General features: G+C 57.7%; 76 protein-coding genes, 2 tRNA genes and 1 pseudogene (2 of these 79 only partly in view). 44 read left to right on the forward strand and 35 right to left on the reverse strand.

Annotation, left to right across the window (positions count from 1 at the left end; all coding sequences use genetic code 11):
* Nucleotides 1-500, forward strand: partial view of a polysaccharide biosynthesis/export family protein gene (locus SH410x_RS18920; RefSeq protein ID WP_473669872.1) — the 3' portion only. 634 nt of this gene lie to the left of the window's left edge; the window shows 500 of its 1134 coding nt (coding positions 635-1134); its start codon lies beyond the left edge, outside the window; the stop codon is at nucleotides 498-500.
* 21 nt (nucleotides 501-521) lie between these two features.
* On the opposite strand, the gene SH410x_RS18925 is transcribed toward SH410x_RS18920, so the two are convergent.
* The 3 genes from SH410x_RS18925 to SH410x_RS18935 form a co-directional block, all read right to left on the reverse strand.
* Nucleotides 522-2111 (reverse strand): methyltransferase regulatory domain-containing protein, encoded by a 1590-nt coding sequence (locus tag SH410x_RS18925; RefSeq protein WP_473669874.1) that lies wholly within the window; start codon nucleotides 2109-2111, stop codon nucleotides 522-524.
* Between the two features lie 174 nt (nucleotides 2112-2285).
* Entirely contained in the window at nucleotides 2286-4877 is a 2592-nt protein-coding gene (locus SH410x_RS18930; RefSeq protein ID WP_473669876.1) for an ATP-dependent Clp protease ATP-binding subunit, read from the reverse strand.
* A gap of 188 nt (nucleotides 4878-5065) precedes the next feature.
* Complete coding sequence (locus SH410x_RS18935; RefSeq protein ID WP_473669878.1) at nucleotides 5066-6316, reverse strand: hypothetical protein; 1251 nt, start codon at nucleotides 6314-6316, stop codon at nucleotides 5066-5068.
* 453 nt (nucleotides 6317-6769) lie between these two features.
* On the opposite strand from SH410x_RS18935, the gene SH410x_RS18940 reads away from it, so the two are divergent.
* From SH410x_RS18940 to SH410x_RS18990, 11 genes are all read left to right on the forward strand, one after another.
* Complete coding sequence (locus SH410x_RS18940; protein WP_473669880.1) at nucleotides 6770-7567, forward strand: methylamine utilization protein; 798 nt, start codon at nucleotides 6770-6772, stop codon at nucleotides 7565-7567.
* A 208-nt stretch (nucleotides 7568-7775) separates the two neighbouring features.
* A complete protein-coding gene (locus SH410x_RS18945) occupies nucleotides 7776-10412 on the forward strand; it encodes a DUF1592 domain-containing protein (protein WP_473669882.1) in 2637 nt (878 codons plus the stop codon).
* 14 nt (nucleotides 10413-10426) lie between these two features.
* Nucleotides 10427-11863 (forward strand): DUF1552 domain-containing protein, encoded by a 1437-nt coding sequence (locus SH410x_RS18950; RefSeq protein ID WP_473677345.1) that lies wholly within the window; start codon nucleotides 10427-10429, stop codon nucleotides 11861-11863.
* A 189-nt stretch (nucleotides 11864-12052) separates the two neighbouring features.
* Complete coding sequence (gene zwf / locus SH410x_RS18955) at nucleotides 12053-13507, forward strand: glucose-6-phosphate dehydrogenase (RefSeq protein ID WP_473669884.1); 1455 nt, start codon at nucleotides 12053-12055, stop codon at nucleotides 13505-13507.
* A 9-nt stretch (nucleotides 13508-13516) separates the two neighbouring features.
* Nucleotides 13517-14509, forward strand: coding sequence for a putative 2-dehydropantoate 2-reductase (locus tag SH410x_RS18960; RefSeq protein WP_473669886.1), 993 nt, complete (start codon nucleotides 13517-13519; stop codon nucleotides 14507-14509).
* Between the two features lie 62 nt (nucleotides 14510-14571).
* A complete protein-coding gene (locus SH410x_RS18965) occupies nucleotides 14572-16623 on the forward strand; it encodes a glucuronate isomerase (RefSeq protein WP_473669888.1) in 2052 nt (683 codons plus the stop codon).
* Nucleotides 16624-16856: 233 nt separating this feature from the next.
* Nucleotides 16857-18254 (forward strand): DUF1552 domain-containing protein, encoded by a 1398-nt coding sequence (locus tag SH410x_RS18970; protein ID WP_473669890.1) that lies wholly within the window; start codon nucleotides 16857-16859, stop codon nucleotides 18252-18254.
* Complete coding sequence (locus SH410x_RS18975) at nucleotides 18251-20176, forward strand: DUF1592 domain-containing protein (protein ID WP_473669892.1); 1926 nt, start codon at nucleotides 18251-18253, stop codon at nucleotides 20174-20176. Before SH410x_RS18970 ends, SH410x_RS18975 begins: the two co-directional genes overlap by 4 nt.
* Before the next feature lie 14 nt (nucleotides 20177-20190).
* Nucleotides 20191-21036, forward strand: coding sequence for a hypothetical protein (locus SH410x_RS18980; RefSeq protein ID WP_473669894.1), 846 nt, complete (start codon nucleotides 20191-20193; stop codon nucleotides 21034-21036).
* Nucleotides 21037-21327: 291 nt separating this feature from the next.
* Nucleotides 21328-21951 (forward strand): DUF2238 domain-containing protein, encoded by a 624-nt coding sequence (locus SH410x_RS18985; protein ID WP_473669896.1) that lies wholly within the window; start codon nucleotides 21328-21330, stop codon nucleotides 21949-21951.
* Between the two features lie 180 nt (nucleotides 21952-22131).
* Nucleotides 22132-23100, forward strand: a complete 969-nt coding sequence (locus tag SH410x_RS18990; protein WP_473669898.1) for a UDP-glucuronic acid decarboxylase family protein — start codon at nucleotides 22132-22134, stop codon at nucleotides 23098-23100.
* Nucleotides 23101-23156: 56 nt separating this feature from the next.
* Here the strand turns inward: SH410x_RS18990 and SH410x_RS18995 are convergent, their stop codons facing one another.
* Nucleotides 23157-26822: a DUF7133 domain-containing protein gene (locus SH410x_RS18995; RefSeq protein WP_473669900.1), complete on the reverse strand. Its 3666-nt coding sequence runs from the start codon at nucleotides 26820-26822 to the stop codon at nucleotides 23157-23159.
* Nucleotides 26823-27828: 1006 nt separating this feature from the next.
* Here SH410x_RS18995 and SH410x_RS19000 point away from each other — a divergent pair.
* On the forward strand, nucleotides 27829-30996 hold the full coding sequence (locus SH410x_RS19000; protein WP_473669902.1) for a vitamin B12-dependent ribonucleotide reductase: 3168 nt from the start codon (nucleotides 27829-27831) through the stop codon (nucleotides 30994-30996).
* Nucleotides 30997-31013: 17 nt separating this feature from the next.
* Nucleotides 31014-32495: a DUF389 domain-containing protein gene (locus SH410x_RS19005; RefSeq protein WP_473669904.1), complete on the forward strand. Its 1482-nt coding sequence runs from the start codon at nucleotides 31014-31016 to the stop codon at nucleotides 32493-32495.
* A gap of 208 nt (nucleotides 32496-32703) precedes the next feature.
* On the opposite strand, the gene SH410x_RS19010 is transcribed toward SH410x_RS19005, so the two are convergent.
* From SH410x_RS19010 to SH410x_RS19030, 5 genes are all read right to left on the reverse strand, one after another.
* On the reverse strand, nucleotides 32704-33018 hold the full coding sequence (locus SH410x_RS19010; protein ID WP_473669906.1) for a hypothetical protein: 315 nt from the start codon (nucleotides 33016-33018) through the stop codon (nucleotides 32704-32706).
* Nucleotides 33015-33959 (reverse strand): 4Fe-4S dicluster domain-containing protein, encoded by a 945-nt coding sequence (locus SH410x_RS19015; RefSeq protein WP_473669908.1) that lies wholly within the window; start codon nucleotides 33957-33959, stop codon nucleotides 33015-33017. Before SH410x_RS19015 ends, SH410x_RS19010 begins: the two co-directional genes overlap by 4 nt.
* Nucleotides 33956-34855: a diheme cytochrome c precursor gene (locus SH410x_RS19020; RefSeq protein ID WP_473669910.1), complete on the reverse strand. Its 900-nt coding sequence runs from the start codon at nucleotides 34853-34855 to the stop codon at nucleotides 33956-33958. Before SH410x_RS19020 ends, SH410x_RS19015 begins: the two co-directional genes overlap by 4 nt.
* Nucleotides 34852-37278 (reverse strand): molybdopterin-dependent oxidoreductase, encoded by a 2427-nt coding sequence (locus SH410x_RS19025; RefSeq protein WP_473669912.1) that lies wholly within the window; start codon nucleotides 37276-37278, stop codon nucleotides 34852-34854. The genes SH410x_RS19020 and SH410x_RS19025 overlap by 4 nt, the downstream gene beginning before the upstream one ends.
* A 99-nt stretch (nucleotides 37279-37377) precedes the next feature.
* Nucleotides 37378-37551, reverse strand: a complete 174-nt coding sequence (locus tag SH410x_RS19030) for a hypothetical protein (protein ID WP_473669914.1) — start codon at nucleotides 37549-37551, stop codon at nucleotides 37378-37380.
* Nucleotides 37552-37732: 181 nt separating this feature from the next.
* Here SH410x_RS19030 and SH410x_RS19035 point away from each other — a divergent pair, with 181 nt between their 5' ends.
* Genes SH410x_RS19035 through dsrP form a run of 3 tightly spaced genes read left to right on the forward strand, consistent with a single transcriptional unit; the run spans nucleotide 37733 to nucleotide 40596 of the window.
* Complete coding sequence (locus tag SH410x_RS19035) at nucleotides 37733-38410, forward strand: cytochrome c3 family protein (protein ID WP_473669916.1); 678 nt, start codon at nucleotides 37733-37735, stop codon at nucleotides 38408-38410.
* Nucleotides 38397-39338, forward strand: coding sequence for a 4Fe-4S dicluster domain-containing protein (locus SH410x_RS19040; protein ID WP_473669918.1), 942 nt, complete (start codon nucleotides 38397-38399; stop codon nucleotides 39336-39338). Before SH410x_RS19035 ends, SH410x_RS19040 begins: the two co-directional genes overlap by 14 nt.
* Nucleotides 39339-39351: 13 nt before the next feature.
* Nucleotides 39352-40596 carry a sulfate reduction electron transfer complex DsrMKJOP subunit DsrP gene (gene dsrP, locus SH410x_RS19045; protein WP_473669920.1) on the forward strand — a complete coding sequence of 415 codons (1245 nt, stop codon included), beginning with the start codon at nucleotides 39352-39354 and terminating at the stop codon, nucleotides 40594-40596.
* Nucleotides 40597-40644: 48 nt separating this feature from the next.
* Here dsrP and SH410x_RS19050 read toward each other — a convergent pair whose 3' ends face one another.
* The 8 genes from SH410x_RS19050 to SH410x_RS19085 form a co-directional block, all read right to left on the reverse strand.
* Nucleotides 40645-40884, reverse strand: a complete 240-nt coding sequence (locus tag SH410x_RS19050; RefSeq protein ID WP_473669922.1) for a hypothetical protein — start codon at nucleotides 40882-40884, stop codon at nucleotides 40645-40647.
* Nucleotides 40881-43574, reverse strand: a complete 2694-nt coding sequence (locus tag SH410x_RS19055) for a prenyltransferase/squalene oxidase repeat-containing protein (RefSeq protein WP_473677346.1) — start codon at nucleotides 43572-43574, stop codon at nucleotides 40881-40883. The genes SH410x_RS19050 and SH410x_RS19055 overlap by 4 nt, the downstream gene beginning before the upstream one ends.
* Before the next feature lie 227 nt (nucleotides 43575-43801).
* Nucleotides 43802-44224, reverse strand: coding sequence for an ExbD/TolR family protein (locus SH410x_RS19060; RefSeq protein WP_473669924.1), 423 nt, complete (start codon nucleotides 44222-44224; stop codon nucleotides 43802-43804).
* 11 nt (nucleotides 44225-44235) lie between these two features.
* On the reverse strand, nucleotides 44236-45261 hold the full coding sequence (locus SH410x_RS19065) for a MotA/TolQ/ExbB proton channel family protein (protein ID WP_473669926.1): 1026 nt from the start codon (nucleotides 45259-45261) through the stop codon (nucleotides 44236-44238).
* 155 nt (nucleotides 45262-45416) lie between these two features.
* Nucleotides 45417-48758 (reverse strand): tetratricopeptide repeat protein, encoded by a 3342-nt coding sequence (locus tag SH410x_RS19070; protein ID WP_473669928.1) that lies wholly within the window; start codon nucleotides 48756-48758, stop codon nucleotides 45417-45419.
* Nucleotides 48759-48889: 131 nt separating this feature from the next.
* Complete coding sequence (locus SH410x_RS19075; RefSeq protein WP_473669930.1) at nucleotides 48890-49393, reverse strand: DUF1844 domain-containing protein; 504 nt, start codon at nucleotides 49391-49393, stop codon at nucleotides 48890-48892.
* Nucleotide 49394: 1 nt separating this feature from the next.
* Complete coding sequence (gene pyrG, locus SH410x_RS19080) at nucleotides 49395-51044, reverse strand: CTP synthase (RefSeq protein ID WP_473669932.1); 1650 nt, start codon at nucleotides 51042-51044, stop codon at nucleotides 49395-49397.
* Between the two features lie 39 nt (nucleotides 51045-51083).
* Complete coding sequence (locus SH410x_RS19085; protein WP_473669934.1) at nucleotides 51084-52109, reverse strand: aldo/keto reductase; 1026 nt, start codon at nucleotides 52107-52109, stop codon at nucleotides 51084-51086.
* Nucleotides 52110-52615: 506 nt separating this feature from the next.
* On the opposite strand from SH410x_RS19085, the gene SH410x_RS19090 reads away from it, so the two are divergent.
* The 3 genes from SH410x_RS19090 to SH410x_RS19100 are packed head-to-tail and all read left to right on the forward strand — an operon-like array spanning nucleotide 52616 to nucleotide 55143.
* Nucleotides 52616-53635 carry a ketoacyl-ACP synthase III gene (locus SH410x_RS19090; protein WP_473669936.1) on the forward strand — a complete coding sequence of 340 codons (1020 nt, stop codon included), beginning with the start codon at nucleotides 52616-52618 and terminating at the stop codon, nucleotides 53633-53635.
* 29 nt (nucleotides 53636-53664) lie between these two features.
* Entirely contained in the window at nucleotides 53665-54426 is a 762-nt protein-coding gene (locus SH410x_RS19095; RefSeq protein ID WP_473677347.1) for a YqgE/AlgH family protein, read from the forward strand.
* Between the two features lie 9 nt (nucleotides 54427-54435).
* Nucleotides 54436-55143, forward strand: coding sequence for a metallophosphoesterase family protein (locus SH410x_RS19100; protein ID WP_473669938.1), 708 nt, complete (start codon nucleotides 54436-54438; stop codon nucleotides 55141-55143).
* 217 nt (nucleotides 55144-55360) lie between these two features.
* Here SH410x_RS19100 and hisS read toward each other — a convergent pair whose 3' ends face one another.
* The 3 genes from hisS to SH410x_RS19115 form a co-directional block, all read right to left on the reverse strand.
* A complete protein-coding gene (hisS, locus tag SH410x_RS19105) occupies nucleotides 55361-56689 on the reverse strand; it encodes a histidine--tRNA ligase (protein ID WP_473669940.1) in 1329 nt (442 codons plus the stop codon).
* 89 nt (nucleotides 56690-56778) lie between these two features.
* Nucleotides 56779-57975: a hypothetical protein gene (locus tag SH410x_RS19110; RefSeq protein WP_473669942.1), complete on the reverse strand. Its 1197-nt coding sequence runs from the start codon at nucleotides 57973-57975 to the stop codon at nucleotides 56779-56781.
* A gap of 41 nt (nucleotides 57976-58016) precedes the next feature.
* The gene (locus SH410x_RS19115) at nucleotides 58017-58676 is read right to left on the reverse strand and encodes a hypothetical protein (protein WP_473669944.1); all 660 of its coding nucleotides are present in this window, start codon (nucleotides 58674-58676) and stop codon (nucleotides 58017-58019) included.
* A gap of 205 nt (nucleotides 58677-58881) precedes the next feature.
* Between SH410x_RS19115 and SH410x_RS19120 the strand changes: the two genes are divergently transcribed.
* The 3 genes from SH410x_RS19120 to arsD all read left to right on the forward strand — a co-directional run bounded on the left by SH410x_RS19120 (nucleotide 58882) and on the right by arsD (nucleotide 62307).
* Complete coding sequence (locus SH410x_RS19120) at nucleotides 58882-59895, forward strand: phosphatidate cytidylyltransferase (protein ID WP_473669946.1); 1014 nt, start codon at nucleotides 58882-58884, stop codon at nucleotides 59893-59895.
* The gene (locus tag SH410x_RS19125; RefSeq protein ID WP_473669948.1) at nucleotides 59888-60655 is read left to right on the forward strand and encodes a lysophospholipid acyltransferase family protein; all 768 of its coding nucleotides are present in this window, start codon (nucleotides 59888-59890) and stop codon (nucleotides 60653-60655) included. Before SH410x_RS19120 ends, SH410x_RS19125 begins: the two co-directional genes overlap by 8 nt.
* 383 nt (nucleotides 60656-61038) lie before the next feature.
* A complete protein-coding gene (arsD, locus tag SH410x_RS19130) occupies nucleotides 61039-62307 on the forward strand; it encodes an arsenite efflux transporter metallochaperone ArsD (RefSeq protein WP_473669950.1) in 1269 nt (422 codons plus the stop codon).
* Nucleotides 62308-62527: 220 nt separating this feature from the next.
* Here the strand turns inward: arsD and nth are convergent, their stop codons facing one another.
* From nth to SH410x_RS19145, 3 genes are all read right to left on the reverse strand, one after another.
* Nucleotides 62528-63181 carry an endonuclease III gene (gene nth, locus SH410x_RS19135; RefSeq protein ID WP_473669952.1) on the reverse strand — a complete coding sequence of 218 codons (654 nt, stop codon included), beginning with the start codon at nucleotides 63179-63181 and terminating at the stop codon, nucleotides 62528-62530.
* Between the two features lie 9 nt (nucleotides 63182-63190).
* A complete protein-coding gene (locus tag SH410x_RS19140; RefSeq protein ID WP_473669954.1) occupies nucleotides 63191-64165 on the reverse strand; it encodes a serine O-acetyltransferase in 975 nt (324 codons plus the stop codon).
* A 293-nt stretch (nucleotides 64166-64458) separates the two neighbouring features.
* The gene (locus tag SH410x_RS19145) at nucleotides 64459-64992 is read right to left on the reverse strand and encodes a hypothetical protein (RefSeq protein ID WP_473669956.1); all 534 of its coding nucleotides are present in this window, start codon (nucleotides 64990-64992) and stop codon (nucleotides 64459-64461) included.
* 426 nt (nucleotides 64993-65418) lie between these two features.
* Here SH410x_RS19145 and SH410x_RS19150 point away from each other — a divergent pair, with 426 nt between their 5' ends.
* The 4 genes from SH410x_RS19150 to SH410x_RS19165 all read left to right on the forward strand — a co-directional run bounded on the left by SH410x_RS19150 (nucleotide 65419) and on the right by SH410x_RS19165 (nucleotide 73144).
* Nucleotides 65419-65907: a hypothetical protein gene (locus tag SH410x_RS19150; RefSeq protein WP_473669958.1), complete on the forward strand. Its 489-nt coding sequence runs from the start codon at nucleotides 65419-65421 to the stop codon at nucleotides 65905-65907.
* A gap of 55 nt (nucleotides 65908-65962) precedes the next feature.
* Nucleotides 65963-67936 (forward strand): DUF4129 domain-containing protein, encoded by a 1974-nt coding sequence (locus SH410x_RS19155; protein ID WP_473669960.1) that lies wholly within the window; start codon nucleotides 65963-65965, stop codon nucleotides 67934-67936.
* 123 nt (nucleotides 67937-68059) lie between these two features.
* The gene (locus tag SH410x_RS19160) at nucleotides 68060-69832 is read left to right on the forward strand and encodes a serine/threonine-protein kinase (protein ID WP_473669962.1); all 1773 of its coding nucleotides are present in this window, start codon (nucleotides 68060-68062) and stop codon (nucleotides 69830-69832) included.
* A gap of 1191 nt (nucleotides 69833-71023) precedes the next feature.
* Nucleotides 71024-73144 carry a YyaL domain-containing protein gene (locus SH410x_RS19165; protein ID WP_473669964.1) on the forward strand — a complete coding sequence of 707 codons (2121 nt, stop codon included), beginning with the start codon at nucleotides 71024-71026 and terminating at the stop codon, nucleotides 73142-73144.
* Nucleotides 73145-74349: 1205 nt separating this feature from the next.
* Here the strand turns inward: SH410x_RS19165 and SH410x_RS19170 are convergent.
* Together SH410x_RS19170 and SH410x_RS19175 are read right to left on the reverse strand one after the other, a co-directional pair.
* Nucleotides 74350-76644, reverse strand: a complete 2295-nt coding sequence (locus SH410x_RS19170; RefSeq protein WP_473669966.1) for a mechanosensitive ion channel family protein — start codon at nucleotides 76642-76644, stop codon at nucleotides 74350-74352.
* 491 nt (nucleotides 76645-77135) lie between these two features.
* Entirely contained in the window at nucleotides 77136-77363 is a 228-nt protein-coding gene (locus SH410x_RS19175) for a hypothetical protein (protein ID WP_473669968.1), read from the reverse strand.
* A gap of 1157 nt (nucleotides 77364-78520) precedes the next feature.
* On the opposite strand from SH410x_RS19175, the gene SH410x_RS19180 reads away from it, so the two are divergent.
* The 6 genes from SH410x_RS19180 to SH410x_RS19205 all read left to right on the forward strand — a co-directional run bounded on the left by SH410x_RS19180 (nucleotide 78521) and on the right by SH410x_RS19205 (nucleotide 87131).
* Nucleotides 78521-79621 (forward strand): CBASS cGAMP-activated phospholipase, encoded by a 1101-nt coding sequence (locus tag SH410x_RS19180; protein WP_473669970.1) that lies wholly within the window; start codon nucleotides 78521-78523, stop codon nucleotides 79619-79621.
* On the forward strand, nucleotides 79618-80736 hold the full coding sequence (locus SH410x_RS19185; RefSeq protein ID WP_473669972.1) for a cyclic GMP-AMP synthase DncV-like nucleotidyltransferase: 1119 nt from the start codon (nucleotides 79618-79620) through the stop codon (nucleotides 80734-80736). Before SH410x_RS19180 ends, SH410x_RS19185 begins: the two co-directional genes overlap by 4 nt.
* On the forward strand, nucleotides 80675-82507 hold the full coding sequence (locus tag SH410x_RS19190) for a ThiF family adenylyltransferase (RefSeq protein ID WP_473669974.1): 1833 nt from the start codon (nucleotides 80675-80677) through the stop codon (nucleotides 82505-82507). Before SH410x_RS19185 ends, SH410x_RS19190 begins: the two co-directional genes overlap by 62 nt.
* Nucleotides 82498-82983, forward strand: coding sequence for a Mov34/MPN/PAD-1 family protein (locus tag SH410x_RS19195; protein ID WP_473669976.1), 486 nt, complete (start codon nucleotides 82498-82500; stop codon nucleotides 82981-82983). Before SH410x_RS19190 ends, SH410x_RS19195 begins: the two co-directional genes overlap by 10 nt.
* 1327 nt (nucleotides 82984-84310) lie before the next feature.
* A complete protein-coding gene (locus tag SH410x_RS19200; protein ID WP_473669978.1) occupies nucleotides 84311-85474 on the forward strand; it encodes an FG-GAP repeat domain-containing protein in 1164 nt (387 codons plus the stop codon).
* 1583 nt (nucleotides 85475-87057) lie between these two features.
* Nucleotides 87058-87131 (forward strand) — tRNA-Arg (locus SH410x_RS19205).
* Between the two features lie 525 nt (nucleotides 87132-87656).
* On the opposite strand, the gene SH410x_RS19210 is transcribed toward SH410x_RS19205, so the two are convergent.
* Nucleotides 87657-91574 carry a serine/threonine-protein kinase gene (locus tag SH410x_RS19210; protein WP_473669980.1) on the reverse strand — a complete coding sequence of 1306 codons (3918 nt, stop codon included), beginning with the start codon at nucleotides 91572-91574 and terminating at the stop codon, nucleotides 87657-87659.
* A gap of 217 nt (nucleotides 91575-91791) precedes the next feature.
* On the opposite strand from SH410x_RS19210, the gene SH410x_RS19215 reads away from it, so the two are divergent.
* The 4 genes from SH410x_RS19215 to SH410x_RS19230 all read left to right on the forward strand — a co-directional run bounded on the left by SH410x_RS19215 (nucleotide 91792) and on the right by SH410x_RS19230 (nucleotide 94698).
* Nucleotides 91792-91865: transfer RNA gene (locus SH410x_RS19215), tRNA-His, on the forward strand.
* A gap of 54 nt (nucleotides 91866-91919) precedes the next feature.
* Nucleotides 91920-93122, forward strand: coding sequence for an ABC transporter substrate-binding protein (locus SH410x_RS19220; RefSeq protein ID WP_473677348.1), 1203 nt, complete (start codon nucleotides 91920-91922; stop codon nucleotides 93120-93122).
* Complete coding sequence (locus SH410x_RS19225; RefSeq protein ID WP_473677349.1) at nucleotides 93122-93895, forward strand: ABC transporter permease; 774 nt, start codon at nucleotides 93122-93124, stop codon at nucleotides 93893-93895. The genes SH410x_RS19220 and SH410x_RS19225 overlap by 1 nt, the downstream gene beginning before the upstream one ends.
* Nucleotides 93892-94698, forward strand: coding sequence for an ABC transporter ATP-binding protein (locus tag SH410x_RS19230; protein ID WP_473669982.1), 807 nt, complete (start codon nucleotides 93892-93894; stop codon nucleotides 94696-94698). The genes SH410x_RS19225 and SH410x_RS19230 overlap by 4 nt, the downstream gene beginning before the upstream one ends.
* Before the next feature lie 48 nt (nucleotides 94699-94746).
* Here SH410x_RS19230 and SH410x_RS19235 read toward each other — a convergent pair whose 3' ends face one another.
* The 4 genes from SH410x_RS19235 to SH410x_RS19250 form a co-directional block, all read right to left on the reverse strand.
* Nucleotides 94747-95319 (reverse strand): hypothetical protein, encoded by a 573-nt coding sequence (locus tag SH410x_RS19235; RefSeq protein ID WP_473669984.1) that lies wholly within the window; start codon nucleotides 95317-95319, stop codon nucleotides 94747-94749.
* A 29-nt stretch (nucleotides 95320-95348) separates the two neighbouring features.
* On the reverse strand, nucleotides 95349-95531 hold the full coding sequence (locus SH410x_RS19240) for a hypothetical protein (RefSeq protein WP_473669986.1): 183 nt from the start codon (nucleotides 95529-95531) through the stop codon (nucleotides 95349-95351).
* A gap of 256 nt (nucleotides 95532-95787) precedes the next feature.
* Nucleotides 95788-97002: a Gfo/Idh/MocA family protein gene (locus SH410x_RS19245; protein WP_473669988.1), complete on the reverse strand. Its 1215-nt coding sequence runs from the start codon at nucleotides 97000-97002 to the stop codon at nucleotides 95788-95790.
* Nucleotides 97003-97096: 94 nt separating this feature from the next.
* Nucleotides 97097-98032, reverse strand: coding sequence for an NAD-dependent epimerase/dehydratase family protein (locus tag SH410x_RS19250; RefSeq protein ID WP_473669990.1), 936 nt, complete (start codon nucleotides 98030-98032; stop codon nucleotides 97097-97099).
* Nucleotides 98033-98510: 478 nt separating this feature from the next.
* On the opposite strand from SH410x_RS19250, the gene SH410x_RS19255 reads away from it, so the two are divergent.
* Both SH410x_RS19255 and SH410x_RS19260 read left to right on the forward strand, forming a co-directional pair.
* Nucleotides 98511-99452 (forward strand): hypothetical protein, encoded by a 942-nt coding sequence (locus tag SH410x_RS19255; protein WP_473669992.1) that lies wholly within the window; start codon nucleotides 98511-98513, stop codon nucleotides 99450-99452.
* Nucleotides 99449-100486 carry an HTTM domain-containing protein gene (locus tag SH410x_RS19260; RefSeq protein WP_473669994.1) on the forward strand — a complete coding sequence of 346 codons (1038 nt, stop codon included), beginning with the start codon at nucleotides 99449-99451 and terminating at the stop codon, nucleotides 100484-100486. The genes SH410x_RS19255 and SH410x_RS19260 overlap by 4 nt, the downstream gene beginning before the upstream one ends.
* 437 nt (nucleotides 100487-100923) lie before the next feature.
* Here the strand turns inward: SH410x_RS19260 and SH410x_RS19265 are convergent, their stop codons facing one another.
* Nucleotides 100924-102393, reverse strand: a complete 1470-nt coding sequence (locus tag SH410x_RS19265) for a hypothetical protein (protein ID WP_473669996.1) — start codon at nucleotides 102391-102393, stop codon at nucleotides 100924-100926.
* Between the two features lie 413 nt (nucleotides 102394-102806).
* Between SH410x_RS19265 and SH410x_RS19270 the strand changes: the two genes are divergently transcribed.
* Nucleotides 102807-105566 carry a TolC family protein gene (locus SH410x_RS19270; RefSeq protein WP_473677350.1) on the forward strand — a complete coding sequence of 920 codons (2760 nt, stop codon included), beginning with the start codon at nucleotides 102807-102809 and terminating at the stop codon, nucleotides 105564-105566.
* A 144-nt stretch (nucleotides 105567-105710) separates the two neighbouring features.
* On the opposite strand, the gene SH410x_RS19275 is transcribed toward SH410x_RS19270, so the two are convergent.
* Nucleotides 105711-106886 carry a DUF4261 domain-containing protein gene (locus SH410x_RS19275; protein ID WP_473669998.1) on the reverse strand — a complete coding sequence of 392 codons (1176 nt, stop codon included), beginning with the start codon at nucleotides 106884-106886 and terminating at the stop codon, nucleotides 105711-105713.
* A gap of 582 nt (nucleotides 106887-107468) precedes the next feature.
* Here SH410x_RS19275 and SH410x_RS19280 point away from each other — a divergent pair.
* The 3 genes and pseudogenes from SH410x_RS19280 to SH410x_RS19290 form a co-directional block, all read left to right on the forward strand.
* The gene (locus SH410x_RS19280; protein ID WP_473670000.1) at nucleotides 107469-108101 is read left to right on the forward strand and encodes a response regulator; all 633 of its coding nucleotides are present in this window, start codon (nucleotides 107469-107471) and stop codon (nucleotides 108099-108101) included.
* Nucleotides 108102-108104: 3 nt separating this feature from the next.
* Nucleotides 108105-109487, forward strand: a complete 1383-nt coding sequence (locus SH410x_RS19285; protein ID WP_473670002.1) for an enolase C-terminal domain-like protein — start codon at nucleotides 108105-108107, stop codon at nucleotides 109485-109487.
* Nucleotides 109488-109806: 319 nt separating this feature from the next.
* A pseudogene (locus SH410x_RS19290) lies at nucleotides 109807-110235 on the forward strand (DUF1559 family PulG-like putative transporter); the annotation flags it as partial.
* Nucleotides 110236-110262: 27 nt separating this feature from the next.
* Here the strand turns inward: SH410x_RS19290 and SH410x_RS19295 are convergent.
* Nucleotides 110263-111354, reverse strand: a complete 1092-nt coding sequence (locus SH410x_RS19295; RefSeq protein WP_473668492.1) for an IS630 family transposase — start codon at nucleotides 111352-111354, stop codon at nucleotides 110263-110265.
* A gap of 106 nt (nucleotides 111355-111460) precedes the next feature.
* Between SH410x_RS19295 and SH410x_RS19300 the strand changes: the two genes are divergently transcribed.
* Nucleotides 111461-112261 carry a DUF1559 family PulG-like putative transporter gene (locus SH410x_RS19300; RefSeq protein ID WP_473670004.1) on the forward strand — a complete coding sequence of 267 codons (801 nt, stop codon included), beginning with the start codon at nucleotides 111461-111463 and terminating at the stop codon, nucleotides 112259-112261.
* A 557-nt stretch (nucleotides 112262-112818) separates the two neighbouring features.
* On the opposite strand, the gene SH410x_RS19305 is transcribed toward SH410x_RS19300, so the two are convergent.
* Together SH410x_RS19305 and SH410x_RS19310 are read right to left on the reverse strand one after the other, a co-directional pair.
* A complete protein-coding gene (locus SH410x_RS19305) occupies nucleotides 112819-113127 on the reverse strand; it encodes a hypothetical protein (protein ID WP_473670006.1) in 309 nt (102 codons plus the stop codon).
* Nucleotides 113128-113158: 31 nt separating this feature from the next.
* On the reverse strand, nucleotides 113159-115343 hold the 3' portion of the coding sequence (locus SH410x_RS19310; protein WP_473670008.1) for a PVC-type heme-binding CxxCH protein. 905 nt of this gene lie beyond the right edge of the window; 2185 of the gene's 3090 nt are visible here — the last part of the coding sequence; the start codon falls outside the window, past its right edge; the stop codon is at nucleotides 113159-113161.

Genomic DNA, 115343 nt, shown 5'->3' on the forward strand with positions numbered 1-115343 from the left:
GCAAGATCCTGCTGTCCCGGCCATCGGAGCCCTGTGAATGCCGCGTGACGCTGCCGGTTTGCTACCGCGAGATCGTACAACTCGGAAACACGGCATCGAACTACCAACTGCGACCGGGTGACCGCATCTTCGTCGCGTCGCGGTCCTGTGTCGACGAAATGATGTTCTGGCGCGCACGGGAGGGCTGCCCGCGATGCCAAGCATGCAATCAGGCATGCCCACATCCCGAATTCTCGCCATCGATTAGCATGTCGCCGGTAGCCGACACCATGATTTCCCCAGGCAGCACGGGATGGCTGAAACTATCCAACGCAGCCGCAAGTCCTGATGCGATGCTCGAACCAACATCGAATTCCGATTCGCCGACTCCTCAAACGCAGGGGCAGGCTACGTTGGGAGATTACCTCAGCCCCACGGAAGATACCCCAACTCGCCGAGCCGATAGCGATGTCGATGGTGAGCTGGACTTTGAGCCTTTGCAGGCACTTGAACAGCGGTGAATGGCGTTCCACGCCCACTGCTCATGCCTGCAGGAATCCCATTTCCGCCAGGTTCTTTAAGTTGGGCGGCACCTTTTCGGCCACGAGCTTTCGCAGCAATTCTGGATCAGTGACCGCCGCACCGTCGTGCTGCAGCGAGACGCCATCGCGAGAGACAAATTGAAGCATGCCGTCAACAATGGCATCGTGATCGTTGGCGCCGTCGCAGAGACGGATCATCTCTCGAGTGGCGTCGTCCAGACGGATTGCTTGGTGAAGCTGCGACGTGACCACATCGCCTCGCGCGACCTGCCACCGCGCCAGTGGGCTGGTTTTCGGCGTGGCGGACAGGCAGTGGGTCAGCGGTAGCGGTCCGGTCGAGAAACGCACCATGCTAACCTGGGCGAGCTGCAGCAATTCCTCCCGGAGCATGGTGCGCGTGGCATGGGAGTCTTCGCAGTTCGGTACCGTTGCGAGCACATGCTGCCAAACCTGCGCGAAGGACTCGGCAGCCGGTCGGATCTGAGATAATCGCAACATCGCCGCCATGGTCGCGACGCCGCGAAGGGTCGCGGTTGCTCCGTCGGGATTCGCAATGCGCATCTCACCCTCAGGCAGCGTGTCGGTGAGCGGGTGATCATCGACGTCGAAACAACTCACTTCGGTGGACAAAAACAGATCGCCAATCGCATCCGAGTCCGGGACTTCACCAATCGTCGCACCGGAGTCATTGCGACAGATGAGCGATTGTCGAAACGTTCGATTGCACAAAAAGTCGACTGTTTGTTCACGTTCGAGCATCGGCATCGTCGCGAGCCGGTGCTGCATGCCCGCACTCTGCGAGGGGACGAACGCGAAACTTGATTCGCAAATGAACTGTAGACTCGCCGGTTCGATCTCGTTGACGAACTCTTTGAAGTACCGCGGTTCGTTGATGGCTTCGAACTGTTCATGAAACAGGTAGGACTCATCGGATTGGCAGAGACCATGAAACTGCTCTCGCAACAGCTTTCCATAGCCCGAGGACTCTGGCACCGATTCGGTGAGGTCGGCAATAAAACGCTTGGCATCCCGAATCATCTGCAGCGGCTCATCGGGATGGGCCGCTGCATGACACTGCATGATCTCCCGAACCATGGCTTTGGCGTGCCAGCCCGGCAGGGTGTTGTAGCTGATGAAAGCCACACCGTGCGGCGACAGTTGGTCGTGACAAATGCGAAGCACATGGTGCCGCACATCTTCGGACACCCAGGAATACACACCGTGAACGAGGATGTAGTCAAAGGCGGCATTGCCGTGAGCAGTGTCCGAGTCCGCCGGGAACTCACTGACGTCGCCCTGCCTCAGCTCAATATTGCTGAGCCCAAGTTGGTCGATGGATGCCTGCCCCGCTGCGATATGGTTGGGGCTGAGGTCAATGCCGAGGAACTGCGAATCCGGATACAGCGACGCCAGTGAAATCAGGTTGCCGCCCTGGCCACAGCCCAACTCCAGTACACGGCACGACTGATCCAGCGGGCTCGGCGGCGCCGCACCGAACAGCCGCGTCATTGCCGCGATGGTATCGGGGTTAGTGCGTGGGTGGACGAAGTCGGGATAGGGCACGGATTCGTAAGATTCGTTCGTGGTCATCGGCGCGGCGTGATGAGGTGGAGATTGAAAAAGTAAAAATGGTAATTGAAAAGGTTCCAAAGAACTCGTCCGGTGACCACTTCTTAAAAAACGCATTGGCGGTCACGTCCCAACGAAAAAAGCGTCTGATTGCTCAGACGCTTTTCGTATATTAAATCCGGATCCGGCCGCTACCTAGGACTGCTCATCGGTGGCGGGGTCGGCTTCCTTCTCGCTCGTTCCAGCAGCGGCACCGACGGTTTCTTCCGCATCGTCGGCCGGCGGCAGACCGCGGCTTTCACCGTCGAAGTTCAGTCGGGTGACCTTACCCGAATCGTCGCGATGAACCGTGATCACGATCGTGTCCTTACCTTCAAAGGTTCCCCGCAGCAATTCTTCGCCCAAGGGATCTTCGATCCGTTGTTCGAGTGCACGACGCAGTGGCCGGGCACCGTAATCCAGGTTACTGCCTTTCTTGATCAAGAACTCTTTGGCATCGTCGGTCAGTTCGAGCGCTAAGCCGCGATCGAGCAGACGCTCGCGAACTTTCTGCAATTCGAAGTCGATGATGCCCTTCAGGTCGGTCGTGGTCAAGTGACGGAAAATGATGGTGTCATCGAGACGATTGAGGAATTCAGGTCGGAACACTCGCTCGATCGAATCCATCACCCGTGCCTTCATCGACTCGTAACTCGCATCGCCGTCCGGTTTCGCAAAACCAAATGCTGCTTCGTTCTTGATCGCTTCGGCACCCGCATTGGTGGTCATGATCAAGATCGTATTGCGGAAATCGACGTTGCGACCGAACGAATCGGTCAACCGGCCTTCTTCCATCACTTGCAAGAGCATGTTGAACACGTCGGGGTGTGCTTTTTCAATTTCATCGAAGAGCACGACGGCGTACGGACGACGTCGAATCTTCTCGGTGAGCTGGCCACCCTCTTCGTAGCCGACGAATCCGGGAGGTGCCCCGATCAAGCGGCTGACGTTGTGTTTTTCCATGTACTCGGACATGTCGATATGCACCAGCGCGTCCGGATCACCGAACATGTATTCGGCGAGCGCCTTGGCGAGCAACGTCTTCCCGACCCCGGTGGGGCCGGCAAAGATGAATGAACCGGTGGGCCGCTTAGGATCCTTCAGACCGCTACGGCTACGTCGAACCGCTTTCGCGATCGCTGTGACGGCTTGCTCTTGGCTGACGACCCGCTCGTGGAGTTCATCCTCCATTTTGAGCAATCGCATCGAGTCCTCAGTCGACAGACGCGTCAGTGGAATGCCCGTCATCTTGCTGACCACTTCGGCAATCACTTCTTCGTCGACAACGCCATCGGTTTGCTGGCTCTTCTCACGCCATTCCTGAGTGATCTTGTCCTTCTTCTTACGAAGTTTTTCGGCTTGATCACGCAGGTTCGCGGCTTTTTCGAAGTCCTGATTGGCGACAGCGTCCTCTTTGTCCTTGTTGAGCGCCTCGACTTGCTCGTCGATTTCCTTCAAATCTGGTGGACGGGTCATCGACCGCAATCGGACCCGCGCGCCTGATTCGTCGATCACGTCGATCGCTTTGTCCGGTAAGCAGCGGGCGGTGATGTAGCGTTCGCTCATCTCGACGGCAGCGACGATCGCGTCGTCAGTGAACTGAACACGGTGATGCTCTTCGTAACGCTCACGCAGTCCCTTCAGGATCTCGATCGTCTCGGCTTTGCCGGTCGGTTCGACCATGATCTCTTGAAAACGACGCGCCAGCGCATTGTCTTTTTCGATGTACTTGCGGTACTCGTCGAGCGTGGTCGCACCAATGCACTGGATCTCACCGCGAGCGAGTGCGGGCTTGAGCACATTGGCAGCATCGATGGCGCCCTCGGCACCACCGGCACCGACAAGGGTGTGCAGTTCGTCGATGAAGAGAATGGTGTTCTTAACGCGGCGAACTTCCGTCATCACGGCTTTGATGCGTTCCTCGAACTGACCGCGGTACTTGGTACCGGCGACCATCATTGCCAAGTCGAGCACGACGATGCGTTTCTCGCTGAGGATTTCGGGAACCTCACCATTGATGACGCGTTGTGCGAAGCCTTCGATGATGGCGGTTTTGCCGACCCCTGCTTCGCCGAGCAGGACAGGGTTGTTTTTGGTACGTCGGCAGAGGATCTGGATCGCTCGTTCGATTTCTCGTTCCCGACCGATGACGGGATCGAGTTCGCCTTTGCGTGCCAATTCCGTCAGGTCGCGACCGAAACTATCCAAGGCCGGCGTTTTGCTTTTGCCGCTCTTGCCACTGTTGCTCGAACCACTGTCGTTCCCTTCGCCAGTGCGTCCGCCCCGTTCGCCGACTTCGGCGCCTTCGAGGCCGTGGCCGAGCAGATTCAGGACTTCCTCGCGGACATCTTCGAGCTTCAAGCCCAAATTCATCAGCACCTGGGCGGCAACGCCTTCCTGCTCCCGCAGCAATCCGAGCAAAATATGCTCGGTGCCGACGTAGCTATGATTCAGATTCCGCGCCTCTTCCATCGAGTATTCGATGACCTTTTTGGCACGTGGAGTTTGCGGCAATTTGCCGACGGTCACCATTTCGGGACCGCTTTGCACAAGCTTTTCGACTTCGAGACGAATTTTTCTCAGATCGACGTCGAGGTTCTTCAGCACGTTGGCGGCAACGCCACTGCCTTCTTTCACCAACCCCAGCAAAATATGCTCGGTGCCGATATATTCGTGATTGAATCGCTGAGCCTCTTGGTTAGCCAACTGCATGACTTTCCGGGCTCGGTCTGTAAACCGTTCGTACATGTTTTTCGTCCTTAAATCAAAAACTTCAAATCTGGTTCCGAACCCCTCACGGCAGCAGGAAAATTCCCCGCTTCGGTAAATACCGTTGACTGTCAAATTGGCGAATCGTTCGCAGTACGCTCAGCAATAACGCAAACCGTACGCCACAACGCACACTCTAGCGTCGAATCCACGTCCATCCTACCGCTTTACGCAACATTCGGGGATGGGAGTTCAGATACGGCGGCAACGCCCAGCAAATCGCCCTGATTGAAGCAGAATTTCTCTAATTCTCCTGCAATCTCCGCGTCGCCGCCCGCGATCGCTCGTTCGGCCATGCCGATCATCTCCGGCAGAACGCGGCCGACCGGGACGTCCTCAGGAAATAATTTCATTGCCGCCCGCAGCCCCTCGCCAGGCCGACCGATCCGGTCGAGCAGGTCGATGTAGGTCTCGATTGCACCGCTGCCATGCACGCCAGGCTCGACGGTGCGCGCTTTTTGCTCGAAAAGTCGCAGTGCCGCATCGACGTTTTTCCCGAGCAGTGCCGAGAAGAATGCCGTGTGGGCGGGATAGAAATCGACAAAGGGTTCTGTCCCCGGGTACTGAAAATCAGCTGGCAGACGTCGGCCATATTGGCATAACTCCAGGGCTTTTTCGATCAGCTCGGGATCGTCCAAAATAATCGCGAACCGCACCACGGACGACAAATGGGTGGTGTCGAGGTGGTAGCCGCCGGCCCCTTGGATCCACTTGTATTTCGTGGTGAGCTCACCGAGTGACAGATTCTCACGATCCGCCTCGATTTTTTCCGCGGGCACCCCATTTTCGCTGGCACGTTGCTGAAAATCTTCCCGCACGCGGCTGTCGAGTTCCCCGTACAGGTGCCGGAGCAAGCACTCGGCAGCGATTTTCCGATCCTGGCGTGATCGGTCGGCGATCACGCTGTCGTAGAGTGTGATCGAGTTGCAGGTTCCTTGACGGGCGATCGCCGCCTCGTAGCCACGCTGCAGATCCACGCCTTCGTGAAGCAGGACGTGTAACATTTCGTCGTAATTATCGTCGGTAATCTCGACTTTCGAGAGCAAGCGGCGCACCAAGGCGAGGTCGCCGATCGGCCGCAGGTACATCCAGCCCTCGCCGACCTTGCCACTCTCGATGAGCATCGCACCGGCCTGGCGGCAGGCGTCGAGCAAGCCCGCTTCGAGCCCCCGTTGGATTTCGATGTCGCGATCGCTTGACATCGAAATCGACTCGTCCGGAGGGGCGACCATGGGCAGCCCAAATTTCAGTCGGCTCTTCATCTTGAGCGCCTCAAAGAGCTCTACTGGCCGGCGAGCACGACGGTAGTAGGCGATCACCTCGTCAATCCGGGCGGCGGGATCCCGGGCCAATCGCGTGAGCATTTGGGGATCGAGATCCGACGGTTGCGACGAGGCGGCGGGCGACGCTGCGGTCATAATAGGCAGGCTTTTGGGGAGGACGGGTGTTTCCGGGAGCATCACATGCTACACGAATTTCGATTTTCACCGAAGCATGATCCCACCAAACAATGGGAAAACGCATTGGACATTTCCGTCGCGAAGGTATACAATTAAGGTTCACGTTGGCCCACAGCGGTCATCCATCCCGCCTTCCTGATCAGGTTTTACTGTTGATTTTCACACCGCTGGCGGGTGAATGAGGCAGATTACCTGCCCCGCCACTGGAAATCCGCCCACGGATGTGGGTAGATACTTGAATCGGTTGTTGCGATTTCGCTCGCCGGTTCTGCTTTGTTCGCGTTTCAAGTTTTGGAATCATGCGATTCGTCGCGTGCTCAGGCCGCTTTCTCGGTGATGCCACGGCTCGCTGGGCCTCAAAGTTTCCACGTCCTCCCCATTCATTAGTAGCAACTGGAGAATCCCCTCGAGATGAAAATTCAATCCCCTATCCGGCGTGCTGCCATGCTCGCCCTGACCAGCACCTTCGCCGCCGTCGGCCTGGTCAGCACCGCAACCGCCCAAGACGCGACGCTGAAAATGCGGTTTGTCTACGACGGAACCCCGCCGCCGGTCAGCAATATCACGCCAACGAAGGACCAGAACTACTGCGGTACGCACGACATCCCGAACGAAAAATTGATCGTCAACGCGAAGGATCGAGGGATCCGGAACGTGATTGTGCACGTATACAGCCGATCCAGCGGCAAAGATTTGCCAAAGACCACTCACACCCCGACGACGCACGTGCTCGCCAATGACGAGTGCCGTTTTCAGCCACACGTCGTGTTGGCGCACACCGGCGACACGCTCCAAATCACCAACCCCGATCCCATCGGGCACAACGCCAACTTGAACTTCATTCGCAACACAGCCCAAAACCTGATGATCCCATCGGGCCAACAAAAGGACATCGTGCTCAAGGACGAAGAGCCCGCGCCGATTCCAGTTGACTGCAACATTCACCCGTGGATGCGAGCCTACGTCGTTGTTTTGGATAACCCGTTCGCGGACGTCAGCAACGAGAGCGGCGAGATTGAAATCACAGGACTGCCCGCAGGCAAAGAGATTGAGTTCGCCGTTCGTTTCGAAGGCGGCAAACTCGACGAAGTCACTGTTGGCGGCAAGAAAACCGATTGGAAGCGTCAGCGTTTTGAAGTCGACTTGAAGGCTGGCGTGAATGACTTGGGCGAGATCCTCGTGCCCGCAGACGCCGTCTCGGCAGACTGATTCGGTGTCGCCGGATCGCTTCGCCGATCCATCCATTTCAAGAAACCGCTCGCATTCGACGGAACGCCCCCTCGTTGCGAGTGTTTAATATGATGGGCGTTGTTTAACATAACGGGCGCCCGGTGCACTGGACGAGTCGCCTGACCTCGACCGACACGACCTGCATCGGTCGCCCCCCTCCCCCCGCCTCCCTCCCTCCCCCACCTATATGATCGTTTTCGAGCCCTCACTTGGTGGCGCTCATCGCTTCGTCCTACCTGCATGGTTAGTGCGTTGTGGTTCGATGCTCGTCATCGCAATTTCGATACTCAGCATCGAATTGATGGCCCTGCCGCAGTCGGTCGCCCGGGCGGCTGACCCTGCCCCGGGGATTGACACCAGTGCCGTCGACAACCCAACGCCGACCGAGATTGCCGCCGATGAGTGGGCGAAAACAGGGTGGCCGCTGATGCAGATGTACTGTGTCGATTGCCACAACGAAGACAATCCCGAAGCGGAAGTCGACCTGACGCTTTTGGAAACGCTCGCAGGTGTCCAGGCCAATAGCGAACTGGCGACTCACGCGGTCAGCATGATTGAGTTTGCGGCGATGCCGCCCGACGACGCCGATTTACCCGACAGGGATGAGCGGCGCAAGCTTGGCGATCAGCTCGATTCGCTGGTGTTTCATGCCGCCTGTGACCTGCGGCCCCGCCCGGGACGCACGACAGCTCGGCGGCTCAATCGGGCCGAATACAACAACGCAATCCGCGACCTGTTTCAGATCGATTTCCAACCTGCCGATTCGTTTCCGTCCGATGAAGTCGGCGGTGGATTCGATAACAATGCCGACGTACTGTCGCTCTCAACCATGTTGATGGACAAGTATCTAACGGCCGCCGAAGACGTGACCCAACGGATCATCATCGATCCCGAATCGCTGCCACAGGTCAACGAAACTTTTGCCGGGGACACGCTCTATATAATTGGCGAAACCAAAACAGGCTCATTTGGACAACGATCCATCACCGCCGATGGGATGGCATGGTTCGATGTCGAGATCCCCGTTCGCGGCGAGTATACGATTGATGTGGTTGCCTCTTCGCAGCGAAAATCACTGAGCCGAGTCATCTCGACGATGCACTCTGCCGACGGCACCTTGCGAGCAATTTTCGAGCATGACCTTCGCGACAGCGGCGGCGATGACGATCGCGAGTCGATTAAGATGACACTCGACGCCGGCACACATCGATTTTTCTTTCGGACGCCGCTGCTGCCTGCCAGTGAACGTGAAAAGCTCAAGGACGATCCTGATTGGCAAGTCGATCAGTCGGTTTTTGAGCCGATCGCAAATATCGACAATGCGGAGCTCGAAAAAACACGGCTCGCTAAGGGCACAGCACTGCGGCACGATGGCAAAATCGACACCGAGAAATTCCCGATGCGATACAACCGCTTCCAGGTCAAAGGCCCCAGTTCGTCAACGCGAGAGGACCTGCCACCCGGTCAGCGAAGTTTGCTGAGTAAAATTCCCGAGCGCCGTGGTGAGCAATATCGCAATGTCAAACCGGCGGCGAAGGAAAGCCTGCGGCCACTGCTCCGCCACGCATTCCGGTGCGAAATCAGCGATGAGGATCTCACGCCTTACGTCGACTTGGTCGAGCGGATGTGTGAGCGTGGCGACTCGTACTACGACGCGATGCAGGTAGCCATTTCCGCTGTCCTGGTGTCGCCGCGATTCCTGTTTCGAATCGAAGTTCCCGAAGACGAAAAAGCACGTGAGATCGCCAAGGCGGGCAATCCCGTTCCACTGTCATCGACTCAACTCGCATCGCGACTATCGTTCTTTCTATGGAGCAGTCTGCCGGACGAAGCATTGCTGGAAGCGGCGAAACGCAACGAACTCGTCAATCCGGACAAACGAGCCGAGCAGGTGCGGCGGATGTTGGCGGACCCGAAGTCCGATTCGCTCGGTGCTCAGTTCGCACGCCAGTGGTTTGCTCTGGGCAATCTCGACTCTCGTGATCTAAGTGAATTTGCGGCCAACAGCACCGGCAAGGCGGCCGCTGCGGACACGCTCACGCCAGAAATGCTGTCGGCAGAAACAGAACAACTCTTTTTGCATTTACTGCGAGAAAATCGGCCCATCGGGGAATTACTGACCTCCGAAACGACCTATGTCGGTCCGGAACTGGCGAATTGGTACGGGGTTGAGTTTCCCGCCGACAAAGCCACCAACGGGTATGCGGCGGTCGACATGGGCGGCAGCGGCCGCAAAGGGATCTTGGGGCATGCCGGGGTACTGTTGATTACGAGTTACCCCACGCGGAACTCACCGGTATTGCGGGGCAAATGGATCCTAGAAAATATTCTCGGCACGCCGCCACCGGACCCACCACCAGGGGTCCCGACGCTCGAAGAAACCGAAACGGCCTCGGCGAACGCTTCCCTGCGAGAGCAACTCGAACTCCATCGGGCCGATCCGGGGTGTGCGTCTTGCCACCGTGTCATGGACCAACTCGGCTTCGGCCTGGAGGACTTTGATCACTTCGGTCAGATGCGGGCAGCGGACGATCCGGCACGTCTCGACGCCACTGGCGAATTGCCAGGGGGCCGTTCCTTCGCGGGTGCCGCCGAACTGACGACGTTGCTCGCCGAGACCGAGCAACAGCGTCTAGCTGAAACTGCGGTGCGCCGCATGTTATCATTTGCGATCGGTCGTGAGTTGCGACCGAGCGATCGATGTTTTGTTGAAGCGATCTTGGCAGAGACTCAAGATCAAGATTTCCGGGTGCGTGACCTGCTGGAGCAAGTCATTCTCAGCCCACCGTTCCTAAACCATCAAGCGGAGTTACCCTCGCCATGACGACGAACAATACGATGATGTCATCCAACAGCATCCCGGCTTGTCCGCAAGGTGGCCAACGTCTGCCGCGGCGGACACTTCTGCGGGCCGCAGGCATGTCGCTTGGCCTGCCGCTACTCGAGTCGATGACTCCAGCGGCTCGCAGCGCCTTTGCATCCGCCGATCGTGACGCTGGCTCGGCTCCCGTGCGAATGGCGTGCATTTTTGTGCCCAACGGTGTGATCCAGCCCAAGTGGCGGCCAGAGGTGAAGGGCTACACCCGGGGCGGAGACGGGCAACTCGAAGCCGAGGGCCACTCAGGCAACGTTGTCTCACGCGACTGGGAGCTCAGTGAGACCCTGCAGCCTCTCTCGGCCGTGAAGTCCAAGATCAACTTGATCGAAAATTTGGTGCTCGACAACGGTCGGGCTGGGAAGGACGGTGCGGGCGATCACGCACGGGGCGGATCGACATTCTTGACAGCTGCCCGTCCGGTAAAGACCAGCAGTGCGATTCGCTTGGGGATTTCGGTCGACCAGGTCGCCGCCACGGCGCTGGCGGGCAAGACAACCTTGCCCTCCCTCGAACTCGGGCTCCAAGGCAGTCGTAACGCGGGCAGCTGCGATTCCGGTTACAGCTGTGCCTACTCGTCGAACATTTCATGGAAAAATGAAACCCAGCCGATGCCCAAGGAGATGATCCCGCGGCTGGCGTTTGAGCGTATGTTCGGCAGCGGCGATGCCGCCGCGCAGCGAGAACGACGCGAGGTACGTCGCAGCATTCTCGATATCGTGCGTGCCGACACGGACAAACTGATGCGGCAGGTCGGTGAAACGGATAAACGGAAACTCGACGAGTATTTCACGAGCATTCGCGAAATTGAACTTCGAATCGAACGCACCGAAGAGGAAGACCTCGCTTCGCTGCCCGATCTGCAGGTCCCCTATGGTCGCATTTCCGCGTTCCGCGAACACGCTCGCTTGATGTTCGACTTGATGGTCGTTGGCTTTCAAACCGACACCACCCGGGTCGCCACCTTGATGCTTGATACGGCAGGTGGAAGCCGGTCGTACAGCGAGATTGGCGTTAATGATGCACACCATGGGCTGAGCCATCACCGCAACAAAGAAGATATCGTCGCGAAAATCGAGAAGATCGACCATTATCTCGTTGAGCAGTTCGCGTACTTCGTCGAGAAGCTCAATGCGACCAATGATGCGAATGGCTCGCTGCTGGATCAATCGCTCGTGCTCTACGGTAGTGGATTGGGCGATGGAAATCGTCACACCCACCACGACCTGCCATTGATTCTCGCAGGGGGAGCAGGAGGTCAGATTCAGACCGGACGCGTCATGCGATATGAGCATGAACAACCGATGGCGAACCTGTTCCTGTCGATGCTCGATTGCATGGGCACGCCCGCCGAGTCGGTCGGCGACAGCACCGGTTTGCTCGATGGACTCGTAGGCTAGGAATCCGATGCAGCGAGACGGCTTCGTCCGTCTGAGCTGATACGGCCCCGTTCCTCGCGACGGGGCGGAGCCGCCGGTCGGCAATGGCCGCCGACACGGGGGTCTCGCAACGGATGCCAATGATTCGTAGAGTATCGAGTGGTTCACGCCCGCGTCCACTCGTTTCCCTACTTTGGCTACACGGTTTCCATGTCCAACACGATTGTTATCTTTGGAGCTAGCGGCGATTTGACCAGCCGCAAGTTGATCCCTGCACTCTATCAGCTTCACGCCAAGGGCCGGTTACCTGAGCAGACCCGGATCGTGGGGGTCTCTCGCAGCGAGTTTGAGCACGACGCATGGCGTGAGAGCCTCCGCGAGACGACGGCTAAGTATGCAGGCAAAGTATTCGATAGCCAAAAGTGGGATACCTTCGCACCGAACCTCTTCTACCAAGCCGGAGATATTAAGGACGCCGCCTCGTTCGAGTCGCTGGCGTCGTTTCTCAGTGAAATCGAAGAGAGCCAACCGACCGGGCGAGTGTACTACCTGTCGACGATGCCACAGTTGTACAAAACGGCGATCGAACAACTCGGCGCTGCAGGATTGGCTTGCGAAGACAACGGCACCCGCCGAGTCATCATTGAAAAGCCGTTCGGTACGGACCTCAAGACCGCCAAAGTACTTAATCAATCGATCCACAACGTCTTTGACGAAGAGCAGATCTACCGCATCGACCATTATCTGGGCAAGGAAACCGTCCAGAATATTTTTGCGTTGCGATTTGCCAACAGTATTTTTGAACCGCTGTGGAATCGCAATTATGTCGATCACATTCAGATCACCGTGGCGGAGGAAGTCGTCGTCGGCAGGCGTGCGGGGTACTACGACACCAGCGGTATTCTGCGAGACATGTTTCAGAACCATCTCTTGCAACTGATGATGATCACCGCGATGGAACCGCCCGTTCGGTTTGATGCGACCATGGTCCGCGGCGAGAAAGTAAAAGTGCTGCACGCGGTTCGCAATATGTCTGGGGGCGATTTCGCCGCCCACACGTTGCGTGGACAATACGCGGGCTACCTCAAGGAAGAGGGCGTGCCGCCAGATAGCCAAACGGCTACCTTCGCCGCCTTGAAACTGTACTGTGACAATTGGCGGTGGCAGGGTGTGCCATTCTATCTGCGTTCGGGAAAAGGCATGTCCTGTCGCACCACGCAGATTGTGATCCAGTTCAAAGATGTGCCGCACATGCTCTTTGGTGACAAGCATCGCGCCGCGCTCGGCAATCGCTTGGTGATCCAAGTGCAACCGGCCGAGGGGATTCAACTGCACTTTGAAACCAAGGTTCCCGACGCGGGGATGAAAACTCGCACGAGTCACCTGGACTTCAATTTCCAGGACTCGATCGGCGGCAGTGCGATGCCGGATGCCTACCAGCGTCTGTTGCTCGATGCGGTCCAGGGGGATGCGAGTTTGTTTTCGCGTGGTGACGAAGTCGAACTGGCGTGGGGAATTATCGATCCGATTCTCGAAGCCTGGAAGAGCCCCGCGGCGCCACCGCTGCTGGTTTATGAAACCGGCTTATGGGGCCCCCCCGAAGCGAACCAATGGATGCTCGACCAGAAGCGAGAATGGTTCGACGTGTGCCCCGTGCTGAAGTAGGTTTCTGTGATGCGATATGCGATTTTGGGTAGTGGAGCGGTGGGCGGTTTGTATGGTGGCATGCTCGCCCACGCCGGACATGACGTGCATTTCCTCTTGCACTCCGACTACGATCACGTTGCCAAGCATGGCTTGCGGATCGATTCGGTGCGTGGCGATTTTGTCGTGACGGATCCGAATATCTATCGCGATGCCGCGGACATGCCGCCCTGCGACGTCGTGATCGTGGCGTTGAAGTCGACGAACAATCATCTGCTTGCGAGCATGTTGCCGCATCTCGTCGCCGAGCACGGTGTGGTCCTGTCTTTACAAAATGGGCTCGACGTCGAGTCCGCGGCGGCCGCTGCCGTTGCCGCGCATGGCATTCTTGGGGGCTGCTGTTTTCTATGCAGCAACAAGGTCGGTCCCGGTCACATTCGGCACCTGGACTACGGCCGAATCGTCTTCGGCGTCTACAAGCAAGCAGCCAACGAGTCGGCAGAGCCCGATTCGACGCACCAGCGGGGACAACAGATCCTCAGCGACATGATCGGTGCAGGGATCGACGCGCAGTGGACGAACGATCTCGCCGCGGCGCGATGGCGGAAGCTGATGTGGAACATTCCCTTTAATGGATTGTCGGTGGTCCTTGATGCGGCGACGGACGAGATCATGAATTGCCCAGCGGCGCGGGATCTTGCCGATGTAATCATCCGCGAGGTTTATCAGGGCGCGGCGTTTTGCGGCGTTTCCATCGACGAGTCAGCGGTCGAGAAAACGATGCAGCACACCGAGACGATGGTGCCTTACGACAGCAGCATGCGGCTGGATTTCCTCCATGGGCGAGCGATGGAGGTCGATTTCATCTTCGGCAGCCCCCTGCGAGCGGTCGCCCAAGAGCAGGTGCGAAGGAGAGAAACGGGTGAAAATTCGTCGCATCCGATGCCTTCGGTCGCGATGTTGCACCAACAGTTGCAATTTTTAGACTCCCGACCGCGCCAACCATCGAATCGGCCGGCCTGAGTAGTTATCTTAAGAGGGGTCGTTCCATTTGAAAAAACACCCCCGCGTGATTGAAACCTGACATGTCTGACGCCTTCAGCCAACCCGGATCTGCTCGAACGGATATCTATAGCGAGCTGGCGTCGCTGCGACTGACCGACCCCCACACGCACATCAACCCCCACTCCCCCGCGTCGAGGACGCTGGCCGATGTGCTCGGTTACCACTATTACACGGAACTGGCGCACTCCGCCGGCATGCCCAAGTCGCAGATTGAAGGGGGTTCGATTGGGCCCAAGGAGCTCGTCGAGCGGCTCGTCGGCCGGCTGGCGCCGTTGGAGAACACGGTTCAGTACAGCTGGTTGATCGAAATCTGCAAGATGTTCTTCGGCTTTGACGAGGATCGATTGCATGCCAACAACTGGGAATCGCTCTACGATCGCAGTGAATCGATCATGTCGTCGGCGCAGTGGCCCGACATGGTGCTCGATCAATCGAATATCGAAGCCGTCTTCTTAACCAACGACTTTGACGACGATCTGGCGGGTTTTGATTCCGATCGCTACATCCCCTGCCTGCGCACCGACGATCTTGTGTTCCACCTCGCCGACCGGAACGTTCGCGAGCGTTTAGCCGCCTGCACGGGCGTTGAACTCGACGGAACCCTGGAGAGCTTGCGAGCGAGTCTGCGAGCTTTGTTCGTGCATTTTGTCGGACGCGGAGCACGCGCATGTGCCATTTCACTGCCGCCCTCGTTCACGCCAACCTCCGTCCCCGACGGTCGCGCCAAGACGGCACTCGACGCCGTACTGCGTCGTGGAGCGAGTGCTGACGCGAGCCATCACGACGCACTGTCACGCCGCATATTCTGGACGCTCGCTGAGTTGTGCGACGAGTTTCAGCTGCCCTTCGATTTGATGATCGGCGTCAATCGCAAGGTCTACACCGACGGTGTGTTTCAAGGCCAAGATCTATTTGATTCACGCGTATCGCTGATCCAATACCGCGAGCTGTTCAATACCTTTGCCGACGTTAAGTTTCCCGTGTCCGTGCTCGCGAGCGTGACCAACCAAGAACTCGTCAGCTACGCATGGATCTTTCCCAATGTGATTCCCAACGGGCATTGGTGGTACAGCAACACGCCCTCGACGATCACCCATGACCTCGCCGCCCGTCTCGAAGCAGTCCCGCAGAATAAATTGATCGGGTATTACAGCGACGCTTACAAGCTCGAGTTTGTGTGGCCGAAATTCAATATGTACCGCAAAGTCCTGGCCGGCGTATTGGCGGACCAATTTGTCCGTGACCGTGGCTGGAGTATCGAGCGTGCCGTCGAACTCGGTCGCACCGTGCTCAAGGGCAATACGGAAGAGATTTTCCCAAAACGCGTTCATGAGCAATCCGAGTCGGACGATTCCGAATCCCTCGCCGCCGAGACGATGCCCTTGGCGCCAGCCATTTTAACGGCAATCGAGACCCAGCGTGAGGCGGAGGCCGATCAGGGTGAACTCTCGATGGAGGAACGCAGCTGGGATGTGATCGATGATGTCGAAGAAGCCGCCGCCACGGTCGTCGAGGAGACTGTTGTCGCTGGGGCGGATGACGATTTCTCCGCATCCGATGAACGGCTTGCCGATGCGACCGAGAGCGACGAGATAACCGACCTGGAAGACGATTCGCGGGGGCTCTCTGGTGTCGATGTACTCGAGGCACACCTCGACCCGCTGCCGGCAGACGATGAGATTGACGAACTCGATCTCGACGACGTCGAACTCGTCGATCCGTCTGCGGAGACCATTCATGATGCGGCCTCGATCGCATCGTCTCTCGACGACGTCGCACTTGATGTGGGCGATTTGATGTCCGAAGACGATCGTGCTCATGACGACACCGACACTCAGCAAACGCCCCACATCAAACAACTGCGCGGCGAGACTTCATTCTCGCCCGATGACGAATCTCTGCAGCTCAAACCCGATCCCCTGACGGGCGAATACCGGTTCAATTCCGGGCCGGCAGCTGACGAGGAGGGTGACGACAGGGCGCCGGATGCAGCGGTTGAGACCACATCGGACGACTTCGAAGCGGATGATTTCCAACTCGATTGGCTGGATGAAGAAGACAAGGACAAGTAGGAACGGTTCGTGGAGATCGGCCTATCGCAGGGTCCCCTGAGCCAACTCGCGCGCCCTCCCTTTTGGGCTGGGTGAATCCAGTGGGGGGATTTCGATAGCGAACGCCGCCGATCTGCCATATAATGAGGCGTCATCAGCAAATGCGGTCTTGAGTAGCCGTATCTCGGAGAGGTTCGGCTACTCATCGCAACCAATCTGCCGCTCCCCCACCCGCCAATCCCACTGGCCCTGCGATGTCTCGACTCCAACTTTCTCGGCGAACGATGCTGCGCGGTCTTGGCACCGCGATCGCATTACCTTCACTCGACGCCATGGCGGGCCCCTCGGCGAGTGCCGTCGCGGCCGGCCAACCGCCGACGCGGATCGCATTCTTTTACGTTCCCAACGGAGTGCGGATGGACGACTGGCGGCCGGCAGGCTCGGGGCGGCTGTCGACGCTACCCAAGATCCTGAAACCGCTTGAAACAGTCAAGGATCACGTTACCGTGATCAGCAATCTGGCGGCGGAGCACTGCAACGGCAAAGGTGCCGCTCACGAACCAGCCGGCGGCGGATTTTTAGTTGGCAAGAAATGCAAGCACTCCGAAGAACCTGAAGTGGGAGGCATCTCGGTCGACCAATTGGTTGCCCGCGAGGTCGGTGTTCGCACCCGTGTCGATTCCTTGGCGCTCGGGATCGATCCGTCGCACCGGGGTGACCATGGCTACAGCGGCACGTATCTGTCGCATATGTCATGGCGCAGCCAAACGACGCCGGCGCCGCTCGAGGTCAATCCCCGCCTAGTATTCGCTCGATTGTTCGGCGGCGCATCGCCGCAGCGAAGACAATTGAGTGACCCATCATGGTCGGCCCGGTTACCGGCGGACAGTTTGCAGCGCAGCGTGCTCGATCTCGTCCGAGAGGACACACGCGACCTGCAGCGTCAACTCGGCTTCGATGATCGACGCAAACTCGAACAGTATCTCGAAGGGCTTCGCGCCGTCGAACGACGCATCGCCACCGCAAACGACTCGAATCGGACGCACCACGCGGAAGCCTTCGGCGACGAGATTGACGATCATTGCCCCGATGGTTTCAGCAAACTGATCCGTGTGTCGATCCCCGATGGACGCGGCATCCCCGAGAGCTATCCGGAACATGTCGAACTGCTCACCGATTTGATGGTGCTGGCGTTCCAAACCGACGCGACCCGCGTGGCTTCGTTCATGTTTTCGCAAGAGAAATCGGGTCGGCAGTATCGCGAGATCGGGATCAAAGGGGCGCACCACTCTTTGTCGCACCATGAGAGTCGCGAAGAGAAACTCAATCAATTGACTGAAATCAACACCCACCACATCGGACTGTTCGCCCGCATGCTCGAAAAGATGCATGCGGTGCGTGAGGGTGAGCGATCTCTGCTCGAGAACACCATGATCCTGTACGGTAGTGGCATCAGCGACGGGAATCGACACAACCATGATGACCTGCCGGTTTTAGTCGCTGGTGGAGCGAGCGGACAGTTGCGTGGCAATCGGCATATCGCTCTCAAAGAGAAAACGCCGATCTGCAACCTCTACGTCGACATGCTGCAGCGTGCGGGCGTCAACCGAGCCACCTTCGGCGACAGCACCGGCAGGCTGGACCTGTCGTGAATGCATCCTTTCGATTGATCATCGCATGTGTGCTGTTCACCCTACTCGGCATGTCAACGGCGGCGTCGCGTGCCCATGCCCAACCGGAACTCGATAAGACGAAACAGTCTTTCGACCAGAGCATTCTCGGGCTATTCAACCGCTACTGTTTTCGTTGCCACGGCCGGGTTGACCCATCGTCGGAGATCGATTTGCAATCCGACGAGAACCCGCGCATGATCGCTGACAATGCTCAGCTTTGGGACCGTGTGCGAGAGCAGATCGAAACCGGAGCGATGCCCCCTGAAGATAAGCGGCAACCCAACGCAGAAGACCGCGAACTGTTGCTCGAATTCCTCAATCGGACTTTGGATCAAGATCGCTGCGGAGGCGAACTCGATCCGGGCGTGCCGAGCGTGCGGCGGCTCAACCATTTTGAATACAACCGGTGCCTTTCGGAATTGCTGAGCCTGCCGATCGACATCGCGGACGATTTCCCTCCGGATCCGAATAGTTTCGGGTTTCTCAATAATGCCGCTGCACTGGAGATGGATCCGGTCTTGGTGACCCAGTACTACGGTGCCGCCGAACAAGCGATCGATCGCTTGATCGCCTCAGCAGGCAGCGGCAACGCTACCGACAGCAACCTCTTCGGCGCGGATTCGGATGATCCGAATCCGGACCTTGCGTCCACCCGTGAGCGACTGATTGAATTTGGCTCGCGTGCGTTCCGCCGTCCCCTCGCTGCCGATGATCCGACCATCGATCGCTCGATGAGAATCTACGAGGCGGCAATCGCACAGGGTCGGTCACATGTCGAAGCGATGAAGTATCCACTGATCGCCGTTTTGATTTCACCACGGTTTCTGGTGCGTGCCGAAGCCGATCGGCCCGATCAAACCGGCGTCTATCGCGTCGACGATTATGATCTAGCGAGTCGACTGAGTTTCTTTCTGTGGTCGCAGGGACCTGACGATGAACTTTTGCAGCTCGCCGGTAGCGGCAAATTGTCCAGCGACGATCGGTTGCGTGATCAAACTCGGCGAATGCTCCGAGACGCGAAGCACGATGGATTGCTGACGGGTTTCTTTGAGCAATGGTTGTCGATCTCGGAGCTGGAATCACACCCCGTCGACGCCGCAACCTTCCCGAAATTTAGCGTCGAGCTGAAGGATTCGATGAGGGGTGAAGTTCGGCGCGCGATCGGTGAGATCGTCAGTGAGAACCGATCGATTCTCGAACTGATTGATGCTGACTATCTCCATATCGATCACCGGCTCGCTGAACTCTATGGTTTGCCACTGCCTGCGGGTGACGGGTTCGCGAGAGTGGAGCTGGCGTCGCAAAATCGCGGGATTCGTGGTGGGGTATTAACGTCCGCAGCGATGTTGACTTTGTTATCTGACCCGGCGCGAACGAACGTGCCCAAACGCGGCAAGTTCATTGCCTCGGTGCTGCTGGGCACGCCCCCACCGCCACCACCACCGAACGTGCCTCCGCTCGAAGCGGCGGGGCCGTCCGATCAACCACTGACCACACGCGCGCGATTGGAGCGTCATCGCAGCGACCCGCAGTGCGCGGCCTGCCACGCTAAAATGGACCCACTCGGTTTTGCCTTGGAAAACTATGACGCCATCGGACGCTGGCGGGACCGCGAAAATGGGATCGCCATCGATGCATCAGGAACGCTGGTCAGCGGTGAACCATTTGCAGGCGTCGTGGAACTGAAAGAAGTGCTGAAGCAACACGACCGCGAATTCGCTCAATCCCTCACCGAGTCGCTGATGATCTACGCCCTCGGTCGCGGCTTAACTCGCGATGACCAATGCGCGATCGACAAAATCCTGTTGGCGACGAAGACCGATGGATATCGTTTCGGCGATATTGTCGCTGGCGTCGTCACGAGTCTGCCATTCACCCATCGCCGGAACCCCGATTTTTAACGAAAGAACACATCATGAATGAAGTCTCTCGTTTGCTCTCTGTGATTGGAATTTTTGCCACGACGATACTGATCTTGGCGTTTTTTCAATCCGTCGCTGTGGCGCAGGAGATTGAGACGCCCGTCGAGCCGTCCGGCGAACCGGATATTTCATCCATGCGAGATCGCTTTCAACAATCCGCTGGCAATTTTCAGTTTACGATTGCCCGTTCAGGCGACAAGCTCGAATTGCTCGATCGCCCGGTCTCCAATTGGAGCAATCCGGAACGCAAGACGACCGCCGGAGCTTTGTTCGTGTGGACGTTCCACGGCCGTCCTGAGCTGGTGATGTGTACCTACGCGACGGACTCGGTTGGCAATTTCGAGCATGAATTTCAGTCGCTGTCTGTCGACGAGCTGGCTGGGAGGCGGGATGGTCGCCTCATCTGGGAACCGCAAAATGATGCAATCCAATGGCAGCAGGTACCTGCAAACATTCCGGTTGGAAAAACACCGTCCATGCGATTGGTGCAGATGCGACGCGTCGCGGGACTCTATCACGCGTCGCTCAAATTCTCCGACAAACCCAACAAATTGCTGCGTCTTCAGACGACTCCGCTGTATCGATTTGATTTTCAAGAGCTCCCCGAAGGGATTGTCGATGGAGCGATGTTCGCATTCGTTCAAGGCACCGACCCCGAAGTGATCATGCTGGTGGAGGCGAGGAAGAACGCGGCAGGAGAGGAATCGTGGTATGTATGCTTCGCCCGCATGACGGTCGTCAATGCACTGGTGGAGTATCAATCGAACGTCGTCTGGGAGGTTCGGTGGGGGCAGAAAGGATTCAACTCCCACTACAATGTACTTAAGCCAGCAAACTGATCGGACCACACCAGATTTTGCTCTTCAGCAGGAGTTTTTGCTGATGCCCCAATGAGAGCACGTAGGGCGGGTTCTACCGGCCGGCCGCTACGGGGGACATCCCGCGAATAACGACCGCGCACCTCGGCGTCATCGCCCACCCAACGAGCCGAAAAACCTACGCATGTGGCCGGTGGAACCGGCCCTACACGCTTAAAATGCGTCGCGGGACAGGTTTTAGGCTATCTTAGGTAGGCACCAGGATGATCCCTTCCCAAGCCCGCTTCTCTGGTTGCGGAAGAGTTCAATTTTATGATCCAACGAATTGTATTGATCGGTTTGACGGCACTTGCGGTGCCGATTTCGTTCATTTCCGCACCGTATCCACGTGAACTGGTTCTGCAGCACATCCCGACCCTGATCGGTATTGCGATGCTGGTCGTTGCTGTCGTGAAGTATCGCCCTTCGTCGGCGTCGTTTTGCTGTAGTCTCGCATTTCTGTGGCTGCACATCATTGGAGCGAGATGGATTTACTCGTACGTGCCGTATGACGAACTGGCCCGGACGATCACCGGACACACGCTTTCGGACACCTTTGACTGGCAGCGAAATCACTACGACCGACTCGTCCACTTCGCATCGGGCGCGCTGGGGCTACCAATCCTATCTGATTTCCTGCAATCATTTTGCCGTCTCCGTCCGCTCCCGGCGGCCTTGATCGCCATGTCTGGCGTCCTGGCGATCGGTGCCATCTATGAAATCCTGGAATGGCAAATATCCATGTTGTTTTCGCCGGCGATGGCGGAGTCCTATAACGGACAACAGGGCGATCTATGGGATGCTCAGAAGGACCTGGCTCTGGCGTGGTTGGGAGCGATCGTATGCGTGCCCCTTATCGCTCGCTGGGCACCCGTGTCCGGTGCAGACGAGTCGTGATCGCTCCCTTAAAAGCCACGAGCTTTGCCGGGGCGTCCGCCGCTTGCGTCCTGGCGGTTGGTGAAATATCCAGGCCCAAACGAGTGATCGCCAGCGGGCTTGCTTGTCGTTGCTGACCGGTAGACAGAAGCGTTTTGGTTCGCGACGATATTTGTCTTCCTCGATTCTCGAAAGCGATTCATGATTGACCGAATTCTTGTCACCGGCGGCGCTGGTTTTCTCGGCTCGCACCTCTGTGAGCGGCTCGTCGACGACGGCCACGACGTGATTTGCCTGGACAATTTCTTTACCAGTCAAAAGAGTAATGTGGCCCATCTACTCAATCGCCCCAACTTCGAGCTGCTCCGCCACGACATCACGCTGCCGATCCACCTTGAGGTCGACAAAATTTATAACCTGGCCTGTCCCGCCGCGCCGGGGCACTACCAATACAACCCGATCAAGACGATCAAAACCAGCGTGCTCGGCTCGATTCACATGCTCGGCGTCGCGAAACGCTGCGGCGCCCGGATCTTGCAAGCCAGTACCAGCGAAGTCTACGGGGATCCCGAGGAGCATCCGCAGACCGAATCGTACCGCGGCAATGTGAATCCGATCGGCATCCGCGCCTGTTACGACGAAGGCAAACGCGTGGCCGAAACGCTATTCATGGACTATCACCGCAGCAACAATGTCGACACTCGGATCGTACGGATTTTCAACACCTACGGCCCACGGATGCACCCCTATGATGGCCGCGTCGTGTCGAATTTCATTCGCCAAGCGATCGCTGGCAAAGATATCACACTGTTCGGCGACGGATCACAAACACGTTCGTTCTGCTACCGCGACGATCTCGTCGAAGCCATCATCCGAATGATGAATCAAGATGACTTCATCGGCCCAGTCAATATCGGGAATCCCGACGAGTTCACGATTCGGGAATTGGCCGAGAAAGTGATCGCGTTATTGGGATCGCCGAGCAAGTTGATCTTGGCCCCTCTGCCCGAAGACGATCCGACCCGCCGCCGCCCCGACATTTCCCTGGCGAAGGAACACCTGGGCTGGGAACCCACCGTCAAACTCGACGATGGTCTGAAACAAACGATCAAGTGGTTTCAATCGATCAACCTCGGCGACTATCGACCGCCGACGCCCAACTATTCCTAGGGCGACCTGATATCCGTCTACCGACGGATCATGACCGCCGCCATTCCCACGACGCGTTATTGGGACTCCTTCGAGAGTGACTCGAGGTAATCCAGCAATGACGCGAACTCATAGACGGTGAAGTCGTTGAGTACACCGGTGGGCATCACGGAGACTTCGGACGTTTTGCGGAAATCGATGTCCGCTTTGGCGATCGTCGTTTCTTTCCCGTTTTGATCGCGGAGGGTGACTTGCTCACTGCGTTCGTTGGTAACGAAACCGGTCAGCAGTTCGCCGTCGAGGGTCAGAATCGTATTCGTCACGAATCCTTGCGCGATCGTCTTGCTGGGCTGTAAAACGGCAACGGCGAGATCGGGGCGTTTGTAGGTCTTTGCGATGCTGCCGAGGTAAGGGCCTTTTTGCTCCTCGGCCTCCGAGACCGTGTGACAGGCGACACAGTTTGCCTTGGTAAACATCAATCGCCCCATCTCCACGTTGCCCTGCATGCTGACCGCTTGGCGGGCGGCATCGTCGAGCGTCATCGTGCTGATTTTGGCGGCGTCGGCCGGAATCAATTCCTGGAGTAACGCGACCTCTTCGGGTGACCAAGTTGGCGCGACCGGCTTGGCGCTGGCGGGCTCAGTATCCCCCGGATCGAAAACGTTCTTGCCCAAGTAGTAGTGCCGGCGGACCAAATCGGCGGCAACGCTGCGGTCGAGCTCCGGCAGCACGCGATGCAGTACAGCAGCAATTTTTTCCGATTCGCTCCAGGTAACCGGCTCGTAGTATGGGCCACGCGTGTCGGGGCGGGTTCCCCAGGAATCACCCTTCCAGACCGCTTCCTGGCTGTGCAATCGGCATAGAGCTGCAACGATGCTGGATGTCTGATCGGCATCGGCACCAGGCAATCTGGCGATCAACCCATCGACCACTTCGGGCGTGTGCATCATCGCAAGTGCTCGCAGCAATCCCTGGGTCGCAGTCGCGTCGCCCATGGAGTCCAAAGCTGCCAAACAAAGCGGTGCGGCACCACGAGCGGCGAGGCACCGGATCGCGGTGTGGACCACGACGGGATCCGCATGCGTCAGCGCCGCAACGCATTCTTGATCGGTGGCATCGGTTTGCAGGTGCAACAGCAAATTGCGTTCTGGACTGCGTTTCGCAATGGCGCCGGTGAGCAGTTTCTCGGCCGCTGGATTTCCGCGGCGCATCAATTCTCGCTGCGCCGCGATGCGGCGACGGTAGCTCGGCGAATCCATCACCTCGATGAGTTCGTCGTCGCTGGCCGACGTGAATGCAGGCATCGGGGGCGGCGTGAAGTCGTCGGGACGGACGCAAACGATGTATCCGACATCGGGTCCAGCCCAGTTAAACGTCGCACCTTTCCAGCTCGCACAATACACACGGCTATTGCCATCGACATCCGCATCCGTCGGACGCGTCATCTTGATAAACGACTCGGGAGCGGCGGACTCTTGATAGGTCGACCCGCTGGGGGTGACCGTGTGGCGATAAAGTGAGCCGGTGCCCCAATCGGCTGTGAACGGAGCGTGGTTCCATTTTCCGAAACCAGGCTCGTCAATGTAGACGGCGCCGCAGCCCGAACCGCCGCCGTAATCGGCCAGTGGCTGGACGCACTCGTCATTGAAATTCTTATAGAGCCGAGGGTAGCCGTGATTCTCCATCCCCGTGAAGTGATGCAGTCGCACGTCCCAGCCACCACCATCATTGGTGTTGTCGCGCGCGAACATTTCCATCTCCGGACTGATCGCGACTTCGAGAATATTCCGGGTACCATCCGAATAAATTTGCAAGTCCGATCCATCGGGCCGGACGCGGATCACGCCGCCCCCGCGATGGACGAGCTTCTTTCCGTCACTGCCCTCGGCTTCGAGGAATCCAAAATCACCGCCGGCAATGTACAGCCAACCATCGGCCCCCAGGCTCAGCCCGTTGGTCGTGTGATCGGCAGGCCGATCGGCGTAGTCGAATGCGAGTCCCTTCACCAATGTTTTCTGCTCGTCAGCGACACCGTCACCATCGCGATCGAAAAACACGCTAAGGTTCGGCGGGTGCATCAAGTACAACCGGTCCTGATCCCACACCAGACCGCGGGGGGCGTCGACTTCGCAGAAAACTTTCGTCTCATCGGCACGCCCATCCCCGTCGAGATCTCGCAGGCGGATCACACGTCCCCGTTCCGGATTGCGACCGAGCGAGCCGTTGCCGTCGGAACTGACGTACAGGGTTCCATCGACGTCCGCGGCAACGAATACGGGATAGTTGACCGCCGGCGGTGACGCGAACACGGTCGCGGTGAAACCGTCCGGGACACGGACATCGCGGAGAATGTCCGCTTCAGCCTCGGGCGTCAGTTTCTCAATCCGCGGCGGGCTGTTGCCTTGGTTTTGGTAACGGTCAGCGGCGAGCGGCACGAACTTGTCGGACTCCGCGTTGACGTCGGCAGGCCACAGCGTGCCCACGCCGTCACCGATCAGCTGGACATCCCACATGCTAAACCATTTGCCACCGGAACTACCGATTCCATCGACTCGCAAGAATTTGACTGCCGGAGTGTCCTGCATTTTGAGGGTCGATGGGCCGCGGCTTTCGTTTTCGGACTGGTCCAGTAACGTCGTCCACGTTTTCCCATCGACCGAACCGTCGACGCGGTACTGGTAGGCGGTCTCACGATCCTCCCACACGATCTTGATCTCATCGAACGAATGCGGTTGCTCAAACTCGAACTGCAACCACTGCGGAAAGCCGCCGTTGCTGGCACAGAACCGGGTCGCTGGTTTGCCGTCGATCGCGTGATATACCGGATGGCCCGGTTGCGTACTCGAGGCCGTCATCTTCACCAAGGTCGCGTCTGCGGGGATGTTGCCGAGGTCCGTCGCTTCTGGGATTTGGTACTTCTCTTTATCGATGAACGTCGTTTCATTCTCGCCTTGATAGGGAGTGAGGTAGTCATCGTTCAATTTGCCGCACGACCACAGCAGCCCACGGGTGACGAGTTCGAGATAACGTGGATCTTCGACCGTCTCGGTATTGTGCCCAATCGTGGTGCTGAAACTACGGGCACCTTGCGTCTGGTTCGTCCAGGCCACGATCGCCTGTTCGGTGCGTGGATTGGTTCCGCCAATCTTTTGGGTGCCGATCGCCAACGGGTGAGCACCGAGGACTTTGACGTTGTTATAAAGTTCTTCCCCGATCGTGGTCCAATCGTGGCTGGTTTTAGTGATCGGATGATCAGGGTCGACGAAGTCGATGGCGATGGGCTCCTGTGGCCCGTGACTGCTCGACTGAATCCCCAAGTGGGCAAACCAGGCATCCGTGCCCGTGCGAAAGCTGTGCATGGCACAGTGCAAGTGCACGGCGGGGATTTTTTGGTGAATGGCCACGATCCGGTTCACCAACGCTTCGTCTTTGATGTCCGCAGCACATTCGTCGTGGATGATCACGTCGTAGTCCTCGGCCCAGTTCAGTTTGCGATAGAGCGGCAGGACGGGAGTCGTCGTCGAGTTGTCGGTCCAGTAAACGTCAACGCGTACGTTCGCCCGGGCCTGAATGCCCTCAGCGATCACGGACTGCTGAGAGCCGTAGTCATGGCAACAGCCGCCTGCGATCAGGAGCGCACGGATCGGGCGGGAGTCTTTCTCGGCAGCGAACACGCGGTCCTGTGGCGAGAGCGTGGTCAACGAAACAATGGCGAGCAACGCCGTCGAGAGATATCTCGTCATGTTGGCAGCTGGGAGTCGGCGGAGGGTGGGATTTCAAAGACACGTCCAACCGAAGAGACGCGATATTGAGGAGGAGCGAGAGTTCACTCAACTGTAATCAATCGGTCGACATTGTGTATGGGACGTTTTGACACGTCCCAAACAGGACACACCGGGCTCCCCCCGTACACGCAGGGACGTACACGCAGGGACACAGCACTTTTACAGATAGGCGGTCTGACCTCGCCTACGAACCATGGGACGTACACGCAGGGACAGTACACGCAGGGACAGTACACGCAGGGACACAGCACTTTTGCAGACAGGCGGTCTGACCTCGCCTACGAACTGAGACGGGCGGGTTTTGGCATGGGTGCCAATTTCCCGGAAGCCGCGGTGGGTGAGCCTGGGGTGGCGGGCGAATCGGGCGGAGAGCAGCGGGTAGCGTTACCCGCGGCAAGAGGGGTGGTCTGCGCACCCATATCACAACTCCACCGAACCGATCTGCCCGACCAATTGTCCTGTTTAGGCGTTGTTTGGCGAAAGAAAGCGAAAAAAACGATTCCCGACAAGTTTACCACCGGTACGTTGCCACATCGCCATGAATCCCCTAAGTACATTCCGACAAACACTTTACGCTGACTCACGAGACACTCAACACAACCGAGCGATGGCGGGGAGCGAAGCGCAAGTTCCATGTCGTGCGTGAGTTAAGTCACTTCAAAAATTTTGATTGACATCGCTTCAGAAAAGCATAACATTCTCCTCGTCGTCCACATGTAGTGCCTCGAGGGCATGGAAGCCACTACCGGTAGTGCTAGCAAATGCGATTGCATCGATTTTGCCTGTTCTGCTTAGCCACCGGTACCAATGGCCTGCCCCCCCATGCCGGGGAAATAAGAAGCTGTTTCGTGTGCGTCGGCTGAAACGTTTTTTCTCCGTCCGCTGCAACATTCGATTCTGCTGAAAGAAATCGCAAGGATGTTTGCCGCAAGGATGCCTTCTTTCCGGAGCCTGTGACCCAACCATGTCCACTGTTTTGCCGACCCAAACTGACGCAGCCACCCGTACCCGCAAAACCGCCGAGGCGAAAAAGCAAACACAGGATGTGACGAACACGGCCCACAATGACCCCGCCCTCGAGAAAGTCGATTCGCAGCATGGTGTGGAATATGCCCGCACGAAGTTCAATGCTGCGCCACGAGGAGATCGCGCAGGGCTGAAGTTCGAATCTGAGTTCTGCCCCGACGACGGTCGGACTCCCTTCGCGACAACCCAGTGGGACCTGCGCAGCGCGACGATCAAAGATGAGTCGGGCAAGGCGTTGTTTGAACAGAACGATTGCGAAGTCCCCTCGGACTGGAGTCAGTTGGCGACCAACGTCGTCGTCTCGAAGTACTTCTACGGCGATCCGAATACTCAGGGCGAGCGTGAGCGCAGCGTTCGTCAATTGGTTCACCGCGTCACCCGCACCATTTCGGACTGGGGATTGGCCGACGGATACTTCGACACCCCCGAAGACGGCGAACGTTTCTATCGCGACCTCACCTGGTTGTGCTTGCACCAGCACGGTGCGTTCAACAGCCCGGTGTGGTTCAACGTTGGCCTGCACCCTCAGTACGGCGTGACGGGAGCGAAATGCAATTGGCACTGGGACGCCACACGGCAAACGACCGACCAACCGGAAAACCCGTATGAGTATCCGCAAGGCTCGGCATGTTTCATCCAAAGTGTCGATGACAACATGGAAGACATCATGCGATTGGCGTGCAGCGAAGCGATGCTGTTCAAGTTCGGTAGCGGCACGGGGACGGATCTCTCGACGATCCGCAGCCAACGCGAGAAACTCTCCGGTGGCGGCACGCCATCGGGCCCATTGTCGTTCATGCGGGTGTATGACTCGATCGCCGGTGTGGTGAAATCGGGCGGCAAGACCCGACGGGCTGCCAAGATGCAATCGCTCAAAGTCTGGCATCCAGACATTCTCGAGTTCATCGAGTGCAAATGGGCCGAGGAGAAGAAAGCTCACGCGTTGATCCGGGAAGGCTACGAATCGAACTTCAACGGCGAAGCGTACAGCAGCGTGTGTTTCCAGAACGCGAACCTCTCGGTGCGGTTGACGGACGAATTCATGGAGACGGTCCGCAAGGGTGAACAGTGGCAGACCCGCTGGATCACGGACAAACCGACTCAAGCGGCACCTCAATATGATGCCAAGGAACTGCTCAACAAAATGGCCGAGTGCGCCTGGCACTGCGGTGACCCGGGTGTGCAATACGACACCACCATCAATAAATGGCACACCTGCCCCAACAGCGGTGCGATCAACGCATCGAATCCATGTAGTGAATACATGTTCCTCGATGACACGGCCTGCAACCTGTCGAGCATCAACCTGATGAAATTCGTCGGGCAGGACGGCCATTTCAATGTCGAGAGATTCCGTGCTGCAGCACGCACGTTCTTCATCGCCCAAGAGATCCTCGTCGACCACGCCAGCTATCCGACCGAGCCGATCGCGCGGAACAGCCACATGTATCGCCCACTCGGCCTCGGTTACTCGAACCTGGGCAGCGTGGTCATGACATCAGGCCTGGCCTATGACAGCGATGCCGCCCGCGGCCTGTGCGGTTCATTGACCGCTCTGCTGCACGGCGAAGCCAATCGCACCAGCGCCGAGATGGCGGCCGTCGTGGGACCCTTCGATGGCTATGCCGGTAACGAAGAGCCCATGAACCGCGTCATGCGAATGCACCGCGATGCCTGCAACGAAATCAACGACGATGGACCACCGGAGCTGAAGGTTGCTGCCGCGGAACTATGGGATGAGGTTACCGAGATCGGCAAGAAGTACGGTTTCCGCAACGCACAAGCCACCGTGCTGGCACCGACGGGCACGATCAGTTTCATGATGGACTGCGACACGACCGGTATCGAACCGGATATCGCACTGGTGAAATACAAACAACTCGCCGGTGGCGGGATGCTCAAGATCGTTAACCAGACGGTCAAGCTAGGACTGAAGACGCTCGGATACAATCAAATCGAGATCGATGCCATCCTCAAATTCGTCGATGAGAATGACACGATCGAAGGCGCACCGGGTCTGAAGGACGAGCACCTCAGCGTATTCGACTGTGCGTTCAAACCAGCCGGAGGCGTCCGCAGTATTAACTGGCGGGCGCACATCACGATGATGGCGGCGGCACAACCGTTCCTGTCCGGTGCGATATCCAAAACCGTCAACATGCCAAGCGATGTGACGCCGCAAGACATCGCTGATGCCTATTTCTGGGGCTGGGAACTGGGGCTGAAGGCGATCGCGATTTATCGCGACGGCAGCAAACAGTCGCAACCGCTCAACACCAAACAGAATGATTCGAAAACCGGCGGTGAGGTGCGAGTCGAGACCAAAATCGTCGAAAAAATCGTTTACAAGCCAAGCCGCGAACGACTGCCCGACACCCGTCAAAGCCTGACTCACAAGTTTTCCATTGCAGGCCACGAGGGCTATCTGTGCGTGGGCTTGTATCCCGACGGTCGCCCCGGCGAGATCTTCATCACGATGGCGAAAGAAGGCTCGACGATCGGCGGAATCATGGACAGCTTCGGTACCGCACTGTCGATTGCGTTGCAGTACGGCGTGCCGCTTGACGTGATCGTCAACAAGTTCAGTCACACCCGCTTTGAACCGATGGGGCACACGACCAACAAAGACATCCGGATTGCCAAGAGCGTGGTCGATTATATCGCCCGTTGGCTCGGCATCACCTTCATGTCTGGATATGACCATGTCGCCACCGCCTCACCCGGTAACGGTCCCGAAGTGGCAACCGGCAGCGAGCTGTTAAGCGGTGCCAAGGTAGACAATGGCGTCGTCGCCCCAGTCGTCGCGAAATCCGGTGCCATGCAAGAAACCAATTCGGTGATGCGTGATCTCAAGAACGACGCCAGTGCCGCGGTGGCGATCGCTGAGCGAGCGATTTTGATGGCCACGACAGGTGGCAGCAATGGATCGCATATCAGCGTGGCTCCTACCAACGGATCGGTAGAAATCAACTTGGGCGGTCAAGCGGATCAGTTTTCGCGATTCCAAACCGATGCACCAAGCTGCGATAACTGCGGCAGCATCACGGTCCGCAACGGCAACTGCTACCTGTGCCACAATTGTGGCAATTCGATGGGCTGCAGCTAGGCCAGGAACTCGCTGAAATGAACGTCACTCTACTCGTCGGCTCGCAAAGGCAGCTGGCCGACGGGTTGCCCTGGCTGTATCGATTTGCCCATGTTCTGGACTGCACTGCCAATGCGTTGGTGTTGGGAGTGGACCATCGTGCATTGGCACGGCAAGTCGAGTCCGCCATGCAGCAGCAGGGGAGTGACGCGGTCACGGTGGAAACGATCGCCGCTGATGTTGATACCGTGGTGGCGAGATTGGACACAGCGAGGTGCCGATTATTGATCATGGTTGACGATGTCGACGATGATCGTCTGCAAGCAGCGGTCTTCGAGCGGTGCGGCGTGGAAACGGTTTGGCTGAGCGTGAAGGCGCCGCCGCCGGATCGTGAGAACCATCTCTTCTCGCTCGACGATGCACTGCACCCCATCACCAGCACTATTTCTCGTCGGCTATTGGGCATCGCACCAAGCTTGCAGCTCGAGCATGTCTGGTTGCCCGACGTCACCGGTGCACCGGACGCTGGAGTCGAGCATGCTCTGCGTAGAGAGCAACAGCGATGTGACGAGGGCGATCTCATCTGGATTCCATTTGAGAAATCACCCTCGCATGAACCCTATTACAAACTCGCTCTGGCACTGCTCGGTCAATCGTCGAAAGCATCCGTTGCGTTGGTCAGTGCGAAGCAGGGTTGGGATCGCTCGCTGTTGACGCGGGTGCGTTATTGGGCCAGCCACGTGGCCGAGCCGATGGATCGCGACGCCCGCTTGGAGCTGGCGAAATCGCTCTCCGAAGGCTCCCAACCCAACTGGGAATTCTTGGGTTTGATATCAGCTGCTGCCATGTTGGCGGCCTTTGGGTTGTTGCAAAACTCGGCGGCGGTGATCATTGGCGCGATGTTGATTGCACCTCTGATGACACCCATCATGGGCGCCGGCCTATCGTTGGCCCAGGGCAACCGACCGCTATTCCAAACCTCGTGTCTGACCATCGGGATCGGTTTTGCAGGTGGTTTCGTTTCGAGTTTCCTGTTTGGGTTGCTCGTCCGCATGCTACAAGCACCCGTGGTGACCGAGGAAATGTGGAGTCGCTGCAATCCCTCGCCTTTAGATTTTTGTGTGGGGTTAGTCGGCGGCATGGCCGCATCGTACGCGCGAACTCGCAGCCATTTGTCATCCGCATTGGCCGGGGCGGCCATCGCCGCTGCGCTCGTGCCACCGATCGCGACTGCGGGCTTGCAAGCCGCCTTCGGCGTCTGGCATGTGACGGATCAAGGTTGGCCCGTGTTCGGACCGCTGCTCCTGGTCAGTGTGAACGTACTCACGATCATGATCGGCACCTCGTTCGTCCTGTATGCGAGAGGACTACGCGTCGTCTCCTCCGCACCCGGTCGTACCGAAGGTGGAGTGGCTAAAAACAAGGGCAACAAGTGGGCCACCCGGATGACCGTGGTATTGTTGACGATCATACTTTTGGTGCTGGTGTGGATGCTCCACCTGGAGCGTCTGTTTCTTTAGGCTCCTCGGCAACATCGATAAGACGAGGCATCGCGTGAAGAAAACGGACGTAGCTACGCTCGCCAGAGCGTGGGGGCAAACCGTCTGCCGACGGTGGCTACGGGAGAATTCGTCGGATGATCCACTTGCTGTTCACGCGATGCTAACATGGCTTCCATGAAGCCCACGACCATATCATGGCCACACATGGACGCCTCTCAATCGCGGCTCACGATTGCGGTAGTGTCGGCACACGGTTGCGGATGATCTTTGTTGTGGGATCGCCCGGCATGATCGTGTCGCACCACATCTCGCTTTCGAACAGGTAGCGAACCTGGATCGCAAGAGCCTGATTGTCGGCAAATGCCGTTTCCGCGGTCGTCAACGATACCGTCCCGTTGAATTGCGATGTCTTCAGTTGGACGTGTTGGACATCCGCACCCGCGGCGAGATCGGCAAACAGTTGCAGCACTTGATCCTTGGCCCATTCGGCTTGCAGGATCTCGGCGACGGGGGTTTCAGCATTGAAATCTTCGGGCGTCATGATGCGGGCAATCTCGGTCGAGCAAAGGCGGGCATCAATAGGATAGCGTTTTCGGGGGCCGGACAGACGTAGCGGCAGACGCCACATCCCGTGCAGATGCCTTCGTTAATAACCGGCTTACCATCCTGGACAAAGATCGCGTCCTCGACGGGACACCGCTCGCTGCAGACGGTACAGGTCGTGTGATGATAGGTCAAACAAAGCTGCGGGGTGACGCGTGCGGTACCCATCACGGGCGCGATCGATCGGGTCAGCACGCCGGGCTTGCACGACGTGATGCATGGAAAATCCTCGCACATCAAACACGCTTGCACGTCGGGCTCGATGATCGGCGTGCCCGAGACTTGGCCCAACCGATCGTTTGCTTTTCGAATCGCGTGGTAGGGACAGGCGGCGATACAGTCACCGCACTGGGTACATCCGGCGAGGAACTGCAGCTCATCAACGGCACCGGGTGGACGGAACACTGGGATGGTGCGTGGGACAGACGTGATCCCCAGATCCGTTGGCGGGACCGGATCAATGTTGATACCGCCGATGCTTCGCGGCTTGGGGACGGGCGGAAAATGACTTGCTGGATTGCTCGTCGAACGCTCCCCGGTCGAACGCTCCCCGGTCGACCGTCCCGCCGCCGGTGCGTTCGGCCACTGCTTTCCAACGCGTTGCTCACCCGTAAGAGCCGCTTGCTCGCCGGGTTGCGGTTCTTTCGGCGGGGGCAAGCGCGTGACCAAGGGCGCGAATTGCGAGGGTGGCAACAACTTCCACAGCCGACCTTGCAAGAAATCGCGTCGACTCGGAGATTTCCTACCGGCACCGAAAAGATACCCCATCGCTCGAGTGGGAATGCGAAGGACAGCCAGCATCCGCCGCAGCCATGGACGACGCGCGCCTGCGGTCTGGGGAGCCTTAGGCGGCAGCTCGCGATTCCCCTTCGATTTCATTCGGAAGCCGTATCTGACTCGGAAGCAGGTCCTGACTCGGAGGCGGGTTCTGATTCGGAAGTGGTATCGGACGGGGAAGCCGTGTCGGACGGGGAAGCCGTAGCCGATTCTGGGGTCGTCACCAGCGGCGGCAGCATGGGGATCGTTTCGACGCTCACCGCTTGATCGAGAGCAGCTGACGGAGCATGACACTGGGTACAATTCGTGCGCCATGGATGGGTTGTTTCCATGCCTGCCCAAGCATTCGAGCCCCCGTGACACGCATGGCAGTTTTCGCGCATCCAGCGGGAATGCGGGATCGTGGGTGGGGCGCCCGGAAAGGCACGCTTGCCTTGTTTCGGAGTGGGCAAACCAACAAAGCTTGTTTCCACACTCGCATCGAGATCGCGGAATGGGGCCGGTGCCATCGATGCATGGCACTGGATGCAGTTCCCTAGAAACTCGTGCGACATCACACTCGCTCGCAGTCCCGCCATTTTGACGCCACTTCCATGGCAGGCGTAGCAAGCCGCGTCGGTCGTGTTCTCGACGGGGTGCGGGATAATGGGCGGGGCGCCATTGAAAGCGCGACGCGATGCACGCAGTTCCAGTGACGCTGCTTTCTCCGCCGCAGTGGGCTCGACCTTGCTGTAGAGATCAAACTCTGAGGCTGGCAGAGCCTGCGGCGTCGCTTTCCACGCTGCGGTAGGCCCCATCGCCGTCGCTGCGATTTCCGCATAACTGAGTGCGGGAATCAGTTTATGGTTGCTGCTCGCCTGGTGCTCCAAAGCATGGTCGGTGAGCGATGACTCGTGCAACCCATCGGGCTGCGGTACTCCGGCACCGATTCCCACAAAGAAACCGATCACCGCGACCGCGATCACGACAGCAAATACGATCGGGGTCAATCGGCTCATGACGTCGCCTCAGCCGCTTTCTTCTTCACCACTCGCACCGCGCACTTCTTGTAGTCGGGCTGTTTCGAAAACGGATCGTATGCTTCGAGAGTGCAGTTATTAATCAGTTTCGTTTCATCGAAAAACGGGACAAAGATGGTGCCACGTGGTGGTCGTCCGCGCCCGTCGATCCAAACCGGCAAATCGCACACGCCGCGTCGCGACTGGATCGTGACGGTCTCTCCCTGGCGAATGTTGGCATCCTTCGCGTCGTCGGGATGCATCTCCACGTAGGCGGTCGGCATCGCGCGATTGAGCGGCGCCAGTCTGCGTGTCATCGTGCCGGTATGCCAGTGTTCCAGCACGCGTCCGGTACACAACCAGAACGGATATTCTTCATCGGGAACCTCCGGAGGTGGCTGGTACTCATGGAACCAAATCTGAGCTCGGCCGTCATGTGAGGAGGAATGGTAGAAGTCAAAATCCTGCCCCTTGGCAACGAAGGGATCATCGAATCCTGAAAACCGAAACTTCGTCTCCCGCCACGACCCGTCGGGCTGTTCCACGACCGGCCAACGCAGTCCACGAGCTTTGACGTACTCATCATAGGGCGCCAGGTTCTTATGTTTCATCGTCGTGAATTGGCGATACTCTTCGAAAAGATGCTTGTCGACGTTGGTATCGTAGTAGTGCTCGAACTCCCAAATGGGAATGTCCTTGCCGTCATCATCTTTGACCGCAAAGATAAATTCACCGTCCTTGTCCTGCATGCCCTCATGGCCCATCTCAAACAATTTGTGAGCGATGGCGATCGTCATCCAACAATCGTCACGTGCCTCACCAGGCGGCTCAACCATCTTGAACCACTGCTGTGTGCGTCGTTCACTGTTGCCAAAGAGCCCGTTCTTCTCCACCCACAGGGCGGCCGGCAGAATCAAATCCGCCAACTCCGTCGTGGCCGTCGGATACACTTCGCTGACAATTAAGAATTTGTCTTCGAGTCCCTGTTTACTGTTGAACAACGCGTTCAAATTTGGCAATGTTTGGCCCGGGTTGGTGACTTGCACCAAGATCGTTGAAATATCGCCGCCCTCGGATGTCGGCGTCGTAAAGCGTTTGAACATCTCCACGGTGTGGTAGCCCGGCGTCTCGCTGATACTGCCTTCGCGAACGTTCCAAAATTGTTCGGATTGGGCGCGATGTTCGGGATTGGCCACGACCCTGCCGCCGGGCAATGCGTGAGACAGGGTGCCAACCTCACGGACCGTTCCACACGCCGAAGGCTGGCCCGTCAAACTCGTGGGTGCGTCGCCGGGCCGACCGAAGTGCCCCGAGAGCAAGTGCACGCCGTGGACGAGCGAATTGATCGCGGTGCCCATGGTGTGTTGGTTCATGCCCATGCACCACAAGCTTGTGATGCGAATCTCATGATTGCCAAATAGTTCGGCCAGCATCCGAAGCTGCTCAACCGGGATGCCCGAAAGCTCTTCGACATACTCAGGCGTGTACTTGGCGATCTGCTGCCGAAACTCTGCTTCGCTGATCTGCTCGCCTTGAAGGGTCGGCGTGGTTTCTTCCGCACCACGGAAATTGCAATGCTTTTCCACAAAGGACTTGTCGTAGGTATCGTTCTCGATCAACAAGTGCATGATGCCCAAGGCGATCGCAACGTCACCGTGCGGTTTCATCTCAAGATAGTCATTCGCGGCATCGGTGGTCCGCGTACGGCGTGTGCCAATGTCAATGATCCGGACCGTCTCGCCACGTGAGCGGCGGTCGGTCACACGTGAAAACAAGACCGGATGCATCTCCGCTGGATTATTGCCCCACGTGATCAGTACGTCGCATTCATCGAGATCCTGGTAACAGCCCGCCGGTTCGTCGACGCCATAGGTTGCCAGAAACCCCGTCACCGCGGACGCCATGCACAACCGCGCGTTGGGGTCAATGTGATTATTACTCAGGCCGCCCTTCATAAACTTCTGTGCGGCAAATCCTTCAGGGATCGTCCACTGACCGCTGCCGTAGAACGCAAACGTTTCGGGCGAGTCGAAGATACGTTGAGCGACGATCTCGATCGCCTCGTCCCAACTGATTTCGGTCAACTCGCCGTCTTTGCGGAGCAGCGGTTTGGTCAGCCGATCTTTGCCATACAGAATCCCACCGACGTGGTACCCCTTCACGCAGAGCAAGCCCTTGTTGACGTCCGCGGCTTTATCGCCAGCGATCGCGATCACGCGACCGTCTTCCACACCAACCTGGACGTGGCATCCCGTCCCACAGAACCGGCAGGGTGCTTTGTGCCAATTCAGGCCATCGCCATCAGGTAGGTCGGCGACCGCGGGGTCGGCACCCACGACGGGCAGAGATGCGTTCCCACTGACCATCGCCCCGGCCGCAGCCATCGCGGTCGTTTTCAGAAAGGATCTACGCTGAGTATCCATCAATTTTCGAGTCCTGAAAAATGTTATTGAGTAGCAGTGGTCGATTGACACGCTCGGTGGTCGAGTGATCGTCAACGATCCTCCCGTCAGTCATCCCCGTCAGTCATCCCCGTCCAATACAATCATGGCAACGGCCACGCCAACGACGCCGGGCAACCGCTCGATCGTGTTCCAAATTTCTTGATCACGAGACTTCGTTGCTGAATCAACGACAATCGCGACACGACTGCCGCCGGATTCGCCCACCTCAATCTCGGGAAGGGCACGAAGCATACCAATCGTTTCGCAATGGTCGTTAACCGATGAGGCAAAGGTGACGACAAGTCCGCTCACGGGCACGGTGATGGCTTTCAAAAAAAAGACTTTGCGATCAACAAATCTGTGGTATCGCTATCATGCACTTCAGTGTATACATTAGCGAGCAACAAAGTAACCTCTCTTTGGACAAAATTTCATGTCGCGAGTTGCCAGCCTGTTATTCGCCGGCGTCGTCTTCGTTATCGCGTCGATGGTGCTGCTTGCTGCACGACAGACGCGGCCAGAAGCCGCCCAGGAGACGGGCCAATTGAGTCACTTTGAGGCTAGCGAGGAGCCTGCCGGACCGGCCCAGGCGAAGACGTTTCCTGTGATCATTCACAAGCCTGCGGGACCGCCGCGAATTGAGTTGGCGGGTGTCGATCCGCAGGGTCGGACCGGTAGCGTCGCATGTTCGACATGCCATAGCGTCCGGACTCCTAATCCGCAGAACGTATCGGCGGCGACGCTCGATGAGTTTCACCAGGGCATGACGTTCCACCACGGCAACATCACTTGCTATGCATGCCACAATCCAGAGGACGCTGACACGCTGCGATTAGCGGACGGGACTTCGGTTCAATACCAAGACGTGATGACGCTATGCTCGCAGTGCCACGGCCCCCAAGCAACGGCATACGCACACGGTGCCCACGGCGGCATGAACGGCAGCTGGGACCTGAGCCGCGGTCCGCAAATGAAGAACAATTGTGTCGATTGCCACGACCCCCATGCTCCGAATTTCCCCAAGATGATCGTCCAGTTCAAGCCGAAAGATCGCTTCAACGCCCCGATCGCTACCACGCACGAGGGAGACGTTTCTCATGCCAACGACTGAACCCAACAGCAAGCCATCCTTGCCCATTGTTGAGAATTTTTCGCGTCGAGCCGCAGTGAAGGGCGGGTTTGCGACTTTGGGAGCTGCCGCATTTGTCGCGGCCGTTTCGCCACTGCGACAAGCAGCCAAGAATTTGTCAGCGGGCGAATTCATGCAACAGCACTACACGGAACTGTCACCCGATCAAAAATCCGATGTGATCGCTCGCTTGGAAGCCGAGACGAAGGAAAAGTACGGCGCCGAGGTCACGATCGCCGATGACCGCCCGATTCCAGGCACCAAGTTCGTGTATGCGATCAACTTGAGTGTTTGCAACGGCAATGGTAAATGCGTCGAAGCGTGTCACAAAGAAAATAATCACGACCGCGCCACCAACCAGTCCTACATCCGTGTCCTCGAGATGCCCAAAGGCACCATGGACATGAGCCAGGCCTCGACAACCTACACGGGTTTAGTTCCCAAAGACGATAAGTTCTACCTACCGGTACAGTGCCAACAGTGTGACGAGCCACCTTGCGTCGATGTATGCCCCGTCAAGGCGACCTGGAAAGAAGAAGACGGCATCGTCGTGGTCGACTACAACTGGTGCATCGGTTGCCGATACTGCGAAGCCGCCTGCCCCTATCACGCTCGGCGATTCAATTGGAAGGAACCCGAAATTCCTGCTGATGAAATCAATCCCGACCAGAGTTACCTCAGTAACCGCGTACGTCCGGTCGGCGTCGTCGAAAAGTGCACATACTGCCTACACCGCACCCGTCGTGGGAAGCTGCCGGCATGTCTCGAGGCGTGCCCGACGGGCGCCCGTGTGTTCGGCAACATTCTCGATCCCGATTCCAACATCCGTTGGATTCTCGAAAACAAACGCGTCTACATCCTCAAAGAGGAAGTTGGCACCAAGCCGGCATTTTTCTACTACTTCGATTAAGAATTAGGCACAGATGAGTAGTATCCCCGCCAAAGAGTCTCATATCTCGAGCTACCCCAAGTTTCTGGGGCGCTCGCTGTGGCTGGCCACAGAGGGCTCGTTCGGTTTTTACGCCTGGATGACGATGCTAACCGCATTGTTCTTGGTCGGTGCGAATGCATGGGCCAATCAAGTCTCCGGCGGCATGATCGGAACCAACATGACCGACCAAGTCAGCTGGGGATTGTATATCGCCAACTTCACATTCATGGTGGGACTGGCCGCAGGGGGCGTGATGATGGTGATCCCAGCGTACCTGTATCATGACCGGAAGATGCACGATGTCGTCATCATTGGCGAACTACTCGCAATCGCAGCCATCGCGATGTGCTTGATGTTCGTCGTGGCCGACCTGGGGCGACCCGATCGTTTCTGGCACCTGATCCCGGGGATTGGCAAGTTCAACTTCCCAATCTCCATGCTGACGTGGGACGTGATCGTGCTCAATGGCTACCTGCTACTGAATCTGCACATCTGCGGCTACCTGCTGTACATGCGATTCCTGGGACGCACACCCAACCCGATTTGGTACATTCCCTTTGTGATGGTTTCCATCGTGTGGGCGATCTCCATCCACACGGTGACCGCATTTCTGTACTGCGGTCTGGGCGGCCGTCCATTCTGGAATACCGCCCTGCTAACACCGCGGTTTCTGGCCTCTGCATTCGTTTCGGGGCCCGTGTTCATCATCGTCGCGATGGTCATCATCAAGCGTTGGGCTGGGATCACGGGACTCGACCAACCGATCGCGACCTTGACCAAAATCGTCCGCGTCACGATCCTGATCAACATGCTGATGGTGATCTCGGAATTGTTTACCGAGTTCTACACCGGCAGTGCACATGTCGGGGCCGCGAAATACGCGTACTTTGGCCTGCATGGTAAAACGGGGCTCGTGCCTTGGACGTGGACCGCGATCGCCCTGAACCTAGTCGCCGCAGTCCTGTTTCTCTGGCCGGGATTGCTGGCTCTCCATCGCCGACCGCTGCTCGTCGCAGCGTGCCTGATGGCGTTCGTGGGTGCTTGGATTGAAAAGGGCATGGGCCTAATCATTCCTGGGTTCATCCCCAGCACACTTCACGAGATCGTCGAGTACGCACCCAGCCAACTCGAATGGAAAGTCACCGTTGGCATCTGGGCGTTTGGCCTGATGGTTTTCACGATCGCGATCAAGGCTGCACTGCCCACACTCAGGCAGCCCATGGCGGATCATTCGTGACCGAGTCGATCTGACGACAGTGGAAATGATCTGTCGTTGACTCGGGTATCACCTCTGTGTTTCTGCGGTTCTCGGTGGTTTCAATAACCGCTCGGGCGCGTCGGCGAAGAGATGGGGCGGCAACTCGGTGTAGTACATCGCCGCCGGGTCGATGCCCTGAGCGTCGAGTCTCTCAAGGTAGCGGCGGGTGTGCGGAAGGTCGGCTAGCCACGGCAACACGATGAGCCAGATGCCGGCGATCACGACCGTGACCACGACCAATTTTCGATACGCGCGTGGAAGGATCATTCGTCGCCCGCCGTCTTTTCATAGATGGGCAGGTGCCGATAGTAGACTTCGAGATTGAGCAGATTCATGGCGGAAACGTAAAGCCGGCCACCGTGGGGTGACCAGCGATCGGGAACCGGAAATTCGGGGTCCCAACTGCCCGCTTGCGGCCCACGCTTGATCTGGCTGTCGATCAAAACGGGGGTTAAATATCCGCTCCACTTTTCCCAATAGTCGCCGCCCATGTGAAACATGACCTGGGTGGCGTAGTACCAATAATACGTGTCTCGGAGCGGTTCTCGGCGAGTACCAATCCGCGGCGGGTATTCCAAAATGTAGTCCGCCGCTGACTGCATGTCAGGATTCTCGCGGCTCCATCCCGAATACATCCGCATCAAAATACCGACCGACGTCATCGTAGGCGTGGGCAGACGTCCATGGGCTTGCTGTGGAGTGTTGGGCGCGAAGGGGTTGTAGACGTAGCGATCGAGATGTGTGGCACTGAGCTTGGCGAGACTCAGCCAACGATCGATCCCCTCGTAGACTTCAGGAGGAACATCCAAACCGGACAGTTCACCGCTCTTGACGGCCATCATCATCCATCCGGTCACGGACGTATCGCTGCTGACCTGGGGCGTGTACCGCCAGCCACCGCGGCGTCGGTGCTGAGTTCCCGCGATGTAGTTGATGCACCGCTGTGCCGGCTCTTTCAATTCGCGATCCTGAGTCATCCCATAGGCTTCGCATAGTGCCAACGACGCGATGCCGTGAGAATAGAAAGCGACGTTTTGGTTGCTGATGGGGTCTTCAAGGCGATACAAATCACCATTGGACTTTTGGTGCTTGAGCAGGAACTTCAGTCCCTTGGCAACGACAGCAGCGTATTGATGTTGTCGATGGGTGTATCCGGCCCCCTGAAAGGCGAGCAAGCACATCCCCGTGGCCGCCGTATCGCTGCGCAAGACCACCTCTTCGCCGTGCCCCTGCAGCGACCAACTGCCATCCTCCCTTTGCGTGGAGGCGAGGTATGCCAGGCCTAGTTCGATCGCTTCTTCCGTCTCGGGACCGACCATGCCCGCCGGGGCGGGCGCCGCGCCCCCATTGGTGCGTTGAACACGGCGATTGAACTCCTCGACCGCGGCAATCGAAGTGCCAGCCGGCGTGATGGGACCACCCACGTCGCGGCGTTCACGCCGCTCTCGGGTCAGATCCATCGAGGTCATATCGCTCGGTTCGTCCGACGGTAACATGCCTGCTTTCTCAGCGAGGTGCCGGGAGAGCCCCACGTTGCCGTCAGGCGCCATGAGATCGAAAACCGGTTGGGAGGTAGCGGACAAATCCGGCATGCCGTCGGCTTCGCCGCGCGCCGAGCGTTGCAATTGCGTGTTGCTGACGGCGCGATCGGCGACATCATCGGACTGCCGTCCCGCGTCACCGGACGAATCTTCCGCCTCGGCGAGCAGCTGAGCGATCGCACCGACGTTGGGGGCGTCGCCCGCGGCTTGACCTTGGCCTGAGCGGCCGCGACGACGCGTCGAGCGGGGCCGGCTGAACTCCTGCATCTCCACCGCTGGCCCGGGCAATCCCGCCATCGACGCCATTTCGCTGCGTTGCGGCAGGTTGCCAGCAGTGTCCTCTCGCCGCGCCATCACCGCCGGTACCGACGAGTCAGACGAGGCGGCCGACAACTGGGCACCGACGGCGTCGGTGCGACGCCGAATGGGCGTATCCATTGGAGCAACCAGGCGTTCAGCCCCGACGTCGAGCCTAGCGATCGAGACGGTCGGAGGGGCGGGAGCCGATCCCGCGGGAGGAGCCTGTTTGGGTTGACGCCGTTGGCTACGTTCACGCGCAAATCCCGACGTACCGACCTGCGGCATCGCCTCGGCGAGCTTGCGGATTGCGGGGGCGGGCGAGGGTATCGTATCCATCTGCGGCAGGTCCGGTGCGGCCGCCGCCATCGCAACGGCAGGGCTGGGTCGCTCCTGCGCCGATCGACTCGCGGTGGTGGACTTCTCCGCTTTGGCAATATTGTCGTGAGGCACTGACGTGATCTCCACGGTCGGCGCCTGCGGTGACGCTTCGGTGGGCCTGGTGGGTGCCTCTCGCTCGACACGTTGGCGGGCAAGCTTCGAGGGCGCCTCGGAAGGCCTGGGTTTCGACGCTGCGGGTTCAGGCCGCTCCATCAAAAATTCCTGCGGAGCCGGTTTCGGCTGCTCGCTCGGACGCGGCATTTCAAGTTGCGGTGCCGAACGAGCCAACGGCGGCAACTGACGTTCCTCACGCGGCACGACGGGCGACGTGGTTTCGGCGTCAACAGGCTGGGACCAATCCGGCGTGACCGCTTCGGTCTCCTCGGGCGTCTTAAAAAGATACTCGGGAACCGTTTTGCGAATCGGTGAACGCTCGGGCTTCACGCCCGCGAACGCCTCGGGGAAGTAATGCGGGAAGATCACTAATTGCACCGCCAAGATCAGCAACAAAAGATGCACGATCGTGCTAAAGAGGAACCCGACCTGGATCGACTTCTTGACGAACTGCGACGCGATAAAATGCAACCCGATCGACAAGACAATCGTGATCAGCGGGACAGCGATGAGATACGTCCAGCGATTGTGGAGAACACGCGGATCCTCGAACGACAGATATCTCCACACCATATACAGCACCAGACCGGCCAGTGCGGCCATACCAACATCCAACGGCCACATCGGCTCGCTGACTTCGTCCTCGTCCTCGTCAATAAGGAAGCCAGGACTATGCGGCGACGATGAGTCGGGATAGTGCGGTACGGGATCGTTGGGGAGCACGGCGTTTCTAATACGTATTCGAGAAGAGGTCTGACCCTCTCGAGTAATCGGTGAGAAAATGTCAGTTCATCGTGGCAACAAAAGGGCGTGTGGCTACAAACGGGGCAACCCCCGATGCCAATACGCTCTTAGCCGCGGGGCAGATCCTTCGTCGTGACGGAATAATCACTCACACCCGTCCGATTACAGATATCCATGACGTTGACCACAGGCTGGAAACTCGTCGCTTGATCGGCGCGGATCACAACGGTTTGGTTCGTTGGATTACTCGCCACCGCCTTTTTCAGCAATGCTTCAAAATCATCCAAGGAAGTCGCTTCGCCGCGTAAATACACTTTTCCAGCCCTGTCGAGATCCACCACAATTTCGCGGGGCTTGCTCGTCATCGGAACGGCGCTGGTCGCCGACGGCAAGACAATATCCAGCCGTCGTTCTTCGTCTTCAAATTCACTCGTGACGAGAAAGAAGATTAACAACAGGAACACAACGTCGATCAGCGGCGTCAAGCTGAGCGTCCCGGCAATGTTCGATTTTTTCAGTTCGATGGCCATCGACGGCTACCTTAAGATGGTGAGGCGACCGGTGGCGGCGTGGGCTTACTGCCCTTGGCACGCGATTTCGGTTGCGGTGGGGGGCTCGCACTCAGCGGCGGCGGCGTGCCTTCGATGGGCCGCAGGTGCCCGTTGTAATCCATTCGCGATCGGCCCACGAATCGCGTGAGTCCCGGTGCCACACCGAACGCCAGCTCCTCGATGCGATGGAACAATTTCGCAATCCGATTTTCCAGATACTGTGCAAAGATGGCGGCTGGTATCGCGACAATCAATCCTGCCAGCGTGGTCACCAGGGCCGTATAAATCCCCTCGGACAACTGCTCGCTACGACTGCGATCGGCCGTCAACGTACTCGACTCGTGGAACGCAACAATCATGCCCCATACGGTACCGAGCAGGCCCATCAAAGGGGTCGCGGCCGCAGCGAGCGTGAGCCAGCGTACGGGCGCGGCACAACGATCGGCCTCACGCTGAATCGTCTCACTCGCTGTGCGTTCAATTTCGCCGAGGGGTTGCCCCGTCCGCATCAACATCGCGGTGATCACACGGCCTGCCGGAGAACGGTACTGATGACAGATCTCCCAAGCCTGCGAGGGCGAAAAGTGATCCGATGTCGCTGATAACTCGGCGAGCTGCCGCGTCAATCTTTTGGGAACGATCTTGCTCGTTCGCAACGACAGGGTTCGCTCCACAGTGAGCGTGACGACGAGCATGCTCATCAAACCAATCGGCGCCATGAACCAACCGCCCCGTGTGATCAGCGAGTAGAGGTCAATCCCCGACGGGCCCTCGCTGCTGTCACTCGCAACCACCTGGGGTGCGTCGCTCATCACCGACTCGATGTCGGCGGCGTCCACGATGCCAACGTCCTGATCGGCATCGGTCGCTTGCGCAGCCACCGACGAAGACACGAGCATCGGAAACGATGCTGCACCGATGAACCATCCAATCATCGCCAGGGTGAGCACGTGCCCCCAGCGTCGGGCCACGCGAAATCGCTGTGCAGAATTTTGATCGAGCGAAAACAAACGCATACCTGAACTTTCAGTTTCGACGCGGGTTCATAGGAAGACTCAATCTTAGCAACCGACCTACCGAATTGTCGAACGGGTTAACCAACTCCCGTCGCTCCAAAACCTGCAAATGTCGATGTAGCGAAGATAGCGAAAACAGGGGGTCACCTGAGGAGCTATTTCTTGAGCGTCTGCAATCGCTCTTGTGACTTGGCTGCTAATTCATGCTCGCCGTGCCGATCGACGACGTATTGGTAAAACCGCACCGCAAAACCACGAGCTTTCGCACGGGCAGCGTCCGTCTTGGCAACATCGACCAAGGACTCGGCGCATCGACCGGCCTCAAAACCACTCTTCGCCTGCCAGTTCTTGATGCCCTCGGACGCCTGCTCCGCTCCGAATCCATACATCACTCGCTGGAACTCCGGAATCGCTTTGGCGTACTGCTTTTGAGCGAAATAAATCTCACCCATCATGAATCGAGCACGGGCCGCCAGCTCGTTGCGATACCGGTCGGCCACTTCGCCATACAACCGCAACGCTTGCTCCTCGTTTCCGGCTTGCTGATAGGCAAACCCGGACTCATAGAAAACCTGGGGAAGATAGGTCGTAGCGGGAAATCGCTGACGCAGTTCATCGTACCAGTCGATCGCAGTCGTCCACTGCTTGAGTTGCGCTGCACTTTGCCCTCCGTGCAGCAGCGTCAACTCACGGACTTGCCGTTCGGCTTCATCGCGTACCGTTTTCGCAGAGTCGTTGTCAGCGATAATTTTTTCGCGTGCCTTCTCGTATGCTTTCAGCGCCGACTCGAACTGGCTTTGTTTGAACCGTGATTCGCCGATCATCATCATGGCATCGAGGCTCAGTGGGCCGCTCGGTACATCGTGAGACTGTCGCACAAACGCAGCCTCGGCACCCGGATAGTCGGCCTCCTTGAACAGCGACCAGCCTAGCCGATAGAGAGATTTCTCCAGGAGGTCGTCGTCCGCTTGGCCCTCTTGCGAGCCTGACGCGGCGGCGGTCTGAAACGATTTCGCAGCATCGGACCATTGCTCATTCTTGTACTGGTTTTGGCCGACGAAGTACGCTGCTTCGCGGACCATGTCGTTGTCTGGGTACTCTGCCATTAAGGTTTGGAACCGCTTGATCGCCTCATCCGTCTGACCGGATTCCTTGAGTGACCAACCGAGTTCATAGAGCACCTTGTCCATGTCAGCATATTCGGGGACTTGATTGACCAGTTCACTCAATCTTTCCGCAGCCTGCGCGGGCTGGTTTTGCTTTTGTCGCACCAGCGCCAGTTCATACAACGCGTGGCCGAGCCGGGTGCCTGTGGGATCGGTGCCGAGAAAACGCACCAGATCGCTGGCCGCCGGATCGTATTGATTTAAATTGCGCAAACTGATGGCGCGTGCCAACAGTGCATCGTCGAGAATCGGGTGCGCTGGGTATTCCTGGATCACCTTGCTGAGAGTCTCAGCCGCCTTCGCGTAATCCTGCAGCGACATCTGCGCCCAACCTTTGCCATAGAGAGCAAAAGGATGCAGGGCGGGATCGCGTCCGGACTCAATCACGGGATCAAATTGCTCGATCGCGGCGGCGTAGTCACCATCGTCGCTGGCGAGTTGTCCGAGTTTGTACCGTGCTTGGTCAGCCGCTCTCGACTGCGGCGACGTGCTGATCAATTCACGCCAGCTCGCCGCGGCAGCGTCCCGGTCACCGGTTTCCAACTTTGCTTGCCCCGCCAACAGCAGAGCTTCGTCACCGCCTGCATGGTCGGGGTCGGCGGCGCGGCTGGCCTGAAATGATTTTGCGGCCGCTGCCGCATCACCGGTCTGCAACTGCGATTGCCCGACCAACAAGAACGCCTGCGCCCGCTCGCTCGGTTTTTGAATCGAGTCCAGCTCCGCCTCGATCAGCTTCACAACCGCCGCGGGTTGGTCAGCGGCTTGCAGCGCAGTCGCGGCCCGAACAATCCACTGGGTCCTTTGACGGTTTTCACGGTAGGCCGCATTCTCTAGGAGATGTTGATATTCCTGCGCCGCCTCAGCAGCGTTACCGGCAAGCAGCTTCGCTTCGGCACCGACGAATGCAGCGTCGGGTGCGAGCGGATTGCCGGCGTGCCGTTTCGCGAAGTCACCGGCGAGCTGCTCGGCCCGCTCGTGACGTCCGAGTTGCAGGGCGGTGTAGGCGGCCAAGTAGATCGCACGGGGAGCCAGCGGCGAGTCGGGATGTTCGATGGCAACTTTCTCAAAGGCTGCAATCGCATCGCCCAGTCGATCTTGTTGGAACGAGAGTGCTTCGGCGGCATCGAGCTGCAATGCGACCGCATACTCACCCTGCGCACCCTGCTCCAATTGCTGCGCTGCCACCCGATACGCCGACTCGGCGGCGGCTTTCATCTCCGGCGAATCCGCTGGTGAACTCGCGGCCTGAGCAATGTCAATCCGAGCGAGCCAATGGGCCGCCTCGGTCGCGGCAACCGGACTCTCGGCCGCGAGAACCATCCGAAACGAATCGGCTGACTTCGACATCTCGCCGACTTGATAGAGCGACTGGGCGAAGGCTAAGCGCGACGCCGCTGCAAAACGCGAATCGGGGTATTTCTCAAGCAGCTGTTGGTACTGCTTCGCCGCCTCGACCGGCTTGTTTCGCTTCGCCTGGCAGAACGCTTGGCGGAAGATCGCGAGTGCTCGATCGTCGTCCGTGGCCAGCCCCGTGGATTCATCGACCACTTTTTGTAACAGTGAGATCGCGTCGCTGTAACGTTCGTCGAGGATCTGCAAATCAGCGAGCCGCAACTGCACATCAACAACGAGGTCGGACTCAACGCAAGCCTGAAGAAGCTGTTCATAGGACTTCGCCGCCGCTTCGTTCTCGTTGGCTTCTTCCTGTGCAATCCCACAGGCGTACAAGGCGTCACAGCGCAGCGGCGATTTGGCAGCGTTCTCCAGCTGCAACAGCTTGCTGTAAAATTCGATCGCCGGTTTCAACTCGCCAAGTGCGTAGGCCGACTCACCACTATAAAAGTAAGCGTTCTCGCGATACTTCGAGTCTGGATTCTCCTTCAGCAACTGCTCGTAGACCTTCAACGACTCCTGCAGCAATGCCGTGTCCGGTTCACCGCCCTTCATCGCGGCGGCGTATAAGCACCAAGCTCGATTGGACAAGCTCTCTTCACGGAGTTCGTAGTCCTGCGTCTTGAGCGCGATCCCGAACGCCGCTGCCGCTTTGGTAAAATTCGGCGGATCGGCGCTCATGTAGCAGACACCGAGGTAATGAGCCGCTTTGGGAGCGAGTTTGTCCTGCGGAAACTTTTTGAGGAACTCGATCCAACTCTCAATCGCCAGGTCGATCGCGCCGTTGGTCTGAAAGTTAGCCGCGTCGGCGTAGATCGCTAGCGCGGCCGCATCGGATTGAGCCCCCGCGCCACCCTTGTCTTGAGCAACCACAGGGGACGGAGCCAACAACAGGGCGACCGTCAGAATGATGAACGATAGCGGTCGATTGAGCGTCATGCGTCGATAGCTCATACAAAGTGAGGATCGCCCGTGTGGGGCCTAGATACTTATCTTGTGTTCCCACCCCAGGGTGATGCCCTGGGCTGTCATCGGATGGTTCGGTGGCGCCGAACACCGCCTACCATCCGCTATCCTCGGACGCCTACGTAAGCCATCCGCAGCGCATGCAGGGCTTCGCGTAGCATCTTTGACTCATCATCGCTCAGGTTACCTTTGGTCTTCACTTCGAGCATTTCGATCATGTCGATGCTGTGTTTGGCCATCTGCTTGTCCACGCTGGTTTGCCCGTCAACCGGATTCGGCATCTGGCCCAACGCACTAATCGCTTGGGTAAACAACATCGAGACCAAAATCTCAAAACTAGGTGCCGGCAGCATTCGCGGCCCAGGAGCGCCACTGTCGGCAGGATCGCCAACTGCTGAGGTCTCTGGCTCTAGCCCCAGATCGCTCGCCCCTGAACCCTCCACTTCTGAACCCTCCACTTCTGAGTTTTGGGCTTCCTCCTCTAGACTCTTCACCACGGCAGCGGCCTTTTCTTTTTCGACCTGCTCCTTCCAATCGGAATCGACAATGATCTTGGGAGCGGCGTCGGTGTCCGTCTCTTTTTCGTTCTGGTTGGGTGCGTCTGACATTTTAGCTTGATACCTCTGCAGCGTGAACTTCGACTTCGTCAGCTACTCGCTTTTGACGCCGGTGAATCGCAGCGGCGATAAAGTCTGCGAACAGCGGATGAGCAGCTAACGGTTTACTCTTGAATTCAGGGTGGAACTGGGCCGCGACGAACCAGGGATGCGACGGGAGCTCAACAATTTCGATCAACCCACCATCGGGGCTCTTGCCGGAAAACTGCATGCCTGCAGCTTCGAAAGACTCGCGGTATTTATTATTGAATTCGTATCGGTGGCGGTGTCGTTCGGCAATCGCCTCGACGCCATACGCCGCATAAGCATGGGAACCTGGAGTGAGTCTCGCGGGTTGGCTGCCCAGCCGCATCGTGCCGCCGAGTTGGGTCACGTTTTGCTGTTCATCGAGCAGACAGATCACGGGAGAATCAGAGTCTTTATCAAACTCCGACGAGTGCGCCCCGGTAAGCCCCATCATGTGGCGTGCATATTCGATCACGGCGAGTTGCATGCCGAGACAGATACCGAAGAACGGGATACCGCGTTCGCGTGCGAACTGAATCGCCTGAATCTTGCCTTCCACACCCCGTTCGCCAAACCCGCCGGGTACCAAGATGCCGTGGTAACCGGACAACAATCGCTCGGCGCCTTCACGCTCAATTTCGCTGCTCTGGATTCGTCCGATCCGAATTTGAGCGTCGTGCTGCATCCCAGCGTGATCGATCGATTCATAGATCGACTTGTACGCGTCCTTGTGTTCGGCGTACTTGCCCACGACCGCAATTGCGAGCTCGTGCTTCGGGTTACGCAGTCGGTGCAGCAGATCGGTCCACGGGGTGATGTCGAGATTCCCGGCCGTCAAGCCGAGCTTTTGAACGACCAGTTCGTCCATTTTGTTCTCGACCAACGAAATCGGGACTTCATAGATCGAGAAGTCCTTGTCCTTTTCCTCGATCACGGCCTCGGTTTTCACATTGCAAAACAATGCGATTTTTTCGCGATCGTCGCGGCTCATACTGCGTTCGCAGCGGCATACTAAAATGTCTGGCTGGATACCGATCTCGCGGAGCTGGCCGACCGAGTGCTGGGTAGGCTTCGTCTTCACCTCATCGGCGGCTTTCAAGTACGGCACGAGCGTCAGGTGCATGTACAAGCAGTTTTCTCGGCCCACGTCGAGCGAGAATTGCCGGATTGCTTCGAGGAACGGCAGGCTCTCGATGTCACCGACGGTACCGCCAATCTCAGTGATCACGACGTCGACATCGTCGCCGCCCATGCGTTTGATAACGCGTTTGATCTCATTGGTGATGTGCGGGATGACCTGGACGGTCTTACCGAGAAATTGGCCTTTGCGTTCTTTCTCGATCACCGACAGATAAATCTGCCCGGTGGTGTAGTTGCAATCGCGATCGAGTTTCCCCGATGTGAATCGCTCGTAGTGGCCGAGATCGAGGTCGGTTTCCGAACCGTCGTCGAGCACGTACACCTCGCCGTGCTGGTACGGGCTCATCGTGCCGGGGTCGACATTGATGTACGGATCGAGCTTTTGCATGCGGACGCGGAGGCCCCGGCTTTCGAGCAACATGCCGATTGAGGCGCTGGTGAGCCCCTTGCCGAGAGAACTAACGACGCCGCCGGTAACGAAGATGTGTTTGGTCATGGGAGCTGATGATACCGGACAACTGGAAACGCGAAAGTCTCATTGTCCTCCATACCACACACCTCGCAACCACTGGTGCCGTCGCAATCGTTGCAAAGCCTGCGGTGTGAAATCGGGCAACCCTGCCGACGCCACATTGGCGGCAACTTGCTGCGGGTCACGCATCCCCACAATCACAGTGCTGACGGCTTCATGGGAGCCCGAAAACTTGATCGCCGCGGCCGGCAAGGAATAATCCTCGGCAAGTTCGAGTTCCTCGAGATCTGCGGCAATTTCTTGAACTCGGGCCGCGGTCCGCTGCATCCGATCGCCGCCGAAGTAGGTGCTGCGGAAGTCATCCGCAGGAAACTGGTGATCGGCAGCGTATTTCCCGGTCAACCCGCCCTCGTCGAGCGACACACGCACGATCACCCCCGTGCCAGTTTCCGCTGCGACGGGCAGTATCTGTGCGGCGGGCTCCTGCTCAAATAAATTAAAAATCACCTGCACGACATCCACCAGCCCGTCCCGCATCAGCTGGACGACGCAGTTCTGGTCCTGTTCGGGGGTACAGATCCCGATTTTGCGAATTTTGCCTTCTTCCCGTAATTTCTGCAGCACGAGTAGCGGCTGCGGGTCATCGTTCCACGCCCGTGTCCACGTGTGCAACTGCAGCAGGTCGAGACAATCCGTCCGGAGATTCCGCAGTCGTTCTTCGACGTTGGCGCGGATATAGGCCGCCGAAAAACGATCTTGCCAACGGCAGTAGGGACTCGGCGGCCACGGCCCCGCACTGGGAGGGGTTTTCGTCGCCACATGAATCGTCTCGCGCACCATCGGCGGTAAATTCGCCAACATCGTCGCGATCACGTTCTCGCTGCGTCCGTCGCCGTACCCAGGGGCCGTATCAATAAAATTCACCCCCGACTCGATCGCTTTTTCCAAAGCCGCGACGGACTGCGAATCATCTTGCACGCCCCACTGGCCACCGAGCGCCCAGCCACCGAAGCCGACTACTGAAACCGGAAATCCATCGCGGCCAAGCTTGTTTTGAGGGAGCGAATTCTTCAGTGGAGCGGCTGTCATGGCAGTTGAGCAGGTGAATTTGGACGAGTGGATACCGAAAACAATAAGCTAACGATTGCCGACCCGCAGGCACAGTCCTCTGTGCCTGAACAGGAAATACGGTGCCCTGCGCAGCGAGATCGTCGACGCGGCCGGTCTGAAATGGTGTCGAGCTGTCGATATTTTGGAATCGAGATGGTTTCATTCTCGCCACCCTGGTAGATACTCGAATGATCCGAAGGGCCCGCCAAGCCTATTGGGGCGATTCAGTTGCCTACCGAGGACCTCACCCGAGCACGGGCTTGCACAGCACATCAAAACACCACGGATCATCCTTTTTCGGTTTTCTAGATTGCCCTGGCAGTCCTGCCCCTGCGTCATATTGGCGATCTGAGTCGCAAGAGAACCGAAAAACCTTGCTTCCACCCTGGCGGGCGGACTGCTACGCTTGGGGGCCGACTGCCTGAGTGCGTTGACTGGCTTTGCATGCCCCACCAATTCCAACTCCCCGTCCGCTGAAGACTCACGTGCCATACGCTCAAATCGGTCCCATCGCTGTACATTTGCCGCCCCGGGTAGAAGACAACGAAAGTCTGAAGAAGCAGTTCCCTAGCTGGGATCTGGATCTGATTGCGGAAAAGACAGGGATCCAACAAAGACATATTGCCGATCCGGGCGTCACCGCGGCAGACCTGGCCGTGACGGCCGCCACGGAATTGTTCGAACGCGAGTCGATCGATCCGGCGAGCATCGACTTTGTCCTGCTCTGCACACAGACACCGGATTACCCACTGCCCACGACCGCGTGCCTGTTGCAGGATCGCCTGGGGTTGTCCACCCGCTGCGGGGCCGTCGATTTCAACCTGGGCTGCAGCGGATTTGTCTACGGACTGGGAATCGCTGATGGTCTGATGCAGAGTGGATTGGCCAAGCGGGTGCTGCTATTGACCGCTGAAACCTATAGTAAATACATCGATCCAGACGACCGCAGCCTCCGCACCATCTTCGGAGACGCCGCCGCAGCGACGTTATTGACAGCGGCCGACACCCCAAGTTTGTGGGGGTTCCAATTTGGTAGTGATGGCAGCGGTGCGGACATGTTGATCGTTGGCGATGGCGGGGCGAGGCCGCCTGAAGACGCTATCCCACCCCGGCATCGAAAACGCTGGAAAAGCCGCTTGTACATGGATGGGCCGAGCCTCATCGGGTTCACCGTCGAAGCCATTCCACGACTGGTCGACGAAATCCTGGAAGCCAACTCCCTCTGTGACGCCGACGTGCATCGCTATCTGATGCATCAAGCGACCTGGAAAATGCTCGAACAGCTCCGCCTGCGGATGAATGTTTCCGAGGAAAGGCTGCCAATCGACTTGGCGGATATTGGCAACACGGTATCGTGTACCTTGCCAATCCTGATCGATCGGCTGCGCCGCCGTGGTGAGCTGAGCGGAATCGATACGAACATGCTCGTCGGGTTCGGCGTTGGACTGTCGTGGGCAGGCTGTTTGTGGCGTGATGATTGGATTGGCGACCACCCAATCGCTTAACTCAGTAGCGGGGACACACATCGATGACAATCAAAACGCAAAACTGCACCGGCAGTTTCCTCGTCGCGTCGCCCTACCTCACCGACGGGCATTTTTTTCGCTCGGTTGTGTTCATCATTCGTCATACCAATGAGGGTGCCTTTGGGGTCGTGATCAACCGCAGCACATCGAAACGCTTCAGCGAAGTGGTGGAAATGTCCAGCCCATCGTGGCAATCCAAGCCGGTGAAGCAGCCCGGCAGTGAAACCGCCGACGCTGCCGAAACGCTGCCCCCGGGCGACCTACCGGCCCCGCCGCGAGACCAAATTTTCCTGGGTGGTCCCGTCGAAGGTCCACTCCTGGCGCTCCACGAGGTCGCCGGCATCGGTGAACCCTGTGGCGATTTGAGCGTCGGCGATATCAATAAGCTGGCCGCCGAAGATCCCGCCGGCACCCAAACGACCGTGCATGACCATCCGGCCGAAGCATGGGGCTCGATGTCGATTCAGTGGAGCGATGTTCCCGCCTGGATGACAGCGGATGAGGATCACCTGCGAATCCTGGCTCGCCGTGACGATACCCGCCTGAAATTCATCGTCGGTTACTCCGGCTGGGGCGCCGGCCAACTCGAGCTTGAACTCGACGCGGGAGGCTGGTTGGTCACGGCCGCTGACTCCGATTCGATCTTCGATCGCTCCGATGAAGTCTGGGAAAAACTCGTTCATCGCTGTGGCCATGCCATTCTCAAGGACTTGCGTCCTGATCTCTCAATGCCAGACGAGGACGTCGGATTTGATCCCGGCGTGAATTAGCAATCGCCCATGGCACGTTATGTGATCGGCGATGTTCATGGGTGCGCCAAAGCACTGCGCTCGTTATCCACCGCGTTAAAGCTCGGATCGAATGACGAAGTTGTTTTCATGGGCGATTACGTGGATCGAGGACCAAACTCGCGGAATGTTGTTGAGCAGTTGATCGAACTCAGCCAACAGTGCCATGTGATCGCCCTGCGGGGCAACCACGAGGTCATGCTACAGTCCGTTGTGACGCACGGACGCGATGATGAAATCTGGATGCGCAGCGGTGGCAAGGCAACGGTGGTGAGTTACGGTGGCTCAATCACGAAAATCCCATCGTCGCATCTCGACTTCCTTCACGATTTACTGCGTTGTCATGAAACCGAGCAAGAAATTTTTGTTCACGCCATGTACGATCCGCAGCAGAGTATCGCCGCACAGAATGACGAACTGACGTACTGGACCCACCTACCCGACCCGCTGCCAGAGCCGCACGCCAGCGGGAAACGCATTTATGTTGGTCACACCCCGCAACCCCGAGGGGACATACTGTGGCGAACCCATCTGGTCGGCGTTGACACCTACTGTTTCGGTGGTGGTTATTTGAGTGCCGTGGATCTTGAAACGGGAGCCGTCACCCAGGCTGACCGACACGGCCACATTCGCCGTGTTCCCATCGAACGGGCATTGCATGCGTTGGCACGCTGGGGATGCTGGCTACGCGGCCGATGAAGATTACCCGCCGACGGATGCTCCCGTCGTGGTACAAACGAAGCGACCGCGAATGAATCACCCGAGTCGCGACGTTCGCCCAACGTGGATCCTCCCGTCTGGCGGCACGGGCGGCATTCGACTCGAAGCGTTTGACTGCATCGCTGTCGCTGAGCCGCGTCCCTCGCCAGCCGATGGGTGGAGCGGGCAAAACGCCGCTCGCTGTCGCAGGGGGTCGCTATTGAGCCTTCAATCGGGCAATCAGTTTCTCCGGTGCATCGTGCGAATACTCGATATCTTCGGATAATTTCTCAGCTAGCGTTTTGACCTGAACCTTCCCACTCGCCCATTCGTCGCCACCGGCAATGAGGGCATAGGCAAAGCCGTGAGAGTCAGCATACTTGAGCTGCGCCTTCAACTTCCGAGGCTCAGGGTAGACCTCCGTGCCGATCCCACCGCGGCGCAGGTTGGTAGCCAGTCGCAGATAATCGTCGCGGCGATCTTTATCGAAATAGGGAATGAAGACCGGACAGGGTTTGCTCGTCGATGACAGTCGCTGCAGCGTTTCGAGCGCCGCGAGCAAACGGTCGAGTCCTAGCGACGCGCCAATCCCCGGTAAATGCTCTTTCGTGTACAGGCCGGCGAGGTTGTCGTATCGACCACCACTGCAAACACTGCCGATCGAGGGCAGTTCATCGAGTGTCGTTTCAAAAATCACGCCGGTGTAGTAGTCCAGTCCACGGGCGATCGAAACATCGATTTTCATGCGGTCGGGAGAGACGCCTGACGCGAGGGCCCCCTCATAGATGTCACGTAACCGCGCCGCGCCCGCGTTAGCGGTCGGGTTGTCACCGATGATTTCGGGCAATTTGGCAAACACTTCGTCCGCGGCACCATCGCACTCAGCAAGTCGCAGCACCTGATCGGCTTGCAGGGCCGTGATGCCGGCAGCATCGACCATTTGAGTGGCCGTCGCTTCACGGCCGATCTTCCCGAGTTTGTCGAGGCTGCGAAGAATCGGCGTCGTTTTATCGGCGAGGCCGAGCGATTCGAGCAAACCACTCAGAATGGCCCGGTTGTTGATGCTGATGGTGAACGCTTCGATCCCGATCGCCCGCAGGAGCGAATCAATGACCGTAACCGCTTCGATGTCCGCGAGCACGGACTCCGTTCCGATGGTATCGAAGTCACACTGATAAAACTCTCGATATCGTCCCGCCTGAGGATTTTCGCCACGCCACACCGGGGCGATTTGGTAGCGTTTGAATGGCGTCCCGAGTTGTCCGATGTGCTGGGCGGCGAATCTCGCCAACGGCACGGTGAGGTCGAACCGCATCCCCACGGGGCGTTTGCCTGCGTCGATAAACTGATAGAGCTGGCGATCGGTCTCCTCACTGCCTTTGCCCGTCAAGATTTCCAAGTGTTCCAGGGTCGGCGTATCAATGGGGGCGAACCCGAAACTACGAAACGTCTGTCGCGCCGTTTCCATGATTCGCTCGCGGGGGATCATTGCGGCGGGCAAGTAATCGCGGAACCCTTTGAGCGTCCGAGGTTGAATGAGAGCCATGAGATAGGGAGGGGTGAAGACAGGGAGAGTGGGAGCCAGGGAGAGGGAGCAGCCTATGTCACTTGAGCAAATTCCGGTAGGGAAGGTTCTCAGAGTTCTTCGTCGACGAAGATAATATGCCGGAAATAATGCTGGGATTCAAAACTCGCACCGAGGGCTCCAATCATCAACCCCAGGGACGCGGCGAACACAGCCATTTGCGGGCGATGCGACCAACTCAAATCGCTGGGGTCCAAGATCGACGATGCTGCCCAGTCCGCGATCAAGGCACTCGGAAACAAAAAGAACGAGAGCACGATACCGACCGAAAACAGTGCCGCCCAAGTCGTTGTCATCCCCACAAAAACAATGCCCATCGCCGACGCCGATGTCACAATCGCTTGCTCGGATCGCCGCGTACCGCGTCGCACCAGAAGTTGTTGCCGCAGTACGACATAGAAGGTCGTCGCCAGCAGTGACAAGAGCAGCAGTGCAGGCAGGCGAACATTGCCCTGAGCCAGCGCCAGGTCCCACGCCTCCGCCGTCATGAACAAAATGGCCAGCGTCGAGAACGAGGCGATCGTCAACCGACTGAGGCGTTTGGGGAACTCCCACGGCCGGGCCGCCCAAATCGCTTGATAGATCTCTTTGCGATTAATCCACGCAGCACGCAGCGCGAAGGCGGGTCGGGTGAGCCCCCGGCCGGCTCCCTCCTCGAGTCGCTGGTCGGCAATTTCTGCCAATGCGCCGCGCTGCCGCTCCACGCTCTCGGCGTCCATCCCCGCCATCAGATCGAGGGCCCCAGCGTGGGGCGGGTGATACATTAAATCGTTGGGGTGGCTGCTTTTTGGGAGGCCGCTCAGGTGACCGATGCTGTGCAGAATCAATCGGCTCAGCCGACGGGCGATGCGCTCAACCCGCTCGTCGCGATTGGCCTCGACACCGAGCGCCATCGGGTCGATGAGCGACATCGACAATACGGCCGCGTCGAGTGGACGGCTGAGGGCCGCGAAACAGAATGACGAATAGTTGCCAACGAGCTCGGAGGCTGTCAGCATGATCGCGAAATCCCAATGGCGGGAATCACGCTCTTCGACCGCCTGCTGCAACAGCACGCTCGGTTCGACACGCCCGTTGCCCGCGATGCTGCCACCGGTCATCTCTGGGCGTCGGATTTCAAAAAAATCAAAGTGAAATTCTTCGAACAGCTCGGACAGTCGTTTGTCGGCCTGCTCGACCGCCATCCGCGCCGCCCGCGCATCCACGAAATCCAACGGGCCGGCGACCATCACGCCAACCTCGATCATGGACTTCTGTATCTCGGGAGCGACCGTGCCTGGTTGTGAAATCAGTAGTCAATCCGCTCGTCTTCGTTGTTAAAACGGGCATCGAAATCAATCTGCTCAAGATACTGCTTCAGAGCCACCACCTCGCGGGGGTCCAGTTTGTCCTTGATCGAGTCGACCGCTTCGGAGATCAACGTGAGCATCTTCGACACTTGCAAATAGTCAAAGCGATCATAGGTTTCGCCAGGACTTTCGCGTTTGGCAAGCGTTTGCTCAATCGGTTTGCGGTAGGGGGCGAGTTCCTTGGCATCGAGCGGGCGAGGCCAATAGAGTTCACCGGTTGTCGGATTGATCTGCGACTTCGACAGGCGTTTGTGTGTCGAACGCTCGATAGTGGCTTTGTAATTGGCAACACCCTCGGCCGTCTTCTTCTTCAATTCGGCTTCTCGATACGCCTTGTTGTTGTAATAGCCTTCGAGACTCTCTTGGCGATATTTGAGTCGTTCCTGCAGAGCTTTTTGCAACTGGACCGCCGACATCGATCGCAGCAGTGAGCCCTGCCCCAGCCCGACTGCTAGCCTGCCAGCACCTCGCATTTCGTCACCAGCGGCGGTGGATCCGCCCCGGTTACCATAAAATCCACCCTGGGCAGACACCTCCTCCGGTATCAGAAAAGCGGGAATTGCCAGGAGTAACGCGATGGCGAGATGGTTTCGGTTCATTTTTCTTGACCTGGGTTGAGATTCTATCGGCGTCACAGTTGACCCCACTTCATCGCTGGAAGTTGGGCGGGATGCCAAAGAAACGAATCGATTTTAGCAAAGTTTGCATTTCAGTCGATATAATACACCGCGCAGGGGCACTTTGCACGTCGTGTCCGCCAATCAACGGACTTTTCGCCCGTCAATCAGAACCGCTGAGCTCGCGATGACGCCTACTGCCATGATCGCAGTCGACCCCGACGGATGGTTTGCCCATCTGACGATGGAAGTACGCATCGTGATCCTAGCCGTGTTCGTGTTGCTCACCCTTTCCAGCATAGTCTCGATGGGCTTGGTGCGGATGCGGCCGGGCCGGGTCTACCGCTCGCTGCGGTGGCGGGTGCGGACCTGGTGGGTGATCGCGGGCCTGATCGGGGGCTCATTGCTGCTCTCACCCATGGCGGCAATTTGGTTTTTTGCGTTCGTGAGTTTCCTGGCCCTCAAAGAGTACCTCTCGCTGATCCCCAGCCGCCGGGCGGACCGTAGGGTGCTGTTTTGGGCCTACGCCGCGATCCCCTTACAATATGCATGGATCACGGGCCAGTGGTACGGAATGTTCATTGTCTTCATTCCAATCTACTTGTTCATGTGGCTGCCGACGCGGATGGTCATGATCGGGGAGATGCCCGGTTTCCTGCGTGCCATCGGTACGCTGCAGTGGGGGGTGATGGGGACGGTGTTCTTCCTCTCGCACGCCGCGTTTCTACTGGTGATGCCCGTCGGTGAGCACCCGCGAGTCACACCGGTTTGGCCGAGCACGCATACAGGAATTTCGGCCGGACCAGGGCTGTTTTTGCTGCTTCTGTTGCTGACCCAATGCAATGAAGCGGGGCAGTTTCTTGCGGGAAAATCGTTTGGTCGTCGTAAAATCGCCCCCGCCGTCAATCCGACGATGACCTGGGCCGGGTTCTTCGGCGGACTGCTCGTGACGGTCGGAATCGCAGCGACCCTGGGCCCCTGGATGACCATGCTCGATCTGCCGCGATCCCTGCTCGCCGGCCTCGTCGTCGCCGTTGCAGGGTTGTGTGGCAATTTGAATGTCGCGGCCCTGGAACGCGATCTCGGTGTCAAAGAGGCCGGGTCGATGCTGCCCGGACATGGCGGTGTGCTCGACCGGATCGACAGCCTGATCTTCACCGCCCCCGTGTTTTTCCATTTTGTGTGGTACTGCTATGGATGAGTCAGACACAGCGGATTCTCGTGAGTCGATCCCCGAAAATGCGAGTCGCGACGCAGCGGCGGCAGGCGACGCAGCGGCGGTTGACCCGGCGGTCATCGCCGCCATCGTCGCGAAGGGGCCCCAGCCGATACTACGATATCTGTTTTTCTTGATCATCGTGCGTCCCGTGATGCTGGTGATCATGGGCATGAATGTGCGCGGCCAGGAGCGTTTGGCCGAACAAGGGCCGCTGCTGGTTACTGCAAACCACAACAGTCACCTCGACACGTTTGCCCTGATGACACTCTTCCCGATGAGCGAACTGCATCGTGTCCGCCCCGTCGCCGCGGCAGACTATTTCCTGCGAACTCGTTGGTTCGCGTGGTTTTCCATCCGAGTTCTGGGGATTATTCCGATTGATCGAGAGGTGCGGCGAGGTCGTGGGCATCCTCTCGATCCGATCAGTGAACAACTCAACGAGGGCGCGATCGTACTGCTATTCCCAGAAGGCACCCGGGGAGAACCCGAGCAGCGTGAGCCGTTCCAGCGTGGGATCGCTCACCTCGCCCGCCGCCATCCCGAGGTGCCGATCGCGCCGGTGTTTTTGTATGGCCTGGGCAAGGCATTGCCGCGTGGCGAAGGATTGCTCGTGCCGTTCTTCATTGACGCCTACGTCGGTGAACGATTGCAGTGGACCGGCAACAAGGACACGATGATGACCCGCCTCGATGATGAATTCAGTTCGCTCGCCAAAGGGGCACGAGTCCCCGAGACTTTCTAGGCGGACAGTCGCCGTTTGCCGGACAACGTGATTTGCCGGACAACGTGATGATCGCCCCCAACGGCTCGCTCGCCGAGCGACCGACAACGCTCATCCGATTGATCGCAGAAAATCGCCCTTGACGCTCCGGCGCCGATGGCATATCGTGAATCGACGATCAACGATAGCACCTGCGGGCATAGCCGTTGGGGTTGGTCCAGGGTGAAGCCGATGGACCGCCGGTTGGTTACGTCCGCAACTCGGATCCGCCTGCCCGATGGAAGTCATGGGTGGCCCGTTTGTGCCGATGGCCCGCTTGTGAACTCGGATCCAACGGTGCTTTCCGCGTCGTCGTGACACTTCGTTTCTATTTTTCCGTGTCCTCGTGCCCATCGAACTGTCTAATGAGTGAGAACAGCAAAACAACGTCCGTGCAAAATCAATACGCCGCTGTCGCACGCAGCGGTCTGAACAACGACTCCGGAGCGGTACGCTCCATTGCGTCGGCCTTTGGATACTCCCCCGAGGACCTTCAGTCGCTGCCAACCCAAGCCAATATGGGCGTCTCCTGTGGCAATCCGCTCGCGATGGCAGGGCTGCGTGAAGGCGAAGTCGTCGTCGACTTGGGTTGCGGTGGCGGCATGGATGTTTTCCTCGCCGCCAAAAGAGTCGGCGCCACCGGGAAAGCAATCGGGATTGATATGACGCCCGACATGCTCGAGCGGGCGCGGGCGGGCGCCGTGAAGTGTGGACTCGACAACGTTGAGTTCCACGAATCCAACATTGAACAATTGCCTCTGCCCGATGATTCGGTCGATTGTGTGATCAGCAATTGCGTGATCAATTTGGTCGATGACAAATCAGCCGTGTTTCGTGAGATCCTGCGCGTCCTGAAGCCAGGCGGGCGGGTAGCAATCAGTGATATCGCACTGAAACAGCCGCTGCCTGAATCGATCAAATCCAGCGTCGAAGCTTATGTGGGCTGCATCTCAGGTGCGATCATGATCGACGATTACCGACAGTCCTTGGTCGACGCCGGATTCGACGCGGTTACCGTCACCGATACGGGGACGGATTTGAACGTCTACGCACAGGCCAGCGCGAGTCAGTGCTGCGGAACGACCGAGTCGTGTTGTGAGGAAGCATCGCTGCACGACGGATTGGCCGATGTGTTCAGCTCTTTCGACGTCAACGCCTTCGCAGCGAGTGTTCGTGTTCATGCGCTCGCCCCCGGGGGCACCGCCGAGATCGCGACTGAGGCTGAGCCCGCGACCGAGCCCGCGAGCGAGTCCGCGAGCCATGCCATCGTCCAGGTCTTTGACAAAGCGATGTGCTGTTCAACGGGCGTGTGCGGCCCGGAGGTGGATCCGGTGCTACCGAAATTTGCCGCCGATTTGGAGTGGCTGAAATCACAGGGCCACAGCGTGACGCGTTTCAACCTCTCGCAAAATCCCGCGGAATACGCCAACCATGATCTCGTCAAACAAATGCTCGCCGACGACGGCGTCGATTGTTTGCCGCTGGTGATTGTCGACGGCCGCGTCGTCAGTCGCAGCGAGTATCCTTCACGCGAAAACTTGGCGATGTGGACGGGGACGACGCTGAAACCAAAACCCGGTTTGCCAGTCGCCAAGGCGGGTGGTTGCTGTGGTGGCGAGCCTGGTTGCTGCTGAGGATCGTCGTGGGTCGCTCGGCGATCCAGCTCTCGAATCTCGGTAGACGTTGAGTTTGTCGCAGACGAATTTCCGAGACCGCACGTCCCCTTCGGATTTTGAGTGACGTGCGTTTGCGCCATTCGTCTGCCCGGGGATCTCGGGTACGTTGGAATCTCCGGTGCCCTCACGCGTGTCCTGCTGATTCGGTTTGCTGCGCCTCGTTTTGACCACGAGCGAACTATGGTTTTATCCACACGACGGGCTGGCGGCGTTTCGGATAGAGTTCTTTGCACAACCCGCAGCGGGTGCCGTCGCAGCCCCGCGCGGTGCAGTGCTCGCGGCCGTAAAAGATGATCTGCAGGTGCAGCCGGTTCCACGTCGATTCAGGAAACAGCTTCTTCAAATCCCGTTCGGTCTGCACCACACTTTTTCCGGAGGTGAGCCCCCATCGCTGGGCCAAGCGGTGGATGTGGGTATCGACGGGGAACGCCGGAACCCCGAACGCTTGCGACATCACCACGCTAGCGGTTTTGTGCCCCACACCGGGTAGCAATTCGAGTTCCTCGAATGACTGGGGTACTTGACTATCGTGTTGTTCGACGAGGATCTTCGACAGACCCGCGAGTGCTTTGGCCTTCTGTTTGGAGAGTCCGAGCGGGCGAATGATATTGAGAATCGCCGCTTCACCGAGTTCCTGCATCCGTGCGGGCGTGCCTGCCACGGCGAACAATGCCGGGGTGATCTCGTTCACCTTTTTGTCGGTACACTGAGCACTCAGCAGCACCGCGACAAGCAATGTGAACTCGTCTTGGTGTGCCAGCGGAATGGGCGGGTCGGGGTACAGTTCGTCCAACCGCTGCATCAACAACGCAGCTCGCTCGGGTTTCCGCACAGCAAAACTCTAGATTTGATAGTTCAGTTCGGGAGCGAGCGAGTCTTTGGCTCCCTCGCTGCCTCGCACCCGCAGTTGCGGCGTTTCGACCAGCACCGTGGTGCCCGGTGAAACGCTTCGGGTCAGCCACACGCTCGACCCGATCACGCTGTCATGGCCGATGACGGTTCGGCCGCCGAGGATCGTTGCATTGGCATAGACCACGACATTATCCTCGATCGTTGGATGTCGCTTTTGGCCACGAATCAATTGCCCGTCGCCGTCGGTCGGAAAACTCACCGCACCGAGCGTCACACCTTGGTATAGCTTGACATGCTCACCGATCTGGCAAGTCTCACCGATGACCACCCCCGTGCCGTGATCGATGAAGAAATAGTCTCCAATCGTTGCACCGGGGTGAATATCGATCCCAGTCTGCTGGTGCGCCCATTCCGTCATCATCCGCGGAATGAACGGAACCTGGAGCTCCGTCAGTTCATGCGCGATGCGGTACACCGTGATGGCTTCGAAGCCAGGGTAGCAGAACACGATTTCGTCAGTCGTTTGGCAAGCCGGGTCGCCTGCAAACGCCGCTTCGACATCCGTCGCGAGCGTCTTGCGCAACTTGGCGATGCGTTTGAGAAGTTCGATCGTCATCGCTTGCCCCTTGGCTTCGAAGTCGATCTCTTCGATGCAGTCGCGATGTTTTTCTTTGACACGCTGTTCATGCCGCAGCGCCCGACCGATTTGCACGGTCAATTGATCGTGCAGCGAATCCACCAAACCACCGACGTGGTAACGAATGTTGCCCGCGTGCAGGTTGGTGTTGCGACGATAGCCGGGATACAAAATATCCTTCAAGTCGAGCAGGATACGCACGACGGCTTCGTAGCTGGGCAAGGGACAATGCCCGAGGTGATTGATCGCATCGTCGGCGGTGTAAGTCGCCACGATCTGCTCGGTCAATTCAGGTAGAGACTCTTTCAGCCGAAAATCGGATGCCATGACAAATTGACCTATCACCGTGCGACAAATGAAGGAGACAGACTTCGTAGGATGGGACCATTGTCCCGTCCGAGACCCACTCGCTCGCCCGAGACCATTGTCCCGTCCGAGACCCACTCGCTCGCCCGGGACCCTTGTCCCGTCCGAGACTGTTTTGCTCGCTCGGGACAGGGTCCCAAGCTACGGAAACTGCCAAGCGACGGTGACGACTGGGTATTCCGCAGACTTGATCCTATGCGAGACGCGAGGGTCTCGAATAGACTGGCGAGTCCGTAGTGGTCACAAACAACGCATCAAGGGCCGATCGATGGCGGGTTGGCCATCAGGAAATCTCGTGGGCCGCGGTGCGAATAGTACGGGTAAGCGACCTGTGCCGAGGGCGGGCCGGGATTGAAGGGCTGGGCGGCAGCAGCACTGCCCGCATTATGCCCCAGGAAACCCGGGTTCAAGTGCGAACTGTAGTCCATCCCGCCTTGTTGCCAACCGAGTGGCCCAGCCGTGCAGCCGACGCGGCCGCCCGGGCAGTTCGCATATCCGCTCTGGCAACCACCGTTGCCACAGCTGTTGCATCCGGTGCTACACCCGTCGTTGCAGGCGGGCTGGCTGCCGGTATAGCAGCCGGCCATCTTGCCGTACGCTTTCCCAAACAATCCACCTTGGGCGCTCCCGCAGGACTGACACCCCGCGTCGCCGCACTGGCCTGAACCGCACTGCGATCCACTATGGGTGCCGCAACTCTGGCAGCCACCACGGGTGTTGTGATGCAGGCATCCCGTGCTGAGGGCCATTAGGCCCGTTAACGATCCGATCAAAAGCCAACGATTCATGCTCGAATCCCTCTCCGGCGCGGTTCAATTTGTAAAGATGACAGTCCTTGTCACTTACGATTTCGGCGAACCACCCCACCTTGATGCACATAATCGGCTTAAGCAGACCAGGAACCAACAAACCCTGCCTGCATAAACTGCCCAGACACCCTATGGCGTCCTTTTTACGGCAGTTTTGATTTCATTTGCCCCCTCGGGAACGGATGCGGAGGGCCTGGGTGCCCTGTGAGCACGACGAAGGACGCCCCCTTCACGCGTTTTGATCGGCCGCTCGACATGAAAACATTCGAATCGCCCGACCGACTCGGCTAAGATATCAGGCTGGTCTTCTCGTCAACGACGCCAGAGAGTGGAATCCTCGTTCCTGCGAACGTCACAACACCCGGTCGATCCATTCGCTGTCGCTAATCCCCTGCAGAGTCCCTCATGAGCGAAGCTGACGTTCACAGCATCGAGTCACTCGTCGAATTGCGGCAGGCAGTCGACCGGCTGAGTGAACGATTGCTCCGGCACGGACATCAAGTGCGGTCGGTCGTCGGGAGAGCCGAGCAACACTTTTCGCAAGACTATCCGGTATATTGGAAATCGCAATTGCGGCGTGCCGAGCAACGGCTCAGCGAAGCCCGGGATCGACTCAGTCGCAAACAATCGACGGCCGCGAGCGGCACGTCGGCCCCCGCCTCGGACGAGAAAAAAGAGGTCGCTCGCTGGAAGGCCCGCAAAACCCTGTGCCGCGATCGCATCGAGCGGACACGCACCGTGGCCGTGGAAATGGAACAGAACTGCGAGAAGATGAAAGGCCCGGTCGCGGACCTGATCGAACTCGCCGAAGTCAGTCTGCCCAACGCATCGGTCCGACTCGCGACCCTCATCGCCCGCCTGCAAGCCTATCAAAACACGCCACCACCAACGTAAACCCCTGCGCGACCTTGCTTGCGACCTTGCTTCCTTCCCTGTCTCCCCTCCCCCCGTGCCTCGCAACTACCAAACCCTCGCCGACTACGCCGCCATCGGGATCGCCCCGCTGTTGATCTGGTGGATGCTCAACAGCCTGGCCAATTTCCTGATGATCGTGATTTACCACGGCCAGTACTCCGGGCGAGTCTCGTGGATACTCATGTGCTACACGATGGGAGCGACGGCACTGGCTCGGCTGACGATCGAGGAGAGTCGCGATCGCGCATCGATCTACGCCGTCATCCTGGGGGCAGCGACGTTTTACGTGATGATGCGGTTTGTCCCGGATCCGGTTTTCTTACTTGCCGTGATTTTGACAATCGGATATCTGGCCGACCGGATTGTCCATGACTGCACGATCATTGACGACGGCGTCGACAGCAGTGGCCAGGGACTCGTCGACAGTGCACGACACTGGTTCCAGAAACGCAGTCCGCATTTGCGTACGAGCGACGAATCACCATCGGGGTGGCAGCCTCGCGACCCGCAGGCGAAGGCTGGCCATCAGCCGGGGCGAACGGTGCTGTATCTCGCCGTCGGTGCGCTACCTCTATTTGGTATTGGCCAGTTTTTCTTGGGTGGCTCTCCCGACTCGTGGGAGCGTGCCAAATGGATGCTGACTCTGTACCTGTTCACGAGCCTCTCGCTACTGGTCGTGACTTCGTTCTTGAACCTGAGACGCTATCTGCGTCAGCGAAGCACCGAGATGTCACTCCAAGTCACGGTCGCCTGGCTGGCGGGCGGCGTCGGCATGATCCTGCTTATTTTGCTGATTGCGTATCTCGCTCCCATGCCCGGACAAACGCTCGTTTCCTGGCGGATACCCGATTTCTTGTCAGACGCCCAAGCGACCAAGGCCAGTAGCTGGGGATGGGGGAAGGACGGCGCCGATCAAGCTGACGAGAAAACGCCGGCGACGGGTGACCCTCGGGCCGGTGCTCAAAAACCCGACGGAGCACCGCAGATCGACAGCCAAAACCAGCCCGATGCGAAGCCGGGGGGCACGTCGGGAAACAACGACGATGGCCCAGCCGGCAAAGAGAAAGGGGGCAAAAAGCCCGCCCAGCAATCACAACCGCCTGCCAAGCCGGGCGAATCCGAGCAATCGCCCCAGTCGAGCGACGCCGGTAAATCACCCAAACCACAACAGTCCGAGACCACCGACAAACCGAGCCCCAGTCCCTCCGACGCCAAGCAGAAATCAGACGACGAGGGCCAGAAGCCCGCCGATGCCAACCAACCACCACCCCAGCAGCAGCAAAAGTCGCCCGAGCCCCCAGACCAGCCGGCTCCAGAAAAATCCAACGACGCGAAATCCAACGACGCGAAATCCAACGACGCGAAATCCGACGATAAGAAATCCGATGGGGCGGAATCGGACGACCAGAAATCCAATGACGCGAAATCCGATCAGCCGAAATCCGACGAATCGAAGTCGTCTCCCTCAAAACCAGCCGAGCCAAAACCAGCCGAGTCCGCACCGCCGCCCAAGCCGTCGGGCAATCTGGGCGGTGCGATCTCGGGCCTGCTCAAGTTCGTGTTGATCGTCACTTTACTGGTCGTCATCGCGGTCTATGTGTATTTGTATCGTGATGCGTGGCTGGCGTGGCTGCATGGTTGGCTGACCGGTCGTGACAATATCGAACCGGTGACGCCGCGGCGTAGGAAACAACAAGCCGAAGGACCGCCTGTCCGGCCATTTTCATCGTTCACCAATCCGGTCGGTACCGCCGAGGCGGGGCAAGTCGTCGTGGTCACCTTCCAAGCACTGGAGGCCTGGGGACGTGAGCAAGGCGTGCAACGCGGCGAGGATGAAACGCCCAGCGAATACGTGCGGCGTTTAGTGGGTCAATTCCCCATGCTCAAACAGCCTGCGTGGCGGGTCGTCGACGCCTACAATCGAGTCGTCTACGGACGCACCCCAGCGAATCGCACCGACATCACCGCAGCCTCGTCGGTGTGGCAAATCATGCGTCCCCAACTTTAGTCGTTGAGATGTGCAACCGAGATCCACTCCGAACCGCCCCTCTGAAGACAGCGAGACAACCAACTCGCGGAAATCGATCCGATGGGACCAATGGATTTTCGCCAGGGGGGTATACTGAATCAGATGGAAAAGTCGCCTCATCAATCTGATCTAGCCCGCACGATTGCGGCCCGCGATTTCCCTCTCGCGTCGGACGCCTCATTCGAATCGGTCTTGGCTCATTTCATTGAGCAGCATGAGGCCGGCATGCCGATTCGCCTGGACGAGATGGTCGATCGTTTCCCGCAGCATGCCGAACCGCTACGAAGTTTCGCTGCCAACCAGATGTGGCTGGACCCCAGTACCGAGTCAGGCAGTGGCGCGTTGACCGGTGAGTGCCTCGACGACTTCTTGCTGACTCACGAAATCGCACGCGGCGGCATGGGGACGGTATACGCCGCGGTGCAGCAGAGCCTACGGCGCGAGGTCGCGGTCAAGTTAATCAGTGACGGGCTGCTCGCCGATGGGGAATTGAAGCTGCGATTTCGCATCGAGGCGGAAGCGGCCGCAGCGCTCTCCCATCCGAACATCCTCCCCATTCATGCCATCGGCTGCTGGCGCGGGATGGACTACTTTGTCATGCCGCTGGTCAGCGGGGAATCGTTGCAAGCCGCCGTGCAGCGTCGTCAGCTTCACCTCGAACGTATCGCAGGCGACTCGCGGGCCGCCAAATCCGATGCCGAACGGGACACGATCTGCACCGCCATCGCGCAGGTTCGCGGCATCGCGCGAGCGGTCGCCTACGCGCACCGCCGGGGGATCATTCACCGCGATATCAAACCGGACAATGTGCTCATTGATGACGATGGCCAACCGAAAATTGTCGACTTTGGACTCGCCAAATGGCACCGCGATGAACCGGGGATGACCCGCGATGGCCAGATCATTGGCACGCCGCATTACATGAGCCCCGAACAAGCCCGTGGGGAATCGGATGTGACTGCGGCAACGGACATTTATTCCCTCGGCGGTATTCTGCACGCACTCCTCACGGGGCAACCTCCGCACGCCGGCAGTTCGACTGCTGAGGTGCTCGGGAACGTGCTTCGCGACGACGCGCCATCGCTGCGTCTGACTTGGCCCGGCGGCATGCCACGACTCCCACAACTCGCCGACACGGAACACGTCATCGCCCGCGCAATGGCACCCGATCGCACCCGTCGATATCGTTCGGCGGATGACCTTGCCGACGATCTCACTCGTATTTTGGCGGGGGAGTCGCCGTTGGCCGTCCCCGATGGAATCCTCAGCAAGATGTCTCGCGAGTTGACGCGAGACCAACACCAGAACGCATTCGCGAATTGGGGCCGTGCCCTGACACGAATCGGCATCGTCGTTTTCGTCGCGCATGTCGCGATGTTTGGGATCGCCGAGTCGATGACGCCCGAGATCCGCCAATCGATGTCGCAGTCCGCCCTCAGCAACGCATCCTTGCTGGGCTATTTCATGCCCCGGCTGTTCATGTTAATTGGAATTGCTTGGACGATCCACGAATCCCGTGACGGGTGCTGGATGCCTCGCGGCGTGGCCGAGCGTCCTGTATGGTCAATATGGTTAGGCTACTTGGCCGCACTCGCCATGGTCAACGTGTTGTGGTCGGCAGGCTATTTTGACCATCGCGATGTGATGGTATTGGCGGCGTTAATGAGCGGCTTCGGCTTTCTCGCGATGGCCGGGCACCTCTGGGGCGGCAACGCCATCTCCGGCATCATCTTCTTTCTCATTGCCGGGCTGAGTGCCTGGTGCCCGCGACTGAGCCCACTGCTCTTGGGAAGCGGCTGGCTGATCGCCATGTGGATCCTAGGACGCCGCTATGCCGCTCCATCGCGAGTGGCCCCAGAGACGATTTGCGATTGAGGATCCACCCGGTTGGATCGGTCGAGGACATGGGCGGCACGCCACTCCATCCCGAGAACAACCCTTCGTTCAATACGATCGGGCTCGTGTCATCGATCCCGTGTCACGGGGAGCGCGTTGACAGGTATTGGTGAAGAAATGGGACGCAGAGACGCGAGAGTCGGGGAGACGCAGAGAAGAGGCACAGTCCGATGCAGTGATGGGCTGTCTCTGCGTTGAATTCCTCCCCACGACACGCGACCACCCTACTATCTGAAACGACACAGCGCCGACGACAGGAACGATCGGAAATATACTGTCTGAAATTGTGGTCGAACGCTCCGCGGTCGAACATTCCGACCGCGGAGCGTTCGGCCACTCATTGCCCCTCGCTCCTTACCTGCAAAGACGCACAGATGAGGGACAGTCAGATGCAGTGATGGGCTGTCTCTGCGTTGACTTCCTCCGCACGACACGCGACCACCCCACTATCTGAAACGACACAGCGCCGACGACAGGAACGATCGGAAAAATACTGTCTGAAATTGTGATCGAACGCTCCGCGGTCGAACATTCCGAGTACCGATTCAGCCATTTGGAAGCACTGAATTGCTAGCAACAATCGAGCGGCAACAGACAGACTGGCGAACTGAAGATGCGTTAATTTGGTAAGATGCGAAATAGCCGAAGGTTGATTTACCACGCAGCTGAATAGTTACCATTCCGACCGCGGAGCGTTCGGCCACTGAATTTCCCTCGTTCCTAATTTGTAACTGTTCTAAGTTCCGAGAAGAATCATCTGGGTTGTTCTCGGAATTGAGTGGCAGTCATCCAGGATGCGGGATTTTCCAGGCATTTACTCCTGCGTCCAATGAGCAAAAAAGGAAGTCCCCGACGGGAGCATTCTCGTCGAGGACTTTTCGCACCATTGGCGCGCTATCGACCGAGATATCCCTTCGCAGGTAGCGTCCCCGCAGTGCCCGCGTCCGTTTTCCCCGGCACAATTCAGCGTATCGCCAAACCTCTCGCGAGGCAAAGAAATCATTGGACGCAGGAGTAAATGCCTTGGAAATCCACCACGCTGTGTAGCCACCCAGCAATCAAATCGTGATTTCAGTGCCACTCAATTCCGAGAAGAACCCGATGAACATTATCGGCCCTTCGCTATCGAACCGATCATCGACGCACTACCTACAACCAAAGCCAACTACCATGACCAACGAAGCTAGACGACCATTGGCTCTCAAATCAACCGCCCTGGCCACCTTACTTCTATGGCTCGCAATGCAGACGGCTATGCTGGCAGAAGATACTGTTTTACCCGCATTCCATCCAACAGAAGGATTGTCGTTGGCGAGCGGTGATTCGATCAGGGCACCTGCCGAAGGCCTGTGGTCCATCGGCACTGGCTGGCAAGATGACGCACCAACACATTGGTCGCATGCCCAGCCGGACAAGGTCGAATCGTTTGGCACTTGGGCAGTGCTGTCAGGCACAGTGAAGACTCCGGACGGCGACTGGTTGGTCCGGGATCAGTACAAGCAAATTCGTAAGGGCTTGATACAGGCGAAACGCAGATGGGAGTTTGCCGGTACCCAGCCAACGGGTCCGACTGTTCTTGCGATTGAATTCCAGGTTGAGCGAGGTGACGAAAGTCAGCCCCTTCGCACCTTCCTTCCCGGCATTAACTATTTTGGCAATCCGTCAGGAACACGGATCGATGCTAGTCGCGTGCCAACTTGGAGCGGCAAGGTTGGCGAAGAGGCGTTGTACGAAGAGCATCGCTACCCGATGCCACTGGCGAGTGTTGAATGCGACGAACAGTTTGTTGCGGCCATTCATTCTCGCCCCTCAACCCTGCCGTACGCCGCACGCCAAGACTTATGGTGGTCGATGGGAGTGATTGAGAATGCGACGGGCACCCGTTTAGCTCTGCGAAGCGGCCCGGTCGCGTCAAATGGTCAACGAGGTATCGTCAAAGCACGACAGCAAGAGTTCCTTCCCTACACGAATGCCTCTCTTGATGACGTACCACCGGGGGCAGTCATTGAAAAGACATTCTATTTGCAGCTTGCCGACAACCATTCCAGCGGCCACGGATTTTCCAAACCACTATGGACGTCGATTGAATTGTTCGATCCGACGACGGATGGCTCTATGCCACGGATCGTTGACGTCGTCGATGCGAAATTTCGAGACACATTCAACCGTTGGTATGAAGACGACCAGTGCCGCGGCTTTCGGACCCGACCTCCACAGGCCCAGCCTTGGTTCATGATGGGCTGGGCCGATCGCGCTGAGGTTCCCGGCTACGCATTGTTGGCATTGGACCTCACGGATTCAACTGATGAACCGCAACTTTGGCGACGACGCGGCATGCAATCACTGGAGTTCTTGATAAAGACTCCTTCGCTCAATAGTCACAAGGACGCGGACTTTTCGATCATTTACGACTACGAACAACACAAGTGGCTCAAACGGCAAAACCTCCTTTCGCAGGCACAAGCACTCAACTCCCTTGCAGATTCCTACCGATTGGCTCGCGAGGGTGATGCCGAGCTAAAAACTCTAGCTTCGGATTTGGAAGAATTTCTGAAATTGCGGCTGTCGCTAATCGCAGATCGCATACTCACGGACGACTGGCGTCCGGTTTCAACGAACGAAGCATTCGCAATCGCGCCACTGGTCAAAGGAAGCGAGCTATTCGGTGAGGATCGCTTGATGTCGGCAGCCCGCAAACTCGCCGATCACACGATCGAGCGACACGGCAACATGAAGGAACCCTACTGGGGCGGTACGCTCGATGCCAAGTGCGAAGATAAGGAAGGGGCTTGGGCGGCCTTCCAGGGTTTCGCTGAAATGTATCGAGTCACTCAACGCGACGAATATCTCGAGGCTGCGGTGCATGCCGCAGATATTTGCTTGAGCTACATGTACGTCTGGGACGTCACACTGCCTCCGGGACGATTGGCTGACCACGGTTTGAAAACTCGTGGCTGGACGAGTGTTTCCGTTCAGAATCAACATCTCGACGTTTTCGGTGTCATTTTCGTTCCGCAACTCTGGCAACTGGGCCAGTGGACCGGCGACACTCGTTACCAAGATCTCGCCAAACTGATACTGGTCAGTGCCGGGCAGATGACAGATTTGCCTACCGGAATGCATGGCGAACAACTCTTTCAAACCAACTACCAACAGCACAATGCCGGTGATACCGTCGAGGGCATGCGTGGTGGCTACTCAGAAGCGTGGAATATCTACTGGATTTCTGCAAATTTCCTCACCGCAGTTGCTCGGCTCGAAGAACTCGGCGTTGACTGGAAGGACTTCTAGTCCTTGACCACAAGCATTAGCTGAGTGCTCTGTTACCATCGCCGTAAAGCAGATGGTTCCCCGATGACGCCGGCACAGCCCGAGATCCAATCGATAGCAAGGTGTCCCATTCGACGTGCCGAAATTCGCAAACGTTTGAGCAGCTTCAGTTGGTGGATGCGGTTGCTGTGCCAGCGTGTGGCAATGCGGGCGAATCGGGAGGAAGAGGAAAACGGCCGCTTTTTCCAAGATCGGTACCGGGCGACTTCTGCAGCGAAGGCTCTGCCACAACACGCGCGAGGAGATCACCGTCTGGAAGCAGCGACTCGAGTCGTTTGGAAGGAGAGGAGGCTGGTGAGGCGTTGCTCTGGGACCGCCAAGCGGTGGCATGCGATAGCCCCGGACGTCAGTCCGGGGGGCACAATCGCTCAACCATTTGAAATCGCGAAGCGATGGCAGGCGTTTTTCGATGATATTCCCGCAAATCGTTTGGTTTGTGAACCACCTGCCGTCCCTCCAGGACTGCGCGACCATCGTTTGCAACCGGTTCCCCGGACTCGCGTCCGGGGCTATTGCCTGCCGTGACTTCGTCACTAAGAGGAACCCAAAACGGGGCTGCAGCCTTCTGCAGCGAAGGCTCTGCCACAACACACGCGAGCAGATCACCGTCTGGAAGCAGCGACTCGAGTCGTTTGGAAGGTGAGGGGTTGGTGAGGCGTTGCTCTGGAACCGCAAAGCGGTGGCATGCGATAGCCCCGGACGTCAGTCCGGGGGGCACAATCGCTCAACCATTTGAAATCGCGAAGCGATGGCAGGCGTTTTTCGATGATATTCCCGCAAATCGTTCGGTTTGTGAACCACCTGCCGTCCCTCCAGGACTGCGCGACCATCGTTTGCAACCGGTTCCCCGGACTCGCGTCCGGGGCTATTGCCTGCCGTGACTTCGTCACTAAGAGGAACCCAAAACGGGGTTGCAGCCTTCTGCAGCGGAAGCTCCACAGCGGGACACAGCACTTCGTCGAGGATTTTAACTTGCCCGTCGACCGGGAAGCTGATTTTGATACTTTCCGCTATGTTCTTGCGAAGATGCTATGTCACTCGCATTTACTGTCCCTCGCATTTACTCTGTTTTAATAATGCACAAGATGAAGTATACCATCATGAGGAATTCAGCCGGGACTCGGGAACGGGTCGAGGCTTGGTAGGCAAGCTTGAGGTAGGCACGATCAACGACTCGGGCGTTCGCTCAAAGTAACTTCGAGCGGTCCCTGTGTATCGTCGGTTTTCCAATAGCTGTGGCGGATAGGAAGCGAGAACTGGATTCCGTTTTCCTCAAACACCTGGAAGATCGCGAGATTCACCCGTTCGCAGGATTCGTAGTAGCTCCAAAGTTCGGGCGGGACGTGCCAGTAGATGATGCGAATGTTAAACGAATCAGGGTTGTAGTCGTTGAAGAACGCCTTGGGTGGAAACTCCGGGTCCATATCGTCTTGCTTGGAGAGAACATCGCGAATGCCAGCCAATGCCTTCTCCACTTTTTCCCGCGAGGTGTCGATGGGGATGTGCAGGTCGCAAAGTCGATAGATGCTATTCCTCACGCCGATATTTACGATATCGGCATCGGCCATCTGATCATTCGGCAGCGAGATCAGGTGGTTGGTCAGGAACTCGCGAATCTTCGTCGAACGCAAACCAATTTCTTCCACGACCCCGTCATGACCTATGGCAATGATACGCTCGCCAACACGGTAGGGACGATCCAGCAGAATGGCAACTGTTCCGAATAGTCCCTTCACCGTCCCCTGGGCTGACAAGGCGATCGCCAGCCCGCCGATACCTGCACTGGCCAGCAACGTAGTCACTGGAAACCCAAGGTAGCGGCCGCCTTCAAGAAACACGATGACAGCCGCAACAATTCCGAGCACACGAAACAACAGACGAATCAACGTCGCGTCGACTTCGCGGGATCGAACTCCTGGCAATGCCAGCACCGAGTTTGCCAACCGGTTGGTCACCGCCAGAATCGCGATGATCGCCGCCAGCAGAAAAACGATGTCTGCTGCGAAATTCACAACGTATAGCGGCGTTCCTCTGACCGACAAATAGGTCCAGATGAAGTGCTTATACAACGGTGGGACGAGAAGTGCCAACAGAGTAAACACCAGGCCAAACCAGTAGCGAAAAAGACTCACATTGAAGTTCGCTTTGCTGCGACGTGCGGCGACACGGTACAAACCCACCATAATTCCGAGGCCAACGGTGGTCACCAGGACCAAGCCCACCAGTTGCCAAATCGCCAGCCCAAACTGGCGATACTTAAAGAAGCCCGGTAGTGATTCAACCAGCACCGCGACCTTGGGCTCGCTGGGAGCTGACAGATACCACTGGTAAAGATCCGGTGAGACCGCAAAGCCGCTCGTTCGATAGGGCTGCTTGCGGATACGGTCGAACATCTCCATAACCTCGGCAACAGATTCTGCCGTGAACAGATACTGGCCCTGCTGGGGCCCCTCCGAAACGCGAGCAATGGAAATCCGTGTGCTGGGGATCTGCCACTGCATCAGAGGATCACTTCCGTCGGACGCCTGGATGTTCTCTGGACCGGGAATCGCTTCGATCGGCGGTAATGTGATCCGATCCAAAACCTCCTTCAAGCAAATAGCGGCCTCACTGGCATAGTTCTCTCGCGCGTACTCAGGCAGAGCACTCAGGTCGAGACAACTATAAACCTGCGAAATCAGAGGAAGATATTTTGGATCATTCCGATTCACGTACTTGATCGATCGTGTGATCTCGTAGATGTCCTGCGTACTGTCCATGAACAACGTCAGTGTGCCGCGGGGACTGGACGTGTCAGCCGAGAGAGTGGGCTGTCGTTTGGTCAGAGCCAGATAACGATCCCGCAGTCCAGGCGACGCCTTCGGCCCTTCACGACGATACGGCAGTTCCTTCACAACTCCATACATTGTCGAGGCCCGTCTGACCGTATCCGCAGAGAACCGAAAGGACTCGTTCTGCGAGCCGGTTTCGATTCGATCGATGGTGATCCGAGTCCCCGGAATCCGCCAACGTTGCACCGCCGCGCCGTCCGCGGTCGACGTTTCAGGTATTGCTTCGTCAGCAGGTAGCGGGATCCGATCGAGCACCTCTTTTAAGCTGACGGCCGACTCAATCCCCATCGAGTCGCGCACATCGCCCGTCAAGGCACTCAGGTCCAGACAATCCCGGATTCGATCGAACGCGGGAAGAAGCTGCACCGTGATATCGGTGCCGGAGGTGGTCGCCTCTGCCAGATCGTAGACTTCATTGCAGGCCTCGATAAAGCTGTGCAGAGTCGCACGAAAACTCGATGTGTCGGCAGGTTCTAGACGCTGCCGCGCAATCGCATCCTGCACCACCACATCCTCCACCACCACGCCATTATCCTTCGTCGGTGCGATTTCATCCTGAGCCAGCGTGGCAAGCGGTGCCATGACCAATATTGCCCAAGCGATACTCAGGACGAACTGTGTTCTTCTCATTTGGCTGATCAATGTTGCGAGAAACTTGGCAAGCTCACTTACATGATAGCTAACGCGGACTTACCCAGCGCGCCCTCGAGAGCGGAACACCAAGATGAGAAGCATTGGCTGCAATGGTCCAGTTTTGAAATTCAGAGAGCGCCTCTCCGGCATTTGCTTCGTGGAATCCCGAGTGACAATTCTGGGGAACTGCTTCGGAGCAGTGAGACGTTCGACGGTGCGACGAGCGAGGTACCGAAACCGACTAGCTTCGTATGAACAGGTATCGATATGCTAATAGGATGCAAGAAACCGACGAAGAAAAGGTGACGGGGGGAATATCTCCTGCCCATGTCACAGAGGCGAGGAACTCCATTCGGTCACGGATCCAGCCCCGGCGGTGCTCGAAACACTCTCCAGTAGCGGGATCGGTCCCACAGAGCGACGCCTTGCGAACGCACCTCTCGATACAGTGGAGAATCTGAATCTCATTGGGATCGATCACTTCCCCACTAGCTTGCCTGGGCATCTTCATCACCTCCATCAGCGTCACGGTTTTGAGCAGCGAAACCATCGGCAATGGTATGCAATCCGCAAGCGAGGGCATCCTTCGCGACAGACAACAGTCCGTCCTTGATTCGCAAGTACAACGCCGGACTCGAAATTCGTGGATTCCAAAAGAACCCGGCCCAGAACGCCTCTCGGTCTTCAGTATCATCGCCATCGAGGATCGTGAGCATTTCCTGCTCGGTCCAATCGGCGGCATTTGCGTGTAACCACCCAAGATGGTGCGAAGCCAATGCAATGGCGTGGCGTCGAGGGGAAAAGCACAGGGATACAGCACTTCAATGAAGGGCCGTTATCTGATGCCTGTGCCTATACTACGCAGGATATCCGGTTCACGCATTTTGCTAAGCTGGCCAATACTCCGAGAAAAGTGCTATGTCCCCGAGTAACGTCCCCGAGTAACGGAGAAGGGGAAATTTGAGGGCCACCCCCAGATCGTTGGACAAAGGCAATGAGGAGATGCGCTAAATGGGTGAGCTGGCCGGTTACGGAAAAATGCGTCATCCCTAAACAAGGGTGAATAGATTGGGTGGCCCCTTCTGCGCCTTCGCCCCTTCTGCCCCTTCTGCCCCTTCGCCGAATGTGCAAGTTAGCGGTTCCTTGTGAGCTGGATTGCGTCCGCTGCAAAACGTGGATATCTTGATTAACGCCGTTTCTAAGTCTAACGATTTCGAAGTGGATCCGCTTCCGTGCCCTACGTTCCGACTGCGTCCATACCTAGCTAGCCCTCAATCAAGCGAGGTTTCTTGATAGAATGCAGAAAAAAACCGTAAATTACGGCGTTTTTCCTGTTTTGCGAGTTTTCGCTAACGGCGATTTCAAGTGAAGAGACCAAATGCCAAAAATGTCAAAATACACCGTGTTTTACGGTGCAAATCGCACTGACGCAAAAAAACTTCGCTGGATTAAGGACTAGCCATTCTTCGGCAATTGTACAGGAATCGCCGTACCTAGCGGTAATTTCGCCGATCGCATGCTATCTGTTGCTTCGACGTGAGACATCCGTTTGAGCTGGCGTTTGCGGGAACGGAAACTCGGCGTCGCTGCCCGTTTAAACATTTGCCGAAAGTTCGGTGTGGTAACATTATCCGATTCGGCAACGGTGATAGTGTCTCCGGTTTACACTTCAGACTGCGAAATTGACGTCGCGATTCTATCACTTTGGAATCCATAACATCCACAGTTCACAAAAACACCGGGAATCGACGATATGAATTGATTGGCCCTCGATGTGCCCCAACCGCTATTCTCATTCTCATTGACCGATGCTTTGCGTAAACGGACTTGCTGATTGAGCTAACGTGTCAATAAAATTTTAGACGAAAAACTCATGATCAATCTGGATATTGCTGACGATTTATCTCCACCCAGGAAACCACTGCGAGTCCTGAGCCTCGACGGCGGTGGAATGCGAGGAATCTATTCCGCCACATACCTAGCACAGCTGACCAAGAATTTTTCAAAAGTTCACAATTCGCCGCGAATTGATCTTGGATCGAAATTTGATTTGATCGTCGGTACGAGCACCGGCGCAATTGTTGGATGCGCTCTCGCGACTGGCGTCCCAATGGATGAAATCGTGTCCCTTTACCGGGAGCATGGCAAGAGGATTTTCCAGTTGCCGATGCCAACCTCCAAGAAACAAATCCTCAGCGACTTGCTTGGACGGAAAGCGGCTTTGGAAGCGGGAGAGAAATCACTACGCGAAGCACTGACGGCAACTCTTGGAACGAAGACGCTTGGTGAAATGTACCGTGATCGGCGGATCGCGATGGCAATACCGACGGTAGAAATGGGACGCCACCGAGCATGGGTATTCAAGACGGCACATCTTAAAGGTTCGATGCGTCGAGATGATGGCTATTCGCTCGTTGACATCTGCTTAGCGACGAGTGCTGCCCCTCTATACAGATCACTCGCCTACATTCCGGTCCCAAACTCGGAAATACCTGGTGCCCAAAACGTTTTTGCTGATGGTGGTCTATGGGCGAACAATCCTGTCTTAGTTGCACTTGTCGATGCACTTGGAATGGCGTCGGAAGGGCAAGAGATTCAAATTTACTGCCTTGGCACGTGTTCCCGACCATCAGGGGAGGAAGTTCCTCGGTCTGATGTACACCGAGGGTTGCTCGAGTGGAAATTTGGCGCGGAGGCCGCCTCTCTCTCTCTTGACGCTCAGGAAATGGCGTACCACTACATGGCGAAAATGCTGATTCCACACCTCAAGAACCCGTGTCATATTGTTCGTTTTCCTTTTGACAATGTACCCGCGAGTATGATGCCGTATCTCGATCTCGACAACACAACTGAGGATTCAATGGACGCACTGGTTCGGCAGGCACATTCCGATGCTGACTTCACCAACAGCAGGTGCGCGTCCAACGACGATCCTGGTGGCAGATTGATTTCATCGCTTTTTACTCCTGAATGAAATACTCTAACACGAAAATTGAAATGTTTGATTGTTCAAAAGACGTTATTGCATACCACAAGGACGATGTCACACTACGCCAACGTGACCGTGACAGCATGCGGCAGCGCAGAAACTCTAACCAAACTCGGCTGGCTAATGGATTGAAGAGGAACGACGAACCGGCTCCATTGGAGCACATCACACAGGGATCATACGAAATGAAAACTATGGTCCAACACCCGGACAACCACTACGACATTGATGACGGCGTCTACTTCGAAAAAGATGACTTAGTCGGGAAGCAGGGCGGGGACAAATCCGCTCTCGATACACGGAAGATGATTCGTGACGCCGTTGATGACGGAAGCTTCAAGACACCACCAGAAGTCAAGACGAATTGCGTGCGAGTTCAATACGACACCGGATATCACGTTGACCTGCCGGCCTATCGGCGTGTAGCTAAAACGGACATCTTCGGTAACGAGACTATCTACAACGAACTAGCAAGCTCATCCTGGATGCGATCGGATGCTCGAGATGTAACGAATTGGTTTAACAAACAGAACCAAGAACTAAGCCCAGATACAACGAACGGCCGCCAAGTTCGCCGAGTTGTTCGACTGATTAAGAAATATTCCAAAAGTCGCTCGAGTTGGGCGTCAAAAATACTCAGCGGTTTTGGAATTACAAAACTGGTCACTGAGTGCTATCAAGCGAACGAAAATCGGGAAGATATGGCACTCCATGACACGATGAAAGCTATTCGCGACCGGCTTAGCCGCAACCTGGTTGTTGCCCATCCTGTCACGCCGGACGCGACGATTACAACCGGTGACAAAGACCCGAAGGCAACGTTTTTGCTTGAGAAGCTCTCTGAAGCGATCAAAACTTTAGAGCCGTTATTTGAGTACGACTGCACGCGTGAAAAGGCGTTGAAATGCTGGGGCAAAGTATTCGCGACGAAATACTTCACTGATCGTGATGCAGACACCAAGAAGAGCGAAAGTTCTGCCAAGTCAATGAATGCAGTGAGTCCGTTCGGCGTGTTTTCGGAGTCACGACGCGAGGAAATTGAGGAAAACCCTGTCCAAAAACAGGGTGGTGGTAGGTTCGGCACGAGCCATGAATGCTAAGAACCCAATAGCGGAGCTTGCCTGTTGGATAGACGCTCTCCCCAATACGAGAAAACTTGCCGACCACGAATTTCGCAACTATCGCGAGCAATTTGTTGACGGTTGGCGAATTGATCTGAATCTCGCGGAAAACGTGTCGATCAATTTGTTGATTACTGCTCAGTTTCCGTTTGTCTCACCGAAAATTGCGCTGATTGATCGAGCGAAGTTCTTGTCTTGGCCGCACGTCGAGAAGGACGGCTGCCTATGCGTCTTTCCTACCAGTACCGATGTTGACCCGTATCGTCCAGTCGAAGTTGCCAAATTTCTTTTGGCAGAAACCGAGGCGCTATTGCAATGTCTTCTCGACGGCAGTTGGGATGATGATTTCAATAGAGAATTTGATTCGTACTGGCTGCTATCGTCCGACAACATTTGCCGTCAGTTTTTTTCGATACTTCCGGACGGTTGCGATTCGCAGAAAGTCGCCGTCTGGAGTTCACGTAAATTTCGCATCATTGGTGCCGACGAAAAGTCTGTACTCTGCTGGCTAAAGAACCGTATTCAGAAAGATTACGACAGAGCTGACACCGGCTTTCTGGTCAAATTGTCGAAACCGCTCTCGCCGGAGGAATACCCAGACAGCACGGAATCACTACTGTCACTGATATCGGAAGATGCACCCAACTTTTTGGAACCGATAACGGATCACATCGCAAAGTCTTTCCAACCATTGACGATCATCCTGGCAATCAGCGCCACAAATGGTACCAACTATGGTGTCGTGGAACTGTGCCGCGTATTGAGAGCAAATGAAAAGGTTAGTAAGCGCGGCAGATCGAACCGCGTTAGCGTTGATGGTTTTCGAGATGGAAAGGCTCCGCTGAGCGTTCAACTTGGTCAGCAAACAAAGTACACCAAAGTTGTTCGGTCACCACTAGAACGAGCGGATGCGGCTTGGGCACTTGGCGGTCGCGGCCACGATCCGCGGTTTGCGGTGCTACAGAAGCAGCGAGTCGCGATCATCGGCCTTGGATCGTTTGGTTCCTTTCTTACCGACAACCTAGTCCAGGCCGGGCTTGGGCAAGTTGCGATGTTTGATGGAGACCTAATGCGATGGGAGAACACGGGCCGACACCTTCTCGGTGGCGACACAGTAGGGCAGAACAAGACGGACGCACTAAAGCGGCGGTTTGAAACCAACTATCCGACAATTGTTAGCTGTGAATCTAATCCGGTTGATTGGCAGCATAGGATTGAGACTCCTGAGTCACTAAATGGGTTCGATTTAGTGATTTCGACCACAGGCTCATGGAAAGCTGAGTGTATGCTCAATGACCTTCATGAATGCTCCGGGAAGCGGACTCCGATTGTCTATGCCTGGCTCGAGCCGTTCGCCGCAGCTGGACATGCTGTCGCAATAATGGAGCAAAGTGGATGTTTGCAATGTGGATTTACTGGCGCAGGTCAGTTTTCTCGGCGCGTATTCGATTGGCCAGCTGCGTCGACCACCATGGTTTCGCAAGCGGGGTGCGGGAACGAGTTTCAACCTTACGGCATAACCGACTCGCTTCACTCAATCGCAATGGCAGTTGATCTATCGGTTGAATGTCTTCTCGGTCAGCTAACCGCATCGACACATCGTGTTTGGATCAACAAAGATCGAAAAATCGATCCGATTCAGCGATTTTGGTCTGCTGCGTGGCAGACAGTCCCCACTTATGATGCCCGTGAGGAGGCAGTCTCCGAATTTTCGTGGTACGCTCGCCCGGATTGTCAGCGATGCAGTTAGAAGAACCACTCAGATATGCAATTGCAAATTGCGACCAATGTATTGTTGTGGAGTCTCAAGTCTTGGAAGTATTTGACGACTATCGACAGGACCGCTGCTGGAAGCGTGAAGCAGGTGGGCAGCTATTTGCCAAGCTTTCCAAAGATGAAATTGTTCTCAAAATTGCGACTTCACCTACGCGGAAGGACATTCGCCGCCGCTTTCAATTCATACCATTTCTGGAAAACCAACAGAAAGAAATCAACTCGCAATTTGAGTCACGCCTGTTTTTCGTTGGTGACTGGCATACACATCCGCAACCGGTGCCGGAAATGTCATCGAATGACCGACAAAGTATGGCAGACTGTTTCGTGAAATCGCGTCACGGTTTGGACGCTTTTCTCATGATAATCGTCGGCACGAGACCATTTCCCGAAGGCCTGTCAGTCTCAATTCATCGTGAAAGAGATTTTGCAAAGGCAACTATAGTGAGCTAGATCTTTCAACTTGATAGGTACTCCTGGCCAATACTCGCTGGTCTTCGTGTATGAGCGACGGCGATCATTCGTTCGTTGTTAACGATGTAGGCCATGAGGTGATTTTTCTCAGAGATTCTGAATTTTCAGCAGCGCAGGCAGAAGGGCCAGGGCAGTCTAACAAGCCTTGCACTAACTTGCTGCAACTCGCCAACCTGCACCGGTGGCCGACGCCGGTGCATACATCCTATTCTCAGCATATTGCGGTTTCAACTGGCGACCCGCATCCTCAAGACGCATCACAGAACGGTCTTGCTCCGACGAGCGTTTGAGAATCTGTTCTGGAGGCGACTATCGGCCGTCTCCACTCTCTGGTCGATCGTGTGAAAGCGCGATGACCTAGCCAATTTGGACGCGGGTGCCCTGACAGTTCGGTGACCGCTTCGCTGGGGCTGAGGCCGCTAGCGACGCTCAGCGTGGCGATGCGTGGATTGCGGCGGTCGTGATCGAAGCGGGGAACAGCTGACGCTTTGCGGTCCCCGTCGACGGTGATGATGACTCGGCCACCAGCGGGACCCACGACGTCGTCGAGCTTTGCAGCTGAGCCTCGGAACTGAAACGTTAGCTGGCTACCTGGCTGGGTGGCTTCCCAGTTCGCTCCCAAACGATTGCCAAAGTTCTTCGCGAACGTGGTTTCCGCAGACAGTGCTTCCCACTCCGGCGACCACATGCTGGCGGTGACCGATGAAATCGGAGCTGGCAACCGCTCCAATGGACAACGAAATCACAGCAGAATTCTTGCTTTTGTGGAAGCAGAAATCCGGAACTGGGGAGATGCGAAGGTTATTGATCGACGGGATGATACGCCGTATCTTCGTGGGTGAAACACAAGCATCGCGATCAAAACTGCCGCCAGAGTGACTTTGTTGGGCGGGGCGAACGACTGACGAGTCCTCGCTTAATCGAATCCCAGACGTTTCACCTTGCATGACGAAGCGTCCACTTATTTCGTTCCAGTCAGCACGGCAATGAAGAGCTCCGGCATGCGCCCCGCAGTATTTCCACGCATTTCACTTTCATTCGAGAAGCCGCGGTCTTTGGAGATGATTCCGGCATGCTTGACGGAAAACACGATGATTATTGAACAGGTTCCGCGCGACGAACCATGCGGTTCGCATCGCGTGAACAACAAGTGACGAAGTCTCCCGCAGCGACCGTCACCAGACGGCGGGCCCCCACACTCTGGCGAGCGTACCGACGCCAGTTTTTCTTCACGCGATGCTTACGAGTCAATACTGTGATCTGCCGCTACCTTGCCATTTGGCACCTTGCCTTTTTCACTTTGAATTTGTCAACACTTCCGCCCTCGCTAGCAGCCGAACCGCCCGCCCCAACGTTCACTCGCCAGGTCCTGACCGACAACTACCATTGCGACGGTATCAATCATGGCGATTTCAACCAGGACGGTGTCGAGGACATTGTCGCTGGGCCGTTTTGGTATCAGGGACCGGAGTTCACACGGAAGCACGTGATCTACCCACCGGTCGTGCATCCGCGAGAAGCGAGTCCGACCGATAGTATGTTTTCCTTTGTTGCCGACTTCGACCACGATCATTGGCCTGATGTCTTGGTGCTGGGTCGCATTCATAAACATGCGGCATATTGGTACCAGAACCCTGGTGCGGATGGCGGCGAATGGGAAAAGCACTTCGTCTTTGAGAAAATCCAAGGCGAATCGCCGGCGCTCGTTGACATCAACAGCGATGGGGCCCTTGAGTTGATCACCCACTGGCAGGGACGCTGGGGCTGGCTCGCGCCCGTAAAAGGTGAACCGAAACAGCCATGGCGTTTTCGGCCGGTCTCCGAACAGGATGAATGGGCGCAGTTTTACCATGGCACGGGCGTTGGCGATGTCAATGGCGACGGGCGCAACGACTTGATCATCAATGATGGCTGGTTCGAGCAACCCGAGGATGATTCGCAGGTATGGCCACTACATCGCTTTCATTTCGGTGAAACGGGCGGAGCGCAAATGTTTGCCTGCGATGTGGATCAAGACGGTGACAACGATATCATCACCAGCTTGAACGCTCACGGTTGGGGACTGGCTTGGTTTGAACAGGTCGACACGGGCGACGGCATTGATTTCGTGAAGCATCTCATCATGGGCAGTCGCGATGAAGAAGCTCAGTTCGGCGTTGCCTTCTCACAGCCCCACGCATTGGACATGGCGGACATGGATGGTGACGGGCACCAGGATATCGTGACCGGAAAACGAATGTGGGCACACGGCCCCACCGGAGACATCGAACCGCAAGCGACGCCCGTCTTGTATTGGTTTCGTTGGTCCCGCGACAATGAATCGGGCGTTCGGTTTCAACCTTGCCTGATCGACAACCACAGCGGTGTTGGGACGCAAGTGGTTGCCGCCGACGTGACAGGAGACCAACGCACTGATATTTTGACCGTGTCGAAATTGGGTGCGTTCGTTCTCTCGCAACAAGCCGAGTGAAGCATACCGACTCGCTTAACCGCTGACACCCAAAAGGTGGATAGGGCCACTCACCTTCCGAGGTCTGGTTCACTGCGTCAAGCGATTCCCCGCGTCGTAATCGTATTCGCAGACATTTTCAAAAGTCGTCGACGTCACCGGAGATGGTGGTCCCCGAGGGTGTTTCGCCAGAGCACGTAGGGTCGGTGCTACCGGCCGTCGGCTGCGGGTGGATCCCGCCGAAGAATGGTCGCGCGCCTTGGCGTCATCGCCCGCCCAGTGAGTTGACAAACCGACGCATGCGGCCGGTGGAACCGGCCCTACGATTCGCAGACATTTTCAACAGTCGTCGACGACACCGGAGATCGTGGTCCCCGAGAGTGTTTCGCCAAGAACACGTGGGGACGGTGTTACCGGCCGTCGGTTGCGGGTGGATCCCGCCGAAGAATGGTCGCGCAGCTTGGCGTCATCGCCCGCCCAGTGAGTTGACAAACCAACGCATGCGGCCGGTGGAACCGGCCCTACTATTCGCAGACATTTTCAAAATGTCGTCGACGACACCGGAGATGGTGGTCCCCGAGAGTGTTTCAACAAGAACACGTGGGGACGGTGCTACCGGCCGTCGGCTGCGGGTGGATCCCGCCGAAGAACGATCGCGCAGCTCGGCGTCGTCGCCCGCCCAATGAGTTGACAAACCGACGCATGCGGCCGGTGGAACCGGCCCTACGATTCGCAGACATTTTCAACAGTCGTCGACGACACCGGAGATCGCGGTTCCCGAGAGTGTTTCGCCAAGAACACGTGGGGACGGTGCTACCGGCCGTCGGCTGCCGGTGGATCCCGCCGAAGAATGGTCGCGCAGCTCGGCGTCATCGCCCGCCCAGTGAGTTCACAAACCAACGCATGCGGCCGGTGGAACCGGCCCTACTATTCGCAGACATTTTCAACAGTCGTCGGCGACACCGGAGATCGCGGTTCCCGAGAGTGTTTCGCCAAGAACACGTGGGGACGGTGCTACCGGCCGTCGGCTGCCGGTGGATCCCGCCGAAGAATGGTCGCGCAGCTCGGCGTCATCGCCCGCCCAGTGAGTTCACAAACCAACGCATGCGGCCGGTGGAACCGGCCCTACTATTCGCAGACATTTTCAACAGTCGTCGGCGACACCGGAGATCGTGGTCCCCGAGAGTGTTTCGCCAAGAACACGTGGGGACGGTGCTACCGGCCGTCGGCTGCGGGTGGATCCCGCCGAAGAATGGTCGCGCAGCTCGGCATCATCGCCCGCCCAATGAGTTGACAAACCAACGCATGTGGTCGGTGGAACCGGCCCTACTGCTACTGCGGCAAGGCTTGGCGTGTCTCGGGCAACGGATGGTCGCTACTGCAGCGGTGGCACCCGTGGGGGGTGAACGCTGTGGGTTTATTTGGCGTCCGTGACTTCGCAACGCGACCATTTTGGGATAAACTGCCGGGGTTCACGACCGACCTTTGAACGGATGGGTCGTGGTCCCCGGGCGGCGCAACGCGTTGATCCGGGTGTGCTTTGTGCGGTTTTCGCTGGACACCGGTTGTCGACAGGTTTCCCGATGCCTCACAAAAATCGCGACGCGCCCGTAGCTCAGCTGGATAGAGCATCGCACTTCTAATGCGACGGTCGCAGGTTCGAATCCTGCCGGGCGTATCTGAAAAGAAACCACGTGAAGGACGACGCTGGACAGCGGACGTGAGGATCACGGAACCGTTCCCGGTGCACGCCCGGCGACTGGGCATCCACCCGAGCGTTGTTGGCGCGGGCATGGATTCTTGCCTCGAAATACACGAACGACACGGAATAGACCCACGCTGACTTTTCGTGTGATTCGTGTCTTTCGTGGTTCCAACCTCGCGATGCTTGCTCGGTCCGCTTACATGTCTCTTAGGATACCAGGAACAATAAGTGACGGGTTTACCGTAGTGGATCTTGTTAAAGATCCTGTTCTGGATGGATCTTTAACAAGATCCGCTACGCCAGTTATTGATCCCGCGTTGCTTAGACAGAACCGTTCTTCGCCACGCTCAGGGACGCACAGCATGGTTTTCGACGCCCTGTTTCTTCACGGCTCCAGGCGTTTTGCGAGAAGATGCCAGCACTTGTTGCTGGACGGGAACCGAAGTGTTGGATGCTCCTGAAACTGGGGCCGTCCTCCTGGACGCTGACCTTGAACTCCTAGTCTCGGGCACCTCGATAGAGTCTTGCAAATGCAGGAACGTTGGCGACGCCCTGCTGACTGAGAAAGGCTTCGAGATCACTCGGGGCCGCTTCGTCGGCGAGGAGCGCGAGTTCATCGCGAGCGGCCAGGACGGTAGGCATGAGCCCCTGAATCTCGGCCGATTCCGCAGCTCGGGTGAGTCGATGCCTGGCTTGCGTCAGCGCCCACTCATGATCGCGAGAGAAAATCGCTGGATATCTCGCCATCGCGATGCCCTCGACCAGGTCCGCTTTCACGCTGGCCGCATCGAGGTGCTGGCGACGCAGGGAGGCAATCAGCCGGCGAAATTTTTTCTGCGGCCGCGAACGGGGCTGAGTCAATAGCGACAGTGTCGCAATTGCGATCAATTCGGTACTGAGTATCTTCATCATCTGAACACCGTACAACACCGATTGCTGGCATAGACGCTCGACTCGGGCGATGGTTGCTTCGGTTTCTTTGGGTTCGTTGAGATAGATTGCCCGCAGCAGGCTCTCGAACTGTGCTCCCATCGCAAAAGCATCTTCGCCGATTTCTTGCAAACGAGGCCATAGCTGTGAGTTGCGACTCTGCAGTGAGTCCAGATCGTCGCGAATAAAAAATGCGACGGAACTATATCCGAGTGATCCCATCGCGAGCACAAAGCAGTCGTTCATCGTCGCAGCTTCGGCTTGCATGTCATCAACCATGGTCTCCAACGCAGTCAAGTTGCCCATTTGGAAATCGCAAATCGATTCGAGGCAACTCGTGTGGGCGAGTTCGAATCCATGGTGCCGTTCGCTGTCAGAGTAGCACTTGCGAGCCTGCGAAATGAGCTCGGCAGCCTCGTTGAACTTGCCGCTCATCCCGGCCACCCAAGCTCTGCCGCTATGGACGTCGCCGTGACAACCGGGGGAGTCGTCATCAGTCAACTGTTTGTGCAAGTTGGACAGGGTGCGTGCGGCGGCGAGACGCTTCCGCCCCGGTCGGTAGGAATCAAACACGGACGTGCCGACGATCAAACCAATCCGCTCGCCGCGTGATCCGTACTGCTTGACCATGCCGCAATTGAAGACGTGCAGATCGGCCGCCAACCGATTGTCGAGCATGCAGAGGGGACGAGCGAGCGCGCCACAGACTGCGATTTGGTGCCCTTGCAATTCCGAACGTTGCGGCGTCGCGAGTGAATCCTGCAGTTCAATGCTCGGCGTGGCAATGGACGGTCGAAGCAGAGTCCAAGCGACCGAGAGCTTTCTTGCCCACGGTGCCTTGCGCCGCGGCAGCTTCAGTCTTGCTAGCAACGGATCGAGTTGCTCAACCGCGTCGACAAACCGCCCCGAGCGAATGAAACACTGGACTTGTTCGAGCTGGGTATCTAGCTTCGCTTGGCCGGTGAGCAGCTCGGCGAGTTCTTGGTAGGTTTGAGCCGCTTCGTAGAGCCGGCCTGATCGCTGCAAACTCTCTGCTGACGAACGCAGTGCATCGATACGATCGACACCAGTGCTGTGCGACGCAACGCTGCGATGCCAACGCGCTGCCTCTAGATGTGCATAGACTTGCTGGGCCTGCACAGCCGCCTGATTCGCCCATTTCACGAACTCGACCGTGTCGCCCGCTTGCTCGTAATGTTCCGCGATCCGTCCCGCCGAGAGCGGGACTTTGACGAGGCATTCGGCCCACTGGCGATGCAGACGTTGGCGTTCCTCAGCCGGGATGGCAGATCGCAGTTGCCGCGAGAGGCGGTCGTGCCAGACACGGATATGCTGCCCGTCGAACCCATCGCGAACAATCAGCCGATTTTCGACCAACTCGTCCAACTGTGTTTCCAGCAGAGCAGAGTTACTCTCGATCGCCCCTAAATGATCAAACGTGACCTGGCGTCCAGCGATCACGATAATATCGAGCAGCGCCGAGACACTCGGGCTGAGCCGGTCGCTACGATGTTGCCAAACATCTTCAATCGAGGGTGCGTCGTGGCGGGGCGGTTTGCGGGATGAACCATCATCGGGCAAGCACGGCGATTCTGCGGTGAGGCATTCGTGCAACAACCCCGATGGCGACAGCTCACTGAGGTAGGCTTCGAGACGGTACGGATACCCCTCAATTTGCTCAGTCAATGCGTTCAGTTGAGCTGCGTTCAGGTCGATGCCGTGCAGCTTCGCTTCACTGCGCACGGTCTGAGAGGTGATCTCGCTCGTCAGGGGCTCGAGCGTGATATTCGAATCGGGCGGAAATTGCTGACGATCCCCTCCCAAACGCGAAACGGTAATCACCCCCAAACCCTGGTACAGCGGCGGTCCCAATCGACTCGTGGCGCTGGATTGCAAGTGATCGAGTGTGCGCAGTGTGTCTTGATCAGCCCACTGAACATCATCAATCACAAAGAAGACAGGCCCGACCTCTCTCAATTGATTGCAGACTTTTATCGCCGCCTCCAGTCCCCCGGTTCGCTTGTCCGTGGTCACGATGGGCGGTTGCGTCCAGTCGACCTCGAGAATTTCGCTGAACCCAGGCAGCACGCGCTGCAGGACGGATTCACTCACCGAGTCGACCTTGATCTTATCAAAGCCCCCACGGCGATATCGGATGACGATTTCGTCAGCGATCTGGCTGAATGCTTGCAAGGGAATTTGCTCGAAACGCTGGCAGCGAGCGACAAAGACGAGCGGCCAAGATTGAGAACGCAGTTCATTGATCGCCAACTGTAAAAATGTCGACTTGCCGATCCCTGATGTTCCGTCAATGTGCAAGCGTTTGACCTGGCCTCCCAAAATCAGATGGCACCAGCGACGTAGTTCAACGAGCTGCTGGGCGCGGGCCACTTCGGTAAATCGCGCGGCGCGTGCCGACGCGTGACTTTCGGTGGACAGCGGGACCGGCGGACTGCTCGGCTGCCCGACACGCGACACCGCCATCGCAGTCGGGCGATCGGGAACGTCCGGTGAAAGCATTTCATGAACGATCTCCAACAGGCATTCGGGGATGTCCTTGTGAAGTCCGGCCATTGCCGACAGCACGTACTCACGATCGCTCTGGCTGCTTTTCTCGTCACGCGGGATCACGTCCTCGTCATGGTCGGCCGTGGCCGCATCGATAGCGCGGGGTGGCTCATTCTCCTGCGTGCGTCGATCCCGCCGTCGCTGAGCGGACGAAAACATTCGCAGTGCCTCAAGGGCAACCATGCCAAGACTGAAGATATCGCTGGCCGGACAATAGGACTGTCGAAACAGAACCTCCGGTGCGACATACATCGGCGTCCAAATCAGATAGTTGCGAATGTTTTGTGGATCACTCTCGGCTTCAAACTCGCCCGCGAGATCGCAGTCGACAATGACGAACCGATTGCCATCGCTGGTCAACATCAGATTGGTCGGCTTGATATCTCGATGAACGAGTTGGTGCGCATGAACCCAAACCAACCCCGCGCCAATTTGACGGAGCATCTCGAGCAACCGTTCGCAGCCGTCTTGCAGCGGGAGCGACTTCCAACGCCGCAGAACCTGAACCAGATTGTCGCCTTCGATCAGCTCCATTGAAAAGACGAGGGCGTCGCCTTCCTGCAGGATCCGGTACAGCCGCACCAAACCTGGGTGACGCAGCTGGCACATCCGCCGGAAACCGGTCTTGGAACGCACAGCGTCCCGCGGATCCACCGTGGGAATGAGCTTCAACGCCACCGTTTTGCTGGTCGCGGTCTCACGCGCTTCATAGACCCATCCGTGCGAGCCACAGTCGATCGCCCGGAGGAGTTCGAATCCGGCGACGACCTGACCGATCTTCCAGGGCGAGTTTTTCAGGCGTGGACGCTGAGCATGACCCTTGGTCACTCGGGCGCGATCGACCCTGTGCCGCTGCGTATCTCGATCGCTGCCCGGAAGCATCCAGTCGTCACCGCTGTAATCGTCCAACTGAGCCATAATCGTTCGGAAAAACTTGGTGGAGTGACGGTATCATGCCATTCAAACATATTTCGTGTACATCCGCTCTCATTTTCGAAGACAATTGGGCGAATACATCGGATATTGACCCATTTTTTCGTGCCTGTCCGGCATTGACCGCTCGGCAGACAAGCGATATTGTTTGTGGCGTCGTGAGCAGGCGGTGCCCAACGCCCGCTTTCACAATAGGCACACGGTGGCTATAGCTCAGTTGGTTAGAGCGTCGGATTGTGATTCCGAAGGTCGGGGGTTCGAGCCCCCTTAGCCACCCTTTTTTAAAAACACGTAATCTCTTGGCTGGAACGCCCGCCAGACCAGGTGACGATGGCCCCCATTGGCAAAATCCTGATCGCCCTGGCAACGGTGACGTGTCTGCACGCCTACTTCAATCTGGGCATGCTCCATTCTAATCCCAATGCGGCGCTGCCAGGTGACGCTGGGGTTCGCAAGTCGCTGCGGATCGGACATCTGCCGGTGACCTGCCATCTGACGTGCCCGGTGACGAGCTGGGTCAGTCGGCACTCGCCGGAACATTCTGACTTTGCCTCATGGCGATACACCAATTTCCCAGCCATGACGGAAGATATCGACGCTGGTAATCTGGACGCCGCGTTCATTCTCGCGCCGCTGGCGATGGTCATGCAGCGTCAGGGCACCCCGGTCAAAATCGTTCATCTGGGGCATCGCGACGGTACCGCGATCGTTGTCGGCAGTGAGTCGAGCTATCAGTCGTTCGCGGATCTGCGGGGCAAACGCATCGCCATCCCGCATCGGTACTCGAACCAGCGGATCCTGATCGAGAAACTCAAAGATCAATTTCATTTTGCCGACGATGAGATCACCCTCATCGACTACCCGCCCCCAGAAATGCCAGCTGGCCTGCAGGCGGGACAGTTCGATGCGTACATCGTCGGGGAACCGTTCGCCGCAAAAGCGGAGATGGATGGATTTGGACGGGTGCTGTATTTCACAAAAGACATCTGGCCCAATTTCATCTCCTGTGCACTGGTGGTTACCGAACGACTGATCGAGCGTGACCCGGATCTGGTGCGCGAGCTCGTCCAAGGGATCTCGGCATCCGGAAAATGGCTCGACGAGGGCGACGATCGATTGATTGCGGGGGTGTTTCAGTCTGGCAGCGTCCCGAATGAGGACACCGAAAACATGGAAATTCCAGCAGGATTTGGTCACAGCCCACGACTGCAAGCGGCCCTGATTGCGGCGCGGCAAGAGTACTACAATCAAGACCCGGAGCTCCTGAAGTTTGTGCTGACGCGGCCGCCCGATCGGGTTCGCTACAGTCAGCTCGATCTCGCCCGCCAAGACTTCGATGAGATCCAGCAATATGCGGAGCGTTTGGGCTTCTTCAGCTTTCGCCCCGTCACGCAGAGCGATCCGTTTGGGTTCGACGATTATGCTGACCCCTCGTTTGAAAACTCTGGCGTCTGGGAACTTCCCTTTGGCCAGCAGCCAGCTGACCGGACGTCTCGTGACGAGGCTGTTTCCGGCGTGCAGGCTCAGCCGTGATGCGGGCGCGTTCGCTCCTGCTCGGTTTGATCGGCATCGGCCTGTTTGTACTGCTCTGGCAGCTCGCGACGTGGGGGAATGGACGCACGGACGTGCCCGGTCCGTGGCTGGCCCTCACAGGTCTCGCCGAGATCGCCCGCGAGGGCTTGCTATGGCGTTACATCATCGCATCGGTTTTTCGGGTGATGTGGGGGTTTGCACTCGCCGTCGCCGCGGGCGTTCCCCTAGGGCTTGCCATCGGTTGGTCCCGGTCGACGCGTGAATTACTCAACCCGCTCGTGCAACTGCTGCGGCCCATTTCGCCGATCGCATGGCTGCCGATTTCCGTGCTGGTCTTTGGTGGGGTGAAGTGGTGGGAGCCGAGCGACCTATCGGCGATCTTCCTGATCTTTCTCGCGTCCATCTTCCCCATCATCACCGCCGCCACTTCGGCCGTCGAAGGGATTGACGAAAAGTACCTTCGAGTTGCCACCAATTTCGAAATTAGTGGGATCGCGATGTTGTTTCACGTCATCCTGCCGGCGGCGCTGCCACAAATCCTGACGGGGCTGCGACTGGCACTTGGTATCGCGTGGGTCGTCCTGGTTGCCGCGGAAATGCTCGGCGTTCAGTCCGGCTTGGGATTTCAGATCAACGACTCCCGAAACAACCTGCGCTACGATCGTGTCGTGGCTGCGATGATTGTAATTTCCATCATCGGTATCGCCTTGGACTCGGCCATGGCCCGCATTGAAAACTCCGCACTTTCTCGACGAGGAACGGCAAAGCGATGAATCGAGCCGTCCCCAAAATCCTCGTGGAGGATCTGTCACTCGATTTCCCAGCAAAAGACGGCACCCCTGTTCCGGTGCTCCGCTCGATCAATCTTGAGGTCCAAGCAGGTGAATTTATCTGCATCGTTGGCCCTTCGGGCTGCGGCAAGTCAACGTTGCTGAACATCGCATGCGGATTCATCAAACCCTCCCAGGGCGAGGTGCTCATTGATGGGGCTGTCGTCGGGAAACCCGACCGGCGAAGGGTGTTTATCTTTCAAGACAACGCGGTCTTCCCGTGGCTGACCGTCCACCAGAACATCGGCTTTGGGGTGCGAGATCGAGCAACCCCCGAAGGTCTCGAGACAATCCAACGCTACATTGAGATGATCGGCTTGGCGGGTTTTGAGAACGCCTATCCGCGCAACCTTTCGGGCGGCATGAACCAACGCGTCGAAATCGCCCGGGCGCTCGCTTCGGATCCGGACATCCTGTTCATGGACGAGCCTCTCGGAGCACTCGATTTTCTCACCCGATTGAAGATGCGGGCAGATCTGGTTGAGATCTGGCGACAGGAGCGAAAAACGATCCTGTTCGTGACTCACGACGTCGAAGAATCTGTCCAATTGGCGGATCGGATCGTGGTGATGAGCAAGCGACCTGCTGAGATTCAATCTGTGATCCCCGTCGACTTGCCGCGGCCTCGTAACCTTGACGATCCCGCCTGCCTCCGCATACGCGACGAAGTCTTTCACCTCATGGGACTCGATCACTTTGGTAGAAGCGAAGCGGCCGACCCTACGGACCCAAACGCGGCGCAGTAAGCCACCGGCCGACCCGATTCAAAGCGGACCGTCCGGCTGCGTTTTCCCTCAGGACTTGGCATTGCCAGCATGGTCAAATTCGAATCGCTGCAAACTCGCTGGCCCGGTTGTCTTGAGCGACAGCTGGGCTTCATCGAGCCGCGGAGGCGTGCTGGTAACGATCAGTAAAATCGCCCCCTCGTTAATTCGCTGTTCGTATTTCGCAGCAGAATGCGAGTTGATTCCATAGTGGTTTGCCATGGCAAAGAGCCCTCGCGAATCAACGCGGTCGAAGTTCGACTGCGAAGAATTTCCTCCCGCTTCCGCCATCGCCGCTCCGAGTGCAGCGCCGCCTGCCAGGGCCGCGAGGGGACCGGCGAGCATGATCGGTCCCATCACCGAACCGATGGCCAAGGGTGTCCCCACCAGCGCACCAATCCCGGCACCGATCTCCATCGACCTCTCCACGCTGACGCCCCCCGCGCCCGCGCCGCTCCGGTCCACCTTGCCCAGTGCACGCGTGTGCCCCTTCCAAGCAACCGAGATCGCGTCGGCATGAAAATCTGCCTTTCGCAATACCTCTAGACCAATTTTCGCCGCTTCGTGCGACTCATATTCCGCTACTAAACAAGCTGCGTGCATGACCACAATTCTCCAATGAGGTAACCGACCTAGAGATAAAACCACAAGCCAAAAGCAAGTGCCACAAGCAACAGGACCACCAGGTAACTCAACCCGACGATCCCGAAGACACTGGCCGGCGAACGTTCATCGAGCGACATGTTCTCACCTTTGCCGCGTTCGCTCAGCGGCACATCGGCATCACTCTCGTCGCGATTCTTTGCTTGTAACATTTCATTAATCCTTTGATCTGGTAGTGCGTTCCCATCGTGTCGCGCTGGAACGCTCGATACGAGAACCCACGATGCAAGGACTGAAGGAGCAAGTTCGGTGCCAGTTTTGGTCAATATCTAAAGTTTTGACTCGTGCCCAGAATCGGTGGGTCGAGATGACCGGCCATTGGTGCGTGGGGCGTCTGTCGCACTCAATTGATGTAGGAGCTATCCACTGTTGAGCGGCAGCGATCTCGGCTCATCGAAACGGCTAATTTCAACAGCTGTGGACCGATAGGTCGCCACTCTGCACGGCGATCCGCCCCAGAATGGCTGCACTCGTGCTGGCGACCGCTTGATCGAGTTCAAAAGGGGTTTCTCCCGCCCGCAGACTCGCGATCAATTCGTTGAACTGACGCTGCCACCCTCGACCCGAGATTTCTTTGGCCTCGCTCTGCCAGATAAGTTTACCACTGGAATCACGAACGGCCGCGCGCGCAATGTCACAGGTGCCCAACGTGCCGTGGAAGTGTTCGCCATGTTGCCGACCACTTCGCGTTTGACGACATTGCGAAATCACGGGAAAGTCGTTGGCGTAGGTAAACTCGATGAGTTGATAGGTGGCATCATCGCTGCCCGTGCCACCGAACCCTTGAGCGGCTAAGGGGCCTTGGCCCAACACCCAGTTCACGATGTCGAGACTGTGAACGTGCCGGTCATCTTGGAAATCGCTGTTATACGTGCGCGCGTAAGTCAGATCGCCAATGATGCCGTCATGCAACTTTGCCACGCACTCGCGGGTGCGCAGTTCGTGCCGTCGTTGATGCCCCACCGCAACGGCGAGCCCGGATTGCCTGGACCTTATCCCCGCGGCGGCGATGCGCTGCACGTCCACCATGTCGATGGCGATTGGACATTCCATGAAAACATGTTTGCCGGCGTCAACGGCGGCTTCAAAATGTGCGGCACGAAACTCCGGCGGGGTCGCCAGAATCACGAGATCCACGTTACTGGCGAGCACCCCACGCCAACCGTCAGGGCCGACAAAGCGGCGGCTGCCAACGTCCACGCCATCGCGATGGCGTCCCTTGATCGTCCGGTAGGCCGTCTGCAGTTGGCTCGATGACGTGTCCGCCATCGCAACGAGCTGGACTCCCGACGAATCGCTCTGATCGTTCCCGTGAGCACTGCCCGCTGCCATGGCTTCAATGGCCGCTGCTTTGCCCCGGGCGCCGCAGCCGATCAGTCCGATCCGAATGCGATCACTGCCGCCCGGCCACACCCCACCACCGGGCGAAACCCCGTTGGCCAAGATTGATTCGCCGGTCGCCACGGCATCCGCACCGCCCAGTGCCACGGTGCTGCCCAACGCCATCGTGCTGCGCGCGAAGAACTCACGCCGGTTCCCCGCGACACGTTCGACGTGAGCGGCCAGCGGCGAGGACGGCGAGCGTGTGTCGCTCGCTCGCGACGAATTAGTTTTCTTGGTCAAGAGACTAGCGGTGGGTGGCGGGAGAATCAGGCGGGCGAAGGGGGGCCAGCATATTATACGCGGCGAGCAGACAGGTGGGCACCAGAAAATGCCGTCAAATCATCTTGTCCAGCCCCTCGCTGAGCGGGGTGAGCGGGCGTGCGAGGATTTTCTTCATTTTAGTAATATCCGGGCAGCGACGGGTCATATCCCCCTCGGCCAAGGGATCGACGTGGACGATTCGCGAGCGGCTGCCGACTTTCTCAATGATCCGCTGGGCGAGATCCAAGACGCTGACTTCCACGTCACTGCCGATGTTGATGATCTCACCAGCGAGCGACTCATCGGCCAAAATATTCTCGGTTGTATCGAGATTGTCATCGATATAGCAGAACGTTCGCGTCTGCGATCCGTCCCCGTAAATCGTAATGTCGCGACCGGCGCGGGCGGCCTCGATGAATTTCGGGATCACGAAATCGGTCGTCTGTTTCGGGCCATAGGTATTGAAAAATCGAAACACGTTGAAGGGCAAGCCAAACTCTTGATGGTACGATCGGAAATACGATTCACCCAGGTTTTTGATGATGGCGTAGGGCAACCGTGAGTTCAGGGGCGTCGTCTGTTCGTGTTGCGGCAACTCAACCGGTTCACCGTAAACCTCGCTGCTGCTGGCATAAAACACCCGCTGCACGCCCGTGTTCTTAGCCAGCAAGAGGACGTTGCGAATACCATCGATGTCGCGCAGTACCGCCACGGGGTTAGCCAGTGTCCGAAGCACACCGACGAGCGCGGCATAGTGAAAGACGACATCGAAACGATGCGCCGTCATGATCGGCGAAAGATCATTCAGGTCGTTCACGTCGGCTTTGATGAAGCGGAAATTCGGCGGCTGCGGGGACGGCAGCTTTCGCACACTGCCGGTCACGAGATTGTCCACCACCACGACTTCGTTGTCCGGTGACGCCGCCAGGCGACAGGCCAGCGAGCCACCGACGTTGCCCGCCCCACCGGTGATCAAGATTCTTCGGCGCACGACAGACTGGTGAGGCATCGATTCGTAACTCTGGAATGGTCTGAGCCTGTTCGAAACCCCGGAGACGATCGTAGCTGCCGTCGCCAGAAGACGGAAAAACCACGCACGGGTGAGTGTCGCTACCGGTTGTCGGACAGGTTCAAAGTGGGACGGGAGCCAAAACGGCATGTTAGAGGGACGCCAAATTTACCAGATCCCAGGGGCAAACCGAATGAGTGGCAGCCCATCTGTTTTCGCTCACCCAAACGCCGAGAAGGCGGGTCAGCGATGTGCTCAAGCATTCTTCACTCCCACGCCCCGGACGGCCTTGCCCGTCGACCACGTCCGTTTTTGAAGAAATCGGCCGTGCAACGAGCACTGCCATGCAACAGTCGCCGCGTCGAACCGGGACTTCATCGCAGGCACCCCCGCCCCACCCGTCTATACATCTTCATTCGAGAGACTATTTTGAGCACTCCGTTTCCAACGCCCTGAACCGTCCGGTTTGTACCTGTCCATGACCTCACCAGTTCCCCTTTCGAGACGTCTCCGGGTGATCTTGAGTCTATTGATTTTAGTTCATTTGGCCGCGGTCTTTGCGCCGCCGCTGGCGTTTCAAAGCCGCGGTCCCCGTGGATTGTCACCCTCTGTATCAAAACTGCTCGCCCCTGTGGCCGCATATGGTCAATTTCTGTACTTGGATCGCGGGTATGCGTTCTTCGCTCCCGATCCAGGCCCGAGCCATTTGATGCGTGTCCAACGGGGGGCACCCAACCCGAGTGAAGCAGGGGAGGTGGAGCCGATCCATTCGGCCCAAAACCCGAGCGATACCCTCTGGTACCCGAACCTGAACGAGCAGTGGCCGCGGCTGCTGTATCACCGGCATTTCATGTTGGCGGAGTTCCTCAACGATTCCTATCAACCGAAGTTGCCGGCCGACGCGGCACGTTTGGTCGGTCCCGAATTGCCGCTTGGCGAGCTGCAGGCATGGCGTTTGGGGCGTCAACGCTTCGACCTGATCCTCGGCTCGATGACCCGCCATTTGGAAACGAAGTTCGACGAACGCCCGATCCAAATTGACCGTGTCGAACATTTGCTGCCCGACTTCGTGGCGTACGCCACCAACCCGGTTCCGCTGGACGATCCGGCGGCCTATATCGTGCTCCAAGACATCCCCATCAGCATGGAAGCACTGCTCGACGTGCGCCCCGAACCGCTACCACCGGCATCGCCCATTGGGATTGATCCGGGCGAGCCCAGGCCTGACGCCTCCAAACCCGACGCCTCCAGACCTGATGCCTCCAGACCTGACGCCTCCAGACCTGACGCCCCAGCCCCGAATGGCGCCCTAAATGACGCCCCCAATGTGCCCGGGCCCGGCTCCTTCGGCGCCTCCCCGGACGGATTGTTCCGAGGCGAACGTGACTCCCGCATTCCGTCAGGAGGAGCATCGCGATGAATCGCATCTCACAACTGCTCACCGAGCAACGCCGCAGCGTCAAACAATCCTCGCTCGACTTTGTGTCCGCCTGGGACGCGTTTTGGTTTACCCCACGACATATTGAAACGCTGGCCGTGCTGCGGATCGTCGCCGGCGCGATGCTGCTGTACACAAATTTGGTGCTGGCGACTGACCTGGCGTCATTCATCGGCATCGATGCCTGGATCAACAACGACACCGCGCGAGCTCTCCATGACGGTAGGCTCGGCGAATCGACGGCCGCCTGGTCGTATCTGTGGAATATCGACAGCCCCACGTTGATTGCGATCCACCATCTGGTCGTTGTATTGGTATCGGCATCGTTCATGGTTGGTTTTTTAACCCGGATCACCGGACCGCTCGCGTGGTGGTTCCAACTGATGATCGTGCATCGATTGCTAGGCAGCCTGTTTGGACTGGACCAGATCCTGACGTACTGCGTGATGTACCTCGCCTTCACCCCCTGCGGGGCCGCGTTTTCGATCGACGCTTGGTTGCGGCGCCGTTTCGTCGGTAAGTTTCAGAAGCCACTCTCCCGCTATTGGTCGTGGTTGTGGCCTGATGACCAGCCCTCGGTGACCGCCAACATCGCGACGCGGTTGCTGCAACTGCATCTTTGCATCATCTACCTGTTTGGTGGATTGGCCAAAGCCCGTGGACAGATGTGGTGGGACGGGACGGCGCTCTGGTACGCCGTTGGCAATTACGAGTACCAGTCTTGGGACGCAACCTTTGTCGCGGCCTACCCCAGCCTATTCACCGCACTGACGCACGTGACCTTGCTGTGGGAGATTTTCTACTGTGCATTGGTATGGCCGCGTTGGACCCGTCCCCTGACACTGGCGATCGCCGTCGGCGTGCACGCTGGGATTGGGCTGGGGCTGGGGATGGCAACGTTTGGAATCATGATGATCGCCGCCAACGGCATCTTCATCAGCCCCGAGTGGATCCGGCGGTGGCGGGGAGTGGACGAAGAGGGTTCCCATCGAAGCGACGCCGCCGCGGCCGATTAGGAACGAGCGGAAATAAGTGGCCGAACGCTCCGCGGTCGGAATAGCCGAACGCTTCGCGGTCGGAATGATCGAACGCGGAGCGTTCGGCCACAATATCAGACAATAAATTTCCGCTCGTTCCTTTGTCGGCCCCAGTGAGGAGGGTCGCGGCACGTTTCCGGGCCGGGAGACCACGGTAAGAACATGATGCCCCCAGCGTTGTCCGCAATTTCCTGGGACGACTCAGCCCGACGGGGCACTCAGCCCGACGGGACGACTCAGCCCGACGGAGCACGCGGCCCGACGGGGCACTCAGCCCGAGGGCCCGACTCAGCCCGAGGGAGGGCACGCGGCCCGACGACGTTTGACTCGATTACCTGTACGGCCCGCGGTGTTTGCAACAGCGTTCGGGCCGTTGAGGCCCACCGCATGCCAACCCGCGTGAGCAGGCACTGCTGTTACCGAGTGCCGGTGGTCGTCAGTGAGTTCACACGTGTCTGGATGTTGTTTTGGATCTCTGACAGTTCACCCTCGAGGGACTGATTACTGCGATACAGCCGAACCAATTTCTCACGTTCTTCTTTGAGGCGGACGCGAAGTTTTTCGTTGTAGCTCTCGATCGCTTTCCGCTCCTTTTCGGTCTGGTCAAAATCTTGCTCCAGGAGCAATTTATCCGTCTGATAGGAGGCCAGCATACTGACCGTGGCGTCGATGGCCCGCTGCAGCACCTCTTTTTCATACCCGAGGATTTTGCTGCGGTTTTGCAGGTCTGCGATTCTCAATCGCATCTGCCGCAAAACGAAGCGGTAATCATTGAGCGGTCGGAGGTAGTATTCATCGACCAGTCGCGCCACACCTTCGGCACGCATGGCATCGGCGGCCTCTTTCTTGACGAGTAACAACTCACCCTTGGCTAATTTGACCTCGCCTTTACTATCCCCGCCCACTTTCAATCGGCTGTCGGCCGCTCGTCCGCTGCCATCGAAGAAGCCTTCGACCAAGGCACCACGCTCATCGAGACTATCGACGGTGATACTGTACGGTTTGATGAATTCGACTTTCACCCAGCGCGACAACGGCGGGTCATCGGCACGGGATCGGGAGCCGTCACGGAGGTAACTCTCACGGGTCTCCTCCGAAGTGGTTGCCAAGATGGCATTAATGAGTTTCTCGTCGACGCGTCCAAAGACGTTGTCGTCGTCGGGAACGCTACCTGCGGCGATAAAAGGCATGTGGCCGTCGAGCGGCAAGAGCTCGTAGACGGACCAACTGCTGGCCTTTCCGTCCTGAATTAACTGTTGTTGATCGGCCATCAGCGGCCCGGTGGGCGACAGCGTGACCTGGTTCGGCGTGCTGCTGACCACTCGGAATTCGCCCAGGTATCCCACAGGAACGGGGACTTCGATATCGGGGCCACGGCCTTCCCCGAATCCATACACCACCATCCCTTCGGCGATCAGCGGATCCTTGGCGGCATCGGCGTTGGGTTCCTCCGCCTCGGGCTCTTCGCCGGGGACGACTTCGCGTGGTGGACGAGCCAGCACAATGGTGGCTTGACCATTGAAATTGGAGCTATTGAGCCGCAGGCCGCGCCATCGTCGCCCGGCTTCCAGCCCGATTGCGGCCAGCTTTTGCGACATCGGCAGCACGCCTTCGTCGGACAGCGGGTTGTTCCGATCGCCGTCACGCAGTTCCTTTTGCTCCGTTTGAGCTTTTTCGAACCGGACATCGAGCTCCTCTTTTTTCTTGTACCACGCTGAGCGGCTCTTCAACGCTCCGGCGACGGGGAACAAGAAAACAACGGCGAGAATCGTGGTCAAGATGATCGCCACCATCTCATACCATCGCCAAGTAGTGGCTGCCTTCCAAAGCAAGAACGCTTGGGCCAACACCAATACGATCAGTAGTCCGAGCAGGGCGTACGACATCGAATAGTAGACAAGAGGAGTGAGGGCGGGCAGAGATCGAGGTACTAGTTTCGTTAACAAGTCTAATCGACGAAGCGGCGGGACTGCGATTTTTTCGCCAAGTTTTCTAAACCGAATGGCTTACGCGGCAGATTGAATCCCGCTAATCGCTACATATTGCCCATCAGGCATGAGGTGCACGGCCTAGGTCGGGATGTGCCGCCTTTTCCCTCCGCAGCGGTCAAGCCGAATGCCCGGATCGTCCGAACCAAGGTTACAGGCGAATCCCCGCGCCATGGATGGCGCATTCGCCCATTCCGATCTGACTATCTGCCATGGATGGTAAATACGTGACCAATCAAACTTTGTTTAACAATTTATGCGAACGCAGCCGACGTGGCCATTGGCGGTCTGCGTTGATGACCATGATTGTGATGGGTTTGCTGGTCACGATGGGCTGTTCCCGAGCTCACTACCGCGTGCAAGCCAACCGGGAGGCGAATGCGCTGATCGCTGAAAAAGCGTCGCACGTCTCACGCCCCCCCGACACGCGGCTACATATCGAAATCGACCCGCGCAGCCGGATGTTCAATCCGTTCGACCCCGATTTCCAACCGATGCCGCTGGACGACCCCGCATCGCATCTCTACATGCAGTGCGTCGACGGGCGGCGGGGGTACCCCCTGTGGGATGCCGCTGGTCTGACCAACACGTCAGAAAATCCGGGCTGGTGGCAATACCTGCCACTCAACGAAAATGGTGTCCTCGAACTCAACTCCGAGAACTCGGTCCGGATCGCGATGCTGCAGTCTCCGGACTATCAGAAACAACTTGAGAGCCTGTTCCTCTCAGCCCTCGACGTCAGCAGTGAACGGTTCCAGTTCGACACGCAGTTTTTCGGCGGTCAGCGAGCCTTTTTCAGCACAAACGGGAACGGCCGAACGGGCAGCAGCAGTACCGAGGTCGGCTTAGGTGGGTACAGCGTGGGGCTACGTGATCTCTCGATGCAGCGCGCCTTCGCGACCGGCGGTAACCTCGTCGTCGGTGTGGCCAACAACATCGTGTGGGAACTCAGCGGCCCGAACTCCCAGTCGGCCGTTACCGTTCTCGACTTTGCCATGCTGCAGCCACTGCTGCGCAACGCCGGTCGAGACCGCGTGATGGAACGTCTGACCATCTCCGAGCGGCGACTGCTCGCCAACGTCCGCTCCTTCGAACGATATCGCCGGGCGTTCTACCTCAATATCACCACCGGTCGGAACATCGACACCACCGTGCAGCGCAGCGGCGGTGTGTTCGGCGTCGGACTGAGTGGCTTCACCGGCCTGGGCAGCGGTTTCGGCGGCATCGGTGGCAGCAGCGGCACGTTCAACTTCAGTGGCGGCGGCGTGCCGGACGCGGGCGGTTTCATCGGCCTGCTGCAGGACCAACTCCAGATTCGCAACCTCGAAGAGAACGTGGCCCGACTCGGCGAGAACCTCCTCGTGCTCGAAAACACACTCGTGGAACTGCTCACGACCATCCCTGACGATCCGGAGGCCATCATTCGGCAGCGATTGCAAGTTTCGCAGTCGCGATCGTCACTCCTGAGCGCCCAGAGCGCCTTGGTCACGCGCCGCGTCACCTACCAAAACTCAATCGATAGCTTCTTGACCAATCTCGGATTGCCACCGTACATCTGCGTCGAGATCAATGACCCCGCTCTGACTCGGTTCGAACTGATCGACCGCGATCTGCGAATGCGACGCGAGGAACTCATCGAAGTCCGCACGCTCGTCGGCCGGCTCAATGTTGCCCTATTGGACCGCTCGGAACGACAAATAGACCCCGTCACAGGCATCCCCACGTCGCGTTTAAAGTGGGATGCTGAAACCAAATCACTTGTCGAGCAGCTGCAGCAATCACTCCAGCCGGTCTCGCAATTTTCACGCAGCCTGGTCGTTGATGACCTGCCGCGGATCCGCCAAGACCTCGAGACCCTCCAAGAACAACTCCCCGAACGACGCCGGCAAACCGAATCGCTGCTCGCCCTCTATCGGGAAGAACAAAACAATATCTGCTCGCTGCTCGGCATCGAAGCGGTTGATGAGTCGATTTTCGACATGCAACCGGTGCTCCAAATTGGGGAAGAGCTCGAAGAAAGCTTCGAGAAGCTCTCGACACGCTTGAAGACGTATCAACCCCAAGTGGATGCCCTGACCGAGTCGATCGCAGAATTCCTCGCGGCCGGACCGGAAACCAACGACAACGCCGAAGTGGCCCAACAGGTTCGCCAGCGGGTCATCCTGGCAAGCCAAAATGTGCTCGCCCAACTTGGCGACGACGTGCTCAGCCTGCAACTAGTTCAAGCCCGCGCCCGGGTGGAGAGCCTCGTTCTGCCCGAAGTCGAAATCGATCCCGGGGAAGCGCTGCAGATTGCTCGCGTGAACCGCCGCGACTGGGCCAACGCCCGGGCCAGCTTGGTCGACAAATATCGCTCCATCGAGTTTATCGCCGACAATCTTGAGAGCACCCTCGATGTGACCTTTGCCGGCGGCGTGCAAAACGATGGCAACAATCCGTTCGCCCTCAAACACAACACCACGGCACTGCGTGTGGGACTGCAGTGGGATGCACCGATCACGCGTTTGCAGGAGCGGAATACCTATCGCCAGTCGCTCATCGAGTATGAACAATCCAAGCGGGCATACTACGGCTACGAAGATAACATTTGGCGGCTCTTGCGAGCCACCATCCGACAACTGCGAGCCAACCGCATCAACTTTGAACTGGGCCGTCAATCGGTGCGAATCGCAGCCTCTCAGTTGGAGCTCAACGAAGACATTCGCGAATTCCGAGATGCCCGCGGCCTCAGTAGCGGTCCCACCGCGGCTCGGGATACGATTACGGCATTGAGCGCCCTGCTCGATTCACAGAACGGGCTGCTGAACCTGTATGTGAACTTCGAAGTCGTTCGGCGTGGGCTGGACATGGACCTCGGCACGATGGAACTGACGCCCGACGGGATGTGGATCGATCCCGGGCCAATCGACCCCGCCGCGCTCCTCGGGCTGGTCGGCACGATGGAGAGTGGGATGATTGAGTGTGGGCAAGCCCCGTTCATCGACGGCGAAAACCCATGCACACCGCCCGCCTGTGGCAACATGCCCCTGCGGCCTCAGTCCACCGAGGCGATCTACGGTCGCGGGATTTGAGGGCAGCGGTTGTCGCGACGCTCGCCCGAGCGTCGCCAGTGACTCGTTGATCCCCGCACCATTGACCGGCCTGAGGGCGGACGCAACGTGACTGGCAATCACGTAGTGAACGTCCATCCCGTGAACGTTTACTCAGTGAACGCTTTAGAACGGAACCGAACCTGGGGGATCTTCGCCATCCTCCCAGTCATCCAAAAAGTCGTCGATTGATCCGCCACGGACCTCATGGTCTTCGAGAAACCCCTCGCCGTCGTCATCGTCATCGAGCAACTCGTCGAGGTCTTCGTCGATATCGTCATCACCGGGATCGAGCAAATACTCAGGCGGGGCTGACGAATCGTCCGGAACCCACCGAATGGTGGGGCGGGGCGGATCCGACAACGACGTGCCGCATTCGATTGCTGTCCAGCTGATATCGCCTGGCCCGTCGGCGGTGTCGCCGGTGCAAACATCTTCGTCGCCGGCGAGCAAATAGAGCGTCGCGTGCCGTAGGAAGTTCTCAATATCACCGGGTTTGTAGGTTTCGCCTCGGCAAACCGCTTCCATATCCGGCAAGTCAAACTGGCCATTGCCGACGGTGTCCATCACCACCCAGCCATCATCCTCGGTGAAGATCCGCACGTTGGTCCACATGTCCAGCGGCGGCAGCTCGTGACTCCATGCATGATTGAGCCCTTGGCGGAGCAGGGTGGCATCCCGCAAGATCTCCCCACCGGGATTGAAATAGCACAACGCGGCGGGCGATTCGAGCAAAGCTGTCGCCGCCCGGGTCAATGCCTGCAGCTCGGCCATCGAATCGTAGTCATCGGGCACCAGCGGCAGGTCTTCATCGTCATCCTCGTCCGAGCCGAGCACATAACTGATTAACAGACGTACATGTGCGGTGTGCTCCCGCACTGCATCGACAGCCCCCTCCCAACCCCAGGACTGGGCCGCCGCCCGCTCGAGACCGCCGGGAAACGCCAGCGGGCCATACTGTCCAAGTGACCAGGCAACGAACCGTTCGGGTGATTCATCGGGGTCGCCCATGTCGTCCGGCCAGGGTGCGATGGTGGGGGTCACCAGTAAATGTCCACCACAATCCGGACGAAATTCATAAACAAGTGTCTCGGGCGCCTCAGCGTCATCGGACTCTTGCCGGGCGACGAGCTCGAAGGCGCGCAATCGTTGCTGTATTTCCTCCACAGGCATCGGCTGCTTCAAGAGGACACACATGCCCTGGGTGAACAATCCCTTCGCCATCACGTCACTCCTGTTCGGTTGAATTGCCAGCGATCCTTGCTTTTTCCGCGGATGCCGAACCGATCGGGCTTCTGACACGCCAATTTCTCGCTCTTACACCACACAATTTACGGCAATAGCGGCTAAGTTGCGACCGATTCTCTGCAATTTTCAGCCGCAATGGCGAATATTTCGAGATCCCACCCGACTGCGGTTCACCGACCCACACCAACTCTGGGGCAGAGTCGGAAACGATGCCTCGAGCGAGGCCCGCAACGCGACCGTTCTGACTCGGTAGCGGATTAGGAATTGGCGAGATTTCCGATGAACCGAATATCCCCCGGCAGATGTATAGTGTATACTGATTACGTTGCCTTGGGTGGCCCACACCCGCGCACAAAAAAATCCATTGTTTTCCCAATAAATTTTTCGCATCCGAAATGCAAGTGATTTGTCGGGGAAAAACGGTCTTTTCGAATTCCGGCTACAGCGTGGAAGATATCTTTCATGAAATGCTGGCCTGCTACCACTGGCTGCCGTAGTGCTACCATGTAGAGGTAGACCGAATGTTTACCCTTTTCGGCGAATTTGGTGGATAGTGGAACTGACTCGCCATCAGTTACGTCTACTGGGGTAGACGACCCACCCAACCACACCCTACTAGAAACTGGAATAAATCCTTTGTCAAAACGACTCTTAATTGTCGATGACCACGCTGTCTCGCGTTTGGGGACACGCGCCGCGCTGAGTGAAACGGACATCGAAATTGTTGGCGAAGCCACCAAAGCCGCTGAAGCGCTCGAATTTGTCGCAAACGATGTCCCCGACACCGTGTTGCTGGACATCCGCATGGAGGGCGGTGACGGCCTGAACACGCTCGGCCGGATCAAGCTCGACCATCCCGATTTGCCGATTTTGCTGTTCTCGGGATACGACAACCCCACCTACGTCGCCCGCGCCGTGGCACTCGGCGCCGCTGGCTACGTACTGAAGTCAGCACCGATCGAACGGCTGATCGAAGCCCTGAACCTGTGCTTCGCTGGCGAGCAATCGTGGACCCGTGAAGAACTGCGTCGCGTCACCGGTGCCTTGGCGACTCCTCGGATGAGCCAAGACATTGATGTGCCACTGACTCAGCGTGAGAGCGAAGTGCTGCGGCAGATGGCGCTTGGTTTGACGAACAAAGAAATCGCCAAAATGCTCGGCATTAGCTACGAAACCGTTAAAGAGCATGTCCAGCACATCCTGCGCAAACTCGGTGTTTCCGATCGCACGCAAGCTGCCGTATGGGCCGTTCGCAAAGACTTGGTCTAAGTAGTGAATCAGGATCGAGCAACGCCTGCAACCTCGCTAACCGACGCTTCACTTGAACTGGAGACTGAATCCTATCGCTACCGCACGCCGATCAAATTCGGCGGCCGGGTAGTCAGTGACGTGACGGTGCTCAACGTTGCCTGCCATGCTACGCTCGCCAATGGGCAGCGTGGGCAGGGGCTGGGCAGCATGACCATGGGCGTGGCGTGGGCTTGGCCCGATCCTGCCGTGGACGATGCGACCAAACTAACCGTCGTCCTGGAGATCGCCGAGCGTTTGGCAGAAACCTGCCACGCAATGGATATCGCGGGCCACCCCATTGAAATCTGCTTGCAACTCGCCGAACGACGCGATCCCATCGCAGCCGAGGTTGCCCAACGCCATGGCCTGGTGACGCCGATCCCCGAACTCGCCGTACTCTTGGCAGGGTCGCCAATCGAGGCAGCCCTGTTCGATGCCCAGGGGAAGGCGGCCGGGACGAGCAGCTATGAACTACTCACCGCTGAGCACCTGCCGAGCGATCTCGGTGAACTACTCGGCGATGCCGCCTACGATGGCTTGAGGCTCGATCAATTCGTGTCCCAGCAACCCGTTGCGGCCCTACCCCTTTATCACCTCGTCGGCGCCCTCGACCCACTCACCGCGGACGACATCAAAACACCCGTCGGCGACGGGCTGCCCGAAACGCTCGGCCAATGGATCGAGCGAAACGAGCTGACGCATCTGAAAATCAAACTCGCCGGCGACGACGCCGCGTGGGACCTGCAACGCATCATTGGCACTCACCAGGTCGCCTGCCAGACCCACCAACGGGGCCGATCGACAGGCAAACCCTATTTTTATTCACTGGATTTTAATGAGCGGTGCTCCGACGAAGAGTACGTCCTGAACCTGCTCGCTGAACTGCGACAACAGAGCCCCGACGCCTTTGAGCGCGTCCAGTACATTGAACAGCCCACGGCGCGTGATCTCACCCGCCCTGACGCAGTCACCATGCACCGCGTCGGCAAGCTCAAACCGGTCGTGATCGACGAATCGCTTACCGACCTGAATAGCCTGCGACGGGCGGTCGCCCAGGGCTACTCAGGAATTGCCCTGAAAGCCTGCAAGGGGCACGCCGAAGCGATGCTGCTCGGCGCAGTGGCGCAGCACGAGGGCCTGTTCCTATGCGTGCAAGACCTGACGTGCATCGGCGCCTCGTTCCTACACTCCGCGTCACTGGCAGCACACATCCCCGCCGTCGCGGCCGTCGAGAGCAATGGCCGCCAATACTGCCCGGCCGGCAATGCAGCCTGGATGGAGCGGTACCCGGCGATGTTCGAAATTCGTGGCGGCGAAATCCCCACCGAATTGCTCAACGGCCCAGGACTCGGTTACGCGTGCTGAAACCTCGCAGCCGTGACACGAGAAGCGTCCCGGTCACCGCCTCACGCCTCCGCTGCCCCCACAAGAGGCACATAAGGGCATCGGGAGCACGGTGCGCAGCCAGCGAGAGAACTCGCCTGCACGCCATCTGACACCGCGACACCCCGGCTCACCCGTGCCATTCACGTGCGGCAATGAATCCGCCATTATGGGGGTGCTTGCCGGCATTAAAGTCCATTTTTTCGGCACTATTTGCTTTTCTGCGGTACTTCCCAAGCCGGACGGTGTTTATAATTCGTAGTATTCCTATCTGTACTTCTTCAAATTAAGAGTGAATTTAATGAAAAAGCGTTTTCCCAAGGGCTTTACGCTCGTCGAGCTGTTAGTTGTCATTGCGATTATCGGGGTCCTTGTTGGGCTCCTACTGCCGGCCGTTCAAGCGGCCCGAGAAGCAGCTCGCCGAATGAGCTGCAGCAACAACTTCAAACAAATTGGACTTGGTCTCCACAACTACCATTCGGCATTTGACCAGCTGCCCATCCATGGTGCCGGCACCTACTCCCCCGGCGGTAGTGATCTTTGGGATCAGCCTTCGCCCGTGACAGGCTCGGCAACGGGCACATCCAACCAACGTCTTTCGATGCTGGTTGGCATGCTCCCTTTCATCGAGCAACAGGCTGTCTGGCAACAGATCAGCAACCCGCTGGCGATTAACTCCGATGGCTCCGTTCGAAACCCACCATGGCAGGCAATGGGACCACGTCCCGACGAACGCAACTAAGCACGTCGGGTGAATTTATTCGGCATAATTAAAAAGCGTAGGCATATACGACACTTCTCCAAACTCATTGAGTGTTTTCGTAAGTGTGTTTAGCAGTGTACTGAAGCGCTCCCAGGCGCCAGCGGGGAGCAGTTGGTACTTGAGTTTTTTCCAAAGCATTTCAATTGCATTCAGCTCTGGACTGTATGGCGGCAGATGGTAGATGTAGAGTCCTTTCTCTGCCCAGTCTTCCATGCGAGTTTGAAATGCTCCGCTCGTGTGGACTGAGGCATTGTCAAGGACCACAACAGTTGGACCGTCGATTGTTTGGCAATAATCATCGAAAATTGCAATCACCATTTCGCTGTTCACGTAGCCTTTGTGGAGATAGGTGTGGGTTTCACCGTCTTGACCCTGAAACCCAATCGCTTGAACGTTGCTGCCGTGTGCCCCGGTTACGGGTATTTCGTAGCGTCGACCGATCGGTTGCCATCCGTAGGGAACAACTCCTTTGAGCGAGAAACCCGCCTCGTCAAAGTAAACAACGTTCAAATCCGGTTCTTCGAGAAACTCGGCTAGCTCTTCCTTGGCCAATTGAAATTTCTTTTCATCCCGTTTTTGCCGCAAACTTCGACGATAACGTTTCCAACTCAGCCGAAACCGCCTCGCGTATTCTCGCAGAGTGGGTCGCTTGATTTCCTTGCCGGTTTTTTCTTTCAGCTCTTTCAGCACCTTGGCTGGTCGATTCGGGTATTTTCGAAGTAGTCGCCGGAGAGTTTGCTGCTCTGAGGCGTTGAGTATCGGCGGCGCACCGGGATGCTCGGAGTCTTCAAGTGCGTCGGGGCCGCCTTCTGAAAATCTGTCAATCCAACTGGATACCGAATCTCGATCCACGCCAAAGATATCGACAAGGGAACTTATTTCGTACTGTTGGTCGCTGAGTAAGATTGCGTGCGCACGAACTCGCGTATAGTGGCAATGATGACTTTTCCACATTTCCGTCAGTTGCTGTTTTTGCTCGACTGAGCCAATTTGTGCGAATTTTGTAGAGGGGCGTGCCATTTGAATCTCCCGGTTCGTGAAACAGGGAGAAACATGATGCTTCGCATAATCTCGACCATCGAGCATTTGCTAGCAAATCAGAAAGGATTCCCAACTCAACATGGGTGCAAAAAGCTTGCCAGTTATACCGAAATACTTACCCAGATGTGCTTACCCGCCGTATGTGACTGAAATGGCGACACTACGTTGCCCCAGCGACCCCGGCACGGGACTTCCCGCACTTGGACGCACAAACTATGCAGCCTGCACGGGAGATTCGTCGTACCGGTCACGTGACCCCTACCTCAACGTCAACGAGAAGGCCAGCGATTCATCGGTTACGTTCCCATACTCAGCCAACAGCGGCACGGCAGCACACTCTGACGCAGCCCACCGTGGCATGTTCGTGCTGACTCGCGGCACCAAGTTCCGTGACACCTTGGATGGTCTCGCCAACACGATCATGTGCGGCGAAATCGCGACTGACTTGGGCGACAAAGACTCGCGAACTTCGCTTCCCACCTCCGGTGCCGTTGGCGTCACGGGCGAGCGACAAAACTGTCACCTGAACCCTTCATTCCTGCAACAAACGATCGACCCACAGCGTCCTCAGTTTTGGATTGGCGCGGTTGGGACCAACTCTAACTGGGGTCGTGGATTCCACTGGCACGATGCGATGCCTGTCTATTCCCAAGCACACACAATCCTGCCACCGAACAAGTTGCTTTGCACGGACGCAGGCCCTGGTGCTGGACACGGCGACTTGGTTTCGACCATGTCGAGCCGACACCAAGGTGGTGCTCACGTCCTAATGGGCGACGGTGCCGTCAAGTTCATCACAGACTCGATTGAAGCAGGCAACTCGTCCAACCCTGTTGTCTACCTCAATGGTTCCTCTGCCACCAACAACCAGACAGGGGCACAAAGCCCATTCGGGCTCTGGGGTGCACTGGGAACACGTGCTTCGCACGAAGTGCTTCAAGGCGACTTCTAGGCCGGACTGCGAAAAAACTTGGCAGGCACATGACACTCATGTGCCTGCCGGCAAGCCGTTCATGACGTGCTAGCGAGAGTGATGTATTTTAGCGACAGCACATCCCGCTCAAGCCATTCCGTTCAACCGCGTCGCACGCGGGTTCGCGAAACGCGGGCCGGCGAGCACGCGATGAAACCATCTCTGCCGCATGGTTTCCCCGCATGGGTTTAAGAACGAGAGGAGACTAAGTGGCCGAACGCTCCGCGGTCGAAATAGTCGATCGCGGAGCGTTCGGCCATAAACCCCGACGGCCATTTGCCGCGGGCTCCTTAGGAGCGTTCGGCCACGATATGAGACAGTAATTCCCCGCTCGTTCCTTAGCGGAGGCCCTCGCGTGCCGCCCGGCGAAGGCCATCGACCACACGTTTCAGCAAAACGGGTGCACGGCCACACTGAGACTCCCGTACAGGGCAGGCGGCCCACACCCGCTCAGGATCGACCGCAGAACAAGGGTCCATCCGGGTTTATCGTGGGGGAACACATCTTAATTAGAAGCGATGTTACCGCTGGCGAGATCACTTGATCTCTTTGTAGCTTCCCAATGCAGCAGCGTCTTTTTCAGCTTGTGCGTCATAGCTATCAATCGCTTCTTGGTCGGCTGAATCCAAGATATTAGACGAACCAGACCGTCCACACCCAGAAAGTGTCGCGATTCCAAAAAGTAAAACTAGCATAAACAAACGATTCATTGGGTTTGGCCCTGATACAAAGAACGGAATAGTAGATCCATCAACCGATGGCACTCCGGGCATTCTAGCAATCATTTCGACGATGCGGGATTGTCGTTTTGATTTTTTCTGATGACTTACCAGCGATTCTATCAATAGGCACGCTTGAGGAATGGGCGGTCTTCCTTCATTCAACCACGACCTGGTTTGGCGATTGAAGATAACCTATCAAGTCGACAATTTCCTCTTCACTGAGCGGCTGCAGCAACCCGCTCGGCATGGGCGATTGATTCGTTGGCACCTCTTCTTCAACATCGTCGAGACTGATCGTTTCGGTTCGGGCCGCTGAGGCAATGGTCAAGGTTCGCCGCGTCCGCTGCGTGATCAAGCCGACCAACAATCGTCCATCGACGGTCAGGACTTTCGTGGCACGGTAGTCCGCGCCAACAACGCCATCGGGATCAACAATATTACTGAGCAGGTAATCGAGGTTACTCCGCTGCGCGCCCGTTAAATCGGGCCCAACCTGCTCGCCATTGCCAAACATTTTGTGACACCCTGCGCAGCTGCGGTCAAAGAGCACGCGCCCCGCCTGCAAATTGGCAGACCGCAATCGCTCGGGCGTCAATCGCTGCTGCAGACGGGAGATTTCGCTCAACCGGTCCTCGGGTGTTTCTCGAACCTGCCCCCACACGGCTTCCAAACGCCCCATCAGACCCTCATTGCCCAATGCAGCAATACTTCGCACGTGCGAAGCGGACAACGCCTCCTTGGGCAACTTGCCTTGCTCGATTCGCTCAATCAGGGCTGAGGCAAACATTTCGCGGGCACATAGCAGCGAGATCACGTTGCCTCGCAGCGGGGCGCGGAAACGCCCGTAACTCTTCAGTAGTACCTCGCCGACTTTGGGATGCTCGATACGGGCGAGTGATTCGGCTGCCGCCATGTTGACGTGGGGATCCGCGATCAGGGGTTGCGCCGCAGTCGCGATCGCCGCCGCTGTGGTCGCGTCATGGCTTGGATCCTCCTGCCATGCTGCCACCAAACCCTTCAAAGCCGCAAGTCGCTCGAGAACGTCTGCACTCGAACGATTGAGTACCGCCTGCAGCTCGTCCACACTCATCCCCTCGCCATAAAGCGTATCGATCTGATCCACGAGAGGTTTCCGATCGGGCGTCGCCGCGAGAATAGCATCTCGTAACCTTGGCCAGGCATCTGTGATGGGTGCGCGACGAATGCCAACCAGCCCTTGCTCCACCCCCGTTAACATCGCGGTGCACCAGGACTTGTTTGTGTCGACGTCCTGCGCTCGATATTTCTCCAGTGCCAAAAGCTGCAATTGGGCAAACGCCTCGGGGGATGACTCGGCTTGCTCCGCAATGCTCCGAGCGATGTACGTCGTCAGCTCAGGAAGTTCACACACTTTTAGTACGTCGATCATCTCTTCCGGCGTTGTCGAAGAACGATCCATCAAGCCGTACCAGATCAGTTTCGGAAGATCATGGTCATCGATATCCTGAACACCACTGAATTGCAGGAGTTTGGTCGCCGCGTCTGCTCGCGTCGTTTCCGGTAGGCGCTGCAGTGTCGAGGCGAGATTCAATCGAACGAGCGCCGATGAGCCGGCCCCCAACTGCCCCATGTTATCGATGAACACTCTCGCCTGATTGATAATTTCCGGCCATGCGGTGTGGCTGTCCGCGGTGGGGCCATACACATCGTCGATCGGCCAATGCTGCACATAGGCGCGAATCGCGGCCGCCCGAACATATTCGGATGGGTCAGCAAACCAAGGCTGGTAGTCATGCAGTGCCCCGAGGACGTCAAGCGCCCATAAGATACGGCAACGACAGGCGGGATCGTCCTGCTCGCGAGCCTCGGATCGCAATCGTTCCATCGCGCCAGACATGTCGGTCCCGTTCGCTTGAAGCTCACGCAGTCGCATTGCCGCTTGACGCGAGAACCACCGTTGGTCACCTAACACCCACTCCACCAGAGCGGGGACATCAGCTGAGAGGACGTCGTGTTTGGGTTGTGAACTCGAATCTGCCGAGAGTTTATAAATCCGACCGCTGCTGCGATGCACCCCAGTATGTTCATGGCATTCACCGAGATCACTCCAGTCCAAAACGAACACATTTCCGTCTGGTCCCGCCGATAGATCCATTCCCCGAAACCACTCATCACTCGACAGAAAGAAGTCATCGCCATGGGTGGCCACATAGCCGCCACCGCGACGCAGCAAGTTTTCGCGGTTGGCACGTCGTCCATGAAAGTTGAGTGTCATCAGCGATCCTCGGAACGCGGCCGGCCATGTCGACTCTTGATAAATCATCAGTCCACAGTGAGCGTGTCCGCCGCCAAAATCATCC

The sequence above is a fragment of the Rhodopirellula sp. SH410 genome (assembly GCF_055811895.1).

Bases quoted from the DNA above. Each gene is read 5' to 3' on its own strand.
- SH410x_RS18925 (WP_473669874.1), bottom strand. From the start codon at position 2,111: ATGACCACGAACGAATCTTACGAATCCGTGCCCTATCCCGACTTCGTC.
- SH410x_RS18930 (WP_473669876.1), bottom strand. From the start codon at position 4,877: ATGTACGAACGGTTTACAGACCGAGCCCGGAAAGTCATGCAGTTGGCT.
- SH410x_RS18935 (WP_473669878.1), bottom strand. From the start codon at position 6,316: ATGACCGCAGCGTCGCCCGCCGCCTCGTCGCAACCGTCGGATCTCGAT.
- SH410x_RS18940 (WP_473669880.1), top strand. From the start codon at position 6,770: ATGAAAATTCAATCCCCTATCCGGCGTGCTGCCATGCTCGCCCTGACC.
- SH410x_RS18945 (WP_473669882.1), top strand. From the start codon at position 7,776: ATGATCGTTTTCGAGCCCTCACTTGGTGGCGCTCATCGCTTCGTCCTA.
- SH410x_RS18950 (WP_473677345.1), top strand. From the start codon at position 10,427: ATGATGTCATCCAACAGCATCCCGGCTTGTCCGCAAGGTGGCCAACGT.
- zwf (WP_473669884.1), top strand. From the start codon at position 12,053: ATGTCCAACACGATTGTTATCTTTGGAGCTAGCGGCGATTTGACCAGC.
- SH410x_RS18960 (WP_473669886.1), top strand. From the start codon at position 13,517: ATGCGATATGCGATTTTGGGTAGTGGAGCGGTGGGCGGTTTGTATGGT.
- SH410x_RS18965 (WP_473669888.1), top strand. From the start codon at position 14,572: ATGTCTGACGCCTTCAGCCAACCCGGATCTGCTCGAACGGATATCTAT.
- SH410x_RS18970 (WP_473669890.1), top strand. From the start codon at position 16,857: ATGTCTCGACTCCAACTTTCTCGGCGAACGATGCTGCGCGGTCTTGGC.
- SH410x_RS18980 (WP_473669894.1), top strand. From the start codon at position 20,191: ATGAATGAAGTCTCTCGTTTGCTCTCTGTGATTGGAATTTTTGCCACG.
- SH410x_RS18985 (WP_473669896.1), top strand. From the start codon at position 21,328: ATGATCCAACGAATTGTATTGATCGGTTTGACGGCACTTGCGGTGCCG.
- SH410x_RS18990 (WP_473669898.1), top strand. From the start codon at position 22,132: ATGATTGACCGAATTCTTGTCACCGGCGGCGCTGGTTTTCTCGGCTCG.
- SH410x_RS18995 (WP_473669900.1), bottom strand. From the start codon at position 26,822: ATGACGAGATATCTCTCGACGGCGTTGCTCGCCATTGTTTCGTTGACC.
- SH410x_RS19000 (WP_473669902.1), top strand. From the start codon at position 27,829: ATGTCCACTGTTTTGCCGACCCAAACTGACGCAGCCACCCGTACCCGC.
- SH410x_RS19005 (WP_473669904.1), top strand. From the start codon at position 31,014: ATGAACGTCACTCTACTCGTCGGCTCGCAAAGGCAGCTGGCCGACGGG.
- SH410x_RS19010 (WP_473669906.1), bottom strand. From the start codon at position 33,018: ATGACGCCCGAAGATTTCAATGCTGAAACCCCCGTCGCCGAGATCCTG.
- SH410x_RS19015 (WP_473669908.1), bottom strand. From the start codon at position 33,959: ATGAAATCGAAGGGGAATCGCGAGCTGCCGCCTAAGGCTCCCCAGACC.
- SH410x_RS19020 (WP_473669910.1), bottom strand. From the start codon at position 34,855: ATGAGCCGATTGACCCCGATCGTATTTGCTGTCGTGATCGCGGTCGCG.
- SH410x_RS19025 (WP_473669912.1), bottom strand. From the start codon at position 37,278: ATGGATACTCAGCGTAGATCCTTTCTGAAAACGACCGCGATGGCTGCG.
- SH410x_RS19030 (WP_473669914.1), bottom strand. From the start codon at position 37,551: ATGCTTCGTGCCCTTCCCGAGATTGAGGTGGGCGAATCCGGCGGCAGT.
- SH410x_RS19035 (WP_473669916.1), top strand. From the start codon at position 37,733: ATGTCGCGAGTTGCCAGCCTGTTATTCGCCGGCGTCGTCTTCGTTATC.
- SH410x_RS19040 (WP_473669918.1), top strand. From the start codon at position 38,397: ATGCCAACGACTGAACCCAACAGCAAGCCATCCTTGCCCATTGTTGAG.
- dsrP (WP_473669920.1), top strand. From the start codon at position 39,352: ATGAGTAGTATCCCCGCCAAAGAGTCTCATATCTCGAGCTACCCCAAG.
- SH410x_RS19050 (WP_473669922.1), bottom strand. From the start codon at position 40,884: ATGATCCTTCCACGCGCGTATCGAAAATTGGTCGTGGTCACGGTCGTG.
- SH410x_RS19055 (WP_473677346.1), bottom strand. From the start codon at position 43,574: ATGTGGCCGTTGGATGTTGGTATGGCCGCACTGGCCGGTCTGGTGCTG.
- SH410x_RS19060 (WP_473669924.1), bottom strand. From the start codon at position 44,224: ATGGCCATCGAACTGAAAAAATCGAACATTGCCGGGACGCTCAGCTTG.
- SH410x_RS19065 (WP_473669926.1), bottom strand. From the start codon at position 45,261: ATGCGTTTGTTTTCGCTCGATCAAAATTCTGCACAGCGATTTCGCGTG.
- SH410x_RS19070 (WP_473669928.1), bottom strand. From the start codon at position 48,758: ATGACGCTCAATCGACCGCTATCGTTCATCATTCTGACGGTCGCCCTG.
- SH410x_RS19075 (WP_473669930.1), bottom strand. From the start codon at position 49,393: ATGTCAGACGCACCCAACCAGAACGAAAAAGAGACGGACACCGACGCC.
- pyrG (WP_473669932.1), bottom strand. From the start codon at position 51,044: ATGACCAAACACATCTTCGTTACCGGCGGCGTCGTTAGTTCTCTCGGC.
- SH410x_RS19085 (WP_473669934.1), bottom strand. From the start codon at position 52,109: ATGACAGCCGCTCCACTGAAGAATTCGCTCCCTCAAAACAAGCTTGGC.
- SH410x_RS19100 (WP_473669938.1), top strand. From the start codon at position 54,436: ATGGCACGTTATGTGATCGGCGATGTTCATGGGTGCGCCAAAGCACTG.
- hisS (WP_473669940.1), bottom strand. From the start codon at position 56,689: ATGGCTCTCATTCAACCTCGGACGCTCAAAGGGTTCCGCGATTACTTG.
- SH410x_RS19110 (WP_473669942.1), bottom strand. From the start codon at position 57,975: ATGATCGAGGTTGGCGTGATGGTCGCCGGCCCGTTGGATTTCGTGGAT.
- SH410x_RS19115 (WP_473669944.1), bottom strand. From the start codon at position 58,676: ATGAACCGAAACCATCTCGCCATCGCGTTACTCCTGGCAATTCCCGCT.
- SH410x_RS19120 (WP_473669946.1), top strand. From the start codon at position 58,882: ATGACGCCTACTGCCATGATCGCAGTCGACCCCGACGGATGGTTTGCC.
- SH410x_RS19125 (WP_473669948.1), top strand. From the start codon at position 59,888: ATGGATGAGTCAGACACAGCGGATTCTCGTGAGTCGATCCCCGAAAAT.
- arsD (WP_473669950.1), top strand. From the start codon at position 61,039: ATGAGTGAGAACAGCAAAACAACGTCCGTGCAAAATCAATACGCCGCT.
- SH410x_RS19140 (WP_473669954.1), bottom strand. From the start codon at position 64,165: ATGGCATCCGATTTTCGGCTGAAAGAGTCTCTACCTGAATTGACCGAG.
- SH410x_RS19145 (WP_473669956.1), bottom strand. From the start codon at position 64,992: ATGAATCGTTGGCTTTTGATCGGATCGTTAACGGGCCTAATGGCCCTC.
- SH410x_RS19150 (WP_473669958.1), top strand. From the start codon at position 65,419: ATGAGCGAAGCTGACGTTCACAGCATCGAGTCACTCGTCGAATTGCGG.
- SH410x_RS19160 (WP_473669962.1), top strand. From the start codon at position 68,060: ATGGAAAAGTCGCCTCATCAATCTGATCTAGCCCGCACGATTGCGGCC.
- SH410x_RS19165 (WP_473669964.1), top strand. From the start codon at position 71,024: ATGACCAACGAAGCTAGACGACCATTGGCTCTCAAATCAACCGCCCTG.
- SH410x_RS19170 (WP_473669966.1), bottom strand. From the start codon at position 76,644: ATGAGAAGAACACAGTTCGTCCTGAGTATCGCTTGGGCAATATTGGTC.
- SH410x_RS19175 (WP_473669968.1), bottom strand. From the start codon at position 77,363: ATGCTCACGATCCTCGATGGCGATGATACTGAAGACCGAGAGGCGTTC.
- SH410x_RS19180 (WP_473669970.1), top strand. From the start codon at position 78,521: ATGATCAATCTGGATATTGCTGACGATTTATCTCCACCCAGGAAACCA.
- SH410x_RS19185 (WP_473669972.1), top strand. From the start codon at position 79,618: ATGAAATACTCTAACACGAAAATTGAAATGTTTGATTGTTCAAAAGAC.
- SH410x_RS19195 (WP_473669976.1), top strand. From the start codon at position 82,498: ATGCAGTTAGAAGAACCACTCAGATATGCAATTGCAAATTGCGACCAA.
- SH410x_RS19210 (WP_473669980.1), bottom strand. From the start codon at position 91,574: ATGGCTCAGTTGGACGATTACAGCGGTGACGACTGGATGCTTCCGGGC.
- SH410x_RS19220 (WP_473677348.1), top strand. From the start codon at position 91,920: ATGGCCCCCATTGGCAAAATCCTGATCGCCCTGGCAACGGTGACGTGT.
- SH410x_RS19225 (WP_473677349.1), top strand. From the start codon at position 93,122: ATGCGGGCGCGTTCGCTCCTGCTCGGTTTGATCGGCATCGGCCTGTTT.
- SH410x_RS19230 (WP_473669982.1), top strand. From the start codon at position 93,892: ATGAATCGAGCCGTCCCCAAAATCCTCGTGGAGGATCTGTCACTCGAT.
- SH410x_RS19235 (WP_473669984.1), bottom strand. From the start codon at position 95,319: ATGCACGCAGCTTGTTTAGTAGCGGAATATGAGTCGCACGAAGCGGCG.
- SH410x_RS19240 (WP_473669986.1), bottom strand. From the start codon at position 95,531: ATGTTACAAGCAAAGAATCGCGACGAGAGTGATGCCGATGTGCCGCTG.
- SH410x_RS19250 (WP_473669990.1), bottom strand. From the start codon at position 98,032: ATGCCTCACCAGTCTGTCGTGCGCCGAAGAATCTTGATCACCGGTGGG.
- SH410x_RS19255 (WP_473669992.1), top strand. From the start codon at position 98,511: ATGACCTCACCAGTTCCCCTTTCGAGACGTCTCCGGGTGATCTTGAGT.
- SH410x_RS19260 (WP_473669994.1), top strand. From the start codon at position 99,449: ATGAATCGCATCTCACAACTGCTCACCGAGCAACGCCGCAGCGTCAAA.
- SH410x_RS19265 (WP_473669996.1), bottom strand. From the start codon at position 102,393: ATGTCGTACGCCCTGCTCGGACTACTGATCGTATTGGTGTTGGCCCAA.
- SH410x_RS19270 (WP_473677350.1), top strand. From the start codon at position 102,807: ATGGGTTTGCTGGTCACGATGGGCTGTTCCCGAGCTCACTACCGCGTG.
- SH410x_RS19295 (WP_473668492.1), bottom strand. From the start codon at position 111,354: ATGCTCGATGGTCGAGATTATGCGAAGCATCATGTTTCTCCCTGTTTC.
- SH410x_RS19300 (WP_473670004.1), top strand. From the start codon at position 111,461: ATGGCGACACTACGTTGCCCCAGCGACCCCGGCACGGGACTTCCCGCA.